General features: G+C 69.8%; 23 protein-coding genes and 1 pseudogene (1 of these 24 running past the window's edge). 7 read left to right on the top strand and 17 right to left on the bottom strand.

All coding sequences use genetic code 11. The features are described from left to right. The 4 genes from J2Z30_RS34640 to J2Z30_RS34625 form a co-directional block, all read right to left on the bottom strand. Positions 1-18,089 carry the 5' portion of a non-ribosomal peptide synthase/polyketide synthase gene (locus tag J2Z30_RS34640; protein ID WP_052701242.1) on the bottom strand. The gene continues 4,297 nt to the left of window position 1, outside the view, so the window shows 18,089 of its 22,386 coding nt (coding positions 1-18,089); it begins with the start codon at positions 18,087-18,089; its stop codon lies off the left edge, out of view. Next, positions 18,086-35,071, bottom strand: coding sequence for a non-ribosomal peptide synthetase (locus J2Z30_RS34635; protein WP_052701243.1), 16,986 nt, complete (start codon positions 35,069-35,071; stop codon positions 18,086-18,088). Before J2Z30_RS34635 ends, J2Z30_RS34640 begins: the two co-directional genes overlap by 4 nt. A gap of 70 nt (positions 35,072-35,141) precedes the next feature. Continuing rightward, positions 35,142-35,957 (bottom strand): ABC transporter permease, encoded by an 816-nt coding sequence (locus J2Z30_RS34630; RefSeq protein WP_044568446.1) that lies wholly within the window; start codon positions 35,955-35,957, stop codon positions 35,142-35,144. Next, complete coding sequence (locus J2Z30_RS34625) at positions 35,954-36,976, bottom strand: ATP-binding cassette domain-containing protein (protein WP_063790870.1); 1,023 nt, start codon at positions 36,974-36,976, stop codon at positions 35,954-35,956. The genes J2Z30_RS34630 and J2Z30_RS34625 overlap by 4 nt, the downstream gene beginning before the upstream one ends. 648 nt (positions 36,977-37,624) lie before the next feature. On the opposite strand from J2Z30_RS34625, the gene J2Z30_RS34620 reads away from it, so the two are divergent. From J2Z30_RS34620 to J2Z30_RS34610, 3 genes are read left to right on the top strand one after another with little or no spacing between them, the layout of a single operon-like run. Continuing rightward, entirely contained in the window at positions 37,625-37,960 is a 336-nt protein-coding gene (locus J2Z30_RS34620) for a DsrE family protein (protein ID WP_044568450.1), read from the top strand. Beyond that, complete coding sequence (locus tag J2Z30_RS34615) at positions 37,960-38,367, top strand: hypothetical protein (RefSeq protein ID WP_044581079.1); 408 nt, start codon at positions 37,960-37,962, stop codon at positions 38,365-38,367. The genes J2Z30_RS34620 and J2Z30_RS34615 overlap by 1 nt, the downstream gene beginning before the upstream one ends. A 1-nt stretch (position 38,368) precedes the next feature. Continuing rightward, on the top strand, positions 38,369-38,836 hold the full coding sequence (locus J2Z30_RS34610) for a hypothetical protein (RefSeq protein WP_078956508.1): 468 nt from the start codon (positions 38,369-38,371) through the stop codon (positions 38,834-38,836). Here the strand turns inward: J2Z30_RS34610 and J2Z30_RS34605 are convergent. The 12 genes and pseudogenes from J2Z30_RS34605 to J2Z30_RS34550 form a co-directional block, all read right to left on the bottom strand. Then, positions 38,812-40,320, bottom strand: a complete 1,509-nt coding sequence (locus tag J2Z30_RS34605) for a phytoene desaturase family protein (protein ID WP_044568452.1) — start codon at positions 40,318-40,320, stop codon at positions 38,812-38,814. The two genes, J2Z30_RS34610 and J2Z30_RS34605, sit on opposite strands and share 25 nt — an antisense overlap. Before the next feature lie 17 nt (positions 40,321-40,337). Continuing rightward, entirely contained in the window at positions 40,338-42,203 is a 1,866-nt protein-coding gene (locus J2Z30_RS34600; protein WP_052701244.1) for an SgcJ/EcaC family oxidoreductase, read from the bottom strand. Positions 42,204-42,354: 151 nt separating this feature from the next. Further along, complete coding sequence (locus J2Z30_RS34595; protein ID WP_044568454.1) at positions 42,355-42,582, bottom strand: MbtH family protein; 228 nt, start codon at positions 42,580-42,582, stop codon at positions 42,355-42,357. Between the two features lie 103 nt (positions 42,583-42,685). Continuing rightward, positions 42,686-43,546, bottom strand: coding sequence for a helix-turn-helix transcriptional regulator (locus J2Z30_RS51455; protein ID WP_052701245.1), 861 nt, complete (start codon positions 43,544-43,546; stop codon positions 42,686-42,688). Between the two features lie 277 nt (positions 43,547-43,823). Then, the gene (locus tag J2Z30_RS34585; protein ID WP_052701246.1) at positions 43,824-44,666 is read right to left on the bottom strand and encodes an SAM-dependent methyltransferase; all 843 of its coding nucleotides are present in this window, start codon (positions 44,664-44,666) and stop codon (positions 43,824-43,826) included. Positions 44,667-44,767: 101 nt separating this feature from the next. Beyond that, on the bottom strand, positions 44,768-46,423 hold the full coding sequence (locus J2Z30_RS34580) for an FAD-binding dehydrogenase (RefSeq protein WP_044568458.1): 1,656 nt from the start codon (positions 46,421-46,423) through the stop codon (positions 44,768-44,770). An 85-nt stretch (positions 46,424-46,508) separates the two neighbouring features. Further along, the gene (locus J2Z30_RS34575; protein WP_044568460.1) at positions 46,509-47,534 is read right to left on the bottom strand and encodes a MupA/Atu3671 family FMN-dependent luciferase-like monooxygenase; all 1,026 of its coding nucleotides are present in this window, start codon (positions 47,532-47,534) and stop codon (positions 46,509-46,511) included. A 334-nt stretch (positions 47,535-47,868) separates the two neighbouring features. Then, positions 47,869-53,706, bottom strand: a complete 5,838-nt coding sequence (locus J2Z30_RS34570) for a type I polyketide synthase (RefSeq protein WP_209468956.1) — start codon at positions 53,704-53,706, stop codon at positions 47,869-47,871. Between the two features lie 37 nt (positions 53,707-53,743). Continuing rightward, on the bottom strand, positions 53,744-64,795 hold the full coding sequence (locus tag J2Z30_RS52165) for a type I polyketide synthase (RefSeq protein WP_209468955.1): 11,052 nt from the start codon (positions 64,793-64,795) through the stop codon (positions 53,744-53,746). Between the two features lie 55 nt (positions 64,796-64,850). Beyond that, positions 64,851-75,359, bottom strand: a pseudogene (locus J2Z30_RS34560) (type I polyketide synthase); the annotation flags it as partial. Between the two features lie 80 nt (positions 75,360-75,439). Further along, on the bottom strand, positions 75,440-92,044 hold the full coding sequence (locus J2Z30_RS51095) for a type I polyketide synthase (protein ID WP_209468953.1): 16,605 nt from the start codon (positions 92,042-92,044) through the stop codon (positions 75,440-75,442). A 141-nt stretch (positions 92,045-92,185) separates the two neighbouring features. Then, positions 92,186-92,947 (bottom strand): thioesterase II family protein, encoded by a 762-nt coding sequence (locus J2Z30_RS34550; RefSeq protein WP_044568462.1) that lies wholly within the window; start codon positions 92,945-92,947, stop codon positions 92,186-92,188. Between the two features lie 549 nt (positions 92,948-93,496). On the opposite strand from J2Z30_RS34550, the gene J2Z30_RS34545 reads away from it, so the two are divergent. The 3 genes from J2Z30_RS34545 to J2Z30_RS34535 all read left to right on the top strand — a co-directional run bounded on the left by J2Z30_RS34545 (position 93,497) and on the right by J2Z30_RS34535 (position 97,697). Beyond that, positions 93,497-93,736 carry a ferredoxin gene (locus tag J2Z30_RS34545; protein WP_044568463.1) on the top strand — a complete coding sequence of 80 codons (240 nt, stop codon included), beginning with the start codon at positions 93,497-93,499 and terminating at the stop codon, positions 93,734-93,736. A gap of 45 nt (positions 93,737-93,781) precedes the next feature. After that, positions 93,782-94,990 (top strand): cytochrome P450, encoded by a 1,209-nt coding sequence (locus J2Z30_RS34540; protein ID WP_044568464.1) that lies wholly within the window; start codon positions 93,782-93,784, stop codon positions 94,988-94,990. Positions 94,991-95,741: 751 nt separating this feature from the next. Further along, a complete protein-coding gene (locus J2Z30_RS34535) occupies positions 95,742-97,697 on the top strand; it encodes a helix-turn-helix domain-containing protein (RefSeq protein ID WP_044568465.1) in 1,956 nt (651 codons plus the stop codon). A gap of 42 nt (positions 97,698-97,739) precedes the next feature. Here the strand turns inward: J2Z30_RS34535 and J2Z30_RS34530 are convergent, their stop codons facing one another. Then, the gene (locus tag J2Z30_RS34530) at positions 97,740-114,365 is read right to left on the bottom strand and encodes a non-ribosomal peptide synthetase (protein ID WP_209468952.1); all 16,626 of its coding nucleotides are present in this window, start codon (positions 114,363-114,365) and stop codon (positions 97,740-97,742) included. 610 nt (positions 114,366-114,975) lie between these two features. Between J2Z30_RS34530 and J2Z30_RS34525 the strand changes: the two genes are divergently transcribed. Then, positions 114,976-115,343: AMP-binding protein (locus J2Z30_RS34525; RefSeq protein WP_308280197.1), on the top strand; the 368-nt coding region annotated here is incomplete at its 3' end.

Genomic DNA, 115,343 nt, shown 5'->3' with positions numbered 1-115,343 from the left:
TGCGGTTCGGCGCCGCCCGCGAGGCGGGCGGCGGACTCCGGGTCGAGGTAGCGCAGCAGCCCGTAGCCGATCCCGTGGTCGGGGATCCGGCGCAGCTGCTCCTTCACCGCCTTCGCGGCCCGTTCGGCGGCCGGACCACCCACCCGCTCGGGACCGAGACCCGACAGGTCGATCCGCACCGGGTACATCGCGGTGAACCAGCCGACGGTCCGCGTGAGGTCGACACCGTCCACGATGTCGTGCCTGCCGTGGCTCTCCACCGCCACCAGGACGTCGTCGCGGGCGTCGCCGCGGCGCGCGGCGCGCCACCGGGTCAGAGCCAGCGACAGCGCGGTGAGCAGGATGTCGTCCACCCCGCCGTGGATGGCGCGCGGTGCGTCCGTCAGCAACGTGGTGCTCAGCTCCACGGGCAGCCGGACGTGGGTGAACCGGGTCGAGGCGACGGTATCGCGGGCCGGGTCGAGCGGGCGGCGGCCCAGCGGCGGCTCCGGAGCGCCCACCACCGCCTCCCAGAACCCGGTTTCGGCACGGCGCCCGGCCGCCAGCCGGTGCAGCCGGGTGGCCCAGCCGCGCAGCGAGGTGCCGACCGGCTGGAGGGCGATCTCCCGGCCCCGCGCGGCCGCCTCGTACGCCTCGACCAGGTCGGGCACCAACACCCGCCAGGACACTCCGTCCACGGCCAGATGGTGCACCAGGAGCAGCAGGTGCCCACCGTGTTCCGGGCCCGCGTCGAACCACACGGCCCGCATCATCACGCCGTCGTCCGGGGCCAGCCGGGCCGCCGCCGCCTCGCGATGTTCGGTGACCGCGGCGTCGAGCGCCGCCTCGTCCAGTCCCGCCACGTCCACGCGGCGCAGCAGCTCTTCCGCACGGACGGCCGGGACCGGCGGGATCTCCAGGCGCCACCGCTCCTCGTTCCGCCGCAGCCGCATGCGCAGCGCGGCATGGTGGTCAAGCAGCGCCCGCAGGGCCCGCAGCAGCGGCTCCGCGGTGGCGCCCGCGGGCAGGGGGACGATCCGCGACTGGTGGAAGCCCTCGATGGGGCCGCCCCGCTCACGCAGCCAGTGCACGATGGGCAGCAGCGGCACCTCGCCGGTGTCCGGCTCGTCGGCCCCCTCCGGCGCGGCGTCGTCCGCGAGGCGGACCACGGCGGCCAGTTCCGAGACGGTCGGGTGCTGGAACACATCGCGCGTGCTGATCAGCAGCCCGGCCCGCCGGGCGCGGCTGACCAGCTGGATCGACATGATGCTGTCTCCGCCCAGGTCGAAGAAGCTGTCGTCGACGCCGACCGTGGGCAGGGCCAGAACCTCGGCCATCACCGCGCACAGCCGCGCCTCCCGCTCGGTGCGCGGCGCCCTCGAGGTGGCCGCTCCGGAGAAGTCGGGCTTGGGCAGGGCGCGCCGGTCGAGCTTGCCGTTGACGGTCGTCGGCAGCTCGTCGAGCGGGACGAACGCGGCGGGCACCATGTAGGCGGGCAGCCGCTGCTCGGCGTGGGCGCGCAGGTCGGCCACGAGGGTGCCCAGCCTGCGTGAGCCGAGGGGGTTGTTGACGTGTGCGCCGGGCTCCAGACGGGTGGCGGGCAGGTACACATCGGTCAGGGCGGACCCCTCGGCGCCGAAGACGGCGTCGAGCCGGCCCGGGGCGCCGGAGGCGTAGGTGACCTGGACCGGCAGCCCGAGGCGGTCGGCCAGGGCATGAAGTGCTTCCGGATCGATCCCCGGCTCGTCGGGATGGCTGAGGGCCTCCAGGGCTTCGGCGGCCTGGCGTCCCTCGGTGAGGGCGTGCAGGGCTGCCTGCTCCCCGGCCAGCCGGGCGTCGGGGATGCCGGTGACCCGGACCGGCTCGCCGCCGTGCTCGGCCAGATGGTGTTCGAGGCCGGCCAGGCCGGTGAGGTCCACGCCGTGGCGCAGCCGGTTGATGTCGCCGAGGCCGTGTACGTCCACCGGACCGGTACGCAGCACCACATCGAAGCGGTGGCGGGTCAGCTCGTTGTCACCGTGACCGCGCTTGACCCGTACGTCCACGGCCGTGTACGCGGGAATGTCGCGGGCGACGGCGGCGAAGTACTCGGGATCGACCAGGAGTTCCTTCTCCATCATGATCGCCTGCTCGACCGCCCGGGACACCGCGGCCTGGTCCTGGTGCTCCGAGTGCTGCCGCAGCCGGATCGCGGTCTGGAAGGCACGCTGGGTACGCAGGTTGCGCTGGTCCCCGAGGAAGACCGCCCCGCCGGGCACGACGAGGCCGGACAACGACTCCAACAGGTCTGTCAGATACGCCGCATTGGGGAAGTACTGGGCGACGGAGTTGATGACCACGGTGTCGAAGAAGCCCGTGGGCAGCCCGTCCAGCTCATGCGCGGCACGCAGCTTCAGCTCGATGCGCCCGGCGAGTTCCGGCCGGGCCGCCACCTGCTCGCGCAGCACGGCGATCGCCTCGGCCGAGAAGTCCAGGCCCCAGTACGCCTCGCAGTCACCGGCGAGCTTGGCCAGCAGCAGACCGCTGCCGACGCCGATCTCCAGCACCCGGCGCGGCCGCAGGGCCCGGATCCGCTCCACGGTGGCGTCCCGCCACTCCCGCATCTCCTCGATCGGGATGTCCTCACCGGTGTAGCTGCTCGCCCAGCCGCTGAAGTCCTCACCGAACTCCTCCGGCCGCTCCACGCCGTACATCTGCGCGTACAGCTGCTGCCACTGGTCGATCTGCTCCTCGGCTGAGCCGTTCTTCGCCTGTGCGTCGTCCGCGCCCGGCACCACGTACGCCACCAGCTGGTGGTCGCCGGGGCGGTCCTCGCGCACCACGACGGCCGCCTGGGCGACGTCCGGGTGGCCGGCGAGAGCGGCTTCGATCTCGCCCGGCTCGATCCGGAAGCCGCGGATCTTGACCTGGTCGTCGGCGCGGCTGAGGAACTCCACCGCGCCCTCGGCGTTCCACCGCACCAGGTCGCCCGTCCGGTACATCCGGCCGCCCGCCGGGCCGTACGGATCGGCCACGAACCGCTCGGCCGTCAGCTCCGGCCGTCCCAGATAGCCGCGTGCCAGTCCGGCGCCCGCGATGTAGAGCTCCCCCGGCACACCTGGCGGGACCGGGCACAGCCCGTCGTCCAGAACGTGGACGCGCATGTTGTCCAGCGGCCGCCCGATGGGGATCTGGGCGGGGACGCGGTCGGGGTCCGGCACCCGGAAGCGCGTGGCGAAGGTGGTGGTCTCGGTCGGGCCGTAGCCGTCCACGACCACGGTCCCCGGGCAGGCCGTCATGACCCGCCGCACCGCCTCCGCGGGCACCACGTCGCCGCCGGTCCACACCTCGGCCACGCCCGCGAAGCACGACGGGGCCTCCTCCGCGGTGAGCCGGAACAGCCCGGCGGTCATCCACAGCCCGGTGACCGAGTGTTCGGCGACGACCCGCTCCAGCGTCGGAAGGTCCAGGTCGCCCGGCGGGGCCAGCACCACCCGGCCGCCGTTCAGCAGCGGCACCCACAGCTCGTACGTGGCGGCGTCGAACGCCTGCGGCGAGTGCAGCAGCACCCGGTGGTGCGCGCCCGAGGCGAACGCCCGGTCCGCCGCGAGCGCCGTGACGTCGGCATGTGTGACCGCCACGCCCTTCGGCACCCCGGTCGAACCGGAGGTGTACATCACGTAGACCAGTTGCTCGGGGTGCACGGCCGCCGGGAGTGGCGCGTCCGGCCCGTCGGTCCCAGCCGGGGCGTCCACCACGAGGACGGTGGCGCCGTGCGCGCACTCCAGCGCGGGCGAGGCCAGGTCGGTGAGCAGCACCGAGACCTGACTGTCCGCCATGATGTGGCCGCGCCGGGAGGCCGGGTAGCGCGGATCGATCGGCACATACGCGGCACCGGCCTTGAGCACCGCGAGGATCGACACCACGAGGCCGGGCGAGCGCTCCTGGAACAGGGCGACCCGGCCCTCGGGGGCGACCCCGAGTGCGACCAGGCGCCGCGCGAGCCGGTCGGACGCCTCGTCCAGCTCCCGGTAGGTCAGCCGCCGCTCGCCCGCGGCGACGGCCACCGCGTCCGGCGTGCGCGCCACCTGGGCGGCGAACCGCTCGGTCACGCTGTCCGGCGCGGCGTTCGTGGCGGTGTCGTTCCACCGCCGCAGCACGGTCTCCCGCTCCTCCTCACCCAGCAGGTCGACGGAGGAGACCGGACGCTCGGGATCCGCGGTCACGGCGGTCAGCAGCCGCTCGAGACGCGCCAGCAGCCCGGCGACCGTACCGGCGTCGAACAGGTCGGTGCTGTACTCGACGAACCCGGCCATGCCCTCCGGCGAGCCGTCGTCGTCGAACTGCTCGGCGAAGCTGAAGAACAGGTCGAAGCGGGAGACGCCGGTGAAGCCGTCCGCGGCGGTGACGGTGAGTCCGGGCAGCTCCAGGTCCGCGGCCGCCGTGGCGTTCTGCAGGGCCAGCATCACCTGGAACAGCGGCTGGTGTGCCGCGGAGCGGTCCGGCCGCAACACCTCCACCAGGTGGTCGAACGGCACGTCCTGGTGGGCGTACGCGGCCAGCGCCGTCTCCCGGGCGCGGCCGACCAGGTCGGCGAACGAGGGGTTGCCGCTGATGTCGTTGCGCAGCACCAGGGTGTTGACGAAGAAGCCGACCAGCTTGTCCAGCGCCTCGTCGGTGCGGCCCGCGATGGGGCTGCCCAGCGGGATGTCCGTACCCGCGCCGAGCTTGCCCAGCAGCGCCGCCACCGCGGCCTGCATCACCATGAACGTGCTCGCGCCCTGCTGCCGTGCCAGCGCCCGGATCGCGGTGTGCAGCCGCCCCGGCAGCCGGATGTCCAGCCGTCCGCCCTCGAAGCTGGCCACCGCCCGGCGCGGCCGGTCGGTGGGCAGGTTCAGCTGGTCGGGCAGGTCAGCCAGGGCCCGCTCCCAGTGGCGGACCTGCGCCGCGAACAGGCTGTCCGGATCGGACTCCTCGCCCAGCAGCTCCCGCTGCCACAGCGCGTAGTCCGCGTAACTCACCGGCAGCGGCTCCCAGTCGGGCGCCCGCCCGGTGCAGCGGGCCGCGTACGCCCGCGCCACGTCCCCGGCCAGCGGGCCGATCGACCAGCCGTCGCCCGCGATGTGGTGGACGACCAGGACGAAGACGTGCTCGGTGGGCGACAGGGAGAGCAGGGTCGCCGCCACCGGCAGGTCGGCGGTGAGGTCGAACCGGACCCGGACCGCCTCGGCCGTCGCGGCCTCCGCCTCGGAGGGGGTCACCTGGCGCGAGGCGATCTCCACCCGGGCGTCGGCGCCGGTCAGGATCTGCTGACTGGGCACGCCGTCGACCTCGGGGAAGAAGGTGCGCAGGCTTTCGTGCCGGTCGAGGACGTCGTCCAGCGCGGTCCGCAGCGCGTCCCGGTCCAGGTCGCCGGAGAGCCGCACCACGAACGGCATGTTGTACGTCGGGCTCGGTCCCTCCAGACGGTGCAGCAGCCACATCCGGCGCTGGGCGAACGACAGCGGCAGCACCTCCGGGCGGGGCTGCGGGCGCAGCGCGGGGCGGGCCCGGTCGGCACCGTCGAGCCGGCCGACCAGCCCGGCCGCGGTGGGGTGCTCGAACAGGGCGCGGATCGGCAGTTCGACGCCGAAGACCGTGCGCACCCGGCTCATCAGCCGCGTCGCCAGCAGCGAATGGCCACCGGACTCGAAGAAGCTGTCATGGACCGGGAAGGCGTCCATACCGAGAATCTGGGCGAAGAGTCCGCACATGATCTCCTCGCGCGGGGAGCGCGGGGCGCCGCCCTGGGCGCTCTGGGCCGTGGCCGCCGGTTCCGGCAGGGCACGCCGGTCGAGCTTGCCGTTGGGCGTCATGGGCAGCGCGTCGAGCGCGACGAGCGCCGACGGGACCATGTACTCGGGCAAGGACGCCGCGAGATGCGCGCGCAGCTCCGCGGCGTCGGCCGCCCGGCCGGGCGCCGGTACGACGTATCCGACGAGCCGCTGGTCGCCCGGTCTGTCCTCGCGCAGCAGCACCGCCGCCTGGGCGACATCCCGATGGCGGGTCAGCGCCGCTTCGATCTCCCCGGGTTCGATGCGGAACCCGCGCAGCTTCACCTGGTGGTCGACCCGGCCCAGGTACTCGAGACACCCGTCGGAGCCCCACCGGGCGAGGTCCCCGGTGCGGTACATCCGGGTGCCCGCAGGGCCGTACGGGTCGGCCACGAAGCGTTCGGCCGACAGGCCGGGCCGCCCCAGATAGCCGTGTGCCAGACCCGAGCCGCCGATGTACAGCTCGCCCGCGACCCCGGCCGGGACCGGCCGCAGCCGCCCGTCCAGGACGTGGACGGTGGTGTTGGCGATCGGGGCGCCGATGGCCGGGGTGCCCGGCCGGGCACCGAGCGCCGCGGTCGTGGACCAGATGGTGGTCTCCGTCGGCCCGTACAGGTTGGTCAGCTCCGCGCCGGCCCCGGTGATCCGGTCCGCCAGTTCGCGCGGCAGCGCCTCACCGCCGGCCAGGGCGCGCAGGCCCCGCGGCGCGTTGGGGTCATGGGCGACCAGCGCCTGCCACAGGGACGGCGTGCCCTGCAGTACGGTCGCGCCCGCCTCGTCGGCCAGCCTCAGCAGCGCCGCCGGGTCGCGCACCGTGTCGCGGTCGGCGATGACCACCGCGGCTCCGCTCACCAGCGGGAGGTACAGCTCCAGCGCGGCGATGTCGAACGCCACCGTGGTGACGGCCAGCAGCCGGTCGGCGGCCTCCAGCGGGAACCGCTCGGCCATGTCGGCGAGGAAGTTGGCCAGCGCGCGCCGCGGCACCACGACGCCCTTGGGCCGTCCGGTCGAACCCGAGGTGTGGATGACGTACGCGGGGTGTTCCGGATGCACCGGCGCGGCCCGCTCGTCGTCGGTCCACGGCCGCCCCGGCGAATCCGGGGTGCGGTGCGGCTCGGCGTCGTCCAGCAGCTCCAGGTCCGCTCCCTCGGGCAGGGCCGCGGCGGTGGCGCGGGTGGCGAGGGCGAGCAGCGGACGCGCGTCGGCGAGGGTGGCGGCCAGCCGCTCCGCGGGGTGTGCGGGGTCCAGCGGCAGATACCCCGCGCCCGAGCGCAGTACCGCCAGCAGCGCCACCAGCAGGCCGGTGCCGCGCGGCAGGGCCACTGCGATCAGGCGGCCGGGCGCCGCGCCGCGGCCGACCAGGCGCCGGGCCAGCCGGGTCACGGCGGCGTCCAGTTCGCCGTACGTCAGCGACCCGTCGGGGCCGCGCACCGCGAGGGCGCCGGGGGTGGCCGCGGCGCGGCGGGCGAGCAGCGCGTCGACGCCGTCGGCGGGGACCGTGCGCCGCGGCCCGGTGCCCGCCGTACGCAGCGCCGACCGCTCTTCGGGGTCGAGCAGCTCCAGCTCCCCGACCGCCTCGTCGGGCGCGGCGGTGGCCGCGGACAGCAGCCGCACCAGACGGGCCGCAAGACCGGCCACCCGCTCGCCCTCGAAGAGGTCTACGGCGTAGCCCACCGTGCCGGTGATACCGGCCGGTGTGCCGTCCGCGGCGTGGTGCTCCGTGAAGGTGAGGGACAGGTCGAACTTCTCCGTCTCCAGCGTGAAGCCCTCCGGCTCGACCGTCAGCCCCGGCAGGCCCAGGCTCCAGTCGGCCCGCGCGGCGTTCTGCAGGTTGAGCGCCACCTGGAACAGCGGGTGGCGGGCCATCGAACGGCCCGGGTTGACCGCCTCCACCAGGCGCTCGAACGGAAGGTCCTGGTGGGCGTAGGCGGCCAGGTCGGTCGCGCGCACCCGGTCCAGCAGCTCGGCGAAGGTCGGCTCTCCGGAGGTGTCGGTGCGCAGCACCAGGGTGTTGACGAAGAATCCGACCAGGTCCTCGAGGGCCTCGTCGGTGCGCCCGGCGATCAGGCTGCCGATCGGGATGTCCGTGCCGCAGCCCAGGCGCGAGAGCAGGGCCGCCAGGCCCGCCTGCAGAACCATGTAGACGCTCGCCTGGCGGGACCGGGCCAGCTCGCCGATCCGCTGGTGCAGTGCGGCGGGGATCTCCACCGGGACGTTGGCGCCCCGGTAGCTCGCCACGGCCGGGCGGGGGCGGTCGGTGGGCAGGGACAGCTCGTCGGGCAGCCCGGCCAGCGTCTCCTCCCAGTAGCGCAGCTGCCGGGCGATGGGGCTGTCCGGCTCGGCCTCGTCGCCGAGCACCGCGCGCTGCCACAGCGCGTAGTCGGCGTACTGCACGGGCAGCGGCTGCCAGCCGGGCTGGTGGCCGGTGGCCCGCGCCCGGTAGGCGGTCGCCAGGTCGGCCATGAGCGGGGCGAGCGACCAGCCGTCGGCGGCGATGTGGTGCATGGTCAGGGTGAGCACATGGGTCTCCGCGGCCGGCGCGAACACCCGGGCCCGGAGCGGGGGCTCGGTGGTCAGGTCGAAGCCGCGGCGCATCTCGGCCGCCAGCAGCCCGGCCAGGTGCTCCTCGGTGGTCTCGGTGACCTCCGGCCGCGGTGCGGCCCGGTCCGCGGAAAGCACCCGCTGCACGGGGGTTCCGGCGGACTCGGGGAAGACGGTGCGGAACACCTCGTGCCGCGCCACCAGGTCGCCCAGCGCCGCGGTGAGCGCGTCCCGGTCCAGGGCACCGGTCATCCGCAGGGCGATCGGCAGGTTGTACGCGGAGTCGGCCGCGCCGTCGAAGCGGTTGAGGAACCACAGCCGCCGCTGGGCGAACGACAGCGGGATGTCGTCCGGGCGCGGCATCGGCGCGAGCGCGCGGCGGCCCGCCCCGGCATTGGTGAGGTACGCGGTCAGCCGGGCCACCGTGGGCGCCTCGAAGACGGCGCGGATCGGCAGCTCAAGACCGAAGGCCGAGCGGATCCTGCTGACCAGCCGGGTGGCGAGCAGCGAATGCCCGCCCAGGTCGAAGAAGTTGTCGTGCACGCCGACGTCCGGCACTCCGAGCATGTCCGCGAACAGGTGGCACAGCACCTCTTCCCGCGGGGTGCGCGCGCCGGCCGCGCCCGGCCCGTCCCGCCGGTCCGCCGCCGGAGCGGGGAGTGCGGCGCGGTCCACCTTGCCGTGCGCGGTCAGCGGCAGCTCGTCCATCGTCAGATACGCCTGCGGCACCATGTACTCCGGCAGCCGTCCGGCCACGTGCCCCGCGAGGTCGGCGGGGGCGCAGGGCGCGGCGCCGGGTGCCGGGACGAGATAGGCCACCAGGCGCTGGTCGCCCGGCCGGTCCTCGCGCACGATCACCGTCGCGCCGGCGACGGCCGGATGCGCGGCGAGCGCCGCCTCGATCTCGCCCAGCTCGATCCGGAAGCCCCGCAGTTTGACCTGGTCGTCGCCGCGGCCCACGTACACCAGCTCCCCGGCCCGGTTCCACTTGGCCAGGTCGCCGCTGCGGTACATCCGGGCGCCGGGCGGTCCGTACGGGTCGGCGACGAACCGCTCCGCGGTCGGCGCCGGCGCGTGCAGATAGCCGCGCGCCAGCCCCTCACCGGCCAGATACAGCTCCCCGGTCACGCCTTCGGACACCGGTTCGAGCCCCGCGTCCAGCACATACAGCCGGGCGTTGGCCTGCGGCCGCCCGATGGGCACCGGCCCGTCCGGCAGCGGTGCCCCGGGGGCGAGGCGGTACTCGGCGCAGTTCACGGTGGCCTCGGTCGGCCCGTACACATTGCGCACCGTCACGTCCGGGTGCCGCTCGCGCCATTCGCGCAGGCTGGAGCCGAGCAGCGGCTCGCCGCCGAGCAGCAGGTCGCCGGAGGGCGAGTAGCCGTCGGGCAGCGCGGTGAGCAGCGGCAGATGGCTCGGGGTGGCCTTGAGGAACGTGACGGGCGCCGCGGCGAGCCCGGCCTCCTCCTGCGGCACCGGTTCGCTGAGCGAGGCGAGGTTGACGCGGCCGCCGACCAGCAGCGGTGTGTACAGGCCGGTGACGGTCAGGTCGAACGAGGCGGGCGAGTGCACCAGCGCGACCCCGCGCGCCGATGCGTATTCGGCGGTGGTGTGCGCCAGGTAGTCGGTGAGTGAGCGGTGCTCGACCACCACGCCCTTGGGCCGCCCGGTGGAGCCGGAGGTGTAGATGACGTACGCCGCGTCCCGCATGGACAACGGGCGGCCGCGCTCCGCGTCGGTCACCGGCCCGCCTTCGCAACGCTCCAGTGCCGCCGCCGTCTCCGGCGCGTCCAGTAGGACCACGGGCGCGGCGCACTCCGGAAGCCGCGCCGCGGTGGCGGTGTCGGTGAGCACCACCGCGGGCGCCGCGTCGCCGAGCACGAAGGCGATGCGGTCGGCCGGGTTGCCGGGATCGATCGGCAGATACGCGGCACCGGAAGTCACCACGCCGAGCAGGGCGGTGACCAGCCGCGGTGTCCTGGGCAGCGCGACCGCGACCAGCGTGCCGGGTCCCGCGCCGGCCGCCATCAGGTGGCGGGCGAGCCCGCCCGCGGCGGCCGCCAGTTCCGCGTACGTCAGCGTGAGCGGGCCACGCACCACCGCGGGCGCGTCCGGGGTGCGCGCCGCCTGGGCGGTGAACAGCTCCGGCAGGGTCGCCGCGGGCACCTCCATGGCGCGGCCCGCCGCGTACCCCGACACCAGCCGGTCGCGCCGCTCGGCGGGCAGCATCGCCAGGCGGTCGACGGGCCGGTCCGGGTCGTCCGCGGCGGACCGCAGCACCCGGGCCAGGTATGCGGCGAAGTCCTCCGCGGTGGCCTGGTCGAACAGGTCGACGCTGTACTGGATGTCGCCCTGGAGCCCGGCGGGGCCGCCATCGGCGTCGTATTCCTCGGAGAAGCCGAAGGCCAGGTCGAACCGGGCCGCGCCGAGGTTGACCACGTACGAGCTCACCTCCAGGCCCCGCATCTCACTGGCGTAGTCCGGCAGGTTCTGCAGGTTCAGCAGCACCTGGAACAGCGGGTGCCGGGCCAGCGAACGAGGCGGGTTGACGGCCTCCACCAGCCGCTCGAACGGCACGTCCTGGTTGCCGTAGGCACTCAGGTCGGTCTCCCGCACCCGGTCCACCAGCTGACGGAACGTCGGGCGTCCGGAGGTGTCGGTGCGCAGCACCAGCATGTTGGTGAGGAATCCGACCATGTCGTCGAGCGCCTCGTCGGTGCGGTTGGCGATCACGCTGCCGATCGGGATGTCGGTGCCCGCACCGACCCGGTGCAGCATCGAGGCGAGCCCGGCCTGCAACACCATGTACAGGCTCGCGCCCGTCTCCTGGGAGAGCGCCAGCAGCTTCCGGTGCAGCTCCGCGTCCAGCCGGTAGTACACGGGCATGCCGCGGTGGCTCGCGACCGCCGGGCGCGGACGGTCCACCGGGAGCGCCAGCTCCTGCGGGAGCGCGGCGAGCTGCTCCTGCCAGTAGCGCAGCTGCCCGGAGAAGACGCTGTCCGGGTCGTCCTCGTCGCCCAGCACCTGCTGCTGCCACAGCGCGTAGTCGGCGTTCTGCACCGGCAGCGGCTCCCACCGCGGCGCCCGCCCGTCGCAGCGCGCGGCGTAGGCGGTGGCCAGGTCGGTCGCCAGCGGCCGCATCGACCAGCCGTCACCGGCGATGTGGTGCAGCACGAACAGCAGGACGTGGTCCTGCTCCGCCAGGCGGAACAGCGACACCCGCAGCGGCACCTCGGCCGTCAGGTCGATACCGCGGCGGACCTCGGCCTCCAGCCGCTCGTCCACGTCCCCGGGGTCGGCCGCCACCACCGCCAGGTCGGGCCGCGCCTCGTCCGCGGACAGGATCCGCTGGTAGGGCACGCCGTCCCGCTCGGGGTAGACCGTCCGCAGGCTCTCGTGCCGGCCGACGAGGTCGCCGAGCGCGTCCGTGAGCGCGGCCTTGTCGAGCGGGCCCCGCAGCCGGATCGAGATCGGCATGTTGTACGTGGCGCTCTGGCCGTCGAACCGGTTGATGAACCACAGCCGCCGCTGGGCGAACGACAGCGGGATGTGCTCCGGCCGCGCCATGGCCCGCAGCGCGCTGCGCCCGGCGCGGGCGTCGTCCAGCCGGGCGGCGAGCGCCTCGGCCGTCGGCGCGTCGAACACCGCCCGGATGGGCAGCTCCACGCCGAAGGCGGCCCGGACCCGGCTGACCAGGCGGGTGGCGAGCAGCGAGTCGCCGCCGAGGGCGAAGAAGCTGTCGTCGACGCCGACGTCCGGCCGCCCCAGGAGGTCGACGAACAGGCCCAGCAGCTGCTCCTCGCGCGGGGTGCGGGCGGCCCGGCCGGAGACGGTGACCTCGGGCGCGGGCAGCGCCGCGCGGTCGACCTTCCCATTGGCGGTGAGCGGAAGCCGGTCCAGGGTGACCACGGCGGAGGGCACCATGTAGTCCGGCAGCTCGTCGGCCAGCCGACGGCGCACCGCCTCGGCGTCGAGGGCCGCGCCGTCGGCGGGCACGAGGTAGGCGATGAGCCGCTGCGGGCCGTCGGCGGCGCGGCGTGCGACCACCGCGGCCTGGGCCACCCGCGGCAGCCGGGAGACGGCCGCCTCCACCTCGCCCAGCTCGATGCGGAACCCGCGGATCTTGACCTGGTCGTCGGCGCGACCCGCGAACAGCAGTCCGCCCTCCGGTGTCCACCGCACCAGGTCGCCGACCCGGTACATGCGGGTGCCCGGCGGGCCGAACGGGTCGGCCACGAACGAGGCGGCGGTCAGCCCCGGCCGGCCCCAGTAGCCGCGCGCGAGCCCCTCACCGGCGATGTACAGCTCGCCGGTGACCCCGGTCGGCACCGGTCGCAGCATGCCGTCCAGCACGTAGACGCGCATGTTGTCCATCGGGCCGCCGATCGGCACGGTGCCGGCGGGCGGGGTGGCGGCGTCCATCCGGTGGAAGGTGGCGAAGCTGGTGGTCTCGGTCGGACCGTAGGTGTCCTTGAACACCATGCCGGGGAAGCGGTCCAGCAGCCGGGCGACCGAGGCGGCGGGCACCACGTCGCCACCCGCGAGCAGTTCGCGCACCGGCGCCAGGCACTCCAGGTCCTCGTCCACCACCAGCCGGAACAGCCCTGCCGTCAGATGCAGCGCCGTCACCCGGTACTCGCTCAGGAGCCGCCCGAGGGACGCCACGTCCAGGTCCTCCGGCGGTGCGAGCACCACCTGACGGCCCCTCAGCAGCGGCATCCACAGTTCGTAGTTGGAAGCGTCGAAGGCGTGCGGGGCGTGCAGTAGCACCCTGCCGTGGGCATCCCCGGCGAAGCACCGGTCGAGCGCGAACGCCAGCAGGTCACGGTGGGTGACTGCCACGCCCTTGGCCCGACCGGTGGAGCCGGAGGTGTACATGATGTACGCGAGCTGCTGCGGATGGCCCCCGGCTCCCGGGTCCTCGGCCGGCTGTTCGGCCAGCCGGGGCTCGTCGTCCACGACGATGACCGGACCGCCGGCCGGGGGCGCGTCGGACGCCGACGCGGTGTCGGTCAGCACCACCGCGGCGTCCGTTTCGGCGACGATGAGGGCCTTGCGCGCCAGCGGTGCCCGTGCGTCCAGCGGTACGTAGGTCCCGCCGGCCTTGAGCACGGCCAGCAGCGACACGACGAGATCCGGCGAGCGGCGCTGCAGCACGGCCACCCGGGAGCCCGCCGTCACGCCCGAGGCGCACAGCAGATGGGCCAGCCGGTTGGCGGCCGCGTCCAGCTCCTGGTACGTCAGCTGCCCGCCCTGCCACAGCAGGGCCGGCTCATCGGGCACCCGCGCGGCCTGTTCGGCGAATCGGTGCTGCACGGTGTCCGCCAGGGCGGGTACCTCGACGGCGGTGTCGTTCCACTCGGTCAGCAGCCGCGCGTGCTCGGCCCCGGTCAGCAGCCGCAGCCGCGACAGCCGCCCGCCGGGCGCGTTGGCGAGCTGGGAGAGCACCGACGTCAGGCGCTCCCACAGCCCCGCCACGGACTCCGCGTCGAACAGCGACGAGCGGTAGTGCAGCCGTCCGGTGAGCTCCGGGCCACCGGACGCGTCGGCCAGGACCACCGCCAGGTCGAACTTCTCCACGCCCAGGGCCGCGTCGTCCGGACGCACCACCAGACCGGGCCACCGCGCGGTGCCCCCACCGCTCCGTACGGTCAGGGCGACCTGCGCCAGTGGATGGCGCGAGGCGATCAGGTCCGGCTCCAGACGGCGCAACAGCCGCTCGAACGGGACCGGGTGGCGCCGGGCCTCGGCGGCCGCCCGGCCGACGCGGGCGATCAGGTCGGCCACCGTCGGATCACCGGAGGTGTCGACGCGCAGGACGGACAGATGCGCCCCGAAGGCCGCGGGGCCGGTCTCCCCGGCGGGGTGGGACAGGGTGGCGACGGGCACGTCATGGCCGGCCCCGAGGCCGCCGAGCACCAGGGCGAACGCGGCGCGCAGCACCGTCTCCAGGTCGGTGCCGGCCCGCTCGGCCAGCGCGGTGAGGCGCTCCCGTGCCGCGCCGCCCAGCCGGATGGGCACACCGTGCGAGGGCTGGGCGTCCACGGCCGGGCGCGGCCGGTCGGTGGCCAGCGGCAGCTCCTCGGGCGCGCCCGCCAGGTGTCCGGCCCACCACTCGAGGGCCCGCTCCTCCCGGGCCCGGTCCGGTTCCGGCTCCGCCTCCCAGCGCAGCGGTTCGCCGCCGGCCCGCGCCCGGTAGGCGGCCGCCAGGTCGCGCAGCAGCCGTCCGCCCGCCCAGTCGTCGCCCGCGATCCGGTGCACCACCGTCACCAGGACGGCTTCGCCGCCGCTGACGCGGAACAGTGCGAACCGCACCGGCAGCCGGGTGGCCAGGTCGAATCCGCCGGCCGCCTCGGCGGTCACCGCCGCCTCGTCGAAGTCGGCCACCGTGAGCGGTACGCGCACGCTCGACGGCGGCAGCACCGCACCGCTCGGCTCGCCGTCACGCTCGGGGAAGACCGTACGCAGCGCCTCGTGCCGGGCCAGCACATCGTGCAGCGCGCCGCGCAGCGCCTCCTGGTCGAGGTCGCCGGTCAGCCGCACGGCGAACGGCACGTTGTGGGTGGCGGCCCGGTGTTCCTCGAAGCGGTTGATGAACCACAGACGGCGGTCCGCGCGGGAGACCTCCACCGTGCGGGCCCCGGCCGCGGACGCCGTGTCATCCCGCGGCAGCGCGGCTATGATCCGGGCGGTCAGCGCCTCGACCGAGGGTGCCTCGAAGATGACGCGGATCGGCACGTCCACCCCGAAGGCCGAGCGGATCCGCCCGGCCAGCCGGATCGCGAGCAGCGAATGACCGCCCAGCTGGAAGAAGTCGTCGTCGACACCGACCTCGGGTGCGCCGAGGACATCGGCGTACAGACCGCAGACGATCTCCTGCTCCGGCGTCGAGGGCGCGCGCCGGGCGCCCTGCGCCGCCGGTGCCGGCAGTGCGGCCTTGGCCACCTTGCCGTTGCGGGTCAGCGGAAGCTCGTCGAGTACGACGAGGGCGGCGGGCACCATGTAGCCGGGCAGCCGCTCCGCGACATGCTCGCGCACCTCGTCCGCGCCGGCCCCCTCCAGCACCACGTACGCCACCAGGCGGCGGTCGCCGGGGCGGTCCTCGCGGACGGTGACGACCGCCTGCCGCACCGCGGCGTGGCCGTGCAGGGCGGACTCGATCTCACCGGTCTCGATGCGGAAGCCACGGATCTTGACCTGGTCGTCGGCCCGCCCGGCGAAGGTCAGCTCCCCGGCGTCGGTCCAGGCCACCAGGTCGCCGGTGCGGTACATGCGCTCCCCGGGCGCGCCGAACGGGTCGGCGACGAACCGCTCCGCGGTCAGCGCCGCCCGCCCCAGATAGCCCCGGGCGAGCCCCACCCCGCTCAGATACAGCTCGCCCACCCCGCCCACCGGCACCGGCCGCAGCGCCTGGTCCAGCACATAGGCACGCGTGTTGTCCAGCGGGGTACCGATGGATGGCGCGGCGCCGGCGGGGGTGAGCCCGTCGGTCATGGTGGCGGCGACCGTGGCCTCGGTCGGCCCGTACGCGTTGACCATGTGGCGCCCGGGGGCCCAGTCGGAGACCAGTTCGGCCGAGCACGCCTCGCCGCCCACCATCAGCCCGCGCACCGTGCCGAGGCTGCCGGCCGGCATCATCGACAGCGGCGACGGCGGGATCATCAGATGGGTGATCCGCCGCTCGTCGAGCAGCGTGGCCAGGTCGGGGCCCGGCGTGAGGCGCTCCTCGGGCGCGCACACCAGGGTGGCGCCGGTGAAGAGGGCCTTGGACAGCTCCCAGAACGAGGCGTCGAAGCTCGGGGAGACGAACTGCAGTACCCGGTCGCCCGGCCCCACCCGGTGCTTACGGCGCTGTACCGCGACGGCGTTGGCCAGACCCAGATGGCTCACCACGACGCCCTTGGGGCGCCCGGTGGAGCCGGAGGTGTAGATGACGTAGGCGGGGTGCAGCGGGTGCGGCGGTGCCGTGCGCTCCCGGCCGGTCAGCGGGGTGCGCGGGGTGTCCGCCAGCGCGGCGCCCAGCCGCGGGTCGTCCAGCGGCAGCACCTCGGCGGCGCCGGTGGCGGGCAGCGTCCGGGCGGCGCCGGTGGTGGTGAGCACCGCCGCGGGCCGCGCGTCGTCCAGGAGGAAGGCGATGCGCTCGCGTGGGTAGCGCAGGTCCACCGGCAGGTACGCGGCCCCGGCCTTGGCCACCGCGAGCACCGACAGCACGAACTCGATACCGCGCGGCAGCGCCAGGGCCACGACCCGTTCCGGCCCGATACCGCGGGCGGCCAGCTGGCGGGCCAGCTGATTGGCCCGCGCGTCCAGCTCCCCGTAGGTGAGGGTGGTCGACTCGTACTCGACGGCGACGGCCTCCGGGGCGCGGGCGGCCTGGGCCTCGAAGAGCTGGGCGAGGGTGGCCGGTTCGACGGGTCGGCGGGTGTCGTTGAACCGCACCAGCAGCCGCTGCCGCTCGGCCGCGTCCAGCAGGTCGAGGCGCCCGACCAGCTGCTCCGGCTCGGCCACGAGGGTTTCCAGCAGCCGCCGCGCCCGGTCCAGCAGGGCCGCGGTCTCCTCGGCGCCGAACAGGTCGGGCTGGTAGCTCAGCCGCAGGTGCAGCCGCTCCCCGGGCAGCACCATGAGCGCGATCGGATAGTGGCTGTAGTCGGTGCCCTCGGACTCCAGGACGCGCAGCCCGGTGCCGGGCAGGCTCTCGGCGTTGTGGTCGACGGGGAAGCTCTCGAACACCGTCATGGTGTCGAACAGCTCGGCCCCGCCCGCCAGCCGCTGGATCGCGGCGAGCCCCAGGTGCTGGTGCGGCAGCAGCTCCGTCTGCTCGGCCTGGACCCGTACCAGCATGTCCAGGAAGGACTCGCCGGGATCGATGCGCACCCGCACCGGCAGGGTGTTGAGGAACAGGCCGACCATGTTCTCCACACCCGGCAGCTCCGGCGGGCGGCCGGACACGGTGGTGCCGAAGACCACGTCACGGCGCCCGGTGAGCTGGCTCAACAGCAGCGCCCACACGCCCTGGACGACCGTGTTGAGGGTGAGCGAGTGGCGCCGGGCCAGCGCGGTGAGCGCGGTGGTCAGCGAACGGCTCAGGTCGAGGGTGGCCCGCTCGGGCAGCACCGCCATGCGGTCCGGCGCCACCGGCCGCACCACCATCGGCTCGGCGAGGCCGTCGAGCGCCTCGGCCCACGCCTGTTCGGCCGCGGGCCGGTCCTGCCCGGCCAGCCAGACGAGGAAGTCGCGGAACGGCGGGATCGGCGGCAGTTTGCTGTCATTGGTGCCGCCCCGCGCGTACAGCGCGAACAACTCGCTCAGCAGCAGCGGGATGGACCAGCCGTCCAGCAGGATGTGGTGGTGGGTGAAGAGCAGCCGGCAGCGCTCGGCACCCAGCCGGATCAGGGTGAACCGCAGCAGCGGCGGGCGTGCGAGGTCGAACCGGCGGGAGCGGTCCTCCTCCGTCAGCCGCGCCACCTCGGCCGCGCGCTCCTCGTCGGGCAGCCCGCTGAGGTCGTGCTCGGTCCAGGGGACCGGCACCTCGCGGATCACCAGCTGCACGGGCTGGGCGGAGCTGCGGTGCTGGAAGGACGTCCGGAGGTTGGCGTGGCGGCGCAGCACGGTGGCCGCGGCCGCCCGGAGGGCGTCGGCGTCCAGCCTGCCCTCCAGCTCGACGCTCAGCTGCGAGGTGTACAGGTCCACGCTGCGGTCGTCGTACAGGCTGTGGAAGAGCAGCCCCTCCTGCAGCGGGGTGAGCGGCAGGATCGCTTCGACTGCCGATGTGCTCATTCCGGCAACCTCCAGTCAGATTCGAGGAGTGAGAGTTCGTCATCCGAGAGCGACACCAGGGACCGGTCGATCGTCCCGTCGTCGGGCGGCGGTGGCACGCTCGGCGCCTGGGCCCCCGCCGGTGTGGTGTCGGTGGGTGTGTCGGCGACGGCCGCCATGGCCGCTGCCGTCTTGTGCCGGAACACATCACGGGCCGTGAGGACCACACCGGCGGCCCGCAGACGGCTGACGAGCTGGATCGAGATGATGCTGTCTCCGCCCAGGTCGAAGAAGCTGTCGTCGACGCCGACCGTGGGCAGGGCCAGGACCTCGGCCATCACCGCGCAGACCAGGGCCTCCTGCTCGGTGCGCGGCGCCCGTGAAGTGGAACTGACGCTGAACTCCGGCGCGGGCAGCGCCCGGCGGTCGAGCTTGCCGTTCACCGTCATGGGCAGCTCGTCGAGCGGGACGAACGCGGCGGGCACCATGTACTCGGGCAGCTGCTGCTCGGCGTGGGCGCGCAGGTCGGCCACGAGGGTGCCCAGCCGGCGTGAGCCGAGGGGGTTGTTGACGTGTGCGCCGGGCTCCAGACGGGTGGCGGGGAGGTACACATCGGTCAGGGCGGGTCCCTCGGCGCCGAAGACGGCGTCGAGCCGGCCCGGGGCGCCGGAGGCATAGGTGACCTGGACCGCCAGCCCGAGGCGGTCGGCCAGGGCGTACAGCGCCTCGGGGTCGACGCCCGGCTCCTCGGGGCGGTCCAGGGCCGCCGCGATCTCCTCCAGCGGACGCCCTTCGGTGAGGGCGTGCAGGGCTGCCTGCTCCCCGGCCAGCCGGGCGTCGGGGATGCCGGTGACCCGGACCGGCTCGCCGCCGTGCTCGGCCAGATGGTGTTCGAGACCGGCCAGGCCGGTGAGGTCCACGCCGTGGCGCAGCCGGTTGATGTCGCCGAGGCCGTGCGCGTCCACCGGACCGGTACGCAGCACCACATCGAAGCGGTGGCGGGTCAGCTCGTTGCCGCCCGCACCGCGCTTGACCCGTACGTCCACGGCCGTGTACGCGGGAATGTCGCGGGCGACGGCGGCGAAGTACTCGGGATCGACCAGGAGTTCCTTCTCCATCATGATCGCCTGCTCGACCGCCCGGGACACCGCGGCCTGATCCTGGTGCTCCGAGTGCTGCCGCAGCCGGATCGCGGTCTGGAAGGCACGCTGGGTACGCAGGTTGCGCTGGTCCCCGAGGAAGACCGCCCCGCCGGGCACGACGAGGCCGGACAGCGACTCCAACAGGTCTGTCAGATACACCGCATTGGGGAAGTACTGGGCGACGGAGTTGATGACCACGGTGTCGAAGAAGCCCGTGGGCAGCCCGTCCAGCTCATGCGCGGCGCCCACCCGCAGCCGCACCCGCTCGGCCAGCTCGGGCCGGGCGGCGACCTGTCGGCGCAGTACGCCGATGGCCTCGGCGGAGAAGTCGACGCCCCAGTACGCCTCGCAGTCACCGGCGAGCTTGGCCAGCAGCAGACCGCTGCCGACGCCGATCTCCAGCACCCGGCGCGGCCGCAGGGCCCGGATCCGCTCCACGGTGGCGTCCCGCCACTCCCGCATCTCCTCGATCGGGATGTCCTCACCGGTGTAGCTGCTGGCCCAGCCGCTGAAGTCCTCACCGAACTCCTCCGGCCGCTCCACGCCGTACATCAGGTCGTACACCTGCTGCCACTGGTCGATCTGCTCCTCGGCTGAGCCGCTCTCCTCCCGGGAGCCGTCCAGCGCGGGCACCACATAGGCCACCAGTTGCGGATCCCCGGGGCGGTCCTCGCGCACCGTCACCACGGCCTCGTCCACCTCGGGGTGGTCCCGCAGGGTGCGCTCGATCTCGTCGGTCTCGATGCGGTAGCCGCGCACCTTGACCTGGTTGTCGACCCGGCCGACGAACTCCTGCCGGCCGTCGGGGAGCCAGCGCACCAGGTCGCCGGTGCGATACATCCGCTCGCCCGGGGTGCCGAACGGGTCGGCGACGAACCGCTCGGCCGTCAGCGGCGCCCGGTGCAGATAGCCGCGGGCCAGCAGCCCGCCCGCGATGTACAGCTCGCCGGGGACGCCCACCGGAACCGGCTGCAGCCGCGAGTCCAGCACATACATCCGGGTGTTCCACGCGGGGCCGCCAAGGGTCACGACGCCGGGGCGCACCTCGTCACCCGGCGCGATCCGGTGGACGCTGCAGCCGACCGTGGTCTCGGTGGGGCCGTACTCGTTGTGCACGGTGGCGCGCGGGTTGCGGGCGCGCCAGTTGGCGAGTGCGGCGTCGGTCAGCGCCTCGCCGCCGATCACCAGGTCGTCGGCGGGGGAGAATTCCGGCGGCAGGGCGTCGAGCAGCCGCAGATGGGTGGGCGTCACCTTCAGGAACGACAGCGGGGCGGCGTCAAGCGCCTCGATGGTCCGCCGGTCCTCCTCCATCCCGGCCACGTGCAGGCGGCCACCGGAGAGCAGCGGCCCGAACAGCGCGGTCACCGTCAGGTCGAAGGAGATCGGCGAGTGCAGCAGCGCGGTGCCGCGCAGCGCCGGATAGATGTCCAGGGCCCAGTCCAGGTATTGCAGGACGGAGGCGTGGGCCACGGCCACGCCCTTGGGGCGACCGGTCGAGCCCGAGGTGTAGATGACGTACGCGACGTTGTTCCGGTGCGGCGGACGGCGCCGCTCAGCGTCGTCGAGGGCATGGCCGGGGCGCGCCGCGAGCTCCGCCCGGGTAGCGGGCGCGTCGAGGTACAGCCGGGGCCGGGCATCGTCCGCAGGCAGCTGGGAGGCGCCTTGCCCGGTGCAGAGCAGCAGCGTGGGCCGGGCGTCGTCGAGCATGAACCGGACGCGCTCGACGGGGTGGCGCGGATCGAGCGGCACATAACCCGCGCCCGCCTTGAGCACCGCGAACACCGCGACCAGCTGCTCGACCGACGCCGGAATCGCGAGCGCCACCAGCGTCTCGGGGCCGACGCCGCGCTCCACCAGCAGCCGGGCGAGCCGGTTGGCCTCCTGGTCGAGCGTGGCATAGTCCAGCGTGCGGTCGCCGCCGAGCAGCGCGGGGGCCGCCGGGGTGCGGGCCACCTGCTCCTCGAAGCGGCTGACCAGGGTGCCGGCGGGGGCGGGGCGCGCAGTGTCGTTCCAGTCGACCAGCATGCGGCGGCGCTCGTCCTCGTCCATGATCGCGAGCGCGTCCAAGCCGCGGTCCGGTTCCTGGACCGCGCTGCGCAGCAGCCGGATGAGCCGTCGTACGAAGCCCTCGACGGTCTCCGCGTCGAACAGGTCGGTGGCGTACTCCACGGACCCGTTCATGCCGGCGGGCGAACCGTCGGAGTCATGTGTCTCGGTGAAGCCGAACATGAGGTCGAAGCGGGCGACCTGCATGCCCACGAACTCCTCCTCGCCCCGCACCCCGGGCAGGTCCACCACGGGTGTGGCGTCGTTCTGCAGCCCGAAGGCCACCTGGAACAACGGGTTGCGGGAGGGATCGCGCTCGGGCTCGAGGGCGTCCACCAGCCGCTCGAACGGCATGTCCTGGTGCGCGTAGGCGGCCAGGTCGGTCCGGCGCACCCGGTCCAGCAGCTCCCGGAAGCCGGGGTTGCCCGAGGTGTCGGTGCGCAGCACCAGGGTGTTGACGAAGAACCCGACCAGGTCCTCCACGGCCTCGTCGGTGCGGCCCGCGATGGGGCTGCCCAGCGGGATGTCCGTCCCCGCCCCGAGCCGGGTCAGCAGGGCCGCGAGCCCGGCCTGGAGCACCATGAACACCGTGACCCCGCACTGGCGGGCGAGCTCGGTGAGCCCGGTGTGCGTCTCGGCGTCCACATGGAAGACCACATCGTCGCCGCGGTAGCCGGGCACGGCCGGGCGCGGGCGGTCGGTGGGCAGGGCCAGCTGCTCGGGCGCGCCCTCCAGGGCCTCGGTCCAGAACCGCAGTTGGCGGGCGAACGGGCTGTCCGGCCCGGCCTCCTCGTCCAGCAGCTCGTTCTGCCACAGGGTGTAGTCGCCGTACTGGATCGGAAGCGGTTCCCAGTCCGGGGCCTCGCCGTGCAGCCGGGCCGCGTAGGCGGTGCTGACGTCCTGGCACAGCGGGCCCATCGACCAGCCGTCACCGGCGATGTGGTGCACCACCACCAGCAGCACATGCGTCCGCGCGTCCAGACGCAGCAGCTCCACCCGCAGCGGCGGGTCCACCGCCAGGTCGAAGGGGCGGCGGGCGGCCCCGGTCAGCGCCTCGGCGACCCCGTCGGCGGCCACCGTGGTCACCGGCAGGTCGATCCGCAGCCCATCGGGGTCCAGAACACACTGCCGGGGGATGCCGGCCTCTTCGGGGAAGACCGTGCGCAGCGCCTCGTGGCGGGCCATGACATCGGCCACCGCCGCGCGCAGCGCGCCGGGGTCCAGCGGACCGTGGAGCCGCATCGCGATCGGCATGTTGTACGTGGCACTGCCGCCCTCGTACCGGTCGATGAACCACAGCCGCCGCTGGGCGTGGGACAGCGGCAGCACCTCCGGGCGGGGCATCCGGCGCATCGCGGGCCGCAGCGCCGCCGTCTCCCGACCGAACCAGGCCGCCACCCCGGCGACCGTCGGGCTGTCGAACAGAGTCCGCACCGGCAGCTCGGCCCCGAGCGTGGAACGGATGCGGCCGGCCAGCCGGCTGGCGAGCAGGGAGTGCCCGCCGAGGTGGAAGAAGTCGTCGTCCACACCGACCGCGGGCAGTGCGAGCACCTCGGCGAAGAGGGTGCTCAGCACCTGCTCCAGCACGGTGCGCGCGGGCCGGCCGGCCGCGGCCGGGGCCTGTGGTGCGGGGAGCGCGGCCCGGTCCAGCTTGTCGTTGGGCGTCCGCGGCCACGCGGTCATCGGCACGAACACCCGTGGCACCATGTGGTCCGGAAGCGCCGCGGCGGCGGTGGCGGCGGCCACGTCCAGGTCGGGGCCGGTGTCGTCCTCGGCCAGCAGATAGGCGACCAGACGCGGTTCGCCCGGCTGGTCCTCCCGTACCATCACGACGGCCTCGGCCACCCCCGGCGCCCCGGACAGGACGGCCTCGATCTCGGCGGGTTCGATCCGGAAGCCACGCAGCTTCACCTGGTGGTCGGCCCGGCCGAGGAAGTCCAGTTCGCCGTCGGCCCGCCAGCGCACCAGGTCGCCGGTGCGGTACATGCGCGCTCCGGGCGGACCGAAGGGATCGGCGACGAACCGGTCGGCGGTCAGGTCCGGGCGGCCCCAGTAGCCGCGGGCCAGTGGCAGGCCCGCGATGTACAGCTCGCCGGTGACGCCGACCGGAGCCGGGGCCAGCGTGGTGTCCAGGACCCGCACCCGGGCGTGCGGTACGGGGCGGCCGATGGAGGGGCGGCCGCCGGTCAGCGGGCCGCTGACGGTCGCGCAGACCGTGGTCTCCGTGGGACCGTACGCGTTGATCATGGTGCGGCCGGGGGCCCAGCGGGCGACGAGGTCGGCGCCGGTGGCCTCGCCCGCCACCACCAGGGCGGTCAGGCTGGGCAGTTCCTCCTCGCCCACCGCGCCGAGCGGGGTCGGCGGGATGGTGGCGTGGGTGACCCGGTGCTCGGCGATCAGTTCGGTGAGCGCGGGCCCCGGCAGCAGCCGGTGCTTGGGGGCGAGCACCAGGGTGGCGCCCGTCAGCAGCGCCATGCACACCTCCCACACCGAGGCGTCGAAGCTCGGCGAGGCGAACTGCAGCACCCGGCTGCCGGGGCCCGCGGCGAGCCGGCGGGTGTGCAGATCGGCGAGTGCGGCCAGCGCGGCGTGGGTGACGACGACGCCCTTGGGGCGACCGGTCGACCCGGAGGTGTAGATCATGTAGGCGGCGTTGGCGGTGACCAGGGCGCCGGCCCGGTCGGCGTCGCCGAGGTCGGTGTCGGACGCCACGGCGAGCGCGTCCGCCGCCGCCGGGTCGTCCAGGCACAGCCGTGGCAGCACATCGGCGGGCGGCAGCGGGTCCTGGACGGCGTCGGCGGTGATGACGAGCACCGGCCGCGCGTCGTCGAGCATGAACGCGATGCGCTCGTGCGGGTAGTCGGTGTCGACCGGCAGGTACGCGGCCCCGGCCTTCGCCACGGCCAGTACCGCGGTGATCCAGGCGACGGACCGGGGCAGGGCCACCGCCACGAACCGCTCGGGCCCGGCGCCCATCGCCACCAGGCGCCGGGCGAGCCGATTGGCGTGCCGGTTCAGCTCGTCATAGCTCAGCTCCTGGCCCTCCCAGCGGACCGCGCACGCCTGGGGCGCACGGGCGGCCACCCGCTCGAACAGCGTGGCCAGATGGCCGTCCGCCACCGGCTCGGCCGGGCCGCTGCCGGCCGAGAGCAGCGCCTGGCGCTCGCCGTCGGCGAGCAGGTCCAGCCGTCCCACCCGGGCCTCCGGCCGGGTGGCGAACGCGGACACCGCACGGGCCAGCCGGTCCAGCATGGCCCGCGCGCCCGTCGTATCCAGCACGTCGGGCTGGTAGGTAATGCGCAGTTCCAGCCGCTCCCCGGGGAAGGCGTGGAAGACGAACGGGTAGTGGCTGGCATCCGTGCTCTCGGCGGACGTCACCTCCAGACCGGCCGCGCCGAGGTCGGGCAGCGCCTGCTGCAGCGGGAAGTTCTGGAACGAGATGACGGTGTCGAACAGCTCGCGCCGCCCCGCGGTCCGCTGGATGTCGGCCAGCCCCAGGTGATGGTGGTCCAGCAGCCGCACCTGCCGCTCCTGGAGCAGCTTGGCCGTCTCCACCAGGGTCTGCTCGGGGCGCACCGCCGCCCGCACCGGGATGGTGTTGATGAACATGCCCAGCATGTCCTCCACACCGGGCAGCTGCGCCGGGCGGCCGGAGACGGTCGTGCCGAACACCACGTCGCTCTGTCCGGTGGCCCGTGCGATCAGCACGGCGAGCGCCGACTGCACCACCGTGTTGAGGGTCAGGCCGAATGTGCGGGCGGTGGCCGTCAGTGCGGCCGTCGTCTCCTTCGACAGCTCGGCGGTGAGCCGCTCCGGGACCATGACCGCGCCGGACCGCTCCCCCGGCGCCAGCAACGTGGCGTCCCCCAGACCGGCCAGTTCCTCGCTCCAGGCGCGCTCGGCCGCCGCCCGGTCCTGCCGGCCCAGCCAGGCCAGATAGTCCCGGTAGGCGAACGGCGGCCGCGCGCCGCCGCCACCGCCGTACAGCGCGAACAGCTCGGCGAACAGCATCGGCATCGACCAGCCGTCCACCAGCATGTGGTGGTTGGTGAACAGCAGCGCGCGACGGTCGGGGCCCAGCGTTACGACCGTGAAGCGCAGCAGCGGTGCGCTGCCCAGGTCGAAGCGGTGCCCGCGTTCCCGCTCCACCAGCCGCGCCAGCCGGCTCTCGCGTATCTCCGGCGCGCAGCCGGACAGATCCACCTCCGCCCACGGCAGCTGGACCGCGTCCACGACCACGCCGACGGTCTCACGCAGCCCGTCCTGCCGGAACTCGGTGCGCAACAGCGGATGGCGGCGGAGCAGCTCGTCCCACGCGGCGCGCAGCCGCGCGGTGTCCAGCGGGCCCCGCACCTGAAGGGTGAGCAGCGAGGTGTACAGGTCGACCTGGCCCTCGCTCAGCTGACTCTGGAACATCAGGCCCTGCTGCAGCGGGGCGAGCGGCACCACGTCCACCAGCTCGGGCCGGGCGGCCTCCAGCCGCTCCACCTCGTGCATGGACAGCGACACCAGCGGGAAGTCGGACGGGGTGCGGCCGCCCGCGCCGGGCCGGGCCGCGTACGCGGCGAGCGCCTCCACCGACCGCAGCCACGCCTGCGACAGCTCCCGCACATCCGCTTCGGACAGCAGCTCGCCCGCCCAGGTCCAGGTGGCCACCAGGGTGGAGCCCTCCGGCTGGTCCTGGGTGACCAGGGTGAGGTCGACGGCGTGCTCCAGCGGCATCCCCGGGTCGGCCCCGCCGAGCGGCCCGGCCGCGCCGATCGGCGCCCAGTCCTCCTCGGTCCGCCCGGCACCGAACCGGCCCAGATAGTTGAAGCCCCACGCGGCGCGCTCCAGCTCGGCCAGCGTCGCGGCGGTGCGCGGATTGAGGTACCGCAGCAGGCCGTATCCGGCGCCGTCGCCGGGGACGGCCCGGATCTGCTCCTTGATCCGCTTGACCGCCTGGCCGAGGGAGGGGCCGCCGGCCGCGACGTCCGCCCAGTCCAGCGGGCCGGGGTCGAGCCGTACCGGGTGCTGCTCGGTGAACCAGCCGACCGTACGGGACAGATCGGCACCCTCCAGCAGGTCGTGCCGGCCATGGCTCTCCACGTCCACCAGCGGACCGTCCGGGTGCAGGCCGCGGCGGCGCCGCCAGTCGGCGACCGCGACCGCGAACCCGGCCAGCAGCACCTCGTTCACCCCAGTGGCGAAGGCGGTGGGCAGCGTGGTGAGCAGCGGCGCGGTGTGCGCGGCGGGCACGGTCACGGTCAGCGTGCGGGCCGTGGCGGCCACGTCCCGGGCCGGGTCCAGCGGGCGGTCGGCCACCGGCAGGTCCGGGGTGCGCAGCAGCCCCGTCCACACCTCCAGCTCCCGCTCCACCTCCGGAGTGCGCGCCAGCGCGGCCAAGCCGGTGGCCCAGGTCCGCAGCGGGGTGCCGACCGGCGGCAGCTGGGGCCGCCGGCCGGCGGCCCGCGCGCGCCAGGCCAGGGCCAGATCCTCCAGCAGGATCCGCCAGGACACGCCGTCGACGGCCAGGTGATGGACGCTCAGCAGCAGCCGCCCGGCACGCTCGGGGCCGGGATCGAACCACACGGCGTCCAGGACGGTGCCCGCCGCCGGGTTCAGCCGGGCCCGCGCTCCGGGGAGTGCCGCGTCCAGCGCGGTGGCGAAGGCGTCCTCGTACGCGTCGGGGCCGCCGTCCGCTCCGGCCGCCGTGACCTCGGCTGTGGTCAGCAGTGGAGCGGCGGACACCTGGCCGGGTTCGCGCACGGTCAGCCGCCAGTCGCCGTCCCCGGCGTCCAGCCGCAGCCGCAGCGCGTCGTGGTGGTCGACCAGGTCCTGCAGGACCTCGCCGAGCCTGTCCGTGGTGGCGCCCGCGGGCACCGCCACCACGAACGCCTGGTGGAAGCCGTCGTTGAGGCCGCCGAGTTCGCGCTGCGCCGCGACGATCGGGGTGAGCGGCAGCTCACCCGGGGCCGACGGGTCACGGGTGGCGACCGGCCCGTCCGGGGTCACCGGTGTGGCCGCGGCTGCGAGGGCCGCAACGGTGCGGCGGGTGAAGACATCGCGCGGACTCAGGCCCAGCCCTGCCCGGCGGGCACGGCTGACCAGCTGGATGGAGATGATGCTGTCGCCGCCGAGGGCGAAGAAGTCGTCATCGGCACCGACCGCGGGCAACCCCAGTACCTCGGCGAACAGTGCGCACAGCGTGTGCTCGGCCGGAGTGGCCGCGGGCCGCGCGGAGGCCGCGGCGGCGAAGTCGGGCGCCGGCAGGGCGCCGGTGTCCAGTTTGCCGTTCGCGGTCAGCGGCAGCTCGGCCACCGGTACCACCGCGGCCGGGACCATGTACTCCGGAAGTGTCCGGGCGAGATGGTCGCGCAGCTCCGCCGGGTCGCAGGGGCCCGCGGCGGCGACGGCGTACGCCACCAGCCGGGTCACCCCCGGGGTGTCGGTACGGGCCACCACGGCCGCCCGGACCACCGAGGGGTGGCCGGTGAGCGCCGCCTCTATCTCACCGAGTTCGATGCGGTGCCCGCGGACCTTGACCTGTTCGTCCGCGCGGCCGAGGAACTCGATCTGCCCCTCGGCCGACCAGCGCACCACATCGCCGGTCCGGTACATCCGGCCGCCCGGGACGAACGGGTCGGCGACGAACCGGTCCGCTGTCAGCGCCGGCCGCCCGGCATAGCCGCGCGCCAGCTGCGGCCCGGACAGATACAGCTCCCCGGGGGCGCCCGGGGGCACCGGCCGCAGCGCGCCGTCCAGGAGGTACGCCCGTCCACCGCGCAGCGGCCGCCCGACCACGGGGTGTTCCGCGGAGGCCAGCGGAGCCGACAGGGCGTCGATCGTGAACTCGGTGGGACCGTAGAAGTTGTGCGCGGCGGTCGCCGGGGCGGCCTCGCGCAGCCGGCTCCACAGGCCAGGACCGAGTGCCTCGCCGCCGAGCATCAGCACCGAGGGCGCCGCTTCGGCCTCCAGCAGGCCCGCGTCCAGCAGCCGCGCGGCGTAGGAGGGGGTGATGTCGAGGAAGTCGACGCGATGCTCGGCGACGTACGCCACCAGGGCCCGTGGATCGCGGCGCGTGTCGTCGTCCACCACGTGGAGTTCATGGCCCGCGAGCATCCACAGCACCCCGTCGAAGGAGGTGTCGAACGACAGCGACGCGGTCATCGCGGCCCGGAAGCGGCGTCCCCCCGCGGCCGACACCGCCGGCTCGATCAGGTCGCGCCGGTGGGCCGCGAACAGGCTCACCAGGTTGCGGTGTTCGACTCCCACGCCCTTGGGCACACCGGTGGAGCCGGAGGTGTGGATGAGGTACGCCAGGTTCTCCGGCCGCACCGCGCCGCGGCGCTCCTCGTCGGCCAGGGGCTGCCCGGCCGGCGCGGCCAGTTCGGCCGCGGTCCGTGGGTCGTCGAGGACGACCAGGGGCGCGCCGGTGCGGGCCGGGGCCAGTCCGGCCGCGGTCACGACCGCGACCGGGGCGGTGTCCTCGATCACGAAGCGGATCCGCCCGGCCGGAAGCCCGGGGTCGATGGGCACGTATGCGGCGCCCGCTTTCAGCACCGCGAACATGGCGACGATCGCGTCCACGCCGCGAGGCAGCAGCAGCCCGACCGTGTGCTCGGGCCCGGCACCCCGGGCGGCCAGGAGCCGGGCGAGCCGGTTGGCCCGCTCCTCCAGCTGGGCGTAGGTCAGCGTGCCGCCCTCGCCGACCAGCGCCGTACGGTCCGGGGTGCGGGCGGCGGCCTCCGCCAGCAGTCCGCCGACGGTGCCGGTCGCGGCCGAGGCTGCCGCGCCCCGGCCCCAGCCGAGGACGGTGCGGTGCGTGGCGGGGTCCAGCAGCCGCACCCGGCCCACCGGCTGCTCCAGGTCGTCGGCGAGGCGCGCCAGGACCTGGTGCAGGCAGGACGCGACGGTCCGCACCTGCTCGGCGGTGAACACATCGGTGCGGTGGCCCAGGCGCAGCCGCAGCGCGTCGCCGGTCATCACCGCGATGCTCAGCGGGTAGTGGGTGTCGTCGCGGCCGTCGATGCCCGCCACCTGCCAGGCACCGTCGGCCGCCCGCGGCGACTCGGGCGGGAACGGATAGTTCTCGATCACCAGCAGGGTGTCGAACAGCTCGCCCACCCCACCCAGGCGCTGCACCGCCGCCAGCGGCAGATGCTGATGGGTGGTCAGCTCGGCCTGCTCCTGCTGCAACCGCTCCAGCAGGGCGCGCACCGGCTCGTCCGGGCGGAACCTCGCCCGCACCGGGAGGGTGTTGATGAACAGGCCCACCATCGACTCGACGCCGTCGACCTCCGCGGGCCGCCCGGCGACGGTGCCGCCGAAGACCACGTCCCGCGACCCGGTCAGGGCGCCCAGGACGATCGCCCACGCGCCCTGCATCAGGGTGCCCAGGGTGATGCCGTGGCGGCGGCCCGTGGCCTCCAGGGCAGCGGTGAGCGGTGCGCCCAGGTCCACGGCCAGTTCCTCGACCCCGCCGCCGGCGCGCGGGGCGTCCGCCGGGGCGAGCCGGGTCGGCCCCGGCAGGTCGGCCAGCGCCGCCCGCCACACCGCCTCGGCCGCCTCCCGGTCCTGGTCGCGCAGCCAGTCGAGGTATCGCTGGTACGGCACGGCCGGGGGCGCGGCCGAGCCGGCGTCCGCCCCTTCCGCGGCGTACGCGGTGCGGATGTCGCGCAGCAGCAGCGGCACCGACCAGCCGTCCAGCAGCAGGTGGTGGTGGCGGAAGACCAGGATGTGCCGGTCCTCGCCGGTGCGCGCCAGCAGGAACTGGAACAGCGGCGGCCGGTCCGGGGCGAACCGCGGCTGCTCGGCCGACACCCGCTCCAGCTCCGCCGTGCGCGCCCGCTCGTCCAGATGGCGCAGGTCGATCCGGCGCCAGGGCACCGTGAGCGCCCGGGGCACGAATTGCACCGGCGCCCCGGACCCGTCGTCCCAGAAGCCCGCGCGCAGCTGGGGGTGGCGGCGCAGTGTGGCCTCCACCGCCCGCCGCAGCCGCTCCGGGTCGACCGTGCCCTCGAGCGCGAAGCGGAACTCGACGGTGTACGCGTCCGGCTGCTCGGTGTCGTAGGCGGCGTGGAACAGCAGGCCCCGCTGGAGCGGGGCGAGCGGCAGCACGTCGGCGAGCGGACCCGTCTCGGCCGCCAGCGTGTCCAGCTGGTCCTGCGTCAGCCCGGCCAGGGGGACGTCGGCGGGGGTGAGGCCGCCGCTGCCGGGTCGGGCGGCATGAGCGGCCAGGCCGGCCAGCGCCCGGCGCCACCTCTGGGCGAGCGCCTCCAGCGCCGCCTCGTCCAGTACGCCGTCGGGCCAGGACAGCACGGCGGTGAGCTCCGGCCCGTCGGCCCCGTCCTGGGCCACCACGTCGACCTGCAGGGCGTGCGAGACCGGCATCGCCGGGTCGTCGCCCCCGCCGAACCCCTCCAGGCCCGGCAGCGGTGTCCAGGGCCGCCCGGGGACGGCCGCACCGAACCGGCCCAGGTAGTTGAAGAGGATCTGCGGGCGGGCCCCGTCGTCCGGCAGGGTTCCCGGCGGGGCCAGATAGCGCAGTACGCCGTAGCCGACGCCGCCGTCCGGGACCTCCCGCAGCCGCTCCTTGACCTCCCGCAGTGCCTGCCCGGCGGCCGCGCCACCCGCGGCGAACTCGTCGAAGTCCAGGGCGCCCAGGCCCAGGCGGACCGGGAAGAGGGCTGTCAGCCAACCCACCGTGCGGGTCAGGTCGGCCCCGTCGGCCACCGCGTCGCGGCCGTGGCCCTCCAGGTCCAGCAGCACCTCCGGCGCCGTGCCGCCGTGCTCGCGCCGCCAGTCGGCGACCGCGGCGGCGAACCCGGCCAGCAGCACCTCACGCGCCCCGGTGTGGAACGCGGCCGGGACGGTGGTCAGTACGGACTCGGCCGGGCCGGCGGGCAGCGTGACCGTCATCTGCCGCCGCGCCCCGGCCACATCGGCCGCCGGGTCCAGCGGCCGGGCCCCCAGAGTCGGCTCCTCGGCGGAGGTCAGCACCGCCCGCCAGTACGCCACCTCCCCGTCCCGGGCGCCGGTCGCCGCCTGCTCGGCCAGTAGCCCCGCGAAGCGGCGCAGCGAGGTGGCCGCGGATGCGGGCCGCGGATCGCGGCCCTCGCGCACCGCGGTGAAGGCGGCCGCCAGATCGGGCAGCAGGACGCGCCAGGAGACGCCGTCGATCACCAGGTGGTGGATGGCCAGCACCATCCGGCCGGGCCGGTCGTGACCCGCGTCGCACCACACCGCCTGCAGCATCGTTCCGGTGCGCGGGGCCAGCCGGTCCACCGCGGCGCGCACCGCGGGCGCGGTCGCACCGGCCGGCGTGTCGCCGTCGGCGAGCGGCATCCGCCGCAGGCGGTCGGCGGCCCGCACGGCGCCGGGCGGGGCGACGGCCAGCCGCCACGGGCCGTCGCCGTCGTCCAGCAGCCGGGCGCGCAGCGCGTCATGGCCGTCCAGGAGCGCCTGCAGCGCCGCGGTCAGCTCCTCCTGGCGCGCGCCGGGCGGGGTGGTGAACGTCATCACCTGGTGGTAGCGGTCGATGGCGCCGCCCCGCTCCTGGAGCCAGCGGATCACCGGGGTCGCGGGCAGCTCCCCTGTGCCGTCGTCGCCGTCACCGCCCTGGGCCGCGCCACGTTCGGCCACCGCCGCCAGCGCCTCGACCGTGCGGCACCGGAACACCTCACGCGTGGTGAACCGCAGCCCCGCCCGGCGGGCCGCGCCGACCAGCTGGATCGAGACGATGCTGTCGCCGCCCAGGGTGAAGAAGTCGTCGTCGGCGCCGACCCGCTCCAGGTTCAGCAGCTCGGCGACGATGTCGCAGAGCACCCTCTCCTCTTCGGTGCTCGGCCGCCGCCCCGACGCCTCACCACCCGGGTCGGGGGCGGGCAGCGCGGCGCGGTCGACCTTGCCGTTGACGGTCAGCGGAAGCGTCGGCAAGGTCACGAACGCGCCGGGGACCATGTAGTCCGGCAGCGCCGCCACGGCCCCGGCGCGCAGCGCCGACACCTCCGGTGTCGCACCGGAGGCGGGCACCACATAGGCCACCAGCGTGGTCTGTCCGGGCCGGTCCGTCCGGGGCACCACGGCCGCCTGCGCGACCCCCGGCAGATCCGCGAGGACGGCGGCGACCTCGCCGGGTTCGACGCGGAACCCGCGGATCTGCACCTGATCGTCGGCCCGGCCCAGGTATTCGAGCGCGCCGTCCGCGCGCCGCCGGGCGAGATCGCCGGTGCGGTACATCCGCTCGCCCGAGCGGCCGAAGGGCGCGGCCACGAAGCGGCTCGCCGTCATCCCGTGGCGGCCCAGGTAGCCGCGGGCGAGGCCGGGACCGGTCACGTACATCTCGCCCACGGCACCCTCGGGCACCGGCTGGAGCGCCTGGTCGAGCACCAGCACCCGAAGGTCGCCGAGCGGGCCGCCGATGAGGCTGCCGGACGCGCGGGACGCCGTGGCGCGGTCGAGTCCGAGATGGGTGACATGGACCGTGGTCTCGGTGATTCCGTACATGTTGGACAGCGCGGGCGCGTCCTCGGCGCGGTGGTCGTACCAGGCCTCGAGCCGCCCCAGGTCGAGCGCCTCGCCGCCGAACACCACGTGGCGCAGGGCCAGGTGGCGTTCGGGCCGCTCCCGGTCGGCCTGGATGAGCGGGTAGAAGGCCGACGGTGTCTGGTTCAGGATCGTCACCCGCTGCTCGGCCAGCAGGTCCAGGAAGTCCTCGGGGGAGCGGGAGACGTCGAACGGGACGACCACCAGCCGCCCGCCGTGCAACAGCGGGCCCCACACCTCCCACACGGAGAAGTCGAAGGCGAACGAGTGGAACATGGTCCACACGTCCTCCGGGCCGAACGCGAGGTGCTCGGCGGCCGCGGTGAACAGCCGGGTGACATTGCGGTGGGTGACGACGACGCCCTTGGGCCGCCCGGTCGAGCCCGAGGTGTAGATGACATACGCCGGGCAGTCCGGCCGGAGCCCGGTCACGGCCGGGTCGGTCGCGGCCTCCCGGGCCATGGCCGCACGGACCTCGGGCGCGTCGACGACCAGCCGCGGCACCGCGTCCCCGGTGTGCGCGCCGACCGCGGCGTCCACCTCGGCGGCGGTCACCAGCAGCGCGGGCCGGGCGTCGCCGAGGACGAGGGCCAGCCGGTCGGCCGGGGCCGCGGGGTCCAGCGGCACATACGCGGCACCGGCCTTCAACACGGCCAGGATCGCGACGACCTGGTCGAGCGAGCGCGGCAGCGCGAGGGCCACCAGCCGCTCCGGGCCCGCACCGCGCTGGATCAGACAGTGCGCCAGCTGATTGGCCCTGGCGTTCAGTTCGCCGTAGGTCAGCGTGGTGTCGCCGCAGGTCAGCGCCGGAGCGTAGGGCGTACGCCGGGCCTGGTGCGCGAACAGTCCGGGCAGCGTGGCGGGCGCCTCCGGAGACGTCGTACGGGGGCGGGGCGCGGCCTCGGCAAGCGCACGGGTGCGCTCGTCGGGCGTCGTGATGTCCAGCCGGCCGAGCGGAGTGTCCACATCGGCGCGGGCCAGCCGCTCCAGGAGGTGCCCGAGCCGCTGCTGGTGCGCGGCGACATCGGCCTCCTCGTAGCGGTCGGCGTTGCCGTCCAGTTCGATCCTCAGCCCGGCGCCGCCGGGGCGGACGGAGACGACGACCGAGAAGTCGTCGGTGGGCCCGATGGACAGGTTGTGAACGGTGACGGGGCAGCCGCCGAATGCCAGTTCGGCAGCGAAGGACATGATGTTGACCTGCGGGCCGAACAGGGGCGTGCGGGCGTCGGGGCCGCCGTGCTCGCGGCGGAGGTCCTCGTAGCGGTACCGCTGGTGCCGCAGGATCGCGCGCAGCCGCCCGGACACCTGGCGCAGCGCCTCGCCGACGGTCAGCCCCGGACCCAGATCGAGCCGCAGCGGCAGCAGATTGGACATCATGCCCGGAGTCCGCTGCGGGGCGTGGCCGATCCTGGACGCGACCGGCACACCGAGGGTGACCTCGCCGGTCCCGGACATCCGCTGCACATAGACGGCGACCGCCGTGAGCACCGCGATCGGCCAGGGCAGCGCGGCCTCGCGCGCCACGTCCCGAAGCCGGTCCAGCTCGGGCGCTTCCAGCGTCATCCCGCGCCGCACCTTCTCCCGTGGCGGCGCGGGCGGTCCGGCGCTGAGCGACGCCGGCGCCGGTGCGTCGGCGAGCTCCCGCGCCCAGAACGCACGGTCGGCCTCGAACTGCTCCGACGCCCGGTACGCGGTGTCCGCCTCGACCAGCTCCGCCAGCGGGGGGAACGGCGTGCCCGCGGCCACGCCCTCGGTGCCCGCCGCGTTGTACAGCTCCGTGACCCGCCGGGCCACCGCGGCCACCGTGAACCCGTCGCCCACCAGGTGGTGGTAGTGGTGGAACCAGAAGAACCGATCCGGCGCCACGGCGAACAGCACGCATCCGAAGAGCGGGTCCCCGCCCAGGTCGAGCGGGGTACGCAGGCGCTCCCACATCGCCTGCTCGGCGGCGGCCCGGGGATCGGCCTCCCGACGCAGATCCACCACCGGCAGCGTCCAGTCGCCCACGGGCGTGATGACCTGCCGGGGCCCGTCGGGTCCGTCCACCACCCGCACCCGCAGCGTCTCGGCCTCCGCCAGCGTCCGCCGGACCGCTGCCTCCAGCCGCGCGGCGTCCACCGGGCCCGCGACCTCCAGGTACTCCCCGCCCTGGTAGGCGGTGCTGAGCGGGGCGAGCTGCTGGGCATGCCAGATGCCCAGCTGCGCGGCGGTCAGCGGCAGTTCCCGCCGCTCGCGGCCGTCCGCCGCCTCGCGCTCATCCGTGGCGCGCCCCGAGGTCTCGCTAAACACGTCGACGTCCCCTTCTGCAGTGACCCGGACATGGCTGATCCGGAAGAACGAAATGGTGTGGAACGGCGCTCTACAGGCGGCGGGTGAAGGCGCGGACGGCCAGCGGCACGAAGAGGACGAGGATCACCGCGCAGGCCAGCAGCGTGCTGCCGAGCGCCGAACCCGAATCCGAGGCCGGACCGGTGAGCAGGGCCCGTACGGCATCGGTCAGATGCGTCACCGGATTGACCTTCGCCCAGGCCTGGAGCCACCCGGGAAGGGTGTCGGTGGCGACCATCGTGTTGCTGCCGAACGCCATCGGGAACAGCAGGATCATCACGAGCATGTTGACCGACTCGGGCTTGTCCGCGATCAGCCCTATCGTCAAGGCGATCCAGGAGAACGCGAACGACACCAGCAGCACCAACGCCACGGCCAGCACCACCGAGAGCGGATCGGTATGGACGCGGAACCCGATGCAGAAGCCGAAGGCGAGCAGCGCCAGCGTGGTGGCGGCCTGGCGCGGCAGGTCCCCGAGGATATGCGCGATGAGCGGTGCGGGCCGGGCGATGGGCAGGCTCCGGAACCGGTCGAAGATCCCCTTGTCGATATCGCTGTTGATCGCCTGGCCCACGGTGGTGACCATGAACGCCGCGTTCTGCGCGAGCATCCCCGGCAGCAGGAACTGCAGATAGGCCGACTGGCTCCCGGACACCGCCCCGGCGAACAGCACCATGAAGAGCAGCATCATGATGAGCGGCTGCAACACGCTGAACACCACGATCTGCGGCGCGGCGCGCAACTTGGTCAGATGGCGTCCGGCGAGGATCAGCGTATGGCTGACCAGGGCCCCGCGGCCCGGGTCGGCGGGGAGCTGGGCCGGGGTGCTGTGCTGGGCGCTGCTCATCGCGGTTTCCTTTCGGCGGCCCCGGCCGTGACCGGCGCCGGATCGGGGGCCTGGGCAGGATCGGGGTCCTGGGCAGGATCGGCGGGCCGGGCGGTACGGCCGGTCAGCGCGAAGAACACCTCATCGAGGGTGGCCTGACGCAGCCCCAGCTCGACGAAGCGGATCCCCTCCGCCTCCAGCCGTGCCGCCACCCGGCGCAGCGCCGTCACATCCGCGACGGCGGCGTCGATCAGGCCGGTGTCCGCGTCGACGCCCGGCGCCACCCCGGTCGCCTCGGCGACGTACGCGGCGGCCTGCGCGCCCTGGGCCGGATCCGCCACCCGCATCTGCAGGGCGAGGCCACCGACCCGGGCCTTGAGTTCGGTGGGGGTGCCGGTGGCCACCACACGCCCCTGGTCGAGTACGACCAGATCGTTCGCCAGGTGGTCCGCCTCCTCCAGGTACTGGGTGGTGAGCAGGACCGTCACGCCGTCCGCCACCAGCTCGCGCACCAGCGTCCAGACCTCGGTGCGGCTGCGCGGGTCCAGCCCGGTCGTCGGTTCGTCCAGGAACAGCACCCGCGGCCGCCCGACGAGGCTCGCCGCCACGTCCAGCCGGCGCCGCATGCCACCGGAGTACGTCTTCGTCAGCCGGGCCGCGGCGTCCTCCAGCCGGAACCGTTCGATCAACTCGGTGGCCCGGCCGCGCGCCGCCGCCCGGGACAGGCCCAGCAGCCTGCCGATCAGCTCCAGGTTGTGCTGCCCCGACAGCTCGTCGTCCACCGCCGCGTACTGGCCCGTGAGACCGATCGCCGCCCGCACCCGGTGCGGCTGCGCCATGACGTCGTGTCCGTCGATCCAGGCCCGCCCGCTGTCCGCCCGGATCAGGGTGGACAGAACGCGTACCGTGGTGGTCTTGCCGGATCCGTTCGGGCCCAGCAGCCCCAGGACGGTGCCGGCCCGAGCCGTGAATCCGACCTCGGACAGCGCCTGGGTCTTCGCATAGGACTTGCTCAGGTCTTCGACACGGATGGTCTCCACGACAGGGCCTCTCGGGTATCGGTGTCCGCCGGTCACACGCGGTGGGCCGCGGCGGCAGAATCAGCAATTCCACGGTTGGGGATCACGCGGCCGGCTGGGACCCCATCCTGGGCAGCGGGGCAACGCGTGGACACCCCGCATTGAAGAATCGATTGTGTAACGCATGATTCCGTAGCGGCGTAATGAGGAATTCCGCCGACCGCGGAAGGCTCTGCATGGCAGGTCTGACCAGGGCTTTCATCGTGCCGCAGGGGCAGCGCCCGGAAGCGGGTGAGCGTGCGGCGGGTTCGCCTTCCGACCACGGCGGGAATTGCGGATTCCGTAATTCCAGGGCACGCGAAATTCCTGATTCCGAAGCGTGCATCAGCCAACAATCAGGGATCGTGTAGCCTCGGATTCCGGACAGCGCCGCCTGACAGTTTCCGGCCCGGGGGTTGCACCTCCGGGGCGGGCGCGGATAAATGTGAGAAGCTCGCGCACCTCCCCGTATGTTCGTCATGCCCGGGGACCGGTGGCCGATGGCCAATGGCTTTTCATCGGCGTAATCACCCGGGAATTCCCCGGGTGGTTTCAGTGCACCGCGGGCGACTGCAGAAAGATCCGCCATCGCGGTCTGCCGCATTCTCGAATCGAGGGGGAGCGCCATCGATGACCACAGTGCGTGAAGGATTCCTGCTGATCGAGAGCCAGGCGGCGGCCCTGCCGGACGGGCCGGGATTCCGGCGTGACGCGGTGACCCAGGCACGGCTCGGCCACCCGGTGGTGCTGTTCCTCATCCAGGACGCCGTGACCCTGGCCGTCCCGGGCCGCTCACCGGAACTGGAGGCCTTCATCGGGGCCGGCGGCCGGGTCTGGGTGGACGACTTCTCGCTCGCCCAGCGCGGCCTCGAGAACACCGGACTCCTGCCCGCGGCCCATCGCACCGATATGGGCGCGGTGGCCGAGGCGGTACTCGACCCGGCGGTGAAAGTGGTGTGGCACTGATGGGCCGTCCCGTTCCGCACACCGACGTCATGGTGATCCTCATGGGCGCACCACATGAGTCCGACCAGACCACCAGCGTGCTGCGGCTGCTCCAGGCGATGCTGGAGCGCGGTGGCCGGGTGCAGGTGTGGACCTGCGGCTACGCCACCCATCTCACCCGACAGGCGCTCGGCGCGGCCAAACAGCGCAACATCGCCTCCTGGACCACCTCCTATCCATCGACCGCCACGCTCGTCCAGGACCTGCTCGCGGCCTTCCCCGACCAGCTCTACTGGTACGGCTGCCAGTTCTGCAGCGACGACCGGGGCGTCCACGATCATGTGCCCGAGGTCATCCTGCGCCGCCCCTCCTCGTTCGCCGCCAACAGCGCCGCGACCGGCAAGACGCTGATGGTCGGGGTGATCTGAGATGCACAAGCCCCCCGACCTGCCCCCGGCCGCACCCGACCCGTCCCCGGCGGCACCCGACCCGTCCCCGGCGGCACCCGAGCGGCCCCAGGTGCTGGCCATCGTGGAACGCGCCTACCGCGGCGCCGTGGAGAAGCAGTTCGTGGACGCCCTGTACCTGGCGCTCGAACTGCACCGCAGGCTCGGCGGGATCGACATCCTGCTGCGCGGCCAGGCCGTGACGTACGCGGCGCGCGACGCCCGCGTGCCTCCGCTGCGGCTCGGCAACCGCGTGGTCGAAACGCTCACCGATCCGCGCGGTGACGTGCGGCGACTGCTGGACGCCGGGGTGCGGGTGTACGCCGAGGAGCCCGGCCTGGCCGCATACGGAATGGACGGCGAGGGGCGCCTCCTGGACCAGGTACGACCGATGTCCGCGGACGAGGCCGCGGCGCGGTGGTCCACCTACCGGATGGTGTGCTTCCTGTAGCGACGCGGCGCGCCCCGCAACGCGGTGGAGGGCGCCCGGCCCCCGGGGACCGGGCGCCCCAGCGCGCGCAGCGCGGAGCGGGCTGCGTTGTGGCCGCTCATGCCGTGGGCGCCGGCGCCCGGTGGGGTGGCCGCGGAGCAGAGGAAGACCCCCGGCACGCCCGTGCGGTACGGATCGGGGACCATCCGGGGACGCGTCAGCAGCTGGAGCGGGGTGTTGGCACCGGAGATGATGTCTCCCCCGATGTAGTTGGCGTTGTACCGCTCCAGTTCCGCGGTCGACATGGCGGTCAGGGAGACGATCCGCTCCCGTGTTCCGGGTGCGAAGCGCTCGAACTGCCGCAGCATGGCCGAGGTGGCGTCTCCCGCGTAGCCGTGCGGCACATGCGCGTAGGCGGAGACGGGGTGGATGCCACCGGACGAACGGCCGGGGTCGGCAAGGTACTGCTGCGAGACCAGCATGAAGGGCCGCTGGGGCATCCGGCCCCGGTGCACCTCCCGCTCGACATGCGCGATCTCCTCGAAGCTCCCGCCCAGGTGCACGGTGCCCGCCCGGCGGCAGTACTCGGCGCGCCACGGGATCCCGCCCTCGACGGCGAGGTCCAGCTTGAACGCCCCGGGGCCATGGCGGAAACGGGCGTAGGCCCGCCGGACCCGTGCCGGCAACCGGTCGCCGATCACCTCCGCCGCGGCGGCCGGGACCAGGTCCAGCATGACCGCGTCGGCCGGGGGCAACTCCTCGAGGGAGCGGACCCGCACACCGGTCTCGATGTGCCCGCCCGCCTCGGTGAGCAGCGCGGCCAGTGCGTCGGTGATGGCGCGTGAGCCGCCCTTTGCCGCCGGCCAGCCGAACCGGTGGCCCATCGCGATGATCATGAGCCCGATGGCGGCCCCGACCGGCTGGGTCAACGGGCCGAACAGGTGTGCCGCCACCCCGCCGAAGACACCGCGCGCCTCATCGGTGCGGAACCGCTTGGCCACCAGCGTCGCGGGCTGAAGAGCGTGGAAGCCGAAGCGGGCGAGCCGGAGCGGATGGCGGGGCACCCGTGCCAGGGGGCGCATGACCGCGTCGGCGAGCACCTCCGCGTCCGCCGCCAGTGGCCCGAACAGCCGCCGCCAGGCGTGGCCGTCCGCGCCGAGCCCGTCCGCCGTCCTCCCGACCGACCGGTACAGCGCGCCCGCGCCACCGGAGTCCAGCGGATGCGCGAGGTCCACCTCGGGCCACAGCCACTCCAGCCCGTACGGCTCCAGGTCCAGCGAGCGCAGGAACGGTGAGCCGGCGCCCACCACATGCGCCGAGGAGCAGTGGTCGAACACCACACCGGGCACGCCGAGTTCACCACTGCGGGTGCCCCCGCCGATGGTGTCCGCCGCTTCGAGCACGGTGACCCGGAATCCGCTGAGGGCCAGGGTGACGGCGGCGGCCAGCCCGTTCGGACCGGCCCCCACCACGATGGCTTCGCCGCTTCCCGTACGGGGCCTCATGGGCCCAGTCTGGCAGCTCACACGGGCATGTCCTCCTTGGCGGGGCTGTTGTGGTACGCGGCGACGCGCCACTCACCGTCCTGTTTGACCAGCGTCCAGGTGGAGCGGATGGCGTTCTCCGCGGTCACCTCCGTCTCCCCGGCCGTCAGCACGGCCCCGCGGACGACGGCCACCGCCGCGCTGTCCCCCAGGAGCCGCACCTCCAGGACGTCACCGACTATCCGGCTGCCCTTGTACGGGCCCTGGAACGCCTCCCCCATACGGGTTGCGATCTCGTCCCGGCCCTTGCGCAGATATCCGAAAGCGATCATGGTCGCGTCGGCGGTGAACACATCGCCCAGCGCCCGCCCGTCCAGCTCCGACCAGGCCGCGCCCAGCCGCTCCAACGCGGCGACCACGGCCTTCTTCTCGGTCTCGCCCTCCACCATCGGGGTCCTTCCCTCGTACGTCTCGTCCGTGTATGTCTCATCCGTCGTGGGCGCGGGGAGCCCGGTGTGCTCGGGGAGTCCGGTGTGCTCGGGGGGAAGGTCGTACTGCGCGGGATGGCGAGGGCCTCGCAGCAGCGCCCTGAGTGTGCGGGCGTTGAACACCTCCCGGGGCGGGGTGGTGAGGGTGAGCGCCTTGAACAGCGCCTGGGAGGCGACCGGATCACAGGCGGCGGTGATACGCAGCCGGTCCGAGCAGCGCTGCAGCACCTTCCGCCGCGCGGACGGCGCGGGCCCCTTCGCCCCCGGATAGCGAAGGTCCTCGTTGGACGCCATCGCCCACGCGATGTCGGTGGCGCGGATGACCGCCTCCTGGGCCCGGCCGTAGCCCTCCTCGTCGAGCGGGCCCCGCGCGAGCTCTTCGCGCAAGGTGACCGCGCTCAGCGCCGCCGTGGTCACGCCCTGGCCATACAGCGGGTTGAAGGTGGTGGCCGCGTCGCCGAACACCAGGAAGCCGGTGGGACGGGTCCGCATCCTGTCGTAGTGGCGGCGGTGATTGGCGGTGTTCTGGAAACCGGAGATCCGGCTCATGGGCGTGCTCTGGGAGATGAGTTCGCTCATGAGCGGGTGGCGCAGGGTCTGGGCGTAGCGGAGGAAGCCTTCCTCGTCCAGGGGAGGGTGGGCGCCCGTGGTGCCCGCCAGGGTCACCATCCACGTCCCGTCCTCGACGAGCATCATGCCCCCGATCCGGGCCGGGCGGCCGCTTCGCGGGTCGCCCTGCAGCGCGATCAGGGGGAACCTGCGTCCGGTGGCCTCGTCGGGAGGACGGATGACACGGCTCGCGTAGGCCAGCCCCGCGTCGACCACCGTGGCGGGCACCTCGGGCAGGCCCAGTTCACTGAGCCACTGCGGTGCCTTGGAACCGCGGCCGGTGGCGTCGATGACCAGGTCCGCGCCGACGCTCTCGCGCTCACCGGTGCCGCGGTGGCGGATCTGGGCCCCGGACACCCGCCGCGCGTCGCCGATCAGTCCGGTGGCCTCGGCGCCTTCCAGGATCCGGACGTGCGCATGGCCCAGCAGGGCACGGCGCACGACGTGCTCGGCCAGAGGTCTGCTGGCCCCGACCGTGAAGTGTTCGCCCGGATACTGGCGCATCCAGCCGTGCGGGCCGTAGAACAGCGCCTGCGTCGGCATGGCCACCCGGTGGGCACCGGCCGCGAAGAGGCTCTCCAGTGTGCCCGGGAGCAGGGTGTCGATGGCCTGGACGCCGCTGGACTGGAGACCGTGGAGGTGACGGCCCTGAGGCACACCCTTGCGCACCTCGGGCCCGTCGGGCAGCCGGTCCCGTTCCACGACGGTGATGGTGTCCACGTACTCGATGAGGGCGGCCGCCGCGAGCAGCCCGGCCACGCCGCCACCGAGTACGAGTGCGCTGCCGAGCCTGCGCGAACCTTTCACACCATCACTTCCCTTTTCATGGTTGGTACCGGGCTGCTGCTCTTTCTCCGCGCCGCTCGTGTTGTCCGGGCCGCTCGTGTTCTCCGACCCGCTCGTGTTGTCCGGGCCGCTCGTCGGGGCCTGGTGGGGGCCCGGTGGGAGCCTGGTGGGGTCAACCCCGGCTCTGCTCCGCCCGGTTCATCGCTTCGATCAGGCTCTTGGGCCGCATGTCGGTCCAGTTCGCCTCGATGTAGTCCAGGCAGGTCTTGCGATCCGTCTCCTGGACCACGACCTCCCAGCCGGCCGGGACCTCCGCGAAGGCCGGCCACAGCGAGTGCTGACCCTCGTCATTGACCAGAACCAGGAAGGTGCCGTCGGGGTTGTCGAACGGATTGGTCATCGTCTGACTCCTCGGGACAGGGCGGACTTCACGAGCCGCTCGATTGCTTGTCTTCGGACCGGTCCGATGGAATGTGCGCCGGCGGGCGCCCCGCCGCCACCCTTCACAGCCAGCCGCAGCGGACCGCCTGCACACCCGCCTCGAAGCGGCTGTGGGCACCCAGGCGCGCCATGAGATCGGCCACCGCGCGGCGTACGGTGCGCAGCGAGATGCCCAGCTTGCGGCACATCGACTCGTCGGTGAATCCACTGGCGAGGAGGCGCAGCAGATCGCGCTCCCGGGGCGAGAGCCCCTCCCGGTCCCGCTGCGCGGGCTCGTCCCAGGGAGTGGCCGTGACCCAGAAGTGTTCGAAGATCGTCCGCAGTGCCGCCACCGCCTCGTACCCGTTCAGCTCGAGCGCGCCCCGGGTGGCGTCCTCGGGATCCAGTGGCACCAGGGCGATGTGCTCGTCCACCAGCGCCATGGGGGTCGGGAGGACGGGGACGGTACGGATCCGCCCGCCGAGCGAGGCAAGCCACCGGGCGGCCCCCAGCTCCGTGGAATCGCCGCGGAAGCTGTCCTGGTGAACGGCCCGGATGGAAATTCCGCGCTCCGTCACCACCCGCTCCCATTGGTTTCCCTGCTCCACGGAATTCGGAAGCTGGACATAGGAAGACGAGAAGATGCGGCACTCCTTGGCGGCCCGTCCGCACAACTCGCGCAGCCGCGTATGCACGGCATCGACCCCGTCGAACCGCCGGGCGGCGCCGATGTATTCCTCACCGGCCTCGTAATTCCGGGTCACCGAGGAGACCATGGATCGGGCCTTCGCTATCTGCCACCGGCGCGCCGTGAGGTCGTCCCCGGATCCCGGCTCCTCGCGGAGCCCCTCGCGGACTCCGTCGCTGAGACTCTCGCTGAGACCGTCGCGGAGACCGTCGCGGAGACCGGAGTCCTCGCAGGTCAGGGCGGATCGCCCGGCCACCAGCGGGTGTTCGGCCAGCTCCGCGTGGACCGCGCGGACTTCGGCTTCGGAAAGGTCCAGTCGGCGCGCGATCTCACCGACATCGAGTGAAGGTCGAACGAGCGAAAGCCGATACACGGCAACCGCACGCCATTCAAGTCCCCGTTCCTTGAGCATCCAACCCCCAGAAGATCACCAAGTCAATTCGATTATCACGTCGGACTCCTGGCGCCGCAACGAATGACAACCGGGATGAGCGGGCGATACCGGCCGCGGACCGCGAGTGGACCGCTCGGCTCTACGGACGTTCTCCGGCGATCAGTACATAACCGGGGAGCCCGCCGCCGGGCCGCACTTCCACGCCCTCCTCGGGCCCGATCAGCTGATTGACGAGCCCCTCGCCGACTGCCCGGACCAGTGCCTCACGATGAGGCGCGAGCAGATCCTTCAGCTTGGTCTGAATGGGCAACGGCACGATCGTGTGATCCGACACATCGTCGATCTCCAGCAGCCGGAGACCCGCCCGGTCGAACAGCTCCTGGTAGTCGTCGAGATCGACCGCCGTGACGATCTCACTTCCCTCGAGCGGCCAGTCGTGCCCGGGGCGGTGGAACATATCGGCGACGGCCAGCCGGGACCCCGGCTTGAGCACCCGCGCCACCTCTTTCAGCGCGCGCTCCTTCTCCGGCATGTGGATGAGCGACTCGAAGAGCCATGCCGCGTCGAACGAGGCGTCGGGGTACGGCAGTTGCATGGCGTTGGCGTACTCGAAGCGCACCCGGTCCGCCAGTCCGGCCTCGCTCGCGCGCGCGGTGGCCTGCTCCACCTGGCGGCGGCTGACCGAGATGCCGTGCACCTCGACGTCACAGGCGCGGGCCAGGCTCATCGCGGGCTGGCCCACTCCGCAGCCCACATCGAGGATCCGCTGTCCGGGCCGGGGGGCCAGCCGCTTGAGCAGCTGCCGTGTCAGCTGCTCGGTGGCGGTGGCGAGGTCGGCCTCGTCGTACTCGTCGTTCCAGTACCCGAGGTGCAGATTGCTTCCCACGGGCAGGTCGCTGTCGCTCAGCACGGCGTGCAGCGCGCTGAACTCGTCGTAGCGATCCCCTACTTGAGCGATATTGCTTTGTGCCGCCGTTGACATCCGAAGCCTCTCCGATGCGTCAAGTGGTGTGCTGCTCACGCCGTTTACCCGGCGTCCTGTGTTGCCCTGTGCGCCGCTTTCCCGGCGCCCCGCTTCTGCGTTCAGCCCACGGCCCGCGCCGCGGCACGGCCCGCCGCACGGCCGGACAGCAGACATCCGCCGAGGAACGTCCCCTCCAGCGAGCGGTAGCCGTGCACTCCGCCACCGCCGAATCCGGCCACCTCACCCGCCGCGTAGACACCCGGAACGGGCTCGCCGGTGCCGGTCAGCACCCGGCTGGACAGGTCGGTCTCCAGACCACCGAGTGACTTGCGGGTGATGATGTTCAGCCGCACCGCGATGAGCGGACCGGCCTTGGGATCCAGCAACCTGTGCAGCGGGGCCACCTTCCCCAGCTTGTCGCCGAGGTAGTTTCCCGCGGCCCGGATCGCGTTGATCTGAAGGTCCTTGGAGAACTTGTTGACCGTCTCGCGGTCACGGGCGACGATCTCGCGCCGGAGCTCGGCCTCGTCGATCAGCGGCTCGTCGGTCAGCGCGTTCATCCCGCGCACCAGCGAGTCCAGATCCCGCTCCACCACGAAGTCCACACCGTGCTGCCGGAAAGCCTCCACGGGGCCGGGCGGGCCGGGGCGGAGCCTGCCGAGCACACCGCGGATGCTCTTCCCCGTGAGGTCGGGGTTCTGCTCCGATCCCGAGAGGGCGAACTCCTTCTCGATGATCTTCTGGGTCAGTACGAACCACGAGTAGTCGTAGCCCGTGCTCATGATGTGCTTGAGGGTGCCCAAGGTGTCGTACCCGGGGAAGAGCGGCACCGGCAGCCGCTTCCCCGTGGCATCCAGCCAGAGGGACGAGGGGCCCGGCAGAATGCGGATACCGTGGCGGGGCCAGATGGGATCCCAGTTCTGGACCCCCTCGTTGTAGTGCCACATCCGGTCGCCGTTGATGACCCGTCCCCCGGCCTTCTCCGTCACCTCGAGCATATGCCCGTCGACGTAGGCGGGAACGCCGGCGATCATCCGCCGAGGGGGGTTGCCCAGCCGCTCCGGCCAGTTCCTGCGGACGAGATCGTCGTTGCCGCCGATGCCACCGGAGGTGACGATGACCGCCTGGGCGCGGAGCTCGAAGGCGCCCACCACCTCACGTGAGCTGGCCGCCCCCCGCTGCACCTCGTCGGGCGCCAGCAGATCACCGGACACCGTGTCCACGGATCCGGCGGTGCGGGACAGCCCGGTGACCCGGTGGCGGTACCGCAACTCGACCAGGCCCCGGGCCCTGGCGGCCAGGACCCTGCGGACGAAGGGCTCCAGCAGACCGGGCCCGGTGCCCCAGGTGATGTGGAACCGGGGCACCGAATTGCCGTGCCCGGACGCCGCGTAACCACCTCGTTCGGTCCAGCTGACGAGCGGGAAGAAACGCACGCCCCGCTCCCTGAGCCAGGACCGCTGCTCCCCGGCGGCGAAGTCCACGTACGCCTCCGCCCAGCGACGTGGCCAGTGATCCTCCGGCCGGTCGAAATCGGCGCTCCCGAGCCAGTCCTGCAGCGCCAGCTCACGGCTGTCCCGGATGCCCATGCGGCGCTGCTCCGGTGAGTCCACGAGGAAGAGGCCGCCGAAGGACCAGAACGCCTGACCGCCCAGCGAGTTCTCGCCCTCCTGGTCGAGCACGATGACCTTGCGGCCCGCGTCGGCCAGTTCGGCCGCGGCGACCAGACCGGCCAGCCCCGCACCGACCACGATGACGTCAGCGTCGTACGACATATCTTCCTTCACCTCGGATCGGCGTCGCCGCTGGGCGGCGGTGGGGTGGACGGACGGCGGATGGGGTTCCGGGTTCCCGGTTGGCTCACGTCCCCGCCTGGACACGGCTCCTGACCTGGTCGAGATAGGGCAGGGCCGCGCGAATCTCATCGCCGGTCACGCCGAAGTCCACGAGGCAGGCGACTTCGTTCACGCCGGCCTGGGCCAGCTTTTCCACGGATCGGACGCACTTGTCGACGGAGCCGAACAGCGATGCGGTGCGGAAGTAGCGTTCAAAGGCGAAGTTGACCACTTGCTCCTGGTCCACGCCCTTCAGATCGCTCCACTGATTGCGCCAGAGGTCGAAGGAGGACTTGAGATACGCCTTGAAGGGCTCCTTCACGATGTCACGTACCTGCTTGTCGCTCTCGCCGGCGAAGGTGTGCATCATCAGGGTGACCGTGCCGCCCGCCGGATCGAGACCGTTCTTGGCGCGGGCCGCCCGATACACCTCGATGTTCGCCGCCACTTCCTCCACCTTCTGGAAGAGCAGAGCGGTGAGGATGTTCAGGCCGCGCGCACCGGCCTCCTCGAACGTGGCCCGGCTGCTGGAACATGTCATCCAGAGGCCGGGCTCCGGCTGCATCGGGCGAGGGTAGCTGAGGATCTCGACACTGTCGCCCTCCCCATTGACCCGTTTCACCGGCTCCCCGCGCCACAGACCGCGGATCTCCTCGATCCCGTCCATCGTCAGCTTCCGGCGCTCCTGGTAACGGTCCGGCGCCAGGACGAAGTCGTTGGGCGCCCAGCCCGTACCGAAGGCCAGATCGACGCGACCGCGGGAGAGGTTGTCCACCAATGACCAGTTCTCCACGACTTCCAGCGGATCGTGGAGGGGCACGACCACGCTTCCCGCGCGCAGCCGTATGTTGCGCGTCACGGTGGCGAGGGCCGCGGCCGTCAACGCCGGATTCGGATACGCGCCGCCGAATCGATGAAAATGCCGCTCAGGCATCCAGAGCGCCCTGAAGCCGTGCTCATCGGCAAACCGCGCCGTATCCAGCAGCAGGTCGTATTCCGCGGACGCATCCGTGACCTCGCGGTTCGCAAAGTACAAGACGCTGAATTCCATCGACACCACTTCCCCGTTGAATCCGTCTTATGTGACTCGGGCGTCCGCGCTGCCGACTCTAACCATGATCAGGCGGCTCGGACAAGGGTTCGCCGAACACCGGATAATTCACTTTCGGCCTGCTGTCGACCCTCTGTCGACCCTCTGTCGACTCTCTGTCGGCAGGCAATGGACTTCTGATTTTCCGCAGCCCAAAGATAACCTTCCTGCTTCGTTGATCACAGCGGGTGGCCTGCGAATTCGGGCTCACGTATTCGCTGGGTTCTTGTCATTGGGGTCGGTGGCCACTTGTGGCCAATATTGGCCACTCGTGGCCACAGAGGCCCCGCATAGGTCAACTGAGTACGTCGATGCCTTCGCTTGGACTCATCTCGGCTCCTTCACCGCGGGACGCCTGGGCAGGGTCCTGGGTCTGGTCCTGGCCGTGGTCCTGGTCCTGGTCCTGGTCCCGGCCGTGGTCCTGGTCCTGCTTTGCGAATTGATTGAGCACGTCCTCCAGTCGGCCAAGCGCCAGGGACCGGTCCTCATTGACCAGTGACGCGAGGGAAAGCGTTTCCCGGAGCTTTTCGATCTCCGCCAGTACGGCGTGGGGGCCAACGGTGTTGAACTCTGTGGCGCCGGGAGTGCTGGAAGAGCTGGGAGAACTGGGCGAACTGGGCAAACTGGGAGGGTTGGGAGGGGTGGCAGAGCCAGGAGACGTGGCCGCGAGGGTATTCAGCTCGTCTGCGAGATGCACCGCGAGATCGGCCGGGGTCGGATGGTCAAAGACCATCGTCGTGGACAGCCGCAGCCCCGTGGCGCTGCCGAGCTGGTTCCGCAGCTCGACGGCCGTCAGGGAATCCAACCCCATTTCGAGGAATTCGCCTTCGAGGTCGATCTCTCCGGAGTCCCTGTGCCCCAGAACGGTCGCGGTCGAGATGCGGACGAGGTCCAGCAGAAGCCGCTCACGCTCCTCCGGGCTCGCTCCCAGAAGCCGGTCCCGCCATTCCTTCGCACCGCTCTGCCCGGTCGCGGCCTTGCGGAGAGGCGTACGTATCAGGTTCCGCAGCATTGCCGGGACCGGCACTTCCGGATGGGCCTGGTGGGACGTCAGGTCCATGCGCACCGGCATCACATGCGGACGTCCCACGCTTTGAGCGGTGTCGAAGAGGGCGAGACCTTCTTCGGTGGTGAGTCCGGTGGTGCCGCCGCGGGCCATGCGGGCGATGTCGGTCTGGCTCAGGTTCTGGGTGATTCCGCTGGCCTGTGCCCACAGGCCCCAGGCGAGGGACACGGCGGGCAGGCCCTGGGCATGGCGGTGCTGAGCCAGGGCGTCGAGGAACGCGTTGGCCGCCGCGTAACTCCCCTGCCCACCAGCACCCAGGGTGGAGGCGACGGAGGAATACAGCACGAACGCCTCCAGACCCATATCCCGGGTCAACTCATGCAAATGCCAAGCCGCATCCACCTTCGGCGCCAACACCCGCTGAACACGCTCATCCGTCAGCCCTTCGACAACACCGTCGTCCACCACCGCAGCGGTGTGAACCACTCCCCGCAGCGGAAGCTGTGCCGGGACGGCAGCCAGCAGCTCACGTACCGCTTCGCGGTCGGCCACATCACACGCGGCCACCGTGACCGACACCCCAGCCGCTTCCAACTCGGCCACCAACTCCGCCATCCCCGGAGCATCCGAGCCCCTACGGCTGGCCAGCAACAGATGCTCCACCCCATGCCCAGCCACCAGATGCCGGGCCACCACACCCGCCAACACACCCGACGCCCCCGTCACCAACACCGTCCCACCAGAGACCAGTCGCGTAGATCCCTCGGGATCCACTGCGGGCTTGGCCACGCGGGACAAGCGCGGAACCAGGACCGTGCCACCCCGGACCGCCAGCTGGGGCTCCTCACCAGCAACGAGGACCCGCACCACCGCGTCCGCCGCAGCAAGGCTGATCTCGTGGTCAGGGTCGTGGTCCAGCAGGAGGAACCGGCCGGGATTCTCGGTCTGCACCGACCGCAACAAACCCCACACCGGAGCGTGCACCAGATCGGCCACACCCTCCCCAGTCTCCGTAGCGACCGCACCGCAGGTGGCCACCACCAGACGGGACCCGAACAAGCGCTCCTCACCCAGCCACCGCTGCACCGCAGCCAGCACGAAGGAAAGCGACTCCCCCACCCCGGCAGCCACATCGCTGTCACCACCGCTCGTCGGGCAGGACAGCACCACCGTCTCAGGCACCACCCCACCCTCATCGAGCGCGCTGATCAACGCGGACACATCCGCATAGCGAACACACACCCCACCGGCACGGCCCACCGCCTCACCCAACCCGGCATCCGGCCCCACAACCGCCCACGAACCCCCAGCAACAACCGAAGCCGACGCGGCCACCGGCTGCCAGTCCAACTGGAACAGCGAGTCATAACGACTGGTCTGGGCCGCCTGCAACTGCTCAGCCGAAACCGGCCGCAAAGCCAGCGACTCAATGGACACCACCGGCTGGCCCGCCGCATCCGCCACCTCCAACGCCACCGCATCCGACCCCGCCCGGGTCAACCGCACCCGCACCACCGACGCACCCGAGGCATGCAACCGCACCCCCGACCACGCAAACGGAATACGCGCCGCCTCCTCATCCTCACCCGAAGCGATCAACGCCACCGCATGCACGGCCGCATCCAACAACGCCGGATGCACCCCAAACCGCTCCACCTCACCAACCCGCTCCCCCGGAAGACGAACCTGAGCAAACACCTCCTCACCACGCCGCCACACCGCCTCCAACCCCCGAAAAGCCGGACCATAATCAAACCCACGCTCGGAGAAACGCTCATAGAACGCATCCAGATCAGCCACCACCGGCTCAGCACCCACCGGCGGCCACTGCTCCAACACCACCCCACCACCAACACCAACCGGCTCCCCCGCCACCAACGAACCCGTGGCATGGCGAACCCACACGGCATCACCGGCGAACTCTTGATCCTCCGGGCGTGAGTACACCGCGACCGGTCGGACACCCGACTCGTCCGGCTCCTCCACCACTACCTGAAGCTGGACGCCACCTTCATCCGTCAGGATCAGTGGTGCCTCCAGCGCCAGGTCATCCACCCGACCGCAACCGACCCGATCCGCCGCACGTACCACCATCTCGACGAGGACGGTTCCGGGGACCAATACGGTCTTGAGCACCTGGTGGTCGACGAGCCATGGATGCGTACGCAGGGACACACGGCCTGCGAACACCCGCCCTCCCTCAGCAAGGGGAATGGCCGCTCCCAGCAGTGGGTGTTCGACGGTTTCCAGGCCGAGGTCGGTGGCGTCGGCTGTGTGGTGCGGGGCGTCGAGCCAGTAGCGCTGCCGTTGGAAGGCGTAAGTGGGCAGGCCCAGGTAAGCCCCCGGGGCGCTGCTGTCGCTCCTGCCGAGTACAGGGGTCCAGTCGATAGCCGCGCCTGTGGTGAATTGCCTTGCCAGACAGGTCAGCACGGCCTGTACCTCGGGCTGGTCCCGGCGCAGGGAGGCGATGACCTCCGTCTCAGCGCCAGAGCCATCCTCACTGTCGGCATCGATGTGGTTGGCCAGGCAGTTGTGAGCCATGGCGCTCAGAACGCCGTCAGGCCCGAGCTCCACAAACCGTGTCACCTGACCGTCCCGGGCCAACCACTCCACACCCGGCCCGAACAACACCGCCTGCCGGACATGACGCACCCAATACTCCGGCGAACACACCTCCTCCGCCCCAGCCGGCCGACCCGTCACATTCGAGACCACCGTCAACCGCGGAGAAGCAAACGACAACCCTTCCAGCACCCGTCGGAAACCGTCCAGCATCGGCTCCATCAACGCCGAGTGGAACCCATGCCCCACCCGCAAACCCTTCACCTTCCGACCCAGACCACGCCAATGCTCGGCCACCCGGGCCACCGCAGCCGCCTCACCGGAAACCACCACCTGATCCGGCCCATTAACCGCCGCAACCTCCACCACACCACCCAGCCCGCCGGACTGGGCCCGCAGATCCTCCAGAGCCTGACCCATCTCCTGCGCCGTGGCCTGGACCGAGGCCATCGCCCCACCACCAGGCAGATCCTGCATCAACTGCCCCCGGGCGGCGACAAGTGTGCAGGCATCCTCCAACGACCACACCCCCGCCACATACGCCGCCACCACCTCACCAATCGAATGCCCAGCCAGGAAATCCACCCGCACCCCAAAGGACTCCATCAACCGAAACAGCGCCACCTCCAACGCAAACAACCCCGCCTGCGTAAACACCGTCCGATCCAACAACCCCCCACCCCCACCACCACCAGAACCACCAGCATCGGCAAACACCACCTCCTTCAACGACCGATCCAGCAACACATCAAACCGCGCACACACCTCATCGAAGGCTGATGCGAACACGGGAAAGGCCTCATACAACTCCCGCCCCATCCCCGCCCGCTGACTCCCCTGACCGGAGAACAACACCGCCACACGCCCACCCGACCGCACACGCCCCGCAACCACACCACCGCCAGCACCACCGACGGCAGTCTCCGCCAGCCTCTGAAGCCCAGCGGTCAGCTCCTCCACATCCGAGCCAAGAACGACAGCACGGTGCTCGAACACCGCACGAGAGCCCACCAGAGCACGCCCCACCCCCACCGCATCCACGCCACCGTCGGCCTGAGCAGCACTGACATGCTCCAGCAGTCGGCCCGCCTGAGCCGCCAACGCCCCCGCACTACGCCCCGACACAACCCACGGCACCACACCACCACCAGCGGAAACCACCTCCACATTCGAGGCCTCATCCGCCGGCGCTTCCTCAAGGATGACGTGAGCATTAGTCCCCGAGACGCCAAAAGAAGACACCCCAGCCCGCCGGACCCGCTCCCCTCGCGGCCAGACGACAGCCTCGGTCAGCAGCTCGACCGCCCCCGCATCCCAGTCCACGTGCGAGGAGGGCTGGTCCACATGCAACGTGCGCGGCAGCGCCTCCCGGTTCAGGGCCATGACCATCTTGATCACACCCCCGACGCCCGCAGCCGCCTGCGTGTGACCGATGTTGGACTTCAGCGACCCCAGCCACAACGGCCGACCACCCTCACGCTCCCGCCCATAGGTAGCCAGCAACGCCTGCGCCTCGATCGGATCACCGAGCGTCGTCCCAGTCCCATGGCCCTCGACAGCATCCACATCGGCCGCCGACAACCGGGCACTGGCGAGGGCCTGTCGGATCACCCGCTCCTGCGACGGACCGTTCGGCGCCGTCAGCCCGTTCGACGCCCCGTCCTGATTGACCGCAGAACCACGCACCACCGCCAACACCCGATGCCCCCGAGCCCGAGCATCCGACAACCGCTCCAGCAACAGCACACCCACGCCCTCGCCCCAGCCCGTGCCATCCGCCGCGTCCGCGAACGCCTTGCAGCGGCCGTCGGCCGACAGGCCCCGCTGACGGGAGAACTCCACAAACGTCCCCGGAGTCGACATCACCGCCACACCACCAGCCAACGCCATCGAACACTCACCACTGCGCAACGCCACACTCGCCTGATGCAACGCCACCAACGACGACGAACACGCCGTATCCACCGTCACCGCAGGCCCCTCAAGACCAAACACATACGCCAAACGCCCCGACATAACACTGGCCGTGTTACCCGTCAGCACATAGCCATCACTGCCCTCTGGATGCTGCCGGAACCGCGACAGGTAATCCTGCCCTTGAGTTCCGACGAACACGCCGGTCTCGGTGCCGCGCACATCAGCCGGATTGATTCCCGCGCTCTCCATGGCCTCCCAGGACGCTTCCAACAGCAGCCGCTGCTGCGGATCCATGACCAGTGCCTCACGCGGAGAAATCCCGAAGAACTCCGCGTCGAAATCGGCCGCATCATGCAAGAATCCACCGCGCAGCTCCGCTGGAGCAGACTCCTGATCCGAGTCCTTGTCGTCCAGGACTCCATCCGACCAGTCACGATCGGCGGGGAATGCGGAGATGGCGTCCACGCCGTTCGTCACGAGTCCCCACAAGTCATCCGGTGAGCTCACATCACCTGGATACCGGCAAGACATGCCAACAATGGCTATCGGCTCGCGCGCCCGCTCCTCAACCTCACGCAAACGAGCCCGAGCCTCACGCAAGCCAGTCGTGGCGCGCTTGAGGTGTTCAAGTACCGTGGAGTCTTCCATGGGGCCCTGCCCTTTCACTGGAGAGTCACTGATTCGCTCAGAAGGTTCCAAGTTCGTCATTGAGCAGCTTGAGAACTTGGTTCATATCGGCTGATTCCAAGTCGTCACTCCGTGCCTGCGCGCCATCGTCCAGCCGTGAATCCCCCAATGCCAGGATGAGCCCCTTGAGGCGTGCTGAGATCTGAGCCCTCTCGTCCTCTCGATAGCGCAGCCGCGAGAGAGTGACTTCCAGCTTGTCGAATTCAGCGAGCACAGTGCGTGCGGACATTTTCGTTTCACTCTGGCCGACGCCACGAATCTGAGAATCCAGGTAGTGCGCAACCGCAAGCGGTGTCGGATGGTCGAAGACCAGCGTCGCCGGCAGACGCATCCCCGTGGTTGTGCTGAGCTGGTTGCGGAGCTCGACCGCGGTAAGCGAGTCGAAGCCCAACTCCTTCAAAGCTCGGTCAGGGTCTATGCCGGTGTGGCCGCTGTGCCCCAGGACGGACGCGGAGTGGGTAAGGACCAGATCCAGCAAGAGCTGCTCTCGTTGCTCCGGCGCGGCCAGAGCCATCTGCTCTTTCCATGCCTCCGCGCTCTGCTGTCCAGCCGCGACCTTGCGATACGGTGCGCGAACCAGCCCCCTCATCAACGCTGGAACCGCGTCGGCGCGCTTCCTGGTCGCCTTCAGGTCCACCTTCATCGACAACACATGGGGCCGCTCCGTTGCCAAGGCGGCGTCGAGCAGGCCGGCGGTCCTCTCTTGTGCGATATGGCCCCAGGCGAGGGAGAGTGCGGGCAGGCCGTGGGCGTGGCGGTGCTGGGCCAGGGCGTCGAGGTAGGCGTTGGCCGCCGCGTAACTCCCCTGTCCACCGGCCCCCAGGGTGGCCGCGGCAGAGGAGTACAGCACGAACGCCTCCAGGCCCATGTCCCGGGTCAGCTCATGCAGATGCCAGGCCGCGTCCACCTTCGGCCCAAGCACCCGCTGAACGCGCTCATCACTCAGCCCCTCCACGACACCGTCATCGACTACTCCCGCGGTGTGCACCACACCCCTGAGCGGCGCCTCCGCCGGAATACCGGCCAGCAGCTCACGTACGGCTTCGCGGTCGGCCACATCGCAGGCGGCGACGGTGACCGACGCCCCAGCCGCCTCCAGTTCGGCCACCAACTCCGCCGCCCCTGGCGCGTCCAGACCCCTACGGCTGGCCAGCAACAGATGCTCCACCCCGTGGTCGACCACCAGATGCCGAGCCACCACACCCGCCAACACACCCGACGCCCCCGTCACCAACACCGTCCCACCGGAGACCAGCCGCGCAGACGCCTCAAGGTCCACTGCGGGCTTGGCCACACGGGACAAGCGCGGGACCAGGACCGTGTCGCCCCGGACCGCCAGCTGCGGCTCCTCCGCATCAACGGCGAGGACCCGCACCACCGCGTCCGCCGCAACGGCGCTGATCTCCTGGCCATGGTCGGGGTCGTGGTCCAGCAGGAGGCACCGACCAGGGTTCTCGGTCTGCACCGACCGCAACAAACCCCACACCGGAGCCTGCACCAGATCGGCCACATCCTCCCCAGACTCCGTGGCGACCGCACCACAGGTGGCCACCACCAGACGAGAGGCAGCCAACCGCTCCTCGCCCAGCCACGACTGCACCGAAGAAAGCGCAGCGGAAAGCGACTCCCGCACCCGAGCGGCCAGGCCGTCGCCAGTGCTCGTCGGGCAGGAAAGGATCACGGTCTCGGGTACCGACTCGCCCTCATCGAGCGCGCTGATCAGCGCGGGCACATCCGCATAGCGGGCGTACGACCCGCCCGCACGGCCCACCGCCTCACCCAGCCCGGCATCCGGCCCCACGACCGCCCACGAACCCCCAGCAGCAGCCGGAGCCGACGTGGCCACCGGCTGCCAGTCCAACTGGAACAGCGAGTCATAACGGCCGCTCTGGGCCGCCTGCAACTGCTCGGCCGAGATGGGCCGCAGAGCCAGCGACTCAATAGACACCACCGGCTGGCCCGCCGCGTCCGCCACCTCCAACGCCACCGCATCCGACCCCGCCCGGGTCAACCGCACCCGCACCACCGACGCACCCGAGGCATGCAACCGCACCCCCGACCACGCAAACGGCACACGCACCGAACCCGGCTCTGACTCCACATCCGGCCGCTGCTCGAAGTCCGCCAAGGCCACGGCATGCAGCACCGCGTCCAGCAGTGCGGGATGGACCCCGAACCGCTCCACCTCACCAGTCCGCTCCTGCGGAAGACGGACTTGAGCGAACAGATCGTCACCACGTCGCCAGACCGCCTCCACCCCCCGGAAAGCCGGACCATAGCCAAACCCACGCTCAGCGAGCCCGGCATAGAACCCCTCCGGATCCGACATCACCACCTCAACACCCACCGGAGGCCACTGCTCCAGCACCACCCCACCACCAGCAGCCGACTCCCCCGCCACCAGCAACCCGCTCGCATGAGAGCTCCACACCGCGTCATCGGAGCCCGTCGCGTCCTCAAGGCGCGAGTAGACCGCAACCGGCCGCAGACCAGTCTCGTCCGGCTCCTCGACCACCACCTGAACCTGGACACCGCCCTGCTCGGGCAGAACCAACGGCGCTTGCAGGGTCAGCTCCTCCACCCGCCCGCAACCGACCTGATCGCCCGCACGGATGACCAACTCGACCAGCGCAGCTGGTGGCACCAGCACCGATCCCAAGACACGGTGGTCGGCGAGCCATGGGTGTGTCTCCAGCGAGATGCGCCCGGTGAAGAGCTGTCCACCTTCGGCAAGGGGGACCGCGGCTCCCAGGAGGGAATGTTCAAGAGTTTCCAGACCCAGACCAGTGGCATCGACCGCCACAGTCGGAGCGTCCAGCCAGTAACGCTCCCGCTGGAACGCATACGTCGGCAACGACACCAACGCCCCACCATCCGACCCAGCCACCGCACCCAGAACGGGTGCCCAGTCAACGGCCACCCCATTGACATGCAACTGAGCCACAGAGGTCAGAACCTGCCCGACAGTGTCCTGGTCCCGGCGCAACGTCCCGGTCACCACCGCCTGACCACCAGCGACCTCCACCGCCTCCTCCACACCCACCGTCAACACCGGATGCGCACTGACCTCAACAAAAACCCCATAACCCTCAGAAGCCAGGGCATCCACCGCCTCGGCGAAACGCACCGGCTGCCGCAGATTCCGGAACCAATACCCACCATCCATCTCCCCAGGCGAAACCCACTGCCCAGTCACCGTCGACAACAACGGCACCCACTCGCCACCACCCCGAGGACTCAAACCACCCAGAACCTCGGCCAGCTCAGTACGGATCTGCTCAACCTGCATCGTGTGAGAGGCGTAATCCACCGGAATCAGGCGCGCCCGCACCCCCTCCGCCTCACATACGGCCCGCACCCGCTCCACCGCCTCCGCAGGCCCAGCCACCACCACTGAACCAGGACCGTTGACCGCAGCCACCTCCACCCCACCCCAGACACCGGCCCCAATCCGCCCCAACGCCTCCTGCTCGGACACGGCCACCGACAACATCCCGCCCAGCCCCGCCAGACGCTCACCAATCAACCGCGACCGAAGCGCCACCACCTTGCACGCGTCCTCCAGCGACAGCAGACCCGCCACATACGCGGCCGCCACCTCACCCTGGGAATGCCCCACCACCGCCGCCGGCTCCACACCAAACGACCGCCACACCTTGGCCAGCGCCACCATCACCGCAAACGACACCGGCTGAACCACATCCACCCGATCCAACGACGGCGCACCCACCTCCTGCCGCAACACCCCCCGAACAGACCAGTCCACCCACCCCGACAACACCCGCTCACACTCGGCGATGGCTTCAGCGAACACCACCGACTCATCCAGCAACCGCGCACCCATACCCACCCACTGCGCACCCTGACCAGGAAAAACAAACACCGGCCGACCCACCCCCGACCGCACACGACCCACCACACCACCACCAACGGCCTCACCCCGCGCCACCGCCCCGAGACCAGCGGTCAGCTCCTCAACATCCGAACCCAAAACCACCGCCCGGTGCTCAAAGACCGCACGCGAACCCACCAGAGCACGCCCCACACCCACCGCATCCACGCCACCACCATCAGCCTGGGCAGCACGCACGTACTCCAGCAGCCGACCCGCCTGAGCCGCCAACGCCCCCGCACTACGCCCCGACACCACCCACGGCACCACCCACGGCACCACACCAGGCGCTACCCCCTCGCCATCGGGTAGCTCACCAGCCGGGATGTGCTCCACCAGCGCCTGGACCGCCGGTGCTTCCTCCACGATGACGTGCGCATTGGTCCCCGACACACCGAAGGAAGACACACCCGCCCGCCGGACCCGCTCCCCTCGCGGCCAGGCAACAGGCTCGGTTAGCAGCTCAACCGCTCCGGCGTCCCAGTCCACGTGCGAAGACGGCTGATCCACATGCAACGTGCGCGGCAGCACCTCCTGATCCAAGGCCATGACCATCTTGATCACACCACCCACACCGGCGGCCGCCTGCGTGTGCCCGATGTTGGACTTCAGCGACCCCAGCCACAGCGGCCGACCGCCCTCCCGGCCCTGCCCATACGTGGCCAGCAGCGCCTGCGCCTCGATCGGATCGCCGAGCGTCGTGCCTGTTCCATGACCCTCAACAGCGTCCACGTCCGCCGTCGTCAGCCGCGCGTTGGCCAGCGCCTGCCGGATCACCCGCTCCTGCGACGGACCATTCGGCGCCGTCAACCCATTCGACGCCCCATCCTGATTCACCGCAGAACCACGCACCACCGCCAACACCCGATGCCCCCTGGCCTGCGCATCGGACAACCGCTCCAACAACAACACACCCACACCCTCACCCCAGCCCGTGCCATCCGCCCCCTCCGCATACGCCTTGCACCGGCCATCCACCGACAGGCCCCGCTGACGGGAAAACTCCACAAACGTCCCCGGAGTCGACATCACCGCCACACCACCAGCCAACGCCATCGAACACTCACCACTACGCAACGCCACACTCGCCTGATGCAACGCCACCAACGACGACGAACACGCCGTATCCACCGTCACCGCAGGCCCCTCAAGACCAAACACATACGCCAAACGCCCCGACGCCACACTCCCAGCACTCCCCGACCCCAAATAACCCTCAAGATCCGCCGGAAGAGCCGTCAGCCGGGAGGCATAGTCGTTGTACATCACCCCCATGAACACACCCGTAGCCGACCCACGCAGCCCAGCCGGATCAACCCCAGCCCGCTCCATCGCCTCCCACGACGCCTCCAACAACAACCGCTGCTGCGGATCCACCGCCAACGCCTCACGCGGAGACATCCCAAAAAACTCCGCATCAAAATCCGCCGCCTCATGCAAAAACCCACCCGACCGCACATACGACGTCCCCGCACGCGCCGGATCCGGGTCATACAACCCCTCCAGATCCCAACCACGATCCACCGGAAAACCCGAGACCGCATCCACCCCACCCGCCACCAAATCCCACAACCCCTCCGGCGAAGCCACACCACCCGGATACCGACACCCCACCCCCACAATCGCAATCGGCTCCGCATCCACACCCACCACAGCCGGCACCACAACAGCAGCATCCGACCCCACACCCGCACCCAGCCGACCGCCCAGATACCTGGCGATGGCCGAAGGCGTCGGATAGTCAAAGATCAACGTGGTCGGGAGTCGAAGCCCGGTGGCTGCCCCAAGCTGGTTACGCAGTTCGATCGCGGTGAGGGAGTCGAAGCCCAGATCCTTCAGCGCACGGTCGGAGTCGATTCCAGCAGCGTCCGCATGCCCCAGCACCGTCGCCACATGAGAACAAACCAGCTCCAGCAGCAACCGCTCACGCTCCCGCGGCGCCACCCCCGCCAACCGATCCCGCCACGCACCAGACCCATCCCGCCCCACCGCAACCCGACGCACCGCACCCCGCACCACATTCCGCAACAACGCCGGAACCGGCACACCACCACGCCCACGAAACGCCCGCACATCCACACGCACCGGCAACACCACACCACGCCCCACCCCCTGAGCCACATCGAAAAGGGCGAGACCCTCTTCGGTAGTGAGTCCGGTGGTGCCGCCGCGAGCCATGCGAGCGAGGTCGGTCTCGCTGAGATTCTGGGTGATTCCGCTGGCTTGAGCCCAGAGCCCCCAGCCCAGGGAAAGCGCAGGCAGGCCGTGAGCGCGGCGGTGCTGGGCCAGGGCGTCGAGGAAGGCGTTGGCCGCCGCGTAACTGCCCTGCCCACCGGAACCGAGGGTGGCCGCGGCAGAGGAGTACAGCACGAATGCCTCCAGGCCCATGTCCCGGGTCAGCTCATGCAGATGCCAGGCCGCGTCCACCTTCGGCGCCAGCACCCGCTGGACACGCTCATCACTCAGGCCCTCCACGACACCGTCATCAACGACCCCCGCGGTATGCACCACACCCCGCAACGGCACCTCCGCCGGAACACCAGCCAGCAGCTCACGTACCGCTTCGCGGTCGGCCACATCACACGCGGCCACCGTGACCAACACCCCAGCCGCCTCCAGCTCAGCCACCAACTCCGCCATCCCCGGAGCATCCGGACCCCTGCGACTGGCCAGCAGTAGATGCTCCACCCCATGCCCAGCCACCAGATGCCGAGCCACCACACCCGCCAACACACCCGACGCCCCCGTCACCAACACCGTCCCGCCAGAGACCAGTCGCGTAGATCCCTCGGGATCCAATGCGGGCTTGGCCACGCGGGACAAGCGCGGAACCAGGACCGTGCCACCCCGGACCGCCAGCTGCGGCTCCTCACCAGCGACGAGGGCCCGCACCACCGCGTCCGCCGCAACGGCGCTGATCTCGCTGCCGTGCTCGGGGTCGTGATCCAGGAGGAGGAACCGGCCGGGGTTCTCGGTCTGCACCGACCGCAACAAACCCCACACCGGAGCCTGCACCAGATCCGCAACGTCCTCGTCCGCCCCAGGGGCGACCGCACCACAGGTGGCCAGTACCAGACGGGACCCGAACAACCGCTCCTCACTCAGCCACGACTGCACCGAAGACAGCACCGTGGAAAGCGACTCCCGCACCCCGTCAACCACGCTGCCGAGAGCGCTCATCGGGCAGGCCAGCACCACGGTCTCAGGCACCGCCTCGCCCTCATCGAGCGCGCTGATCAACGCGGGCACATCCGCGTAGCGAACACACGAACCGCCCGCACGGACCACCGCCTCACCCAGCCCGGCATCCTGTCCCACTACCGCCCATGAACCCCCGGACGCAGTCGATGTGCCAGAGAAGTCCAAGGGGTGCCAATCCAGCTCGAACAGGGAGTCATAACGGCTGGTCTGAGCGGCCTGCAGCTGCTCGGCCGAGATGGGCCGCAGAGTCAGCGACTCGATGGAGGCCACCGGCTGGCCCGCCGCGTCCGCCACCTCCAACGCCACCGCATCCGACCCCGCCCGAGTCAACCGCACCCGCACCACCGACGCACCCGAAGCATGCAACCGCACCCCCAACCACGCAAACGGCACACGTACGGCTTGCTCGTCCTCGTCCTCGTCCGAAGCCATCAACGCCACCGCATGCAAAACGGCGTCCAGCAGCGCCGGATGCACCCCAAACCGCTCCACCTCACCAACCCGCTCCCGCGGAAGACGAACCTGAGCGAACACCTCCTCACCACGCCGCCAGACCGCCTCCAACCCCCGGAAAGCCGGACCATAACCAAACCCACGCTCAGCGAACCCGGCATAGAACCCCTCCGGATCCGACATCACCACCTCAACACCCACCGGAGGCCACTGCTCCAACACCACCCCACCAGCGGCAGGCGACGACTCTTCCACGGCCAACAACCCACGCGCATGGCAGTTCCACACCGCATCGTCCGCGCTCGCCGCGTCCTCGAGATGCGAGTAGACCGCAACCGGCCGCAGACCAGCCGCATCCGGTTCCTCGGCCACCACCTGAACCTGGACCCCGCCCCGCTCGGGCAGAACCAACGGCGCCTCCAGCGTCAGCTCCTCCACCCGCCCGCAACCGACCTGATCGCCCGCACGAATCACCAACTCGACCAGCGCGGCTCCCGGGACCAGCACCGATTCCAGCACCCGGTGATCAGCCAGCCACGGGTGCGTCTCCAGCGACAGTCGGCCCGTGAGGTAGACCGAATTGTGTGCCGCGGATTCCAACATCGCGCTGAGCAGCGAATGGTCAACATGCCCCTGCCCGATGCCGGTGGCGTCAACTGCTTGGATCGGAGCATCGAGCCAGTACCGTTGCCGTTGGAAGGCATAGGTGGGCAGGTCCAGGCGAGGCACCGACGTATTGGTGGCAGCGCCCAGCGCGGGCGACCAGTCGATGGACGTACCAGTGACGAACTGCCGTGCCAGGCTGTTCAACAGGGCCTGTACTTCCGGCTGGTCCCGGCGCAGGGAGGCGATGACCTCCGGCTCAGCACCAGAGCCGTCCTCGGTCTCGATGTGGTGGGCGAGACAGTTGTGGGTCATGGCCGTCAGAACGCCATCGGGCCCGAGCTCCACAAAGCGTGTCACCTGACCGTCCCCGGCCAGCCACTCCACACCCGGCCCGAACAACACCGCCTGCCGGACATGACGCACCCAATACTCCGGCGAACACACCTCCTCCGCCCCAGCCGGCCGACCCGTCACATTCGAGACCACCGTCAACCGCGGAGAAGCAAACGACAACCCCTCCAGCACCCGCCGGAAACCGTCCAGCATCGGCTCCATCAACGCCGAGTGGAACCCATGCCCCACCCGCAAACCCTTCACCTTCCGACCCAGACCACGCCAATGCCCGGCCACCCGGGCCACCGCAGCCGCCTCACCGGAAACCACCACCTGATCCGGCCCATTAACCGCCGCAACCTCCACCACACCACCCAGCCCGCCGGACTGGGCCCGCAGATCCTCCAGAACCTGACCCATCTCCTGCGCCGTGGCCTGGACCGAGGCCATCGCCCCACCACCAGGCAGACCCTGCATCAACTGTCCGCGAGCGGCGACGAGCGTGCAGGCATCCTCCAGCGACCACACCCCCGCCACATACGCCGCCGCCACCTCACCAATGGAATGCCCCGCCAGGATATCCACCCGCACCCCGAAGGACTCCATCAACCGGAACAGCGCCACCTCCAACGCAAACAACCCCGCCTGCGTAAACACCGTCCGATCCAACACCCCCCCACCCTCACCACCAGGACCACCAGCGTCGGCAAACACCACCTCCTTCAACGACCGCTCCAGCAACCCATCGAAGCGTTCACACACCTCATCAAAGGCTGATGCGAACACGGGAAAGGCCTCATACAACTCCCGCCCCATCCCCGCCCGCTGACTTCCCTGACCGGAGAACAACACCGCCACACGCCCCGACCGCACACGCCCCGCAACCACACCAGCAGCCGTGCTCGTGGTCTCGCCCTCCGCCAGGCTCGTGAGCCCATCCTCAAGCTCATCCACGTCCGAGCCCAGAACCACCGCACGGTGCTCGAACACCGCACGGGAGCCCACCAGAGCACGCCCAACGCCTGCCACGTCCACGCCACCACCATCAGCCTGAGCTGACCGCACGTACTCCAGCAGCCGACCCGCCTGAGCCGCCAACCCACCCGCACTACGTCCCGACACCACCCACGGCGTCACACCACCACCAGCAGAAACCACCTCCGCATCCGGGGCCTCCTCTACCGACGCTTCCTCAAGAATGACGTGCGCATTGGTCCCCGACACACCGAACGAAGACACACCCGCCCGCCGCACCCGCTCCCCACGCGGCCAGGCGACAGCCTCGGTCAGCAACTCCACCGCACCCGCATCCCAATCCACATGCGAAGACGGCCGATCCACATGCAACGTCCGCGGCAACATCTCCCGGTTCAGAGCCATGACCATCTTGATCACACCACCCACACCAGCAGCAGCCTGCGCATGGCCGATGTTCGACTTCAACGACCCCAACCACAGCGGCCGACCCCCCTCACGCTCCTGCCCATACGTCGCCAGCAGCGCCTGGGCCTCGATCGGGTCACCGAGCGTCGTACCAGTCCCATGCCCCTCGACCGCGTCCACGTCCGCCGCCGACAGCCGGGCATTGGCCAGCGCCTGCCGGATCACCCGCTCCTGCGACGGACCATTCGGCGCCGTGAGTTGGCTGCTCTTACCGTCCTGGTTGACCGCCGAGCCACGCACCACCGCCAGAACGCGGTGTCCCTTCGCCCGAGCGTCGGACAGCCGCTCCAGCAACAGCACACCGACACCCTCACCCCAACCGGTACCGTCCGCCGCCTCGCCATACGCCTTGCACCGGCCATCCACCGACAGGCCCCGCTGACGGGAGAACTCCACAAACGTCCCCGGAGTCGACATCACCGCCACACCACCAGCCAACGCCATCGAACACTCACCACTACGCAACGCCACACTCGCCTGATGCAACGCCACCAACGACGACGAACACGCCGTATCCACCGTCACCGCAGGCCCCTCAAGACCAAACACATACGCCAAACGCCCCGACGCCACACTCCCAGCACTCCCCGACCCCAAATAGCCCTCAAGATCCGCCGGAAGGGAGGTCAGCCGGGAGGCATAGTCGTTATACATCACCCCCATGAACACACCCGTAGCCGACCCACGCAGCCCAGCCGGATCAACCCCAGCCCGCTCCATCGCCTCCCACGACGCCTCCAACAACAACCGCTGCTGCGGATCCACCGCCAACGCCTCACGCGGAGACATCCCAAAAAACTCCGCATCAAAATCCGCCGCCTCATGCAAAAACCCACCCGACCGCACATACGACGTCCCCGCACGCGCCGGATCCGGGTCATACAACCCCTCCAGATCCCAACCACGATCCACCGGAAAACCGGAAATGGCATCCACCCCACCCGCCACCAAATCCCACAACCCCTCCGGCGAAGCCACACCACCCGGATACCGACACCCCACCCCCACAATCGCAATCGGCTCCCGCGCGCGCTCCTCAACCTCGCGCAGGCGCCCCCGAGCCTCACGCAGGTCAACAGTGGCTCGCTTGAGGTACGTACGTAGCTGCGCCGCGTCCGCCATCGAGGAATTGCCTTCCTAGAAGATGTGGGCCAAGGGTTCAGAGGAGCTATATGCGTTACAGGTCGCCGTCGAGGAGTTCGAACAGCTCCTCATCAGTCGCTGCTTCGATACTCTCGGCGTCGGCGACGTCACCCGTGCCGCGCTTCTTGAACTGAGTCAAAACATCCGTCAATCGACCAGCCGCCATGGAATGCTCCTCCTCGGCAAGGGAAACGCCGCTGAGCATCGCCTGAAGCTTCTCGATTTCTTCCAGCACACCGTGTGCGCTGTTTCCTTCGGGTTTCGTGACACCGTCACCCAGACGCGAAGCCAGATACTTCGCGAGAGCTATGGGAGTCGGATGATCGAAGACCACGGTGGTGGGCAGTCGAAGACCTGTTGCCGTACCGAGGTGATTACGTAGTTCCACCGCGGTGAGGGAATCCAAGCCCATTTCGAGGAGCCCGCCATCTGCGTCGATGTCGTGGGGGTCGGTTCGTCCCAACACGGTGGCAAGGTGGGTACGGACCAGGTCGAGCAGCAGTTGCTCCCGCTCTTCGGGAACGGCCATGGCGATCCGCTCGCGCCACTCGGCGCCCGAGCCACCACCGTGCCCGGCCGCTGCCTTCCGGACCGGCCTGCGCACCAACTGACGCAGCACCGGCGGTACCGGCACCGGCCGATCCCCCAACGTCCTCAGGTCCATCCGTACCGGCATCACCGCAGCGCGGCCCACCTGCATCGACCGATCAAACAGCGCCAAGGCATCTTCAGTAGCCATCGGCACGATTCCCGAGCGATGTGCACGGGCCGCATCAGCAGTGCTGAGGTTTTGGGTCATCCCGCTGGCCTGTCCCCACAGCCCCCAGGCGAGGGAGAGTGCGGGCAGGTCGCGGGCGTGGCGGTGCTGGGCCAGGGCGTCGAGGAACGCGTTGGCCGCCGCGTAACTCCCCTGTCCACCGGCCCCCAGGGTGGCCGCGACGGAGGAGTACAACACGAACGCCTCCAGGCCCATGTCCTGGGTCAGCTCATGCAGATGCCATGCGGCATCCACCTTCGGCGCCAACACCCGCCGGACACGTTCCTCGGTCAGCCCCTCCACGACACCGTCATCGACCACTCCCGCGGTGTGCACCACACCCCTGAGCGGCACCTCCGCCGGAATACCGGCCAGCAGCTCACGTACCGCTTCGCGGTCGGCCACATCACACGCGGCCACCGTGACCGACGCCCCAGCCGCCTCCAGCTCAGCCACCAACTCCGCCATCCCCGGAGCATCCGAGCCCCTACGGCTGGCCAGCAACAGATGCTCCACCCCATGCCCAGCCACCAGATGCCGAGCCACCACACCCGCCAACACACCCGACGCCCCCGTCACCAATACCGTCCCGCCCGAGACCAACCGCCCAGACGCCTCAGGGTCCGTCGCGGGCTTGACCACACGAGACAAGCGCGGGACCAGGACAGTCTCGCCCCGCACCGCAAGCTGGGACTCCTCACCAGCAACGAGGACCCGCACCACCGCGTCCGCCGCAGCAGGGCTGATCTCGTGGTCGGGGTCGTGGTCCAGCAGGAGGAACCGGCCGGGATTCTCGGTCTGCACCGACCGCAACAAACCCCACACCGGAGCCTGCACCAGACCCGCAACATCCTCACCCGCCACAGGGGCGACCGCACCACAGGTGGCCACCACCAGACGAGAAGCAACCAACCGCTCCTCATCCAGCCACCGCTGCACCGCAGCCAGCACGAAGGAAAGCGACTCCCCCACCCCGGCAGCCACATCGCTATCACCACTGCTCGCCGGGCAGGACAGCACCACGGTCCCGGGTATGGCCACGCCCTCATCGAGCGCGGTGATCAACGCGGGCACATCCGCATAGCGAACACACGACCCGCCCGCACGGACCACCGCCTCACCCAACCCGGCATCCGGCCCCACAACCGCCCACGAACCCCCAGCAACAACCGAAGCCGACGCGGCCACCGGCTGCCAGTCCAACTGGAACAGCGAGTCATAACGGCCGGTCTGGGCCCCCTGCAACTGCTCAGCCGATACCGGCCGCAGAGCCAGCGACTCAATGGACACCACCGGCTGACCCGCCGCATCCGCCACCTCCAACGCCACCGCATCCGACCCCGCCCGGGTCAACCGCACCCGCACCACCGACGCACCCGAGGCATGCAACCGCACCCCCGACCACGCAAACGGCACACGCACCGAACCCGACCCCAACTCCACATCCGGCCGCTGCTCGAAGCCCGTCAACGCCACCGCATGCAAAACGGCGTCCAGCAGCGCCGGATGCACCCCGAACCGCTCCACCTCACCAACCCGCTCCCGCGGAAGACGAACCTGAGCGAACACCTCCTCACCACGCCGCCAGACCGCCTCCAACCCCCGGAAAGCCGGACCATAGCCAAACCCACGCTCAGCGAGCCCGGCATAGAACCCCTCCGGATCCGACATCACCACCTCAACACCCACCGGAGGCCACTGCTCCAGCACCACCCCACCACCAGCAGCCGACTCCCCCGCCACCAGCAACCCGCTCGCATGAGAGCTCCACACCCCGTCGACCACATCTGGACGAGACCGCACCTGAACGCTGCGACGCCCGTCCTCTTCTGCCTCGCCCACCACAACCTGAAGCTGGACGCCACCCCGCTCCCCAAGGATCAGCGGGTCCTGAAGAGTGAATTCCTCCACCGCGTCACAGCCCACATGAGCCGCGGCGCTCAGAGCCAATTCGACCAGTGCCGCTCCCGGCACCAGAACCGATCCCAGCACTCGGTGATCAGCCAGCCATGGATGCGTCTGCAGCGACAGGCGTCCGGTGAGGAAGACCCCGCCGCCGGCGGGCGGCTCCAGAGCGGCCCCGAGCATTGGGTGTTCGACGATTTCCAGGCCGAGATCGGTCGCGTCGGCCGTGTGGTGCCGGGCCTCGAGCCAGTAGCGCTGCCGTTGGAACGCGTAGGTGGGCAGGCCCAGGTGAGTCCCCGGGGCACTGCTCTCGCCGAGCGCCGGGGCCCAGTCGATAGACGCGCCGGTGGTGAACTGCCGTGCCAGGCTGTTCAACAGGGCCTGTACTTCCGGCTGGTCCCGGCGCAGGGAGGCGATGACCTCCGGCTCACTGCCGGAACCAGGATCGTTGTGGTGGGCGAGACAGTTGTGGGCCATGGCCGTCAGAACACCATCGGGCCCCAGCTCCACAAACCGTGTCACCTGACCGTCCCCGGCCAGCCACTCCACACCAGGGCCAAACAGCACCGCCTGCCGAACATGACGCACCCAATACTCCGGCGAACACACCTCCTCCGCCCCAGCCGGCCGACCCGTCACATTCGCGACCACCGTCAACCGCGGAGAAGCAAACGACAACCCCTCCAGCACCCGCCGGAAACCGTCCAGCATCGGCTCCATCAACGCCGAGTGGAACCCATGCCCCACCCGCAAACCCTTCACCTTCCGACCCAGACCACGCCAATGCTCGGCCACCCCGGCCACCGCAGCCTCCTCACCGGAAACCACCACCTGATCCGGCCCATTAACCGCCGCAACCTCCACCACACCCGCAAGCCCCGCCCCAGCCCGAAGTTCCTCCAGAGCCTGCCCCATCTCCTCCACGCCAGCCTGGACCGAGGCCATCGCCCCACCACCAGGCAGATCCTGCATCAACTGCCCCCGGGCCGCGACGAGCGTGCAGGCATCCTCCAACGACCACACCCCCGCCACATACGCCGCCACCACCTCACCAATCGAATGCCCAGCCAGGAAATCCACCCGCACCCCAAAGGACTCCATCAACCGGAACAGCGCCACCTCCAACGCAAACAACCCCGCCTGCGTAAACACCGTCCGATCCAACAACCCACCACCCCCACCACCAGAACCACCAGCGTCGGCAAACACCACCTCCCGCAACGACCGCTCCAGCAACACATCAAACCGCGCACACACCTCATCGAAGGCTGATGCGAACACGGGAAAGGCCTCATACAACTCCCGCCCCATCCCCGCCCGCTGACTCCCCTGACCGGAGAACAACACCGCCACACGCCCACCCGACCGCACACGCCCCGCAACCACACCACCGCCAGCACCAACCGTGCTCACGGTCTCGCCCTCCGCCAAGCCCTTAAGCCCAGCCTCAAGCTCATCCACGTCCGAGCCCAGAACCACCGCGCGGTGCTCGAACACCGCACGGGAGCCCACCAGAGCACGCCCCACCCCCACCACATCCACGCCACCACCATCAACCTGGGCAGCACGCACGTACTCCAGCAGCCGACCCGCCTGAGCCGCCAACCCAGCCGCACTACGCCCCGACACCACCCAAGGCACCACCCACGGCACCACCCCAGACGGCACGCCACCAGCGGAAACCACCTCCACACTCATGGCCTCATCCGCCGGCGCTTCCTCAAGGAGAACGTGCGCATTGGTCCCCGACACACCAAAGGAAGACACACCCGCCCTACGAACCCGCTCCCCACGCGGCCAAGCCACCGCCTCAGCCAGCAACTCCACCGCACCCGCATCCCAATCCACATGCGAAGACGGCCGATCCACATACAACGTCCGCGGCAGCATCTCCCGATTCAGGGCCATGACCATCTTGATCACACCACCCACACCAGCAGCAGCCTGCGTATGACCGATGTTGGACTTCAACGACCCCAACCACAACGGCCGACCACCCTCACGCTCCCGCCCATAAGTAGCCAGCAACGCCTGCGCCTCGATCGGATCACCGAGCGTCGTACCCGTCCCATGACCCTCAACAGCGTCCACGTCCGCCGTCGTCAGCCGGGCGTTGGCCAGTGCCTGCCGGATCACCCGCTCCTGCGACGGACCATTCGGCGCCGTCAACCCATTCGACGCCCCATCCTGATTCACCGCAGAACCACGCACCACCGCCAACACCCGATGCCCCCGAGCCCGAGCATCCGACAACCGCTCCAACAACAACACACCCACACCCTCACCCCAACCGGTGCCATCCGCCCCCTCTCCATACGCCTTGCACCGCCCATCGGCCGCCAGACCACGCTGACGGGAGAACTCCACAAACGTCCCCGGAGTCGACATCACCGCCACACCACCAGCCAACGCCATCGAACACTCACCACTACGCAACGCCACACTCGCCTGATGCAACGCCACCAACGACGACGAACACGCCGTATCCACCGTCACCGCAGGCCCCTCAAGACCAAACACATACGCCAAACGCCCCGACATCACACTGGCCGTATTGCCTGTCATCACATATCCGTCAGCGCCGCTCGGCACGGTCGAGAAGCGAGTCAGGTAGTCCTGGTTATTGGCTCCGATGAACACGCCGACAGGCGTTCCCGTAAGTTCGGCAGGGTCGATCCCAGCAGTTTCTATGGCCTCCCAAGACGTCTCCAGCAGCAGCCGCTGCTGCGGGTCCATGGCCGACGCCTCCCGCGGAGAAATGCCGAAGAACTCCGCATCGAAGCCCGCCGCATCGTCGAGGAATCCGCCGCTCATCGCATAGGTCTTGCCAGACCGATCGGGATCCGGGTCGTAGAGGTTGTCGAGGTCCCAACCACGGTCGGAGGGGAACCCGGAGATCGCGTCCACCCCACCGGCTACCAGGTCCCACAACTGCTCGGGCGAACCCACGCCACCCGGGTACCGGCACGCTGCCCCCACGATGACGACGGGGTCAGTGTCGGCATCGTCCTCCGCCCGACCTCCTGGAGTCGTGGCCACGGGCCGCCCGCCCGAGGTTTCACCTTCGTCTTCCCCGAAGAGTCGCACCCGAAGATGGGCGACAAGAGCAGCAGGGGTGGGATGGTCGAAAACCACTGTGGTGGGCAGGGCCAGCCCGGTGACCGCATTGAGCCGGTTGCGCAGCTCGACCGCCGTCAGGGAATCGAATCCAAGGTCCTTCAGAGCACGATTCGCGGCGATATCCCCGGCGTCGCCATAATTCAAAACGGCCGCGACATGGGCGCGAACCAGTTCGAGCAGCAACCGCTCCCGTTCCTCAACAGAAGCCTCGGTGAGGTGCGTCAGCCACGCAGACGTATTCTCCCCCGCCGACGAACGAGTCCCTTCGAGCGCCCGCGCCGCCTCCGGCAGATCCATCAGCAGCGGGCGAGTACGGGCCGCGGTGAATCCCGGGACAAAGCGCTCCCAGTCCACATCGGCCACAGTCACCGAGGCCTCGTCCGCGCCCCATGCCTGCTGCAATGCCACGACAGCCAGTTCCGGTGGCATTGATCGCAGCCCGCGACGGCGCACCATCTCCTCGGCGGCGTCGACCACAGCCATACCGGCGTCGGCCCATGCGCCCCATGCGATCGAGGTCCCGGCCAGTCCGAGAGCCCTGCGGTGTTCGGCCAGAGCATCGAGGTAGGCGTTGGCGGCCGCGTAACTACCCTGCCCGCCACTCCCCCAGGTAGCGGCGGCCGACGAGAACAGCACGAAGGCGTCGAGCTCCATCTCCCGGGTCAGCTCGTGGAGGCATCGTGCGCCCGTCACCTTCGCATCGAGCACGTCGGCGAAGCTCTCCAGGCCGGTCTCGACCACCGGTCGAAGGTCGCCGCCTGATCCGGCGGTGTGCACGATCGCGGACAGCGGGTGCTCGTCGGGAAGAGTGGCCAGCAGAGTACGTACCGCTTCCCGGTCGGCGACATCGCATGCGGTCACGGTCACCGAGGCTCCCGCGACCTCCAGCTCGGCCACCAACTCGGCTGCTCCTGGAGCCGCGGGTCCTCGCCTGCTGACCAAGAGAAGGTGCGCCGCTCCTGCCTCGGCCAGCCAACGAGCGACATGCCCGCCCAACGCGCCGGTGCCGCCTGTGATCAGCACCGTGCCGCGCGGCCCCCAGACCCCGCCGAGCACCGCGCTCGGCTCTCCGGTCCGGGCCCGTACGAGACGCCGTACGAAGGCTCCCGACGTCCGAATCGCGACCTGGTCCTCCCCGGCGGAGGAAGTGAGGGCAGCAAGCCATCGCCGTGCCGCTCGGTCATCCAGCACATCGGGGAGGTCGATCAGACCACCCCACCATTGGGGGTGTTCCAGTCCGATGACCCGGCCGAGTCCCCACACCATCGACTGCAGTGGCGAGCGCAGCGCGTCGGAACGGCCGACCGCGACAGCGCCCCTGGTCATCAGCCAAAGGGGCAGGTCCATAGCGAGGTCATTCAGCGCATGGACAAGAGTCAGCGTCGCCGCCGCGCCGGCTGGAGCCGCTTGGTGAACGGGTTCCGGTGCTTCCTCCAAGGCGAGGAACGACAGCACCCCGGCCACCGAGGTCGTCCCGCCCTCAGTGCCCTCCTCGGCGTCATGGCGGGCGACGACTGCACGAATGTCCTCGGCAAGGACCGCCCGGTCGGCTCCAGCAGTGGCGGATACCTCAAGGGGCACCACGGACGCCCCGCTGCGGGCCAATACGGTGAGGGCATCGTGAACCCACGTCGTCATGCCGCGGGATCCAGCAGGCACAACGGCAAGCCATGTCCCAGTGAGCGCCGCGTCAGCAACACCACGCGCTCCGGGCTCAACGATCGGCTTCCATACGACCCGATAGCGCCAGTCATTGACCGTGGAGCGCCGGTTCTCCCTACGATGCCAATCCGCCAGCACGGGCAGAGCCTCATGGAACCCCGGCTCACGTTCGTCCCCTGCCAGCCCCAGAAGGGCGGACACCGCTTCGGCGTCGTCCTCATCCACGGCAGACCAGAAGCGCGACTCATTGGCCGACGCCGTCGTGGTTGGGCCTTCGACGGCCTTCGCCTGGGCCTCGGGCCAGTAGCGTTGACGTTGGAAGGCGTAGGTGGGCAGATCCAGGCGGGCCTGCGGGGCGTCGCTGCCGCAGTCGCCGAGTACGGGGGTCCAGTCGATGGGGGTGCCGGTGGTGAACTGCCGTGCCAGGCAGGAGAATACGGCATCGACCTCGGGCTGATCCCGGCGCAGGGAGGCGATGACCTCCGGCTCAGCACCAGGGTCGCTCTCACTGTCGGTGTGGGTCTGGAACACGTTGGCCAGGCAGTTGTGGGTCATGGCGGTCAGAACGCCGTCAGGCCCCAGCTCCACAAACCGTGTCACCTGACCGTCCCCGGCCAGCCACTCCACACCCGGCCCGAACAACACCGCCTGCCGGACATGACGCACCCAATACTCCGGCGAACACACCTCCTGGGCCTCTGCCGGCCGACCCGTCACATTGGAGATCACCGTCAGCCGAGGGGGAGCGAAGGACAGTCCTTCCAACACCTGCCGGAAGGAGTCCAGCATCGGCTCCATCAACGCCGAGTGGAACCCATGCCCCACCCGCAGACTCTTCACCTTCCGACCCAGACCACGCCAATGCTCGGCCACCCGGGCCACCGCAGCCGCCTCACCGGAAACCACCACCTGATCCGGCCCATTAACCGCCGCAACCTCCACCACACCGCTGAGCCCGAACTGAGCCCGCAGATCCTCCAGAACCTGACCCATCTCCTGCGCCGTGGCCTGGACCGAGGCCATCGCCCCACCACCAGGCAGATCCTGCATCAACTGCCCGCGAGCGGCGACGAGCGTGCAGGCATCCTCCAGCGACCACACCCCCGCCACATACGCCGCCACCACCTCACCAATCGAATGCCCCGCCAGGAAATCCACCCGCACCCCAAAAGACTCCATCAACCGAAACAGCGCCACCTCCAACGCAAACAACCCCGCCTGCGTAAACACCGTCCGATCCAACAACCCACCACCCCCACCACCACCAGAACCACCAGCGTCGGCAAACACCACCTCCCGCAACGACCGCTCCAGCAACCCATCAAACCGCGCACACACCTCATCAAAGGCTGATGCGAACACAGGAAAGGCCTCATACAACTCCCGCCCCATCCCCGCCCGCTGACTCCCCTGACCGGAGAACAACACCGCCACACGCCCCGACCGCACACGCCCCGCAACCACACCACCGCCAGCATCACCGACGGACTTGCCCTGCGCCAGCCCCACGAGTCCGGCGGTCAGCTGGTCCACATCCGAGCCCAGAACCACGGCACGGTGCTCGAACACCGCACGAGAGCTCACCAGAGCACGCCCAACGCCCACCACATCCACGCCACTGTCGACCTGAGCAGCACTGACATGCTCCAGCAGTCGGCCCGCCTGAGCCGCCAACGCACCCGCACTACGCCCCGACACCACCCACGGCACCACCGCAGACGGCACCACGGGCGCCACATCCCCACCAGCAGACTCCTCTGCCGGTGCTTCCTCGAGGACGACGTGAGCATTGGTCCCGGACACGCCGAAGGAAGACACACCCGCCCTACGAACCCACTCCCCACGCGGCCAAGCCACCGCCTCAGCCAGCAACTCCACCGCACCCGCATCCCAATCCACATGCGAGGACGGCCGATCCACATGCAACGTCCGCGGCAACATCTCGCGGTTCAGGGCCATGACCATCTTGATCACACCACCCACACCAGCAGCAGCCTGCGTATGACCGATGTTCGACTTCAACGCTCCCAGCCACAACGGCCGACCGCCCTCCCGACCCTGCCCATACGTGGCCAGCAGCGCCTGCGCCTCGATCGGATCACCCAGCCGGGTCCCGGTCCCATGACCCTCGACGGCGTCCACGTCCGCTGCCGACAGCCGGGCGTTGGCCAGTGCCTGCCGGATCACCCGCTCCTGTGACGGACCATTCGGCGCCGTCAGCCCATTCGACGCCCCGTCCTGATTGACCGCAGAACCACGCACCACCGCCAGAACGCGGTGCCCCTTGGCCTGCGCATCGGACAACCGCTCCAGCAACAGCACACCGACGCCCTCACCCCAACCGGTGCCATCCGCCGCCTCGGCAAACGCCTTGCAGCGGCCGTCGGCAGCCAGCCCACGCTGCCGGGAAAACTCCACGAATGCGATGGGTGTGGACATCACTGTCGCCCCACCAGCCAGGGCCATCGAGCACTCACCACTGCGCAGCGCCACACTCGCCTGGTGCAGAGCCACCAGCGACGAGGAACACGCGGTGTCCACCGTCACCGCCGGACCCTCAAGGCCGAACACATAGGCAAGGCGGCCGGACATGGCACTGGCCGTGTTACCCGTCAGAAGGTACCCATCACCGTCTTCGGCGTCGTCCTGGAACCGCGAAAGGTAATCCTGACCATTGGCTCCGATGAATACTCCGACTGGTGATTCGCTCAGCTCGGAAGGGTTGATCCCGGCAGCCTCCATGGCCTCCCAGGACGTCTCCAGCAGGAGCCGCTGCTGCGGATCCATCGCCAGCGCCTCACGCGGAGAAATACCGAAGAACTCGGCATCGAATTCCGCCGCATCATGCAGGAACCCGCCGCTCACGGCATAGGTCTTTCCAGGCCGACCCGGGTCCGGATCGTACAGATCCTCCAGCGCCCACCCACGATCGGCAGGGAACCCGGAGAGCGCGTCTGCACCGTTGGCCAGCAGAGTCCAGAGCTCATCCGGCGACGCGGCATTCCCCGGATACCGGCAGGCCATGCCGACGATGGCAATCGGTTCGTGTGCACGGTCTTCCAACTCACGCAGACGCCCACGGGCATCGCGAAGGTCGGCCGTAGCACGCCGCAGATAATCGAGAGTCTTCTCGTCAACCGACATGGTTCTATCCCGCCTTCCTTTACGCCCGGAGATCCTTAACGTTCCAGCTCGCCGTCGAGAATGCTGAATAGCTCATCAGCCGATGCAGTTCCGAGGTCTTCGGTATCCGGATCGGAATTCCTGCCCCACTTAGTGAGGAGCCCGCGTAGGCGCGTGGAAACGACGGCCGCCTCGGTATCGGCCCAGTCAATACCGGCAAGGGCCGCTTCCAATTTGTCGATCTCGCTCATGATGCCCTGCGCAGTGGTCTGCGGAGCCCCGTCGATCTGCTTGAGCAGAACGTTGGCAATGGCCGCTGGAGTCGGATGGTCGAAGACCAGAGTGGTCGGCAGACGTAGTCCGGTGATGTTGCTGAGCTGGTTCCGGAGCTCGACCGCGGTGAGGGAGTCGAAGCCCAACTCCTTGAGCGCTCGCCTCTCCTCGATTCCGTACGGATCGGTTCGTCCCAGCACCGTGGCGACGTGGGTACGGACCAGGTCCAGCACCAGCCGCTCCCGCTCTTCCGGAACGACCCTGGCGACCGAGTCGCGCCACTCGGTGCCCAAGCCACTGCCATTCCCGGCCACTGCCTTCCGGACCGGCCTGCGCACCAACTGACGCAGCACCGGCGGTACGGGCATCGACCGATCCCGGAACGCCTTGAGGTCCAACCGCACCGGCAACACCGCAGCACGGTCCGCGTGCATCGACCGATCAAACAGCGCCAAGGCATCCTCAGTGGCCATCGGAACGATCCCCAACCTGTCCATGCGGGCGAGATCTGTCTCGTTGAGGTTCTGGGTGATTCCGCTGGCCTGTGCCCACAGGCCCCAGGCGAGGGACACGGCGGGCAGGCCCTGGGCATGGCGGTGCTGAGCCAGAGCGTCGAGGAAGGCGTTGGCCGCCGCGTAACTCCCCTGCCCACCGGCACCCAGGGTGGAGGCGACGGAGGAATACAACACGAACGCCTCCAGGCCCATATCCCGGGTCAACTCATGCAGATGCCAGGCCGCATCCACCTTCGGCGCCAACACCCGCTGAACACGCTCATCCGTCAGCCCTTCGACAACACCGTCGTCCACCACCGCAGCAGTGTGAACCACTCCCCGCAGCGGAAGCTGTGCCGGGATGGCGGCCAGCAGCTCACGTACCGCATCGCGGTCGGCCACATCACACGCGGCCACCGTGACCGACGCCCCAGCCGCCTCCAACTCGGCCACCAACCCCGCCACCCCCGGAGCATCCGAGCCCCTACGGCTGGCCAGCAACAAATGCTCCACCCCATGCCCAGCCACCAGATGCCGAGACACCACACCCGCCAACACACCCGACGCCCCCGTCACCAACACCGTCCCGCCAGAGACCATCGGCGCAGACGCCTCAGGGTCCGTCGCGGGCTTGACCACACGAGACAAGCGCGGGACCAGGACGGTCTCGCCCCGAACCGCCAGCTGGGACTCCTCGCCAGTGGCGATGACCCGGACCACCGCGTCCGCCGCAGCAGGGCTGATCTCGCTGCCGTGCTCGGGGTCGTGGTCGGGGTCGTGGTCCAGCAGGAGGAACCGGCCGGGATTCTCGGTCTGCACCGACCGCAACAAACCCCACACCGGAGCCTGCACCAGACCCGCAACGTCCTCACCCGCCACAGGGGCGACCGCACCACAGGTGGCCACCACCAGACGAGAAGCAACCAACCGCTCCTCATCCAGCCACCGCTGCACCGAAGACAGCACAGCGGACAGCGACTCCCGCACCCCGACAACCACGTCCTCACCACTGCTCGTCGGGCAGGACAGCACCACGGTCCCAGGTATGGCTACGCCCTCATCGAGCGCGCTGATCAACGCGGACACGTCCCCGTACCGAGCACACGACCCGCCCGCACGGACCACCGCCTCACCCAGCCCGGCATCCGGCCCCACAACCGCCCACAAACCCCCAGCAACAACCGGAGGGAGCGTGGCCACCGGCTGCCAGTCCAACTGGAACAGCGAGTCATAACGACCGGTCTGGGCCGCCTGCAACTGCTCAGCCGAAACCGGCCGCAGACCCAGCGACTCAATAGACACCACCGGCTGGCCCGCCGCGTCCGCCACCTCCAACGCCACCGCATCCGACCCCGCCCGAGTCAACCGCACCCGCACCACCGACGCACCCGAAGCATGCAACCGCACCCCCAACCACGCAAACGGAACACGTATGGCTTGCTCGTCCTCGTCCGAGGCGATCAACGCCACCGCATGCAAAGCGGCGTCCAGCAGCGCCGGATGCACCCCAAACCGCTCCACCTCGCCAACCCGCTCCCGCGGAAGACGAACCTGAGCGAACACCTCCTCACCACGCCGCCAGACCGTCTCCAACCCCCGGAAAGCCGGACCATAACCAAACCCACGCTCAGCGAGCCCGGCATAGAACCCCTCCGGATCCGACATCACCGCCTCAGCACCCACCGGAGGCCACTGCTCCAAAACCACCCCACCACCAACACCAACCGGCTCCCCCGCCACCAACGAACCCGTGGCATGGCGAACCCATACGGCGTCGACAGCTTCAAGGCGGGATTGCACATAGACGCTGCGCAGACCGTCTTGTCCGGCCTCGCCGACCACAACCTGAAGCTGGACACCACCTCGCTCCGGAAGGGACAACGGATCTCCGAGAGTGAGCTCCTGGATTCCCTCGCATCCCGCGCGATGCGAAGCGGTCAGCGCCAACTCGGCCAGCGCGGCCGGTGGCACCACCACCGACCCCAAAACCCGGTGGTCAGCCAGCCACGGATGGGTCTCCAACGAGATGCGTCCGGTGAGGACATGTCCTTGATCCGCTAGGGGAACTGCGGCTCCGAGGAGGGCGTGTTCAAGGGCTTCCAGGCCAAGGCCGGTGGCGTCGGTTGCGGCGGGCGGAGCGTCGAGCCAGTAGCGCTCCCGCTGGAAGGCATACGTGGGCAGGTCCAGCATCGGTGCGCGGCCATCTACCGCAGTGCTGTCGTCCGTGGCCACCACACCGAGGGCAGGTTTCCAGTCAACAGCCGCCCCATGGACATGCAGCTGGGCGAGGGAGGTCAGAACCTGCCTGAGTGTGTCCTGGTCACGGCGCAAGGTGCCGGTCACCACCGCCTGACCACCGGCGGCCTCCACGGCCTCTTCCACGCCCACTGTCAGCACCGGATGCGCACTGACCTCAACAAAGACCCCATAACCCTCAGCGGCGAGGGCATCCACGGCCTCGGAGAAGCGCACCGGCTGCCGCAGATTCCGGAACCAATACCCACCATCCATCTCGCCGGGCGAGACCCACTGCCCAGTCACCGTCGACAACAACGGCACCCACTCGCCACCACTCCGAGGACTCAAACCACCCAGAACCTCGGCCAGGTCGGCGCGGATCTGGTCAACCTGTGCGGTGTGGGAGGCGTAGTCCACCGGGATCAGGCGCGCCCGCACCTCCTGCTCCTCACATACGGCCCGCACCCGCTCCACCGCCTCCGCAGGCCCAGCCACCACCACTGAACCAGGACCGTTGACCGCAGCCACCTCCACCCCAGCCCAGACACCGGCCTCAATCCGCTCCACAGCCTCCTGCTCGGACACGGCCACTGAGAGCATCCCGCCCAGCCCCGCCAGACGCTCACCAATCAACCGCGACCGAAGCGCCACCACCCGGCACGCATCCTCCAGCGACAACAGACCCGCCACATACGCGGCCGCCACCTCACCCTGGGAATGCCCCACCACCGCCGCCGGCTCCACACCAAACGACCGCCACACCTTGGCCAGCGCCCCCATCACCGCAAACGACACCGGCTGAACCACATCCACCCGATCCAAGGACGGCGCACCCACCTCCTGCCGCAACACCGCCCGCACAGACCAGTCCACCCACCGCGACAGCAACCGCTCACACTCGGCGATGGCTTCAGCGAACACCACCGACTCATCCAGCAACCGCGCACCCATACCCGCCCACTGCGCACCCTGACCAGGGAAAACGAACACCGGCCGACCCACCCCCGACCGCACACGACCCACCACACCACCACCAACGGCCTCACCCCGCGCCACCGCCCCGAGACCAGCCTCAAGCTGCTCGACATCCGAACCAAGGACAACAGCGCGGTGCTCGAACACCGCACGGGAGCCCACCAGAGCACGCCCCACACCCACCACGTCCACGCCACCACCATCAGCCTGAGCAGCACGCACGTACTCCAGCAGCCGACCTGCCTGAGCCGCCAACGCCCCCGCACTACGCCCCGACACCACCCACGGCACCACACCAGGCATCACCACGGGCGCCACACCGCCACCAGCAGATTCCTCTGCCGGTGCTTCCTCGATGATGACGTGCGCATTGGTCCCGGACACGCCGAAGGAAGACACACCCGCCCGCCGGGCCCGCTCCCCACGCGGCCAAGCCACAGCCTCAGCCAGCAACTCCACCGCACCCGCACCCCAGTCCACGTGCGATGACGGCTGGTCGACATGCAACGTGCGCGGCAGCATCTCCTGGTCCAAGGCCATGACCATCTTGATCACACCACCCACACCGGCGGCCGATTGCGTGTGCCCGATGTTGGACTTCAGCGACCCCAGCCGCAACGGCCGACCCCCCTCACGCTCCCGCCCATAAGTAGCCAGCAGCGCTTGCACCTCGATCGGATCGCCGAGCGTCGTGCCGGTGCCGTGGCCCTCGACGGCGTCCACGTCCGCCGCCGACAGCCGGGCGTTGGCCAGTGCCTGTCGGATCACCCGCTCCTGCGACGGACCATTCGGCGCCGTCAGCCCGTTCGACGCCCCGTCCTGATTGACCGCAGAACCACGCACCACCGCCAACACCCGATGCCCCCGAGCCCGAGCATCCGACAACCGCTCCAACAACAACACACCCACACCCTCACCCCAGCCCGTGCCATCCGCCCCCTCCGCATACGCCTTGCACCGGCCATCCACCGACAGGCCCCGCTGACGGGAAAACTCCACAAACGTCCCCGGAGTCGACATCACCGCCACACCACCAGCCAACGCCATCGAACACTCACCACCACGCAACGCCACACTCGCCTGATGCAACGCCACCAACGACGACGAACACGCCGTATCCACCGTCACCGCAGGCCCCTCAAGACCAAACACATACGCCAAACGCCCCGACGCCACACTCCCAGCACTCCCCGACCCCAAATAACCCTCAAGATCCGCCGGAAGGGCGGTCAGCCGCGAGGCATAGTCGTTGTACATCACCCCCATGAACACACCCGTAGCCGACCCACGCAGCCCAGCCGGATCAACCCCAGCCCGCTCCATCGCCTCCCACGACGCCTCCAACAACAACCGCTGCTGCGGATCCACCGCCAACGCCTCACGCGGCGACATCCCAAAAAACTCCGCATCAAAATCCGCCGCCTCATGCAAAAACCCACCCGACCGCACATACGACGTCCCCGCACGCGCCGGATCCGGGTCATACAACCCCTCCAGATCCCAACCACGATCCACCGGAAAACCAGAAATGGCATCCACCCCACCCGCCACCAAATCCCACAACCCCTCCGGCGAAGCCACACCACCCGGATACCGACACCCCACCCCCACAATCGCAATCGGCTCCACATCCACACCCACCACAGCCGGCACCACAACAGCAGCATCCGACCCCACACCCGCACCCAACTCCTGGTCGAGGTAGGAGGCGACAGCGCGTGGGCTGGGATGGTCGAACGCCAAGGTGGTCGGGAGTCGAAGCCCGGTGGCTGCCCCAAGCTGATTACGCAGTTCGACCGCGGTGAGGGAGTCGAAGCCCAGGTCCCTCAGCGCTCGGTCGGAGTCGATTCCAGCAGCGTCCGCATGCCCCAGCACCGTCGCCACATGAGAACAAACCAGCTCCAGCAGCAACCGCTCACGCTCCCGCGGCGCCACCCCCGCCAACCGATCCCGCCACGCACCAGCCCCATCCCGCTCCGCCGCAACCCGACGCACCGCACCCCGCACCACATTCCGCAACAACGCCGGAACCGACACACCACCACGCCCACGAAACGCCCGCACATCCACACGCACCGGCAACACCACACCACGCCCCACCCCCTGAGCCACATCGAAAAGGGCGAGACCCTCTTCGGTGGTCATGGGGGTGATGCCGGTGCGGTTCAGGCGTGCATGGTCCTCGTGGTCCAGGTGGCCGGTCATCCCGCTGTCCTGCGCCCACAGCCCCCAGGCCAGGGACACACCGGGCAGGCCCTGAGCCCGGCGGTGCTGAGCCAGGGCGTCCAGGAATGTATTGGCCGCAGCGTAATTGCCCTGTCCGGCACTACCCAGCACACCTGCCGCCGAGGAGAACAGTACGAACGCCGCCAGGTCCATGTCCTGGGTCAGCTCATGCAGATGCCAGGCCGCATCCACCTTCGGCGCCAGCACCCGCTCAATCTGCTCCTGGCCCAGGCCCTCCACGGTCGCGTCATCCAAAACACCCGCGGCATGCACCACACCCCTGAGCGGCACCTCCGCCGGAACACCAGCCAGCAGCTCACGCACCTCATCACGGTCGGCCACATCACACGCGGCCACGGTGACCGACGCCCCAGCCGCCTCCAGCTCAGCCACCAACTCCGCCACCCCCGGAGCATCCGGACCCCTACGACCAGCCAGCAGCAGATGCCCGACCCCGTGCTCGGCGACCAGATGCCGGGCCACCAAACCGCCCAACGTCCCCGTACCGCCAGTCACCAACACCGTCCCCGGGCCCTGCCACCGTTCAGTCAGCTCCGCAGCACCAGCTCCACTCACCCGTGTCAGACGGGCGCGCCGCACCACATCCCCACGTACCGCGAGCTGCGGCTCGCCACACGCCACCAGCCCGCCCACCACACCAGCATCAAGACCCACACCGCCATCACGCTCGTCTGCGACGACGTCGGCCAGCAGGAACCGGTCCGGGTGCTCAACCTGCGCACTACGCACCAGGCCCCACACCGCCGCACCCGCAAAACTGCACACCTCCTCACCCGGCTCCACCACCACCGCACCACTGGTCCGCACCAACAAACGACTCCCCGACCACTGCTCATCGCTGACAAACATCCCCAACACCGCAGCGATCTCCCCCACCACCCGATGGACCCCACCCACCACACCACCAGACCCCTCATCCGCATCCGCAGGAACGGTCAGGACCACCACATCCGGCACCACCCCACACCCCGCCAACCGCTCCAAAGCCACCACATCCCCACCCTGCAACAACCCCACCACCGGCCCCACCACAGCACCCGCCACCGCCTCCGCCGCAACCTCTTCCCACTCCACCCCAAACAAGCAATCCCGACCCACACCCACCGCCGCCAACTGCCCCACCGACACCGACCGCACCATCAACGACTCCACCACACCCACAAACCGGCCATCCTCATCCGCCAGATCAACCGCAACCTCATCCACACCCACCGACCGCACACCCACCCGCAACCGAACAGCACCCCGCCCCACCAACCGCACACCACTCACCGCAAACGGCAACCTCACCTGCTCCGATCCCTCACCCGAACCCTGCCCACCCACAATCAACAAAGCCTGAAACGCCGCATCCAACAACGCCGGATGAACCCCAAACCCCCCACCATCAACCCCCTCCGGCAAACACACCTCCACAAACACCGCATCACCCAACCGCCACGCCGCCCGCACCCCCTGAAACAACGGCCCATACTCATAACCCCGACCAGCAAAACCCGCATAAAGCTCGTCCGGATCCAACGCCATCTGCTGGGCACCGGCCGGCGGCCACTGTTCGAGCATCGGCTGGTGCTGCTCGTCTTGCTGCGGGACACCGAGCAGACCGCTGGCGTTCCGGGTCCATACGGACTCAGAAGACGTTTCCCCTACCTCAACGCGGGAGTGGACAGAAACCGGCCGGAAGCCCGATGCATCGGCTTCTTCAACGGCGACCTGGACCTGGACACCGCCCTGCTCGGGCAGAACCAGCGGCGCCTCCAGCGTCAGCTCCTCCAGCCGATTGCAACCGATGTGTTCACCGGCACGGGTCGCCATCTCCATCAGCGCCGCCCCTGGCACCAGCACCGCCCCCATCACCTGGTGGTCGGTCAGCCACGGATGTGTCTGCAGCGACAGCCGCCCCGTAAGCAGAATCGACTCGCTGCCCGCAGTGTCGACTGCGGCTCCGAGGAGGGGGTGTTCGACGCTCTCCAAGCCGAGGCCGGTGGCATCGGCCGCCACGGTCGGAGCGTCGAGCCAGTAACGCTCCCGCTGGAAGGCATACGTGGGCAAGTCCAGCATCGGTGCGCGGCCATCTGCTGCGGTGCTGTCGTCCGTGGCCACCACGCCGAGGGCAGGTTTCCAGTCAACGGCCACCCCGTTGACATGCAGCTGGGCGAGGGAGGTCAGAGCCTGCCTGAGTGTGTCCTGGTCCCGGCGCAAAGTGCCGGTCACCACCGCCTGACCACCGGCGGCCTCCACGGCCTCTTCCACACCCACCGTCAGCACCGGATGCGCACTGACCTCAACGAAGACCCCATAGCCCTCGGCGGCCAGGGCATCCACGGCCTCGGCGAAACGCACTGGCTGCCGCAGATTCCGGAACCAATACCCACCATCCATCTCGCCGGGCGAAACCCACTGCCCAGTCACCGTCGACAACAACGGCACCCCACGACCTTGAGGAGCGGCCGGAGCCAGGCCGTCCAGGGCCTGGGCCAGCTCGGCACGGATCTGCTCGATCTGTGCGGTGTGGGAGGCGTAGTCCACCGGGATCAGGCGCGCCCGCACCTCCTGCTCCTCACATACGGCCCGCACCCGCTCCACCGCCTGCGCAGGCCCGGCCACCACGACCGAGCCGGGACCGTTGACCGCGGCCACCTCCACCCCACCCCAGACACCGGCCTCAATGCGCTCCACAGCCTCATCCCTGGACAGCGCCACTGAGAGCATCCCGCCCAGCCCCGCCAGACGCTCACCAATCAACCGCGACCGAAGCGCCACCACCTTGCACGCGTCCTCCAGCGACAACAGACCCGCCACATACGCGGCCGCCACCTCACCCTGGGAATGCCCCACCACCGCCGCCGGCTCCACACCAAACGACCGCCACACCCCCGCCAAAGCCACCATCACCGCAAACGACACCGGCTGAACCACATCCACCCGATCCAACGACGGTGTACCCACCTCCTGCCGCAACACCCCCCGCACAGACCAATCCACCCACCCCGACAACACCCGCTCACACTCAGCAATCCCCTCGGCAAACACCACCGACTCATCCAGCAACCGCGCACCCATACCCACCCACTGCGCACCCTGACCAGGAAAAACGAACACCGGCCGACCCACCCCCGACCGCACACGACCCACCACACCACCACCAACGGCCTCACCCCGCGCCACCCCCGCGAGACCAGCCCCAAGCTCCTCCACATCCGAACCAAGGACAACAGCGCGGTGCTCGAACACCGCACGGGAGCCCACCAGAGCACACCCCACACCCACCACGTCCACGCCACCACCATCAGCCTGGGCAGCACGCACGTACTCCAGCAGCCGACCCGCCTGAGCCGCCAACCCACCCGCACTACGTCCCGACACCACCCACGGCGTCACACCACCGCCAGCAGAAACCACCTCCACATTCGGGGCCTCCTCTACCGACGCTTCCTCAAGAATGACGTGCGCATTGGTCCCCGACACACCGAACGAAGACACACCCGCCCTACGAACCCGCTCCCCACGCGGCCAAGCCACCGCCTCAGCCAGCAACTCCACCGCACCCGCATCCCAATCCACATGCGAAGACGGCCGATCCACATGCAACGTCCGCGGCAACATCTCCCGGTTCAGGGCCATGACCATCTTGATCACACCACCCACACCAGCAGCAGCCTGCGCATGGCCGATGTTCGACTTCAACGACCCCAACCACAACGGCCGACCCCCCTCACGCTCCCGCCCATACGTGGCCAGCAACGCCTGCGCCTCGATCGGATCACCCAACCGGGTCCCGGTCCCATGACCCTCAACAGCGTCCACATCCGCCGTCGTCAGCCGCGCGTTGGCCAGCGCCTGCCGGATCACCCGCTCCTGCGACGGACCATTCGGCGCCGTCAACCCATTCGACGCCCCATCCTGATTCACCGCAGAACCACGCACCACCGCCAACACCCGATGCCCCCGAGCCCGAGCATCCGACAACCGCTCCAACAACAACACACCGACACCCTCACCAAACCCCGTGCCATCCGCCCCCTCGGCGAATGCCTTGCACCGGCCGTCCACCGACAGGCCGCGCTGACGGGAGAACTCCAGGAAGAGGCCCGGGGTGGACATCACCGTCGCTCCACCGGCCAGGGCCATCGAGCACTCACCGCTGCGCAGCGCCGCACTCGCCTGGTGCAAGGCAACCAAAGACGACGAACACGCGGTGTCCACCGTCACTGCCGGACCTTCGAGCCCGAAGGTGTACGCCAGGCGCCCCGACGCCACGCTTCCCGCACTGCCGGAGACCAGGTAGCCCTCGAGCTCACCCGGGAACTTCCTCAGCCTGGAGGCGTAGTCGCTGTACATCACGCCCATGAACACGCCCGTGGCCGAGCCGCGCAGCTCAGCCGGATCGAGTCCGGCCCGCTCCATCGCCTCCCACGACGCCTCCAACAACAACCGCTGCTGCGGATCCACCGCCAACGCCTCACGCGGCGACATCCCGAAGAACTCCGCATCGAAGTCCGCGGCATCGTTCAAGAAGCCACCGTCGATGGCATAGCTCTTCCCCGCGCGGTCCGGGTCCGGGTCGTACAGGGCCTCCAGGTCCCAGCCACGATCGACCGGGAAGCCGGAAATGGCGTCCGTCCCCCCGGACACCAAATCCCACAGCTCCTCCGGCGAGGCCACACCACCCGGATACCGGCAGCCCACCCCCACAATCGCAATCGGCTCCGTGTCCACGCCCACCACGGCGGGCGCCACATCAGCGCCGTCCGAGCGCTCGCCCGTGCCCAGTCGACCGTCCAGATACCTGGCGATGGCCGAAGGCGTCGGATAGTCGAAGACCAACGTGGTCGGGAGCCGAAGTCCTGTCGCGGTCCCAAGCTGGTTACGCAGTTCGACCGCGGTCAGGGAGTCGAAGCCCAGATCCTTCAACGCGCGGTCGCCATCCACGGTGTCCGCGTTCGAGTGGCCCAGCACCTTGGCGATATGCGTACGAACGGTGGCGAGGATGAGGTCGTAGCGCTCGGCGTCGTCGAGAGCCGCAACCCGCTGCTGAAGAGTCGTTGCCGCCGTGGAACCCGTACGACGTACCGGGGACTTCACCAGCCCTCGGTACAGGCTCAAGAGGGTGCCACCGTTTGCCACATGCCTCTGCACCGCCGTAAGAGAGAGGCGGGCCAGGAGGAGCGAAGGGCGATCGGCGTCGACGGCCATGTCAAGCAGAGCCAGGCCCTCTTCGGTGGTCATGGGGGTGATGCCGGTGCGGTTCAGGCGTGCATGGTCCTCGTGGTCCAGGTGGCCGGTCATCCCGCTGTCCTGCGCCCACAGCCCCCAGGCCAGGGACACCGCAGGTAGGCCCTGAGCCCGGCGGTGCTGAGCCAGAGCGTCCAGGAAGGTGTTCGCCGCGGCGTAGTTGGCCTGTCCGGCATTACCCAGCACACCCGCGGCCGAAGAGAACAGTACGAACGCCGCCAGGTCCATGTCCTGGGTCAGCTCATGCAGATGCCAAGCCGCATCCACCTTCGGAGCCAACACCCGCTCAATCTGCTCCTGGCCCAGGCCCTCCACCGTCGCGTCATCCAAAACACCCGCGGCATGCACCACACCCCTGAGCGGCACCTCCGCCGGAACACCAGCCAGCAGCTCACGCACCGCATCACGATCACTGGTGTCACAGGAGCGGACCGTCACCCGGCCGCCCAGCTCCTCGATCTGCTCACACAGCTCCGGCGCTCCCGGCGCGCCCAGGCCCCGACGGCTGACCAGCAGCACGTGCTCTACTCCGTGCTCGGCGACCAGATGGCGAGCCACCAATCCGCCCAGCGTTCCGGTGCCACCGGTGACCAACACCGTCCCCGGACCCCGCCACCCGCCGACCCGCTCTACGGCCGCAGCTCCACTCACCCGTGCCAGGCGGGCGCGCCGCACCACATCCCCACGTACCGCGAGCTGCGGCTCGCCACACGCCACCAGCCCGCCCACCACACCAGCATCAAGACCCACACCACCATCACGCTCGTCTGCGACAACGTCGGCCAGCAGGAACCGGTCCGGGTGCTCAACCTGCGCACTACGCACCAGGCCCCACACCGCCGCACCCGCAAAACTGCACACCCCCTCACCCGGCTCCACCACCACCGCACCACTGGTCCGCACCAACAAACGACTCCCCGACCACCGCTCATCGGTCACAAACATCCCCAACACCGCAGCGATCTCCCCCACCACCCGATGGACCCCACCCACCACACCACCAGACCCGCAGTCGGCGTCACCCGGAACGGTCAGGACCACCACATCCGGCACCACCCCACACCCCGCCAACCGCTCCAAAGCCACCACATCCCCACCCTGCAACAACCCCACCACCGGCCCCACCACAGCACCCGCCACCGCCTCCGCCGCAACCTCTTCCCACTCCACCCCAAACAAGCAATCCCGACCCACACCCACCGCCGCCAACTGCCCCACCGAAACCGACCGCACCATCAACGACTCCACCACACCCACAAACCGGCCATCCTCATCCGCCAGATCAACCGCAACCTCATCCACACCCACCGACCGCACACCCACCCGCAACCGAACAGCACCCCGCCCCACCAACCGCACACCACTCACCGCAAACGGCAACCTCACCTGCTCCGATCCCTCACCCGAACCCTGCCCACCCACAATCAACAAAGCCTGAAACGCCGCATCCAACAACGCCGGATGAACCCCAAACCCCCCACCATCAACCCCCTCCGGCAAACACACCTCCACAAACACCACATCACCCAACCGCCACGCCGCCCGCACCCCCTGAAACAACGGCCCATACTCATAACCCCGACCAGCAAAACCCGCATAAAGCTCGTCAATGTCCACTGGAGCGGCTCCGGGAGGCGGCCAATTGGCTCCGCTCAGCGTCTCCGAGACGGGCTCCACATCAACCGCCGCGCAGCTCGACCCCGTCGCATGGCGCTTCCAACCCAGGTCGACATCATCGGAATCCATCCGCGAGTGAATGCTGAACTCGCGCTGACCATCCTGTTGGGCCTCCCCGACGACCACCTGCAGGTGAACGGTCTCTCCTTCGGGGACTGCGAGGGGTGCTTCAAGGGCGATGTCTTCGATGCCCTGTTGACCCACGTGCGTCACGGCGTGCATCGCCAACTCGATCAGCGCGGCCCCCGGCACCAGCACGGTTCCCCATACCTGGTGGTCGGCGAGCCATGGGTGTGTCTCCAGCGAGATGCGTCCGGTGAAGAGCTGTCCACCTTCGGCAAGGGGGACAGCGGCTCCCAGGAGGGAATGTTCAAGAGTTTCCAGACCCAGACCAGTGGCATCGACCGCCACAGTCGGAGCGTCCAGCCAGTAACGCTCCCGCTGGAACGCATACGTCGGCAACGACACCAACGCCCCACCATCCGACCCAGCCACCGCACCCAGAACGGGTGCCCAGTCAACGGCCACCCCATTGACATGCAACTGAGCCACAGAGGTCAGAACCTGCCCGACAGTGTCCTGGTCCCGGCGCAACGTCCCGGTCACCACCGCCTGACCACCAGCAGCCTCCACCGCCTCCTCCACACCCACCGTCAACACCGGATGCGCACTGACCTCAACGAAGACCCCATAGCCCTCGGCGGCCAGGGCATCCACGGCCTCGGCGAAACGCACCGGCTGCCGCAGATTCCGGAACCAATACCCACCATCCATCTCCCCAGGCGAAACCCACTGCCCAGTCACCGTCGACAACAACGGCACCCACTCGCCACCACCCCGAGGACTCAAACCACCCAGAACCTCGGCCAGCTCAGTACGGATCTGCTCAACCTGCGTCGTGTGAGAGGCGTAATCCACCGGAATCAGGCGCGCCCGCACCCCCTCCGCCTCACATACGGCCCGCACCCGCTCCACCGCCTCCGCAGGCCCAGCCACCACCACTGAACCAGGACCGTTGACCGCAGCCACCTCCACCCCACCCCAGACACCGGCCCCAATCCGCCCCAACGCCTCCTGCTCGGACACGGCCACTGAGAGCATCCCGCCCAGCCCCGCCAGACGCTCACCAATCAACCGCGACCGAAGCGCCACCACCTTGCACGCATCCTCCAGCGACAACAGACCCGCCACATACGCGGCCGCCACCTCACCCTGCGAATGCCCCACCACCGCCGCCGGCTCCACACCAAACGACCGCCACACCTTGGCCAGCGCCACCATCACCGCAAACGACACCGGCTGAACCACATCCACCCGATCCAAGGACGGCGCTCCTGCCTCCTGCCGCAACACCGCCCGCACAGACCAGTCCACCCACCCCGACAACACCCGCTCACACTCAGCAATCCCCTCGGCAAACACCACCGACTCATCCAGCAACCGCGCACCCATACCCACCCACTGCGCACCCTGACCAGGGAAGACAAACACCGGCCGACCCACCCCCGACCGCACACGACCCACCACACCACCACCAACGGCCTCACCCCGCGCCACCCCCGCGAGACCAGCCTCAAGCTGCTCGACATCCGAACCAAGAACAACAGCGCGGTGCTCGAACACCGCACGCGAGCCCACCAGAGCACACCCCACACCCACCGCATCCACGCCACCACCACCAGCCTGAGCAGCACGCACGTACTCCAGCAGCCGACCCGCCTGAGCCGCCAACGCCCCCGCACTACGCCCCGACACAACCCACGGCACCACACCAGGCATCACCCCGGGCGCCACACCACCGCCAGCGGAAACCATCTCCCCATTCGAGGCTTCCTCCGTCGGTGCCTCCTCAAGGATGAGATGGGCATTGGTCCCCGACACACCGAACGAAGACACACCCGCCCGCCGCACCCGCTCTCCGCGCGGCCAAGCCACCGCCTCAGTCAGCAGCTCAACCGCACCCGCGTCCCAGTCCACATGCGAAGACGGCCGATCCACATACAACGTGCGCGGCAGCACCTCGCGGTTCAGGGCCATGACCATCTTGATCACACCACCCACACCAGCGGCCGATTGGCTGTGCCCGATGTTGGACTTCAGCGACCCCAGCCACAGCGGCCGACCCTCCTCCCGGCCCTGCCCATAGGTGGCCAGCAGCGCCTGGGCCTCGATCGGATCACCGAGCGTCGTGCCCGTTCCATGACCCTCGACGGCATCCACGTCCGCCGTCGTCAGCCGGGCATTGGCCAGTGCCTGCCGGATCACCCGCTCCTGCGACGGACCATTCGGCGCCGTCAACCCATTCGACGCCCCATCCTGATTCACCGCAGAACCACGCACCACCGCCAACACCCGATGCCCACGCGCCCGAGCATCCGACAACCGCTCCAGCAACAACACACCCACGCCCTCGCTGAACCCGGCCCCATCCGCCGCGTCCGCGAACGCCTTGCACACCCCGTCCACCGCCATGCCACGCTGCCGGGAGAACTCCAGGAAGAGGCCCGGGGCCGACATCACCGCCACGCCCCCCGCCAGGGCCATCGAGCACTCACCACGGCGCAGCGCCGCACTCGCCTGGTGCAAGGCAACCAACGACGACGAACACGCCGTGTCCATCGAGACCGCTGGTCCCTCAAGACCGAGCACATACGCCACGCGGCCAGAGGCGACACTCTGCCGGCTGCCATTGAGCAGGTACCCCTCGAGCTCACCCGGGAAGGTGCTCAGGCGCGAGGCGTAGTCGTTGTAAATGACGCCGAGGTAGACCCCGGTCGGGGTACCGCGCAGCTCAAGGGGGTTGATTCCCGCGGTCTCGATCGCTTCCCACGACGTCTCCAGCAGCAACCGCTGCTGCGGGTCGACCGCCAGCGCCTCACGCGGCGACATCCCGAAGAACTCCGCGTCAAAGTCCGCGGCATCGTGCAAGAACCCGCCCTTCCGGGAATACGAGGTCCCCGCATGCGCCGGGTCCGGGTCGAACAGGTTCTCCAGGTCCCAACCGCGGTCGGTGGGGAAGTCCGAGATGGTGTTCCGGCCGGTCGCCACCACGTCCCACAGTTCATCGGGAGAGCTCACCCCACCGGGGTAGCGGCAGGCCAGACCCACGACGGCGATCGGGTCGTCGGCATCGCGCCGGTCGTCGTCGTCCTCCGTCGCGCCAACCGACGCTGGGGCAACGTCAGCGACGTCGCCCACGATCCGGGACCTCACATAGCGCGCCAGCGCCGCCGGGTTCGGGTAGTCGAACAGAGCCGTCGACGGGAGGCGAACCCCTGAACGCTCGATCAGGTTGCTGATCAGTTGCTGACGCTTCTCCCGGTAGACGCCGAGAGAGCGGAAGGAGGCCTGTTCGGCGATGTCTTCTGGGCTGCGTGAGCCGAGTATCTGAGCGATCTCTTCACGTACCAGGGCAAGCACTATCTCGAACTGCCGCTTTTCGGACGCATCAGAGAGTCGATCGCGCAGCTCAGCATCCGTGAGTACTCGCCTATCCCGCACAGCAAACCCTTCCAACGCCAACGGAATTACGCCATATCAGATGTGGACAGCCCGCCGGTCGTCCAGCCGGAAACCGGCCTACGGGCTCTCAAGGGGTCGTGCCAAAAGGGTCGGAACAGCTGGACTCCGACCTCAATCAGGTGCCTGATTCACCGAATTTGTTCACTGAGAGATGCGCTCCGCGACGAAACGGGCGACATCGGGTAGCTGCTCAGTGAGGTAGAAGTGGCCGCCCGGGAAGACCATCAGCTCGAAATCCCCGGTGGTGTGTTTTCCCCAGTCCTCCGCCTCATCCGAGGTCACTCGCTCATCGGAGACACCGATAACCGTGGAGATAGGGCAGGTGACCCTGGTGTCGGGAGTAACCACATAGCCTTCGATCGCCTTGTAGTCGCTGCGTATGGCGGGCAGGATGACGCGGAGGGCATCCTCATCGGCGAAGATCCCGGAGTTCGGACCGTTCAGCGCCCTGAGGTCCGCTATGAGCTGGGCATCGTCCGTCCGCAGCTTCTCGTCACGGTGTCGTGAGGGAGCCGGGCGAGCCGATGCGAACAGCCACCGCGGGCTTATCCCGTCCTTCTCTTCGAGGCGTCGCGTCACCTCGAATGCCAGCACCGCGCCCATACTATGCCCGAAGAAGGCCAGCGGACGATCGTCGAGGGCCCGCACATCCTCGAAGATGAGGTCGGCCATTTCCTCGACGCTGTCTATGCACGCGTCCCGGTGACGGTCCTGCCTTCCCGGATACTGAACGGCCAGGACTTCCGCCGATACGTTCAGCCCTCTTGCGAAGGGAAAGAAGAAGGTGGCGGCGCCACCCGCATGAGGAAAACAGATCAGTCGGACGTCTTCAGGAGACTCGCCTCTCCGAAAGCGGCGAAGCCAACGCCCAGGGCGTACCTCGGCTGCACCCACGTACTCCATCCCTTCAATGACCGGTTCCGGCGACCGCACGGTGGTACCCGATGCCGGTAGCCGAAAGGGCTCGGATGAACGGACCCACCCCCGCTTCGCAGCCTCCGCCCAAAAACATTTTCGACGCTACAAGCCATCCGCCGACCAGAGAAAGGGTCATCTCTGCACAGGCCAACTGGTGGCCATGGCACCGATGCACAGCCGCATGGGGCACGGACGGTCGTGACCAGCGGACACAGCCATGCGGGCGCGGTGCCGCGAGCGGTTCGGGCCCCCTTCCTCGGGCGCCCTTCCCCAGGCGCCCTTCCCCGGGCGCCTTTCCCCGGGCGCCCTTCCTTGGGTTCGGATAGAGGTCCGGACAGGGGATCGGATAGGGGACTGGATAGGCCGAATTCAACGGTTTTCCCGGCGTATGACGCCTCACGGGCGATGGCAGGAGAGTGCCATTTGGCTTGTGCATGCGTTGCCACGGCCGGACACACGGCAGCATGGAGGGGCCCGTTGAGTGAACGGTGCGCCACTGGGAGATCGAGCAGCATTGAGCAGGGAAGAAGCGCCATGAAGGTGTGGATCGACCAGAGCAGATGCCTCAACAGCAGACAGTGCGAGGAAACCGCACCGCGCGTGTTCTCAATCGCGGACGACAGTCTCGCCTATGTGCGCCAAAACGGTCAGCTGCTGGACCAACCGGGCGGCGAGACATGTCAGGCGAATGTCCCCGATGAGGACCAGGACGCTGTCGATACGGCGGCCTACGAGTGCCCGGGGCAGTGCATCCACGTCATCGAGCAACCGTAGACAGGCCCGCGTCAAGAGAGCCCGTGCCGAATAGGAGACCATCGCATGTCTGCCGCCGAGAGCACCGATGAGAGCATTCCGCGCCTGCCCTTCGACCAAGCCGGTCTGATGGAGTTGCCGCCCCGGTTCGCCGAGCTGCGGGAGAACGATCCCATCGTCAAGGTCCTGACCCCTGTCGGCGATCCGGCGTGGCTGGTCACCCGGCATGAGGATGTGAAGAAGCTCATCTCCGACGCGCGTTTGGGCCGCTCGCATTTCGATCCACCGAACGCACCGCGCTACAGCGCGGCGGTCATTCTCGGCGGCCCGCGGGGCGAGTTCGAAACCGAGGTCGTCGACCACACCAAGGCACGGCAGGTGCTGATTCCGTCGTTCAGTGCCCAGCGGATGCGTTCCCTGCGGCCGCGGATCCAGCGGACGGTGGACGAGCTGCTGAGCCGATTCCAGGAGCTTCCGCAGCCGGCCGACTTCCACCAGGAGATCGCGAAGCGACTTCCGGTGTTTGTCATCAGCGAACTGCTGGGCATCCCCTTCGCCGACCGTGAGCAGCTCGGTACCTGGTCGCAAGGCACCTTCCACACCAGCGACCAGCAGCTCGCCGTCACGGCCATGCTGGAAATGCGTGAGTACATCGCGAAGTTCATCGAGCTCAAACGCGCCGAACCGGCCGACGACGTCATCACCGACCTGGTCCTCAAGCAGCAGGAGACGGGATTCCCGCCGGACGACGCCATTCAGACGTACGTATCGACGCTGATCATCGCCGGTTTCGAGACCAGTGTGTCGTTCACCGACTACGGCACCCTGCTGTTCCTGCGGAATCCGGAGCAGCGGGCGCTGCTGGAGGCGGATCCCGGCCTGGCCCCCCGTGCCGTGGAAGAGATCCTGCGGTTCGCACCGGCCTCGGATGCCTGCATCACCAGGTACGCGCGGACGGATTTCGAGTACAAGGGGACGCGGATCTCCGAAGGGGATCTGATCGCGCTGAGCCCGCAGACGGCCAACCGTGACCCCCGCGTCTTCCGGGAGCCGGAGCGCTTCGACATCACGCGGAGCGAGAACCCGCATATGACGCTCGCCTACGGCCTGCACTACTGCATTGGCGCCCCGCTGGTCCGCGTCATGCTGGACGTGCTGTACCAGACGCTGTTCGCCCGCCTTCCCGGGCTGCGACTCGCGGTGCCGATCGACGAACTGGCGTCCAGGAACAATGTGCTGACAGGAGGGCTCACCTCGCTGCCCGTGGCCTGGTGACCGACGCACGAGGAGCCTGAACAGGCGCCCCGGCGAGAGCCCGTCCGCGGGCGCGCCCGGGGCGCCTTCTTCATGCCGACAGGTCGCCAGGCCGCCTGCCGCCCACGCCCAGTGCGTACGGCGGCCGCCCGAGTACGTACGGCGTGCGTACGGCGTACGGCGTGCGTACGGCCCATACAGCGCGTACGGCGCCGCGGGAGCGTTCGATCCCTGATCATCCGCGCATCCACGGGCATACCTGGCCGGTGGCAGGACAGTGCCACTCGGATCTTGAGACGGCGCCGAGGCCGCGCGGGACGGCAGAATGATGTCGGGGCTGCGTTAACGGGGAGGTTGCTGCGATGTGCAGTGCCAGTAATGAAGTCTCACCAGAGATGAAGGCGGCCCTTTTCCGCCACAGCCAGGGACCAGTGGCTGTCGGGCGGACCTTACGGAAGTTCGCCGGCGCGGCTTTCGGCATCATGTCGGCCATGCCGCCGTGCATCTGGCCGTCGGGGTCGGCGTCCGGGCATTCTCAGGCCTGAGCAGCGCCTTCAGCGCGACGTCCGCCGCGCGTCTCATCCTGCGTGTGCGCTCTCGCATCACTGCTGCGGCGCATCACTTCCTGCTGCGGTGCAGCACCTTTCATGGACCATTGAACATCTTCGTCACGGGGGCATCGGTGCCAAGTTTGGGTTCACTATGCGAAAAACCGGCCTTAGGGCTGCGTTTCCTTGATGCTGTCGACCGCAACTCCTTCCGGACCCGCACGGTGCTGGGTGTCTGGCTGTCCGATCCGGAGTCGGAGAGGAACATTCGGCTCCTGGACACCGGGCTGCGCGATCTGCTGGTCATGGTGGCGTCTGATCAGCCGTGGCTGACCAATCCGGCCGCCGCCGAGCACCGGATCCGCATCCTGGCGCGCAGCGGGGCGGCGGGACTTGCGATCATGCGCACCACTCCGCAGGACGTGCCCGAGACCGTACTGGTGAATGCCAGGAAACACGGTGTGCCACTGCTCGTCGGCAGCGAGGAGCTGTGCGGATCGGAGGTGGCGCAGGTCGTCAGCCGTGAGCGACTGCGGGAGTACGAGGACCGCGCTCAGCAGCTGGAGGAGATGCTGGACCAGATACGGCGGCCGGGGAGGCGGGGGCACCACAGACTGCAGACCCTGCTCGACCGGCTGGCCAAGGCGGTGGAGGGGTCGGTGCGCCTGGTCGACCCGCACAAGGCCGTACTGACGTCCGAATTGAGCGCGGGGGGCCCGCTGGTGGAACCGCCGGCCGCCATGGTGGCACGCATCGTGGGCGGGGAAGTGGGAGCCGCGTCCATCAACCATGGCAAGCACAGCGTGCGGCTCTACTCGATCGGCTATCACCCACCCCATATGGTTCTCATCGTGGTGCGCGACCAGGACTTCAACGAGTCCACCGAGAAGATCATCGCGCGCTCCACCGTGCTGCTGAGCCTGCTGATACGCGCGGAGGAGATGGACAGCGACCAGTACCGGCTGCAGCAGACCATGAGCTCGATGCGGGCCGCGGTGCTCCATCTGGCGCTGAACGGTCTCACCCAACTCGCCCAGGAGATCGGTCAGTCCCTGTACCCCGGGCTGTTCTCCGCCGATCAGGTCAGGGTGCACCTCATCACCTGTGGTGAGTGGGAGCTGAACGCCACGACCTCCAAGCTGGAGAACGCACTGCGGCAGCAGGCTCTGGTCGTCCGTTCGCCGTTCCGTTCCGATCAGCTCTTCGTCGTCACACCCGAGTGGCCGCCCTCCTCCTCGCCCTCGCCCTCGCCCTCGCCCTCGCCCTCGCCCTCGCCCTCGCCCTCGCCCGGTGAGGATCGCGGGACGAGTGTCGTCCAGCGGCTGCACGACCTGGTGGCCGACGTTCCGGGGCTCCGGATGGGCGCCAGCCACCCCAAGCCGCTGGCGAACCTCGAGGAGGCACACCAAGAGGCGCATCGGGCCCTCGCCATGGCGGGGAACAGTCAGGAGAAGCTGGTGACGGCGGCCCGGCAGGAACCCGGCCTGTCCTTCTTCCTCGACCCGGGCGCCGGCCAGGCGTGGGCAGAGGCTTTCCTCCGCCCGCTCGACGCCCTCGCCCCGACCGTACGGGAGAGCATTCTGCGAACGATCGATCTGTCGCTGCGGTTCTCCCGTCTCGATGTGGCGAAGGCCACCGGCTCTCATCGCAACACGGTGGCAGCGCGCATCGCGAAAGTCAGTGAGCTCCTCGCCCTGGATCTCACCTGCCTGCCCGACCGGGCCGTGCTCAGCCTCGCGCTGGAGCTCCGGGCCTTGCCTCCCCATGGGCCCCATACGGCCCGTACAGCCCATACGACCCGCACAGCCCATACGGCTCATACGGCCAACACCGTGTCCGGTGAGCGAAGCCTCGGCGATCTGCTGGCGGACGATGGCGCCCAGGAATGGGCCCGGATCTACCTCGGACGTCTCGACGCGGATCGCAGAGAGCTACGGCGGACGCTGGCGGCGTGGGTGGCCTGCGGCGGCAACGTGGAACAGACCGCGCAGAAGGTCGGCGTCCATCTGAAGACGGTCCGCAACCATCTCCGCGCGGCCGAGAGCCTGCTCAACTGCCGCCTCCTGGGAACCCCCGGACACACGCATGACCTGGTGCTGGCCATGCATGCGCTGGAGGTCGCCCAGGTCCTGCCCGACCACCTGGTGCGGTCCCCCTCTCGTCGGCTGCGCGCGGCGTGACCCGCGTCTTCACTCCCGTACTCGGCGTGTTCCCTGTGCTCCTCATGCTTCCCGTGCTCCGACATCGCGAGCGACGACGGTGCCGATCTCGTTCGCCGCCGCGGTGTCGAGCATCTCCGAGTGGGTGCAGTCGATGTCGACGATCCTGATGTCCCCTTCCACATACGGTCGCCAATCCAGGGGGTCGCCCGTCCTCGCGTCGCTCTCCGGTATCGCCGCCCGTACGAGGATGATGTCGCCTTTGAGGACGGGAGGAGTGTGGCGCGCCATCATGTCGAGATTCGTCTGGTAGGCCCGGTAGATGCCGTCCACGTGCTCTTCGCTGACCTCGGTCTCGAGAAGAGGTGGCCGCCACAGTTCGTCGTCCGCCGCCGGGTCGTACTGGTTCCGGGCGACCCTCAGCAGATCCTCGACCACTTCCCTGCGGGACGGGCACCAGAGCGGTTCGGTGCTCTGCCGCTCGACGGGATACGCATCCAGGAGGAACAGCCGATCGACCCGTTCCCCCATGGCCTCGATGCGTGCGGCCATGGCGTGCGCCACCAGTCCGCCAAAGGACCAGCCCAGGAGCTTGTACGGGCCCGAGGGCTGGATCGACCTCATCGTGGCCACGTAGTCGTCCGCCATCTCGTCGATGTTCGCCGCCGCCTCCCGCGACACATCGAGACCACGGGCCTGAAGGGCGTAGAGGGAGAAGCTGCCGACCGCGTGTCCGGCCAGCGCCTGGTAGGCCCAGCCGATGCCACTCGCCGGATGCACACAGAACAGCTTGGGTGTGTCCGGCTCGGACCTGATGGCCAGGACGGCGTCGAAGTCGTGTGAGCTTTCCCCGTCGTCCAGGAGGCGAGCGAGCCGAGCCGGGGACGGGGCCTGGAACAGGGCCTGCATGCCCAGGCGGGCGCCGGTATCCGCGCGCAACCGGCCCATCAAACGCATGGCGAGGAGGGAATGGCCCCCCAGAGCGAAGAAGTCGGCGTCGGCGGGGACGTGGGGCAGGTCCAGCACCTGGGCGAACAACCCGCACAACAGCTCTTCCGTGGGGGTGGCGGGTGCGCGGCCAGGGGTCGGGGTGTAGTCGGGGGCGGGGAGCGCCTTGCGGTCCAGCTTCCCGTTCGCCGTCAGCGGCAACCGCTCCAGTACGACAACGGCCGAGGGCACCATGTGCTCCGGCAGCACACCGGCCAGGAACTCCCGCAGCTCCGTAGCCACCGGACGAGACCCGGCCGTCGGTACGACATAGCCGATCAGTCCCCGGTCTCCGGGACGATCCTCACGCACCACGACCGCCGCCCGCGCCACCTGCGGATGCGAGACCAGCGCCGACTCCACCTCACCCAACTCGATCCGGAAGCCCCGTACCTTGACCTGATCATCCACCCGGCCGACGAACTCCAGCCGCCCGTCCGCCCGCCACCGCACCAGGTCCCCGGTCCGGTACATCCGCCCACCGGACCCGGCGAACGGACACGCCACAAACCGTCCCGCCGTCAGCCCCGCACGCCCCGCATACCCCCGCGCCAACCCCGAACCAGATACGTACAACTCACCCACCACACCCGGCGGCACCAACCCCAACCCACCATCCAGCACATACACCGAGGTGTTGGACAACGGACGACCCAGCGGCGGTGCACCCTCATCGGCCAGGTCGAGAATGGCGGCGGTGGACCAAATGGTGCACTCGGTCGGACCGTACAGATTGACCACCTGCGAACCCAGTTCGCCCAACCGCCGAGCCAGTTGCCCCGGCAACGCCTCCCCACCAGCCAGCACCCGCAACCCCTCCACCATGCCGGGAGCCTGGGAAACGATGGCCTGCCACAGCGTCGGCGTGGCCTGCATCACCGACACCTGCCACCGCTTGACCAACCCCGCCAACGCCACCGGATCACCCACCTCGGCATCCGAAGCCACCACCACCCCCGCCCCACACACCAACGGCAAAAACACCTCCAACGCCGCAATATCAAACGAGACCGTCGTCACCGCCAACAACCGATCCCCAACCCCCAACTCCACCCGCTGACCCACCGCACCCAAGAACCCCTCAACAGCCCCCCGGGACACCACCACACCCTTCGGAATACCCGTCGACCCCGAGGTATAGATGACATACGCCGGATGCCGAGGATCAAGCGGACTGATGCGATCGCGATCGGTCAGATCGGTGACCGAAGCCTGAGCCAGGAGCTGCTGGGTGTGCTCATCGTCCAACACCAGCAACCGCAGACCGTCCCCTGCCGGTACCCGCTCGGCCGTCTTGCTGGTGGCTAGCACAACCTCCGGCCGAGCATCGTCGAGCATGAAGGCGATCCGGTTCGCGGGATAACGCGGATCGATCGGCACGTACGCCCCACCGGCCTTCACCACCGCCAGCAACGCCACCACCATCTCCACCGACCGCGACACCACCAACCCCACCCGAGATTCCGGCCCCACCCCCAGCCCCACCAACACCCGAGCCAGACGATTCGCGCGCTCATTCACCTCCCCATACGACACCTCACACCCCTCACACACCACCGCCACCGCACCCCGATCCCGCCGTACCCACCCCTCAAACAACCCCGGCAGCACATCAACACCCGCATCAGCCACACCAGGCGCACCCCCACCCCACGCCTCCAGCCGCCCCCGCTCCTCTCCGCTGAGCACATCGATCCGCCCCACCAAACGCCCCGGATCAGCAGCAATCGCCTCCAGCACCCGCACAAAACGAGCCGCGATCACCTCCACCGACTCCCGGTCAAACACATCAGGCCGATATCCCCACCGCACCTGAAGCCGCTCACCAGGAATCACCGTCAACGCCAACGTGTAATGCGTCGCATCCCGGCCCCCGCTGGCCCGCATGGTCACGCCACTGTCTCCCAGAGCCCCCGAAGCCGCGTCGGGCGCCACCGGATAGTTCTCAAAGATCACCACTGTGTCGAACCGCGCGCCCGCACCCACCGCAGCCTGAATCTCCGGCAACCCCGCGAACTGATACTCCGACAACCGCGCCTGCGTCTCCTGCAACCCCGACAACAACCCCGACACCGGCACCCCAGCCCCCGCCCTGACCCGCACCGGCACCGTATTGATACACAACCCCACCAACGACTCCGAACCCGCCAACTCCACCGGCCGCACCGCCACCGTCGCCCCGAACACCACATCCACACGCCCCAACAACCGACCCAACACCACACCCCACGCCCCCTGCACCAGCGTGTTCAGCGTCAGCCCCAACTCCCGACCACGCTCCACCAACCGCCCCGTCAAACCCTCCGCAACCTCACACCACACCTCACCCGGCACCACCACCCCACCACCACCAGAAGCCACCGGCCCCAACACCGACGCCTCCGCCACCCCCGCCAACACCCCACACCACGCCGCAACCCCCGCACCCCGATCCCGCGTCCCATACCACGCGAGGTAGTCGCGGTACGGCGTCGGCCTGGGCAGTGCGCTCTCCTCGCCCGGCCGCTCGTACAAGGCGAACAGATCCCGCACCACCAGCGGAGTGGACCAACCGTCCAGCAGAATGTGGTGGTTCGTCATCACCAGCCGGAAACGCTCCTCCCCCAGCCGGAACAACGCGAACCGCAGCAACGGCGGCCGCCCCAGATCGAAACGGTCGACCCGGTCCTGCGCCAGCCACCGCTCGAAGACATCCCGCGCCTCCGCCTCCCCCAGACCCCGACCCCGCAGATCCTCCTCACGCCACGGCACCCGCACCCCACCAGGCACCACCTGAACCGGCACCGACACACCCTCATGCACAAACCCCGCACCCACATGCGGATACCGCCGCAACACCCCCTCCGCGGCCCCCCGCAACCGCACCACATCCACCGGACCATCGAGGTCGAAGACCAACTGCACCATGTACACATCCGGCGCACCATCGTCATAGACCGCGTGGAACAGCAACCCCTCCTGCAACGGGGTCAGCGGAAGGATGTCGTCGGCCTTCGGGACCAGTGTCTCGACGTGTTCGATCTCGGCTTGATCGAGCGGGATCAGCGGCAGGTCGGAGGGTGTGCGGCCACCGGACGTGGGATGCCTGAGATGGGCGATCAGTCCGTCCACGGCCGTGCGCCATGCCTCGGCGAACCGGCTGACCTCCGCTTCCGTCATCAGGTGACCGGCCCAGGCCCAGGTCGCCGTGAGGCGCGGGCCGTCGGGGGTGTCCTCGGTGAGTGCGTTGATGTCGAGGCAGTGGGTGAGGGCCAGATCGGGGTCGGAGCCGCCACCGAGGGCCGTACTCTCCTTGGCGTAGGGCCAGTTGGCGGATCCGCTGCCGGTGTAACGGCCGAGGTAGTTGAAGCCGATGCGCGGTGTGTTCAGCGCCGCGAGCTGGGGCCCGGTGCGGGGATTGAGGTAGCGCAGCAGACCGTAGCCGATGCCGTGGTCCGGGACGCGGAGCTGTTCCTTCACGCGTTTGAGTGCACCGCTCAGGCCGGCGGCGCCGGTTGCCACGTCGGTCCAGTCGACGGGGCCCGCGTCGAGGCGTACCGGATACATGCTGGTGAACCACCCGATGGTGCGGGTCAGATCCAGGGCCTCGGCGATGTCTTCGCGGCCGTGTCCCTCGACGTTGACCAGCAGGGCGGTGGCTTCGGCGGTGCCGTAGCAGTGGGCCGCGGCCAGGACCAGGGCCGTGAGGAGCACGTCATCGACCCCCGCGTGGTACGCGGCGGGTACGGTCGTGAGGAGGGGTTCGGTGCGTGCCGGATCGAGGACGACGGTGAGCGAACGCAGGCTGCGCACGTCGTCACGGGCGGGGTCGAGCGCGTCGGTGGCCACGGCGAGCCCGGGGTCCCTGGTGATACGGGCCCACATGTCCAGCTCGTCTTCCCGGGCGGGGTCGACGGCCTGGTCGGCGAGCAGTCGCGCCCATCGGCGGAAGGAGGTGCCGACGGGCTGGAGTGCGGGGGGCCGGGCGGCCTCGATCGCCTCGTACGCGGCGATGAGGTCGGGCAGCAGCACCCGCCAGGACACTCCGTCCATCACCAGGTGGTGGGCCAGCAGGAGCAGCCGGCCGGGGTGTCGGTCCCCCGCGTCCAGCCAGACCACCTGCAGCACGGTTCCGGAGTGCGGGTCCAGTCGGGCCTGGCCCGCCGCACTCTCGGCCGCCACCGCCGCCCGCAGATCCTCGTCGCCACCTCCGATCACCGCGGTCCGGCGTACCAGATCGGCTGCCGCGATGGAGCGGGGCGGTGTGATCTCCAGCCGCCAGGCGTCGGCGCCACCGCCGCCGGGGCGACGGCCACCGTCCCTGTCGGCAATCCGCAGTCGCAGTCGCAGTGCGTCATGGTGGTCGATCACGGCCTGTATCGATGGGATCAGCCGGTCGAGTGTCAGCGTCGGTGGCACTTCCAGCAGCACCGACTGGTGATATCCGGTGGTCGCCCCTTCGCGCTCGCGCAGCCAGTGCATGATCGGGGTCATGGGCAGTGTGCCCACCCCGTTGTCCTCCACGACCGGGGCCTCGGCGGTCCGGGTGGCGGTGGCGGCGAGAGCGGCGGGTGTCTTGTGCTGGAACACCTCACGCGGTGTGAACACCAGCCCCGCACGACGAGCCCGGCCCACCAACTGGATGGACATGATGCTGTCCCCGCCCAACGCGAAGAAGTCGGCATCCGCAGGGACGTCGGCCAGGCCCAGCACCTGGCCGAACAACCCGCACAGCAGCTCTTCCGACGCGGTGGCCGGTGTACGACCGGGAGCGGGGGTGTAGTCGGGAGCGGGCAGCGCCTTGCGATCCAGCTTCCCGTTCGCCGTCAGCGGCAACCACTCCAGTACGGCAACGGCCGAGGGCACCATGTGCTCCGGCAGCACACCCGTCAGGAACTCCCGCAGCTCCGTAGCCACCGGACGGGACCCGGCCGTCGGTACGGCGTAGCCGATCAGCCGCCGGTCACCCGGCCGGTCCTCGCGGACCGTCACGGCCGCCCGCGCCACGTACGGATGCGACGCCAGCGCCGCCTCCACCTCACCCAACTCGATACGGAAACCGCGCACCTTGACCTGGTCGTCCACCCGGCCGACGAACTCCAGCCGCCCGTCCGCCCGCCACCGCACCAGATCCCCGGTCCGGTACATCCGCCCACCGGACCCGGCGAAGGGGCATGCCACAAACCGTTCCGCCGTCAGCCCCGCACGCCCCGCATACCCCCGCGCCAACCCCGCACCCGCCACATACAACTCACCCACCACACCCGGCGGCACGAGCTCCAGCCCCTCATCGAGCACATGGGTGTGCAGATGCGGGAGGGGTCGGCCGATCAGGCTCCTGGCGCCGGGCCCGGTGAGCTCGCGGTCGATCGGCTGGTGGGTGACGTGCACGGTGGTCTCGGTGATGCCGTACATGTTCACCACGACAGGGACGTCCTCGTGGTGGCGGGCGTACCAGTCGGCAAGGCGCGTGGGGTCGAGGGCCTCGCCGCCGAGCACTACATAGCGAAGTGCCGTACCCACACGTGGCCCGCCGCATTCCACACGTGGCCCGCCGCGTTCCGCATGTGACCCGCCGCGTTCTGCTTCGGCCGCGATCAGTTGGTACAGCGCCGAGGGCGTCTGGCTCAGGACCGAGACCTTCTCCCGTACCAGCAACTCCAGGAAGTCCGAAGGGGAGCGGGTCACCTCCCTGTCGACCACGACGAGGCGGCCACCGCTCAGCAGGGCTCCCCAGATCTCCCACACCGAGAAGTCGAACGCATACGAGTGGAACATGGTCCACACGTCGTCCGGGCCGTAGTCGTAGCTCTGCGCGATCGCTTCGAGCAGCCTCACCACGTTGGTGTGCGTCACCAGGACACCCTTGGGCGCGCCGGTGGACCCTGAGGTGTAGATGGCGTAGGCCGGGTGCCGGGGATCGAGCGGGCTGGTGCGATCGCGGTCGGTGAGGTCGGCGGCGGACGCCTGGACCAGGAGCTGCTGGGTGTGGTCGTCGTCCAACACGAGCACCCGGGCGGTCTCACGCTCGGGTATCCGGTCGGCCGTGTCCCTGGTGGCGAGCACCACCTCCGGGGCGGCGTCATCGAGCATGAACCCGATTCGGGACGTGGGATAGCGGGGATCGATCGGTACGTACGCCCCGCCGGCCTTCACCACCGCCAGCAACGCCACCACCATCTCCACCGACCGCGACACCACCAACCCGACCCGGGCCTCCGGCCCCACCCCCAGCCTCACCAACACCCGAGCCAGACGATTCGCCCGCTCATTCACCTCCCCGTACGACACCTCACGCCCGTCACACGCGACCGCCACCGCATCCCGATCCCGCCGTACCCACTCCTCGAACAGCCCCGGCAGCACATCAACGCCCGCTTCCGCCGCACCAGGCACATTTCCACCCCAGCGCGTCAGCTGATCCCGTTCCTCGCCTGTGAGCACATCGATCTGCCCCACCAAACGCCCCGGATCGGCGGCGATCGTCTCCAACACCCGCGCGAAACGAGCCGCCAGCAACTCCACCGAATGCCGGTCGAACAGGTCGGTCGCGTACTCAAGCGTTCCGTGGATACCCGCCGGCCCGCCGCCATCGGCATGTGTCTCGGCGAGCATGAAGGACAGGTCGAACTTGGCCGTGTCCATCTCGACCCAGAGCGGTTCGATGGTCAGCCCCGGCAGTGCGGGGCCGGAGTGGTGGGTGTTCTGGAATCCGAGCATCACCTGGAACAGGGGGTGCCGGGCCAGGGAGCGGTCCGGATTGAGCAGGTCGACCAGCCGCTCGAACGGCACGTCCTGGTGGTCGTAGGCGGCCAGGTCCGCGTCACGGACACGGCGCAGGAGGGTGGTGATGTCGGGGTTGCCGGAGGTGTCGACGCGCAGCACCAAGGTGTTGACGAAGAAACCCACCAGGTCGTTGACGGCTTCCTCGCCCCGCCCCGCGTACGGGGTGCCGATGGGGATGTCGTGTCCCGCGCCGAGCCGGGTCAGCAGCACGGCCAGTCCGGCTTGGACGACCATGAAGACGCTGACGTCGTGGGCGTGTGCCACATCGGCCAGCCGCTGGTGAAGCGCGGCCGGGATGTCCAGGTCCACTGTGCCGCCGCGATGGCTCGCCATCGCCGGGCGCGAACGGTCGGTAGGCAGGTCGAGCTCTGCGGGCAGGTCCGCCAAGGCCTGTTTCCAGTACGCGAGTTGCCGTGACATCAGGCTGTCGGGCGTGTCCTCCTCACCGAGGACACGCCGCTGCCAGATGGCGTAGTCGGCGTACCGCACCGGGAGCGGCTCCCACTGTGGTGCGCGCCCTTGGGCGCGGTCCGTGTAGGCGCGGGCGAGGTCGTTGAAGAGGGGGCCCATGGACCAGCCGTCGGCGGCGATGTGGTGCAGCACCAGCAGCAGTACGTGCTCGTGGTCCGCCGTTGTGTAGATGCCCGCGCGCAGTGGCAGTTCCGTGGCCAGATCCTCGAATCCCCGTCCTGCCTCGGCCGCGAGCATCGCGTCCAGGCCCTTGGGGTCGGCGTCGGACACACTGATCGGCAGCCGGGTGCGCGCGGTGTCGGCGTCGAGCACATGCTGCCAGGGCTGCCCCTGGTCGTCCTTCGGGTAGAGGGTCCGCAGGGCCTCGTGCCGGACCACGACATCACGGAGTGCGTCGGCCAGCGCCTCGCGGTCCATGGTGCCGGTCATCCGTTGCGCGGACACGATGGTGTACGTGGCGGACCGGGGGCCCTGGAGCTCCTGCATGAACCACAGGCGCCATTGCGCGTACGACAGCGGGATCCGTTCCGGTCGTGGCATCGGGCCCAGGGTCAGCCGCCGGGTCGCCTCGGCGCTCGTCCCGTCGCCGAGCCGTGGGATCAGCTCGGCGACCGTGGGCGCCTGGAACAGTGTGCGGACGCTCAGCTCGGTGCCGGTCTCGGCGCGGATGCGGCCGATGAGCCGCATCGCGAGGAGGGAGTGGCCGCCGAGTGCGAAGAAGTCGTCGTCCACACCGACCTCGGCAAGCCCCAGTACCTCGGCGAAGAGACCGCACAGGTCCCGCTCCCGCGGGGTTCGCGGAGCCCTGCCGGTCCCTGTGGTGAACTCCGGGGCGGGCAGCGCCTTGCGGTCCAGCTTTCCGTTCGGGGTCAGTGGCAACTCGTCGATCGCGATCACGATCGACGGCACCATGTGCTCCGGCAGGGTGCTCCGCAGATGGGCCTGGAGTGCGGGGATCAGCGAGTCGGCTTCCAGGCCGGCGCCCGGCTCGTTGGCGTAGTCGGTGAGCGGTCGTTGCGCGTTCGGCCGGGCAGCGGCGACGGACAGGTCGACGACCGTCTGGTCCGGACCCTCGACACCGAGCAGGAAGAGGGCGTCGAGCCGCTCGGGCTCTTCGGACCAGGTCAGATGGGCGCGGTAACCGTGGCGGGCGGCCAGCTCATGCAGGGTTTCCACGTCGGGTGTACCCGACGTGGCGTCGGGTGTCTGCGTGGCGTCGGGTGTGACCGTGGTCTCGGGCTTTCCCGTGTCCGCGCCTGCGGAGGTCTCGGTGTCGATGGTCTGCCGGATGGCTTCCGGGGCGGTGCCGTCCTGGAACTGCCGTACCGCTGCCAGGTCGTCCATCAGGCGGGCGTTCGGGAGGTCCCTCACCCACAGCCTGTCGTGGCGCCGGGAGAGCAGTGCCGCCAGTTCCTCGGCCCGGTGCACATCGGTTCCCCAGGTCGCCGTCGGCGCCGACTCGTCCGCGCGTACGGCGGTAGTCGGCGCCTTGTGGAGCACCACGTCATAGCGGTACCGCGTCAGCTCGTTGCGGCTCTTCCCACGCTTGATCCGGACGTCGACCGCCGCGATGTCCGAAACGGTGGCCTGGAGGTCCGAGAAGAACGCCGGGTCGATCAGCAGTTCCCTCTCCAGGGAGATGGTCTGCTCGATCGCCTTGCGGAGATCCGCGCCCGAGAGTTCACCGCCGAACCTGCCGAGACCGGCCGCAGTGGCGAAGCAGCGGAGCAGACGGAGGTTGCGAACATCGCCGAGGAATAGCGAGCCACCCGGTGTGAGCAGCCGCATCGCTCCGGAGATGACGGAGACGAGATAGTCGATGCCGGGGAAGTACTGGATCACCGAATTGATGATCACGGTGTCGAAGTGGCCGGTCGGAAGTCCGGTGAAGGCGTCAGCGGGCTGGGAGGACAGCTCCACGCGGGCAGCCAGGTCCGGATCTCGATCGATCTGCTCCCGCAGCATGTCGATCACCGCGGAGGAGAAGTCCGTGGCCCAATACGAGTCGCATCGGGGCGCCAAACGCCGCAGCAGCAGACCGGTGCCCACACCGATTTCGAGCACGCGTCGAGGAGCCAGTGCGGAGATCCGGTCCACGGTGGCCGTCAGCCATTCCCGCATCTCGTCGAGGGGGATGGGGCGACCGTCGTAGCTACTGTCCCAGCCGATGAAGTCCTCGGCAGCGTCCACCATGAAGTCCCCGGTGGAGTCCTCACGGCGAGTGGTGGCGGTGCGAGTGGTGGCGGTGCGAGTGGTGGCGGTGGCGGTGGCGGTGGGGCGGTCTCCGTACAGCGACTCGTAGAAACTCTTCCAGTGGGCGATGTGTTCGTCCGCGTGGCGCTCCGCCGACTCTTCGTCCCGTGAGGTGTCGCCCCGTGACGTGGCGTCTCGTGACGTGTCGTCTCGTGACGTGGCGTCTCGTGACGTGTCGTCTCGTGACGTGGCGTCTCGTGACGCGACGTCTGGTGACGTGCTCTGCCGCGCGGGTACGGCGTAGCCGATCAGCCGCCGGTCACCCGGCCGGTCCTCGCGGACCGTCACGGCCGCCCGCGCCACCTGCGGATGCGACGCCAGCGCGGCCTCCACCTCACCCAGCTCGATGCGGAAACCGCGCACCTTGACCTGGTCATCCACCCGGCCTACGAACTCCAGCCGCCCGTCCGCCCGCCACCGCACCAGGTCCCCGGTCCGGTACATGCGCGCCCCCGGTTCGGCGAACGGACACGCCACGAACCGTTCCGCCGTCAGCCCCGCACGCCCCGCATACCCCCGCGCCAACCCCGCACCCGTCACGTACAACTCACCCACCACACCCGGCGGCACCCACCCCAGCCCACCGTCCAGGACGTACAACCGTGTGTCCTGGATCGGCGTCCCGATGGGCGGTGGCCCTTCCTCTCCCGGCTCGCATGGATGGCCGGAGATGTCGATGGTGGTTTCGCTCGGCCCGTACGAGTTGTAGAGCCGCACCCAGGGAAGCGTGGCGTGGAAGGTGTCGCGGACAGCCGCCGACATGGCTTCCCCGCCACAGACGACGTCACGCAGCGAACGGCAATCGTCCGCCACCGCATGCCACTCCAGAAGATGCTGAAGGAGGGAGGGGACGGTATGCACGACGGTCACCTCGTGGCGCCTTACGGCCGCGAGAAGGTACCCGGGATCCGCGTGCTTGTCCGGGTGGGCGAGCACGATGGCCCCGCCGGCCAGCAGCGGGCAGAACACTTCCCATACGGAGACGTCGAAGCTCAGGGGTGTCCGCATGAGGAAGCGGTCCTCGGCACTCCAGCCGAACGCCTTCACCCGCCACAGGAGGTTGTTCAGCAAGGACTGGTGCGTCACCACGACGCCCTTGGGGGTGCCCGTCGAGCCTGAGGTGTAGATGGCGTAGGCCGGGTGCCGGGGATCGAGCGGGCTCGTGCGGTCGTGGTCGGTGAGGTCGGTGGCAGGTGCCTGGGCCAGGAGCTGCCGGGTGTGGTCGTCGTCCAACACCAGCAGCCGGGTGGTCTCGCGCTGGGGTATCCGGTCGGCCGTGTCCCTGGTGGCGAGCACTACGTCCGGCTCGGCATCGTCGAGCATGAAGGCGATGCGATTCGCCGGATAGCGCGCATCGATGGGCACGTACGCCCCGCCTGCCTTGGCCACCGCCAGCAGCGCCACCACCATTTCCACCGACCGGGGCACGACCACCCCCACCCGGGACTCCGGGCCCACCCCGCACCCCGCCAGGATCCGCGCCAGACGATTCGCCTGCTCATTCACCTCGCCATACGAAACTTCACGCCCCTCACACACCACCGCCGCCGCATTCCGATCGCGCCGCACTCGCTCTTCGAACAGTCCCGGCAACAGCCCGTGGGTGGTGTCTTCCGCGGCGGGCGCACCTCCGCCCCAGCACGTCAGTTGCTCCCGTTCCACATCGGTCAGTACATCGATCCGCCCGACCAGACAGGCCGGATCGGCGACGATCGCCTCCAGTACCCGCACGAAGCGAGCCGCGATCGCCTCCACTGCCCGCTGGTCGAACACATCGGGCCGGTATCCCCATCGCACCTGAAGCCGCTCACCGGGGATCACCATCAACGCGAGGGGATAGTGCGTGGCGTCGTGGGCGGCGATGGCGGTGGTCTTGAGTGTGCTGTCGGTGCGGCAGAAAACGGCGTCGTCCACGGGGTAGTTCTCGAAAACCGTCGCGGTGTCGAAGAGCGGTCCCGTACCGGCATAGGCGCTCTGCTGGATGTCGGTCAGGCTCAGGAACTGGTGGTCGAGCAAACGCGATTGTTCGTCCTGCAGCCTGGTGAGCAGCGCCGCCAGACTCTCGCCCGCGAGTAGGCGAAGCCTCACCGGCACCGTGTTGACGAACAGCCCGACCATGGATTCGACGCCGGGAATCTCGGGCGGCCGGACGGCCACCGTCGTTCCGAAGACCACGTCATCGCGTCCGGTCATACGGGCCAGGAGGAGGCCCCAGGCACCCTGTATCACGGTGTTCAGGGTCAGACCGGCCTCACGCGCCCGCTCGGTCAGGGACGCGGTGAGGGATTGCGAGAGGAGCTGTGAGACGTCCTTGGGGGCCACGGCCTGGCGCCCAGGGTCCGCGGGTGTCAGCAGAGTGGGGTCTTCGACATCCGCCAATGCATCGCGCCATGCCTCCAGTGCCGCATCCCGATCCCGCGATCCGTACCACGCGAGGTAGTCGCGGTACGGCGTCGGCCTGGGCAGTGCGCTCTCCTCGCCCGGCCGCTCGTACAAGGCGAACAGATCCCGCACCACCAGCGGAGTGGACCAGCCGTCCAGCAGAATGTGGTGATTCGTCATCACGAGACGGAAGCGGTCCTCGCCGAGACGGAACAACGCGAACCGCAGCAACGGCGGCCGTGTCAGATCGAAACGATCGGCCCTGTCCTGCGCCAGCCACCGCTCGAAGACACCCTGCGCCTCCGCCTCCCCCAGACCCCGCAGATCCTCCTCACGCCACGGCACCCGCACCCCACCAGGCACCACCTGAACCGGCACCGACACACCCTCATGCACAAACCCCGCACCCACATGCGGATACCGCCGCAACACCCCCTCCGCAGCCCCCCGCAACCGCACCACATCCACCGGACCATCGAGGTCGAAGACCAACTGCACCATGTACACATCCGGCGCGCCATCGTCATAGACCGCGTGGAACAGCAACCCCTCCTGTCCAGCCGCCAAGGGCAAGACCTCACCGTGCTGAGGGATCTTCGCCTCGATGGTTTCCCGGTCGGATCGACTCAGCGAGATCAAGGGGCGAGGGGACGAGGTGGAGTCCGCGGTGTCCGCCGATCGCGTGCGAACGGCCGGGGCCTCGAGGACCCGGGCGGTGGCGGCGAGGGCGGCGGGTGTCTTGTGCTGGAACACCTCACGTGGGGTGAACACCAGCCCCGCACGACGAGCCCGGCCCACCAACTGGATGGACATGATGCTGTCCCCGCCCAACGCGAAGAAGTCCGCGTCGGCGGGGACGTGGGGCAGGCCCAGCACCTGGGCGAACAACCCGCACAGCGATTCTTCTGTCGGGGTGGCGGGCGCGCGGCCAAGGGTCGGGGTGTAGTCGGGGGCGGGCAGCGCCTTGCGGTCCAGCTTCCCGTTCGCCGTCAGCGGCAACCGCTCCAGTACGACAACGGCCGAGGGCACCATGTGCTCCGGCAGGGCGCCTGTCAGGAACGCGCGCAGCTGCGTCACCACCGGACGAGACCCGGCCATCGGTACGACATAGCCGATCAGCCGCCGGTCCCCGGGACGATCCTCACGCACCACGACCGCCGCCCGCGCCACCTGCGGATGCGAGGCCAACGCGGCCTCCACCTCACCCAACTCGATCCGGAAACCCCGCACCTTGACCTGATCATCCACCCGGCCGACAAACTCCAGCCGCCCGTCCACCCGCCACCGCACCAGATCCCCGGTCCGGTACATCCGCCCACCGGACCCGGCGAACGGACACGCCACAAACCGTCCCGCCGTCAGCCCCGCACGCCCCGCATACCCCCGCGCCAACCCCGAACCAGCTATGTACAACTCCCCCACCACACCCGGCGGCACCAACCCCAACCCACCATCCAGCACATACACCGAGGTGTTGGACAACGGACGACCCAGCGGCGGTGCACCCTCATCGGCCAGGTCGAGAATGGCGGCGGTGGACCAGATGGTGCACTCGGTCGGACCGTAGAGGTTGACCACCTGTGACCCCAACTCGCCCAACCGCCGAGCCAGCTGAGTAGGCAGTGCTTCACCACCGGCCAGGACCCGCAGCTCCTGCAGCATTTCCGGAGCTTGGGAAGCGATGGCCTGCCACAGCGTCGGCGTGGCCTGCATCACCGACACCTGCCACCGCTTGACCAACCCCGCCAACGCCACCGGATCACCCACCTCGGCATCCGTAGCCACCACCACCCCCGCCCCACACACCAACGGCAAAAACACCTCCAACGCCGCAATATCAAACGAGACCGTCGTCACCGCCAACAACCGATCCCCAACCCCCAACCCCACCCGCTGACCCACCGCACCCAAGAACCCCTCAACAGCCCCCCGGGACACCACCACACCCTTCGGAATACCCGTCGACCCCGAGGTATAGATGACATACGCCGGATGCCGAAGATCAAGCGGACTGACGCGATCGCGATCGGTCAGATCGGTAGCCGAAGCCTGAGCCAGGAGCTGCTGAGTGTGCTCATCGTCCAACACCAGCAACCGATCGTTCTCACGCTGGGGTACCCGCTCGGCCGTCTCCACCGTGGCCAGCACCACCTCCGGGGCGGCGTCCTCAAGCATGAAGGCAATCCGGCCCGCGGGATAACGGGGATCGATCGGTACGTACGCCCCACCGGCCTTCACCACCGCCAGCAACGCCACCACCATCTCCACCGACCGCGACACCACCACCCCCACCCGAGATTCCGGCCCCACCCCCAACCCCACCAACACCCGAGCCAGACGATTCGCCCGCTCATTCACCTCCCCATACGACACCTCACACCCCTCACACACCACCGCCACCGCACCCCGATCCCGCCGTACCCACCCCTCAAACAACCCCGGCAAAATCCCGTGACCAGCACCGTCGTCACCAGAGGCGTCCCCGCTCCACGTCTCCAGCAGCTCCCGTTCCCCGCCCGTGAGCACATCGATCCGCCCCACCAATCGCCCCGGATCAGCAGCAATCGCCTCCAGCACCCGCACAAAACGAGCCGCGATCACCTCCACCGACTCCCGGTCAAACACATCAGGCCGATATCCCCACCGCACCTGAAGCCGCTCACCAGGAATCACCGTCAACGCCAACGTGTAATGCGTCGCATCCCGGCCCTCACTGGCCCGGACCCGCACAGCGCCATCCCCGGTCGCCCCAGGCGCCACCGGATAGTTCTCGTAAATCACCACCGTGTCGAACCGGGCCCCCGCGCCCGCCGCAGCCTGAATCTCCGGCAGCCCCGCGAACTGATACTCCGACAACCGCGCCTGCGTCTCCTGCAACCCCGACAACAACCCCGACACCGGCACCCCAGCCCCCGCCCTGACCCGCACCGGCACCGTATTGATACACAACCCCACCAACGACTCCGAACCCGCCAACTCCACCGGCCGGACCGCCACCGTCGCCCCGAACACCACGTCTTCCCGACCAGTCAATCGGCCCAGAAGGATCCCCCAAGCCCCCTGCACCAGCGTGTTCAGCGTCAGCCCCAACTCCCGACCACGCTCCACCAACCGCCCCGTCAAACCCTCCGCAACCTCACACCACACCTCACCCGGCACCACCCCACCACCACCAGAAACCACCGGCCCCAACACCGACGCCTCCTCCACCCCCGCCAACACCCCACACCACGCCGCAACCCCCGCACCCCGATCCCGCGACCCATACCACGCGAGATACTCACGCCAGGGCGCAGCGGGGCCCAGCGTGGAGGTGGCGGAGGCCTCGGGCTCCTGGTGGTAGAGGGTGAACAACTCCCGCATCAGCAGTTGAGTGGACCAGCCGTCCAGCAGGATGTGGTGATTCGTCATCACCAACCGGAAGCGGTCCTCGCCGAAGCGGAACAACGCGAACCGCAGCAACGGCGGCCGCGCCAGATCGAAACGGTCGGCCCGGTCCTCCGTCAGCCACCGCTCGAAGACATCCCGCGCCTCCGCCTCCCCCAGACCCCGCAGATCCTCCTCACGCCACGGCACCCGCACACGCCGTGCGATGGCCTGTACGGGCCGGGGCACTCCGCGCGTCATGAATCCCGCGCGCAGACTCATATGGCGATCCACGATCGCCTGTGCCGCCGACCGCAGGCGCTGAGCGTCCACCGGACCGTCAAGATCGAAGATCAGCTGCACCATGTACACATCCGGCGCGCCATCGTCATAGACCGCGTGGAACAGCAACCCCTCCTGCAACGGGGTCAGCGGCAGAAGCTCTTCGATCCGGGATCGGACCATGGGAATCCCCCCTGTTCGGACCGCTCGCACTGATGCACTACGCGCAGATCGCACGGAGATGAATAAGGAGAAGAAGCAGCAACGAGGAGTGCGGTGGACACGCGGGCATTCACTCTGTCCGAATAATTCAACGTAACCGAGACGGGCGAGCCCGTCAACGATCTTGAACAGACGCCAGAACATTCCAATGGGCATTCTTCTCGGCGATTACCGACAATGCGGACAGGTGGCACCTAGGTGCCTTCGCTGGTTCTCGGCATACCTCGGCACAACGCTCCTGAACTGCGCGTTCTCCCTGTTGATGGCAGCGTGTCATACCGGGGTGGACCGGCGAAGACGGCGGGGGCATCACTGCACCAAGCTGCCATTCACTTGCTCATGAGATGCCGTCCGGCGACGCTGGTACAAGCGGGCAAGGACACTCAAAACCGGGCTGGATTCAAATAACCACTGATTCAGATACCACTGGATTCAGATAACTACCCTCACGCGTCTCTCTACGTGACGCGACTCCCCGATGAATTGGCTGGGTGGAATGGTGGAGAACACAGCGCTTGCGGCATGCACTGATCCGAACAGGGTGTCGTTGTCGGGGTTGTTCGAGGAGTGGGTGACACGCGCCCCGGACACAGTGGCCGTGGTGTGCGAAGACCAACGGTGGACATACCGCGAGGTCAACCAACGCGCCAACCAACTCGCCCGACTACTCCTGCAAACCGGCGCCGGACCCGAACACCGCATCGCCCTCGCCCTGCCCCGCTCCGCCCACACCATCACCGCAATCCTCGCCGTACTCAAAACCGGCGCCGCCTACGTACCACTGGACCCCGACTACCCCCAAGAACGCCTGACCCACCTCCTAACCGACAGCGACCCCACCGCCCTGATCACCACCACCGACATCGCCCCCACACTCCCCACACCGAGCAATACGCATGCCACACCACACATACTCCTCGACCACCCCCACACCACCAC

Source organism: Streptomyces iranensis (assembly GCF_017874715.1).
GTDB classification, from domain to species: Bacteria; Actinomycetota; Actinomycetes; order Streptomycetales; family Streptomycetaceae; genus Streptomyces; species Streptomyces iranensis.
This window is presented reverse-complemented; position numbering and strand designations above follow the sequence as displayed.

What these genes read in the sequence shown, in the direction of transcription:
- J2Z30_RS52165 (WP_209468955.1), bottom strand. Translation starts at nt 64,795, where the DNA reads ATGGCGGACGCGGCGCAGCTACGTACGTACCTCAAGCGAGCCACTGTT.
- J2Z30_RS34540 (WP_044568464.1), top strand. Translation starts at nt 93,782, where the DNA reads ATGTCTGCCGCCGAGAGCACCGATGAGAGCATTCCGCGCCTGCCCTTC.
- J2Z30_RS34530 (WP_209468952.1), bottom strand. Translation starts at nt 114,365, where the DNA reads ATGGTCCGATCCCGGATCGAAGAGCTTCTGCCGCTGACCCCGTTGCAG.
- J2Z30_RS34545 (WP_044568463.1), top strand. Translation starts at nt 93,497, where the DNA reads ATGAAGGTGTGGATCGACCAGAGCAGATGCCTCAACAGCAGACAGTGC.
- J2Z30_RS34630 (WP_044568446.1), bottom strand. Translation starts at nt 35,957, where the DNA reads ATGAGCAGCGCCCAGCACAGCACCCCGGCCCAGCTCCCCGCCGACCCG.
- J2Z30_RS34580 (WP_044568458.1), bottom strand. Translation starts at nt 46,423, where the DNA reads ATGTCGTACGACGCTGACGTCATCGTGGTCGGTGCGGGGCTGGCCGGT.
- J2Z30_RS34615 (WP_044581079.1), top strand. Translation starts at nt 37,960, where the DNA reads ATGGGCCGTCCCGTTCCGCACACCGACGTCATGGTGATCCTCATGGGC.
- J2Z30_RS34605 (WP_044568452.1), bottom strand. Translation starts at nt 40,320, where the DNA reads ATGAGGCCCCGTACGGGAAGCGGCGAAGCCATCGTGGTGGGGGCCGGT.
- J2Z30_RS34595 (WP_044568454.1), bottom strand. Translation starts at nt 42,582, where the DNA reads ATGACCAATCCGTTCGACAACCCCGACGGCACCTTCCTGGTTCTGGTC.
- J2Z30_RS34570 (WP_209468956.1), bottom strand. Translation starts at nt 53,706, where the DNA reads ATGGAAGACTCCACGGTACTTGAACACCTCAAGCGCGCCACGACTGGC.
- J2Z30_RS34585 (WP_052701246.1), bottom strand. Translation starts at nt 44,666, where the DNA reads ATGTCAACGGCGGCACAAAGCAATATCGCTCAAGTAGGGGATCGCTAC.
- J2Z30_RS34620 (WP_044568450.1), top strand. Translation starts at nt 37,625, where the DNA reads ATGACCACAGTGCGTGAAGGATTCCTGCTGATCGAGAGCCAGGCGGCG.
- J2Z30_RS34550 (WP_044568462.1), bottom strand. Translation starts at nt 92,947, where the DNA reads ATGGAGTACGTGGGTGCAGCCGAGGTACGCCCTGGGCGTTGGCTTCGC.
- J2Z30_RS34575 (WP_044568460.1), bottom strand. Translation starts at nt 47,534, where the DNA reads ATGGAATTCAGCGTCTTGTACTTTGCGAACCGCGAGGTCACGGATGCG.
- J2Z30_RS34610 (WP_078956508.1), top strand. Translation starts at nt 38,369, where the DNA reads ATGCACAAGCCCCCCGACCTGCCCCCGGCCGCACCCGACCCGTCCCCG.